The sequence below is a fragment of the Modicisalibacter luteus DSM 23508 genome (assembly GCF_000378505.1).
Taxonomy (GTDB): Bacteria; Pseudomonadota; Gammaproteobacteria; order Pseudomonadales; family Halomonadaceae; genus Modicisalibacter; species Modicisalibacter luteus.
In genome coordinates, this window is record NZ_KB900000.1 from 1 (window position 1) to 115,343 (window position 115,343).

Here is a 115,343-nt window from a genome sequence, read left to right on the forward strand (position 1 = left end):
TGATGGCGAGAGCTATGCGCGTCTGTGCGAGATGCTGGGACGCACCGACTTCAGCGGCAAGCTGGCCGACCATGACGTGCCAGTCCAGCTGTTGGGTGGCAGCGAGGACATGGCGACACCGCCAGCAACGCTGGAAACGCTGGCAGGCGAATGCAGCGATGCGCCTCTTGAGATTCTCGGCACCGTGGGTCATGTGCCGTCGGTGGAGTGCCCCGGTGCCTTCGCCCAGCGCCTGCTGGGCTGGTTGACTGTCGACCTGGGCGATGTCGGCGCGCAGGGCGTGCCGTATGCCATCGGGCTGGAAACCCGCAAGCAGGTCCTCGGCGAAGAGCACGTCGCCCGGGCCAGCGCCGGGGCAACCACGCTCGATGCGCCGTTCCAGCAGATGATCACGCGGCTGGCCTGGGGTGAGCTGTGGAGCAACGACGACCTGACTCGGCGCGAACGCAGCATGATCACCACGGGGATTCTCGCCGCGCTGGGCCGTGAGGAACTGGAACTGCATCTCAAGACGGCCAAGCGCATCGGGCTATCCGAGGCGGAACTGCGTCAGGTGCTGATGCATGTCGCCATTTATGGTGGCGTCCCCGCTGCCAACCATGCCTTTGCCTTGGCCAAGAAACTGGGCTGGGGCGAGTCGCTTGGCTGAGCGACTACGCTTGCCAGTCCGGAGCCGTCCAGTGGGCGGCTCCAGAGCCCAAGAAGCAGGCAACGCTAGCCGGTCGCGGCCGCAACCTGGCGGCAAAGCGACTCGAGGTCATCGTCCTGCCAGGTTGGTGTAAAGCCTTGCGGGTCAAGCGCCTTGCCGGGACGCGCGATGAAGCCGGTCAGACACCCGGCGTGGGAGGCCCCGACCACGTCCCAATGGTGGGCCGCCACCATCGTCATTTCGCCCGGGTCGATCCGCCAATGCTCGGTGACCAGACGATAGGCCTGGGGAGCAGGTTTGTAGCGCTGTACTTGTTCAACGCTCAACTCGGCATCGAACAGCCCGGCCAGCCCAGCATGCTGCAGCTGTTTATGTAAGGCGGCCAGGCTACCGTTGGTGAGTGCCGACAGGGTATGGCCTTGCCGGCTCAGCCATTCCAGCGCAGGCAAGGTGTCTGGATGGGCGGGTAACGTCTGAAGCCCCTCGACCAGTGCCTGCTGCTGTACCTCGGAAACCGATTGGCCTTGTTGCTGGGCCACCTGACGAAGTGCGGCAGTCGCCAGTTCGCCGAAAGGCAGGAACTGGTCCGTTAGGGTGGCGGTCATCCAGTGTTCCTGAAGTGTCAAGAACCACACCTGACGCATCTGGGAGGTGCCAAACATCTCCTCAAACAGCGGGTTCAATGCCGCTGTGTCCAGCAAGGTCTCGTTAATGTCGAATACGATATGCATGGGAGCTCCTTTTCCATGTGCGCTTTCATGACAGTCGATTGGCGAGCAGACGTAAAGCGTGCTGGTGTCTGTGAGGCGATCCGACATGACGCGGTGTGCCGGTGGACACGACATGCCCTTGGCCTGTTTACCTCTTCCTTGTTAGACCAAAGTCGCGATTTCCTCCGCGCCGAGAGCCGCTAGCATTGGGTGTGATCGCTATGCGAACTATCGTTCGTCTAATAGTCATCTTGAGTGAAATGAGGGAGCATGGCGTTATCCAGCTTCCTTGTTCGATAACGATAAAAGGACCCCTAGCCATGAAACGTACCCTGACTCGCTGCTTGCTGGCACTTTCCATTGCCGGTGTCGCCACTGCGGCCCACAGTGAGACCACCCTGCGCATGTCGCACTTCTGGCCGGGTGCGTCTGCAATCAACAAGGACATCTTCGAAGCCTGGGCCAAGACCATCGAGGAAGAGTCCAACGGTGAGCTGCGTGTACAGAACTTCCCGTCGCAGACCCTGAGCAAGGCCGACGATACCTACGAAGCCACCGTCAAGGGCATCGCCGATATCGGCATCACTGCCCAGGGCTATACTGCCGGCCGCTTCCCGCTGTCGCAGATCGTTGAGTTGCCCGGCGTGGCCGAATCGGCCCCGGAAGGCGCCTGCATCATGCAGACGCTCTATAACGAAGGCCACTTCGGCGACGAGTACAAGGACAGCCGCGTGCTGTTCATGTTCACCACCGGCCCGGGCTATATCCATACCCGCGAGACAGACGTTCAGACACCGGCTGACCTCCAGGGCCTGCGCATCCGCCGCCCGACCGCCGTGGCCGGTAACATGCTCGAGAACATGGGTGCCCAGCCGGTCGGCATGCCCGCCCCGGACATCTACACCTCCATGCAGCGTGGCGTGCTGGATGGCTTGAGCTTCCCCTGGGAAGGCATGAAAGTCTTCCGTCTCAACGAGCTGGCCAACTACCACACCCAGGTGCCGTTCTACACGCTGGTCTTCGTGGCCACCATGAACGAGAAGACCTACCAGCGCCTCTCACCTGAGCAGCAGGCGGTCATCGACGCCAATTCGGGCATGAAGTGGGCCGAGAACGCTGGCGAGGTATTCCATCGCATCGACCAGGCCGGCAAGCAGGAAGCCGAGGAGGCGGGACACACCATTCGCGTCATCGATAATCCGCTGGAGAATTCCGACTGGCAGGCACCGCTGCAGCAGGGCATCGAGACCTACCTGAGCGGCCTTGAAGAGCGTGGTCTCGACCAGGCGCATGACGTCTATCAGGCGGCACTTGACGCCAAGCAGGCCTGCGCTGCGCAGTCCTCTTAACCGCAGGACCTTTTCTAGGAGATCATCATGCAGCAAGGGCTCGTTCGATTCAGTCGTTGGCTGGAAGCCCTGTGCAGGCTCATCGCCGGCATCGCCCTGGTGGGCATGCTGGCGGTGACCGTCGTCGACGTGACGCTGCGCTATGTCTATCGCCTCACGGACGGGGCACTGGCCTGGAGTGTGGTGGGCAGTGTCGAACTGGTCAGCTACCTGATGCTGTTTGCGCTGCTGGCCGCCATGGCCGCCAACGTCGAGAAGGGCCAGGTGGTAGTCGAGGCGTTCAGCCACCGGCTCAACGCCACCATCAAGACCCGCCTCAACGGCTTCTACCTGTTGGGCTTCACCGCCCTGGGGCTGGTGGTGGCCATCGGCCTGTGGGACGCGGCGGTCAGCGCCGGGGCGCATGGCGAGGTCACCCAGGACCTGCGCCTGCCGATGGGGCCGATCTACTGGATGGCGGCGGGCCTGAGCCTGCTGCTCAGCATCCGCAGCCTGGCCTTCGCCCTGTTGGGGCTGCTGTTCAACTACCGCGTGGCATCGGTCGAGGAGATCTGAGATGAGTAGCGAAATGATCGGTGCCCTGGGCCTGGGCCTGCTGCTGGTCCTGATGATCCTGCGCATGCCGGTGGCGCTGACCATGCTGGTCATCGGCGTGGGGGGCTTCTCCCAGGTCATCAGCTGGGACGCGGCAATCTCGATGGTCAAGTCGGTGCCCGTCGAGGTACTGACCAACTACAGTTTCAGCGCCGTGCCGATGTTCATCCTGATGGGCGTGCTGGCGGCGCACTCGGGCATGGCCGGCAAGCTGTTCGAGTCCACGCGGATCATCTGCGGTGGCTGGAAGGGCGGTCTGGCGATTGCCGCGGTGGGCTCGTGCGGTATCTTCTCGGCGATCTCCGGTTCGTCGCTGGCCACCGCCAGTACCATGACCCGGGTGGCCCTGCCCGAGATGGAGCGCTACGGCTACAACCGTGGCCTGGCTACCGGGGCGCTGGCCGCCGGCGGCACGCTGGGGATCATGATTCCGCCGAGCATCGCGTTGCTGATCTACGCCATCCTTACCGAGCAGTCGGTGGGCGACATGTTCATGGCCGGGTTGATTCCGGGGCTGCTGGGGCTGGTGATGTATGCCTTGACGGTAACCGTGATGATGCGGATCAAGCCGACACTGGCGGTGGCGGGTGAGCCAACCCGCTGGGCCGAGAAACTCGGCTCGCTGGCCGGGCTGGTGCCGTTCTTCGCGGTGTTCCTGATCATCATCCTGGGCATCTACTTCGGGCTGTTCACGCCCACCGAGGGGGCCAGCGTGGGCGCCTTCGCCACGCTGATCTACGCGCTGGTCAAGGGTATCCGCGGCGCCGGGTTGTGGCAGGCACTGCAGGAGACGTTGGCGCTGTCGACGGTGGTGTTCTTCATGCTGGTGGGTGCCGAGACGCTGGGCTACTTCATCTCGGTATCGCGCATCTCGTTTTCCATCTCGGACTATCTGTTCAGCCTGAACCTGGCACCAATCGTCGTGCTGCTGTGCATCCTGGCGATGTACTTCATCCTCGGCATGTTCATGGACTCGATCGCCATGCTGGTGATCACCGTGCCGGTGGTCTACCCGATCATCCAGGCGGTGGGCATCGACCCGGTGTGGTTCGGGGTGATCACGGTGCTGACCGTGGAGCTGGGGCTGATCACCCCGCCGGTGGGCATGAACGTGTTCGTGATCAAGGCGATGGCCCCGCATGTCGGGCTGGGTGAGATCTTCAAGGGCGTGGCGCCGTTCATCGTCTCGGACTTCGTGCGCCTGACGCTGCTGATCCTGTTCCCGGCGCTCAGTCTATATCTGGTGACTGGATAGCGGCCTATTCGGAATCCGGGAGTACAACGCCGACGGTCCTGCCGTCGGCGTTTTTCTTGCAAGCTTATGCGCTGGCGATGGCCTCGACGATGCTGTCGCAGAACCAGCGCTGGGCCGGGGAGCGGGTGGTATGGGACTGCCAATGCAGCGCGACTTCAAAGAGCGGGACGTCGAACGGTAGCTCGAGAAGCTTGAGCGGGGCCTCGCGTACGAAAGCACTAGCGATCCGCTCGGGGAGGATGGCCAGCAGGTCGCTTTCCTGAAGAATGCGCGGCAGGCTCGAAAAGTGCGATACCTTCAGGCTGACCTTGCGTTGTAGCCCCCGCTCGCGCAGCACGTCCTCGGCAAGGCCATGCCCGGTCGAGGCGGCGACCACGGCGTGCCGGGCCTGGATGAACTGCTCCAGGGTCAGGGAGTCGCCGATGAAGGAATGCTCGCGGTTGAGTAGGCATACGTAACGTTCATCGCTGACAAGCACCCGCCGCTCGACGCCTGCCGAGCTGATCGGGCGGCTGCAGATAACGGCATTGACCTTGCCGGTGGCCAGCCAGTCCTCCACCTTGTCGATCTCCAGAGGAACGACCTCAAGCTCGATGTCAGGAGCCTGGGCGTGTAGATGAGCGAGAAGGCGCGGCAATAACGACATTTCGCCAAGATCTGTCAGAGCCAGGCGATAACGCCTTTGGGAACGGCGTGGCTCGAATTCCTTGCTGCTTTCAAGAACGCTATCGATCTGAGCTAGAGAATCACGCAGACCAGGGTAAAGCTGCATCGCGGTAAAGGTGGGCTCCATTCCATCGCGGGAACGCACGAAAAGCCGATCATCGAACAGGGCGCGCAGGCGCGACAGGGCATAGCTTACCGAGGGTTGGGTGACGTGTAGCCGCTCTGCGGCCAGTGTCACGCTACGGGCGTCATAGAGCGTGACGAAGACTCTCACCAAATTGAGATCAATGGTACTCATGGAATAGACATTATTTATTTTTTATAGAAGAACTATCGATTGGATCGATGCTAACACGCGGCCTAACGTGGAACCATACAGTCCCCTCGGAGCCCATCATGCCTACCGTGCATTCCGTTACCTATCAGCTATTGCGCCGCCAAGGTCTGAGCGTCGTCTTTGGCAATCCCGGCTCCAATGAGTTGCCATTCCTAAAGGACTTTCCCGAGGACTTTCAGTACGTCCTTGGTTTGCATGAAGGCGTCGTGGTCGGCATGGCTGACGGCTACGCCCTGGCCAGTGGACGACCTGTGCTGGTCAACTTGCATGCCGCGGCAGGCACCGGCAATGCCATGGGGGCGCTGACCAACGCCTGGTACTCGCATTCACCGCTGGTACTTACCGCCGGGCAGCAGGCGCGGTCGATGATCGGTGTCGAATCGATGCTGGCCAACGTCGATGCTCCCTCGTTGCCGCGTCCCTTGGTCAAGTGGAGCTACGAGCCGGCCTGCCCCGAGGACGTACCTCGGGCAATCAGCCAGGCGATTCACATGGCCAACCTGCCTGCCAAGGGGCCGGTGTACGTGTCGATCCCTCATGATGACTGGGGACGCGAAGTCGCCGAGGATGCCGCCTTGGTTACCCGGCGCGATGTGGATCATGCCGGCACGCCGTCCGATGAACAGCTGGCCGGTTTGGCCGAGCGCCTCAACCGGGCGAGCAATCCGGTATTGGTATTGGGGCCCGAGGTCGATGCAGAGCATGCCAATGCATTGGCTGTGGATCTGGCTGAGCGTCTGCGCATGCCGGCCTGGGTGGCACCGTCCGCCTCGCGCTGCCCGTTCCCGACCCGCCATGCCTGCTTCCGTGGGGTGCTACCGGCAGCAATCTCGGGGATTTCCGGCAAACTGGAAGGGCACGACCTTATTCTGGTCATCGGTGCGCCGGTATTCCGCTACCACCAGTACGCACCGGGCCGCTACTTGCCCGAGGGGGCTGAACTGATTCACCTGACCAGCGATGCACAGGAGGCCGCGCGGGCGCCGATGGGCGATGCCCTGGTCGGCGGGCTGTACGCCACGTTGAACAAACTGCTTCCGGCGCTGCGACAGAGCGAACGCGCCATGCCCGAGCCGTTGCCGTTGCCGCAACCGGTGCCGGATGAGCCAGGCCGACTGGCACCCGAAAGCGTCTTCGATGCGCTGGATGAACTGGCCCCGAAGGATGCGATCTTCGTCAAGGAGTCGACCTCGACGGTCACCGCCTTTTGGCAACGCGTAGAAATGCGCCAACCCGACAGCTACTTCTTTCCGGCGGCCGGTGGACTGGGCTTCGGGTTGCCGGCTGCGGTGGGCGTACAACTCGCCCGTCCCGAGCGTCAGGTCATTGCGGTGATCGGTGACGGCTCGGCCAACTATGCCATCAGCGCCTTGTGGAGCGCGGCCCAGTACGGCGTGCCGGTAGTGTTCATCATCCTGCGTAACGACACCTACGGCGCCCTGCGCTGGTTCTCGCGCATGCTGGACGCCGAGGATGCTCCGGGCCTCGATGTACCCGGGCTGGACTTCTGCGCCCTTGCCCGCGGCTACGGCGTTGAGGCGGTTTGCACCGATACTCGCGATGCTTTCGAGAGTGCTTTACGCCAAGCCCTGAATGCCACCAAGCCCATGCTTATCGAGGTGCCGACTACCACTATCGAACCCTGACGGTCTGGCGCCCGGACGTCGGTCAACTGCGAAACATCAATAACGACAAGAGAGGAAAACGCATGAAACACGCCATCTCACGCTTGCTGCTCGTCACTTCCACGCTGGGGTTGTGTGCCTCGGCTGGGGCGGAAACCACCCTGCGCATGGCGCACTTGTGGCCGGCCGGCTCGGCGGTCAACCAGGACATTTATCAGGCCTGGGCGAACCAGGTCGAGCAGGAGTCCAATGGCCAGATCAAGGTCGAGATTTACCCCTCGCAGACCCTGGCCAAGGCCGACCAGGCCTACGACGCGGCGGCCAATGGCATTGCCGACATTTCCGTCACGCTGCAGGGCTATACGGCCGGCCGCTTCCCGCTCACCGAGATCGTCCAGTTACCAGGGGTCGCCAACAGCGCATCGCAAGGCGCGTGCATATTGCAGACGCTCTATGACGAAGGTGACATCGTCGGGGAGTACAGTGATACCCATGTGCTGTTCATGTTCACCACCGGGCCGGCCTACCTGCACACCCGGGATACCGAGATCCGTACGCCTGCCGATCTTCAGGGCTTGCGTATCCGACGTCCCAGCGAGGTAGCCGGTGAGATGCTTGCCAGCATGGGTGCCCAGCCCTTGGGCATGCCGGCCCCGGACATCTATACCGCCCTGCAGCGTGGCGTGATGGATGGCCTGAGCTTCCCTTGGGAGGCGATGAAAGTATTCCGCATCAACGAATTGACGAACTATCACCTGCAGGTGCCGTACTACGCCGGCGCTATCGTGGCGACAATGAGCCAGACCGCCTACGACCGGTTGTCTCCCGAAATGCAGGCAGTGATCGATGATAACAGCGGCATGGCATGGGCGCTCAAGGCGGGCCAGGTCTTTGGCGAACTCGACAAGGCCGGGCGCGAGGAAGCCGAAGCCCAGGGCGACACCATCCACGTCGTTGAAGATCCGCTCAACGATCCCGCCTGGGCCGCGCCGCTCAAGCAAGGCACCGAAAACTATCTCAAGCGGCTCGAGGAACGTGGTCTCGATAATGCCAAGGAAGTCTACGAGAAAGCCTTGGCGCTGCGTGAGCGGTGCGAGGCCTGATCCCTGGCGTTAGGATGCTAACGGTTGCGAATGAAAGAATAAGGAAGACGCCATGAACACCTTGGAACTGTTGATCGGCGGTGAACGCCGTGCACCGCAAGGCAATACGAACTTCGACCGCGCCAATCCCTTCAGCGGCGAGGCCGTGACCCGTGCCGCGGCCGCTTCGGTCGAGGATGCCCGGGCTGCCGCCGATGCCGCGGCCGGTGCCTTCCCGGCCTGGTCGAAGACCGGCCCCGGCGAGCGACGCATGAAGCTGCTCAAGGCCGCCGAACTCATGGAAGCGCGCCAGGCCGAGTTCATCGAACGCATGGTCGACGAGACCGGCGCGACGCCGGGCTGGGCCGGCTTCAATGTCATGGTCGCCGCCGGCATGCTGCGCGAGGCCGCGTCACTGACCACCCAGATCAGCGGCGACGTGATTCCCTCCAACGTGCCCGACAACCTGGCCATGGGCGTGCGCGTGCCGTGCGGGGTGGTGGTGGGCATCGCGCCGTGGAACGCGCCGATCATCCTCGGCACCCGGGCCATCGCCACCCCGCTGGCCTGTGGCAACACGGTGATCCTCAAGGCCTCGGAGCAATGCCCGGCGACCCACCACCTGATTGGCGAGGTACTCATCGAGGCAGGGCTCGGCGAGGGGATCGTCAACGTGGTGACCAACGCCCCCGCGCAGGCTGCCGAGGTGGTCGGTGCGCTGATCGATCACCCCGCGGTGCGACGCATCAACTTCACCGGTTCCACCCCGGTGGGGCGGATCATTGCCGAGCGTGCGGCACGTCAGCTCAAGCCGGTATTGCTCGAACTGGGCGGCAAGGCGCCCTTCGTGGTGCTCGACGACGCCGACCTGGATGCTGCAGTCGAGGCGGCCGCCTTCGGGGCGTTCTTCAACCAGGGCCAGATCTGCATGTCCACCGAGCGCCTGATCGTGGTCGATGCCGTCGCCGATGCCTTCGCCGACAAGCTGGCGACGAAGGCCGCCAGCCTGCGTGCCGGCGACCCGCGTGGCGAGGGCAATGCGCTGGGCACGCTGATCAACCGCGAATCGGGCGAGAAGCTCAACTCGCTGATCGACGATGCCCTCGAGAAAGGTGCGCGCCTGGCCTCGGGCGGCAAGGCCGACGGCGTGATCATGCAGCCGACCCTGATCGATGGCGTGACCGAGGCCATGCGCCTGTATCGCGAGGAATCCTTCGGGCCGGTGGTGGCGATGATGCGCGTGGCCGACGAGGCCGAGGCGATCCGCATGGCCAACGACACCGAGTACGGCCTGTCGGCGGCGGTATTCAGCCGTGACACGGCGCGGGCGATGCGCGTGGCCGGGCAGATCGAGTCGGGCATCTGTCACATCAACGCACCGACCGTGCATGACGAGCCGCAGATGCCGTTCGGTGGGGTCAAGTCCAGCGGTTACGGGCGTTTCGGCGGCAAGGCGGGGATCGAGGAGTTCACCGAGCTGCGCTGGATGACAATGCAGCTCGGTCCACGTCATTATCCGATCTGAGCGTCGATCCGAGCAATTACGCGCTGACGAAGGAGTGTGCCTAAGCTGACGGCAGGCCTCGCATCCGGCGGGGCCTTACCGATACGCCGTCATGTTCAGGAGGGGGTTATGGATAACCATCGTTCGCGCAAGTCGTCAGGCCTTGGCCGGTTGGCTCTGTTGGGTACCGCCGCCTGGTTTGCCTACGCCGCTTACCAGAAGCGGCAGGCGCTCAAGGCGCGTCGCTCGGGAACCGATGATATGCCTGTCGCACCGGCGCTCTCACGCAGTGCTCTGGTGGAGGGCATTCTGATGCGCTGGGAGGAGCATGGCGAACGCACCTCGGGCAAGCTGCCCATCGTCATGGTGCATGGCATCCCGACCAATCCGCGTATCTGGCGTTATGTGATTCCTCAGCTCGAGGCCTCGGGAGCGCCCCGCCTGGCCTGGGAAATGGTCGGTTACGGCTACTCGATCGACGAAGGGCTGGGGCGGGCCATCTCGATTCCCGCCCAGGCGGAATATCTGCAGTCCTGGCTTGAGGCGCAGGGTATCGAGCGGGCAGTGTTTGTCGGGCATGATGTCGGCGGCGGGGTGGTCCAGGCGCTGCTTGCCGCCCACCCCGAACGCTTTGCTGGCCTGGTGCTGGTGGACTCTGTGGCTTTCGACAATTGGCCGGTGCCAATGATGAAACTGGTGCAGCAAAGCCATTCGCTGGTCGGCATGTTACCGCCGGCCGCACTCAAGCCGCTCCTCCATACCGGCATTCGCGACCTTGGTCATGATGACGCTGCGCGCGGTGTGGAGTCGGCAACGCTGTTGTGGGAACCTTACAGCCGTCCAACAGGGCCAGCCGGCTTCGCCAATCAGGCCCGCTATCTAAGCGCTGCCGATACGATGGAAGCTGCCTCACGTCTTGAGACACGGCCGGACCTGCCGGTACGCATCGTCTGGGGCGAGAAGGATCCGCTGGGTCTCGAGTCGGCCGAGCGCCTGGCCATGCTGCTTGGCGCGCCGAGGGTCGAGACGATTCCGGGGGGTAAGCACTTCAATCCCGAGGATCATCCGGATATCGTTGCCGAGGCGATTCGCGAGGTACTGGAAGCGTTGACCGATCACTCGCCTGCTATTTCCTGAGGCTTGCTTCGACGGGACGACCGCCGTGGAGTAGGCCTTCGTCGATTCTTGGTACAAGGAACACGGCATGACGTCCCGCACCCTCGAGGGCGCCCTCGATACGGAAAATACCGGTGAGCACAGACTCGCTTACGGCCTGCTATGGTGCTTGGGGCTCTACCTGCGCTTGTCGGTGCTGATCGTGCCGCCATTGATTCCTCAACTGAAACGTGTGTTGGGATTCTCCAGCGGCGACGTGGCAATCGCCACCAGCCTGCCGTTGGTCACGCTGGCCTGTGGCGCTCTGGTGGCAGGTTGGTTGCTGGCGCGCCTGGGGGCGCGAATCTGTATGTTGGGTGGGCTGGCAGTCATGGCGCTGGGCAGTGCCCTGCGTGCCGTGCCGGAGGATTTCCTGCCGTTCCTGCTGGCCACCGTAGTGATGGGCGCAGGCATTGCCTTCATGCAGACCGCCATTCCGGTACTCGCCAAGCTGTGGGTGCCGGGCCGTGTCGGGCGCGCCTCGGCGATCTACACCAACGGCCTGCTGGTTGGCGAGTTACTCGCTGCCGGCGCCACAGGGCCGCTGGTTGCCGCCTGGCTTCAGGAGGATTGGCAGTGGGCCTTTGCGCTGTGGGTAGCGCCGGTTCCGTTATTGATGCTGGTTCTGTCATTGGCGGGCAAGGCGCTGCCGATGGCGTCCAAGCTGCCGCGCAGCCAGGGCGGGCTGACGCTGCCCGATGTTCGTGACGGGCGCATGTGGCGCCTGGTGTGGCTGCTGGGCTGCGCCGCGGCGTTGTATTTCTGTGGCAACGTCTTTCTACCGCCGATTCTCGAAGACAGCGAGCGCCTGATGCTGCTCGGTCCCAGCCTGGCCTCGCTTAATGCCGCTCAGATGCTGTCCTCGGCGTTGCTGGTGATCTGGGCGGATCGTCTGCTCGGCCAACGCTGGCCGCTGGTCGTCATCACCTTGTGTGCGCTGCTTGCGATTCCGGCCATGCTGGTATCGCCTGGGGCAAGCATCGTCTGGACCGCCGGCGTGTTCGGCTTCTTCACCAGTGCGCTGTTCATTTTCGTTCTGGCGCTGCCCGCCTGGCTGGCTAGCGTTGAACAACTGCCGCGACTGATGAGCGGCATGCTGTTCTTTGGCTACCTGCTGGTCTTTGCGATCACTGTGCTGGGCGGTTGGCTGAACGATGTCAGCGGTCATGTGGCACTAGCGTTTCTGCCCACCCTGGTAGTGAGCGTCGTCGCCATGCTGGGCACGCGGCGGCTGTTGGCGGCTGACCATGCTTAATCCGAGAATCAAGCTACGCCACCTACAAGCCTTTCTGGAGGTAGCTCGCCAGCGCAGTTTTGCTCGGGCGGCCGATAGCCTTGCCATTACCCAGCCGGCCATGTCCAAGACCATCCGTGAACTGGAAGAGGCCGTTGCCGCGTCGTTGTTCGAGCGCGGGCCGCGCGGTGTGACACTTACGCCTTCGGGCATGGCCCTGCTGAGACACGCCGGGCCGGCGATCAACCTGCTGCAGGAGGGGTTGGCCGCTGTACGCCAGCCGGCAAGCGGGGAAGTGGTGGTGCGGGTGGGCGCGTTGTCGACGGTGGAGGAGGGCTTGCTGCCACAGGCCGCCCAGGCGCTGCATGGGCGATTTCCCGACATACGCCTGCAGGTCAATTCCGGGCCGAGTGCCTATTTGCTCTCTCAACTCGGGCTGGGTGAGCTGGACCTGGTTGTCGGCCGTATGAGCGAAGCACAGGAAAGCCGTGGGTTCAGCTTCGAGCATCTCTACCACGAACCGCTGGTGCTTGTGGCCCGTACCGGACATGCCCTGGCAAGTCTGCCACGCACCCGGCTGAGTGCCGACATGCTCGGCGAGTATCCCTGGGTAGTTCCGCCGACGCCGACCACGCTTCGCGAACAGATCGAGCGTTTCTGGGTCGAGCAGGGTGGCCCACCGCCGCCCGTTGCACTGGAAACCCTATCGCTGACCCTGAGCCGTCGCTACGTACAACGTACCGACGCACTGTGGGTCGCGCCGTTGGATGCTGTGCGTAGTGATCTCACCGAGAAGTGGCTGGTCCGTCTACCTATCGATATCGAGGCGCATGGCGGCTCGGTAGGCGTATGCATCAACGCGACCCGTGCGCTGTCGCCGGCGGCAGAACGCTTGATCGAGCAGTTGCGCGACCTGGCCGGCAGACGCGACCCGTAGGCGGGTCGAGGCAGGGCGGCTCACGTCAGACGCGGGCCCGTTTCAAGCGCTCCCCGAGCCGCGGCAAACGCTGGGCGATTCCGGGCAGGCGCAGCAGCATCAGCCCCAGGGCGACCGCGGCATAGGTGCTCCACTCCGCCAGGTCCGCACGCACAACCCATAGGAAATGCAGCAGCACCAGGCCCAGCGCGGCATAGATCCACTTGTGTAGCGGCTTCCAGCGTTTACCTAGCCGGCGCATGGCGTAGCGATTGGATGTCACGGCGAGGGCCAGCAGGATGACCAGAGCCAGCGCCCCGACGATCACGTAAGGACGCTTCTGCAGATCCTCGCCGAGTGCCGTCCAGTTGAGGCCGAGGATGAACAGCAGGTAGCTGAGCATGTGCAGAAGCGCGTAGCTGAACGTCCACAGCCCGAGCTGGCGCCGGATTGCGCTGAAGCCTTTCCAGCGAGTGAGCCGCATCAACGGCGTCAGGCTCAACGTGCACAGCAGCAAAAAGAGGGCGCCCTGGCCCAGGTTGAGCAGCAGATAGCGCCCAGGCTCCGGGCCTGCCGCACCGATGGCGACATGAAACATCCACCAGCTGAGCGGCACCAGCGCAGCTACAAAGACCAGCAGCCGCCACACGAGAATGTGCCGGGGTTGTGCCATCAATAGAACTTCCGCAGGTCCATGCCTTGATAGAGCCCTGCAACGTCTTCGGCGTAGCCGTTGAAGGGCTGGGTATCGATGACGTTGGGGTTGAACAGGCTGTTGGGTAGGCGGCGCTCAGTAGCCTGGCTCCAGCGCGGGTGGTCGACGTCCGGATTGACGTTGGCGTAGAAGCCGTACTCATCAGGTGCCAGCATATGCCACGACGTTTCGGGCTGGGACTCGACCAGCGAGATACGCACGATCGACTTGATACTCTTGAAACCGTACTTCCAGGGGACCACCAGGCGAAGCGGCGCCCCATTCTGATTGGGCAACACGCGCCCATACATGCCGACCGCCAGGAAAGCGAGTGGATGCATTGCCTCGTCCATGCGCAGGCCTTCGCGATAGGGCCACTCGATCAACCCGAAGCGTGAGGCCTGGCCGGGCATCTGCTTGGGATGCTCAAGAGTCTCGAAGCGTACATACTTGGCCTTGCCGGTAGGCTCGGCGCGCTTGATAACGTCGGCCAGCGGAATACCCAGCCAAGGGATCACCATTGACCAGGCTTCGACGCAACGCAGCCGGTAAATGCGTTCCTCGAAACGACTCGGCGTGATGAGATTCTCAAGGGCATACTGGCCCGGTTTTCCCACTTCTCCATCGATGGTCACCGACCACGGCACAGTATTCAACTGGCCGGCATAGCGTGCCGGATCGCTCTTGTTGCTGCCGAACTCGTAGAAGTTGTTGTAGTGCGTCGCATCGTCGAACGGCGTGATCTTTTCCTCCGCCGTCACTGCGTTCCAGCGGGTATCGGATAGATGGGCCTCGAACCACTCAGGTCCCTTCGCCTTGGTGACATCGTCGTAGTCGGGGCCGGCAAGGGCTGCACGCGGCAGGCTTGCCGCCAGCCCTATCCCGGCAACGCCACCCAGGAAGGTACGGCGCGACAAATAGACCGATTCCGGCGTGACGTCATTCTCGCCAATGGAGTGGCGATTGCGGGAGCGGATCAGCATGGGAGGACTCCGAGGGGAAAGGCCTATACGAGGTTACTGACCATGAGGAGAAGGAATAGTTGCGTGAGTAGGGTAAGTAGAAAGTTTGCCATAACCTGAGGGTTATGCGAGGTAGGCGACATTTCACTTGGTTAATCCCCATCGTCGGCGACAATGTGTCGCATAACAAAGGCACTGAAAGGAGATGACCCCCATGCCTCTCAACAAGGGCAAGCGCTTCGTCGAGCGCGACCGCACCTGGCATCCCGTTGCCTACACCCCCGGCTACAAGACCGCCGTGGCCCGCTCGCCCAGCCAGGCCCTGGTCAGCCTGCAGGCGCCGACGGTCTCCGAACTCAGCGGTCCCGACTTCCAGCACCTGCGCATGGGACCGCATGATAATGACCTGTTGCTCAATTACCGCGAAGGCAACGGTCAGGACGGTCTGCCGGTGGGTGAGCGCATCATCATGTTCGGCCGCGTAACCGACCAGTTCGGCAAGCCGGTACCGCATACCCTGGTCGAAATGTGGCAGGCCAACGCCGGTGGGCGCTACCGTCACAAGAAGGATCAGTACCTGGCACCACTCGACCCTAACTTCGGGGGCGTGGGGCGTTGCCTGACCGACGAAGAGGGCTGGTATCGCTTCCGTACCGTCAAGCCCGGCCCCTATCCGTGGCCGAACGGCATCAACACCTGGCGCCCGGCACACATTCATGTCTCGGTAATGGGGCCGTCGATCTCCACACGTCTGGTCACCCAGATGTACTTCGAGGGCGACCCGCTGATTCCGATTTGCCCGATCGTACGTACCCTCAACGATCCGGAAGCCGTACAGACCATGGTCGGCCGTCTCGACATGGCCCATAGCCGGCCCATGGATTGCCTTGCCTACCGCTTCGATATCGTGACGCGCGGCGAACTGCAGACCTATTTCGAGAACGTGTGAGGGGAAATGCCATGAAACAGCCGAATTCAACGCCGACCACTGACCTCATGCTGCGTGAAACCGCCTCACAGACCGCTGGCCCGTACGTTCACATCGGCCTGGCCTTGAGCATTGCCGGTCTGCCTCCGCGAAAGGAAGAGATCTGGAACCGGATGGCCACATCCGAGGCCGACGGCCAGCTCATCGAGGTGGTGGGCACCGTGATCGACGGCAATGGCGATCTGGTACGCGACACTTTCATCGAGGCCTGGCAGGCTGACGCCAACGGCGAATACCAGTGCGACTACGATCTCGAGCGGCCGTTCAACAGTTTCGGGAGAACCGCCACCACCGTAGAGTCTGGTGGCGAATGGTCGCTGACCACCGTCAAGCCGGGCATCGTCAAGGCTGCCAATGGCAAGCCGATGGCACCGCACATCAACCTGGCGGTGTTCGCCCGCGGCATTAACATGCAGTTGAACACGCGCATGTACTTCGAGGATGAGGCCGAAGTCAACGTGGCCTGCCCGATTTTCAACGCGGTAGAGTCCGAGGCCCGTCGACGCACACTGCTCGCCAGGCGCGAGGAAGGCGAAGGCGGCAAGGTGCGTTACCGCTTCGACATTCGTCTCCGTGGCGAGGGCGAGACGGTATTCTTCGATTTTTGAACCATATGCGCTAGACGCCGTGGAACGCCCTGCAACCTGCCGGTTGCAGGGCGTTTTTCTGGCAGGGGGAGTCGGGCCATTCAACGATTAGCAGGCTCATCGCGGCGGATCGCAGGCTTTCTCGGCATCAACCATTCATGTCATGATTAGCGTCTAGATCACGCCGAATTTCAGCGTTTCTGCCATTCAGTACTGGAGAGCGATACCCGTGGCCACAGCAGGCTTTAGCTTGATCCCCAATGCCAACCCGACCGATGCCCGTGTGCGCGAGGAAATCCTGGCCAACCCTGGTTTCGGCCGCTTCTTCACCGATCACATGGCGCATGTGCGTTGGACGGCGAGCGACGGCTGGCATAACGCCGAAGTCCGGCCTTATGGACCGCTGACACTGGACCCCGCCGCTTCGGTGCTGCACTACGCCCAGGAAATCTTCGAAGGAATCAAGGCCTACCGCCATGCAGACGGCTCAGTGTGGTCCTTCCGGCCCGAGAAGAATGCGGCACGCTTTCGTGCCTCGGCGCGTCGCCTGGCCCTGCCGGAGCTCGACACCGAGACATTTGTCGGTTCGCTGAAAGCGCTGGTCGCCCAGGACATCGACTGGGTGCCGACACCGACGGGCGAAGCCGACGAATCGAGCCTGTACCTGCGCCCGTTCATGATCGCCAGCGAGAAGTTCCTCGGCGTACGCCCGTCCAAGGAAGTCGACTACTACGTCATCGCCTCGCCGGTTGCCTCCTATTTCAAGGGCGGCATCAAGCCCGTGTCGATCTGGCTCTCCTCGACTTATAACCGCGCCGCCCCCGGAGGCACTGGCTTTGCCAAGTGCGGCGGCAACTATGCGGCGTCGCTGGCTGCCCAGAAAGAGGCCGAGGCCCACCAGTGCGATCAGGTCGCCTTCCTGGATGCGGTGGAGAACAAGTGGGTCGAGGAACTCGGCGGCATGAACCTGTTCTTCGTATTCAAGGACGGCCGCATCGTGACCCCGGCGCTTACCGGCACCATTCTCGAGGGCGTGACCCGCGACTCGGTGCTGCAACTGGCCAGGGATGCCGGGCTCAAGCCCGAAGAGCGCCAGATCAGCATCGATGAATGGCGCGAGGGCGCAGCCTCCGGCGAGATCACCGAAGTCTTCGCCTGTGGAACGGCTGCCGTCATCACGCCGATCGGGCAACTGGTCAGCGAGAACGAGCACATCGTCTGTAACGCCGAGAACGGTGGCGAGGTTGGTCGCTCTCTACGCAAGCAACTGCTGGATATCCAGTACGGACGCAGTGAAGACGTCCATGGCTGGCTGACGCGCCTGGCCTGATCCATCTGTTACGAAACAGACCCGCTACGCCGCTACCCGTCAGGGTGGCGGCGTTTTTCGTTGGGTGAACGGTTCACGGTAAGACGCTCCACACCGAGGTATTGACGTGGAAGAAGGGAAAAGTGCTAGAGACTATCTTCCAGCATGACGCACTCGACGACCAGCTGCCCCTGAACGTTCTGGCAGGTTCCGTTCACCCGTACAGGAAGCTCGCTGCCATCTCGTGCCAACAACGAGAGGTGCAGGTTCTCGACATTGCCCTGGAGGCGAACCATGGGGAATAGATACATCTGAAAGAAAAGCCGGCTGGCGTCCGTGAGGACAAGATCTATCGAGCGACCTTGCAAGTCATCGGGAGAATAGCCTAACCATTGCTGGAGCTTGTCATTCGACGTCGTTATCTTGCCCTCCATCGTGAATGCCAGGAAGCCACAAGGTAGCGAATAAAGAGAATCGCTAGAGGACGCCGCCGGCAAGTAGGCCGGGGTTGGCAGATACTCCCGGATCGAACGGATGACCTCCTCCGGATGGCTCATGTGCGGGCAATGTCCCGTAGCGGACATGAGCTTGTAGGTGCTGTGGGGCATATGCTTGTGCACATACTCCCCGACACATGTCGAGGCGATTGCGTCTTCCCGGGACTGAAGCACCAAGGCAGGAACCGTGGCTTGGGAAAGGTCGGCGCGGTTGTCGGAAAAGAACGTGACGGCGGCAAAATTTCGGGCAATGGCCGGGTCGGTGGCACAAAAACTGTCTTGCAGTTCTTCCGTCAATTCCGGCCGTGCCTCATGGCTCATGATGGTGGGCGCCAGGAAGCCGGCCCAGCCCAGGTCGTTCTTTTCCATCATGTCGAGCAGGCCCGTCAAGGCATTGTGCTCGAAACCGCCCATATAGTCGGGTGGATCGTTCACGTAACATGGCGACGGACCGACCATGACAAGCCGCTCAAAACGTTCGGGATCCTGAATCGAGGCGAGCAAGCCTATGATGCTACTCACCGAATGGCCGACGAAGATGGCGCGGTGGACATCCAGGGCGGCCAGAACGTCCAGAACGTCCTGTGCGTAGCCGTCCAGGGTGCCATAGCGCTCCGCGGTATACGCCGTCAGGTCTGACTTACCAGCTCCGACATAGTCGAACAGTACGACACGGTAGTCATCGGCGAATGCAGGCGCCACGAACCGCCACATGTTCTGATCGCAGCCGAAACCCGCAGCAAAGACCATGGCCTGTGAGCCATGACCGAAGACTTTTACGTTGTTTCTAAGCAGCACATTTTGCTTTACATCCTGTTGCACTGGCTAGAACCTTTAGTGAAGTGACTGGCATTGAAGCAGTGCAGATTAGCACCTGTCGTGAGTCGACTACTTTAACCCCAAGCGCTTTCCAAGGCGATGCAGGTTGCCACTGTCTGTCTCCAAGGCGCGTGCCGTTGCCGCCCAGTTGTCTCCGTGGCTTGCCAGGGCGCGATAGATGTAGCGCCGCTGGAAATTGTCCGTGGCCTCTCGTAGTGCCATCCAGACCGTTTGGTTCGCGGCGACTGGTAGATCGGCATCCTCCGCATCTGACTCGTTGGCGCTATCTGTCGGTAGATCCAGATGCGTGCGGGTAATATACAACGCGGTACGCTGCTGAGAAGATTCAGTGGCATCATCTTGACGCATTCTGTCGCCGAACGCCCGCAAGGCGGCCCGACTTAGCGTATGCTCCAGCTCCCGGACATTGCCCGGCCAGTGCCAAGCCTTGAGCGCCACTTCTGCATCTTCGGTCAGGCGCAGGTTGGCCAATCCGAGACGAACACGGTTCTCTTCCAGAAAACTACCGGCCAGTAGCGGAATATCTTCGCGCCGATCCCGGAGGGGGGGCACCTGGAGCGGAAAGGCGCTCAAGCGATGGTAAAGGTCTTCACGAAAGCGGCCGGCTTCGACCTCAGCGGCAAGGTCACGGTTGGTGACAGCGATGATGCGGACATCGACACGCTGAGGATGCTCGCTGCCGAGAGGCTGGATTTCGCCCTCCTGAAGGACACGCAGGAGCTTGGGCTGAAGCGCAAGGGGCAGTTCGCCAATCTCATCAAGCATCAGGGTGCTGCCGTTGGCCACATCGAAATAGCCACGGTGATCCTTGATGGCGCCCGAGAACGCGCCACGCCGATGACCGAATAACGCACTTTCGATCAAGTGCTCGGGCAATGCGGCACAATTGACACGGACCAACCTGTTGTCGCGTCGCGTGGATAACGTGTGCAGCCGCTGAACGACGCGCTCCTTGCCGACGCCCGTTTCCCCATGTAGCAGCACGTTCATGTCGGTGGGGGCTACCAGTTTAAGGGCTTCATTGAGGCGTTGCATGGCAGAACTGTGCCAATGAACCTGTGACTGTGGCACCTGCGCCTTGTCATACGCTTCGTTGAGTCGTGAACTGGCCTGTTCGAATCGTTGGGTCAGGCGTAGAGCGCCCGCTAACATCTGGGCGGCCGCTTGCAGTTCCTGCCGGTCTATAGTATCGAACCGTCCTGGAGTCAGGGCATCCAGGGTCAGCATGCCTATAAGCTGGCCCTCGTCGAGCAGCGCCACGCCCATGCAATCGTGAACATGGGTCAGCTTGTCGTCGAGCATTCCATCGAAGGGATCGGGAAGGGAGCAGTCCGGCGCAAAGCGACACACGCCCGCATGATCGGCAATGGCTGCCAGACGTGGATGATCCTTCAGCAGGAAATAGCGGCCATAAATATCTTGTGGAAGACCGAAGGCTGCAACTGGACGTAAGCCGTCCTTGTCAGCAACCATGAGTGTACAGGCATCAACAGGGTAACGAGCGAGTAGCGTTTGAATAAGCTGGAGCCAAACATCCTGCTGCGCCTCGGCGGAGAGGCCGTCGCCCATACGATTGAGTAGGCCCCCAAGTGCTAGGAATAATGAAGAAGTCATGATGGTTTTTTGACGGTCCATTGTCACTTTGTCACTGTCATTTTTTCACTGTTTGCCGGTTCGATGCAAAAAATTGCTTTGTTTTTTTGTCACTGGTGGAACGGTGGTAAAATAAATCCCTGATCAAACAATCATTTAATGCTTTCTCCTTGGTTTTTGGCATGGGCGTTGCTTATAGATAGCTAGGTTTAACTATTGGGTAAGTGAAGTGCCATTGCTCGTGACAGAACACCATCGGATCATCTCGGAAGAAGGCTCAGATTGCCTTCTTCTTGGCAGGGCTGCCTTGGATAAGCAGCTTCTGTCCGATCCGAATAGCGAGCACGCAGTGCGGGAGACCCATACCTATAAAAATAAAGCCCGGCCTGTTAGGGCCGGGCTTTTCAGCGCAAGTTGCGCTGAGCAGCATCCTTGCATCCATGACGAGCGTCCTGCTCGTGCTTCCTTGGGTCATCAAGCGTCCTGCCTGGGTTCCTTTACGGCACGTCCTGTGCACGCCGCTTAATGTCTCATGTTTACATATTGTAAGAGATAACGTGAGTTATCTTTTTGTGTACGAAAATGCCTCTAGCTTTTGTAAGAAAATGCTTACAAGGCTGATGTGCCGTATGTTACGAGTCGCGGCGGCACGTCAGCCAATCGACTGAAGGGAATCAATATGCTCATTTTGTCTCGCCGGGTCGGTGAAACGATGATGATTGGTGACGATATCGCCGTTACCGTCTTGTCGGTAAAAGGAAACCAGGTACGTATTGGTATCAAGGCGCCAAAGGATGTGGCCGTTCATCGGGAAGAAATTTTCGAGCGGATTCAACAGGGGGGCGTAGCTCAAGAGCGGGATGAGGTTCAAGACGCTCCCGAACGGGTGTATGCCTTAGCTGAATGAGGAAACGGTGGGCATGATGGGTAACGTCCTCGGAATTGCTTACTCATGCATGCGGCGTTCGCAGGCCCGCATTTTAACTGCCACCTCCCAAGGGCGCTGATTAGCGCCCAGTAGTTTGACTACTCGATTCAAGCCCTCCCCTTGTCTGCCCAGGCAAAGCATTTGGCGCCCATATCAATAGGCGCTCGCCTTGTAGCAAACGTGTCTTGCCCTGATGCCGGAGCGCATCCTGTCTTTAGATACTCCCTCGATGGTTTTTTTGTAACAAAAAGATAACATAGGTTGTATACAGCTGTAGCTAATAACTACAGTTCGTGTAAGAAATAGATTACAGGGAAGGGCATTGCCCATACGGTTCGCAGGCAAGGCTTGAACATGCACTGTTTATTTACAGGGAACGAAATGCTTATTTTGACGCGCAGGGTTGGCGAGACCTTGATGATTGGCGACGACATCACCGTGACCGTACTCGGAGTCAAGGGCAATCAGGTTCGCATCGGTATCAATGCGCCCAAGGATGTTGGCGTGCACCGCGAGGAAATCTATCGGCGCATCCAGCAGGAGTTCGAGAAAAGTGAAAGCCCTCTGGCGTTGGCAGAGGGCGAGAACGCCTGACGGTGAGGGCTGGAAGAACATGCCGCTACATAATGTAGCGGCATTGCTGTGAAGGGATTGCTCAGGCCTGGCATTCCTGGCTAAGTCGCATGGCTTCATCATAGAGGGGCTGTGCCTTGCCACCGACTTCCGTCAGATAGGTGTCGATGGTTTCCTTCAAGACGGGGCCCCACTGGGGATCCTCCAGTGGCGCTTCCACAGCCAGGAATTCGTGACCGGCATCGACGGCTTCCTGGCGGCCCTGCTCAATGAGCTTGTCGTAGACGGCGGCGGCTTTCATTGACCACTCCATGCCGCTGTGCTCGTCGATCACCTCCTTCAGATGCTCAGGCAGTTCCTCGTAACGCTCCTGATTCATGGTTGCGACCAGAGACAGGTCGTAGAGCGGCACTTCAGTGTGGTAGCGGGTCTGTTCATTGAGACGAAACGTTTTCATGGCTTCCCAGTTGAAGCTAAGGCCATCGAGTACGCCGCGTTGCATCGAGGTGAATACATCCGGTGCCGGCATCCCCACTGCCTGCGCCCCCAGTCGGGTCATCATGTCACCAACGACTGATGTCGGCCGACGCATCCGCATCCCGGCCATGTCCTCGGGGTTCTCGATCAGCTTCTGCTTGGTATGCAGGTAACCGGGACCGGTGGTGAACATGAACAGGACGTGCGAGTCCCGGTATTCTTCATCCAGCGCGCCCTGATCATAAAGCGATTGCAGGATGCACGAGCCCTGCTTGCTGCTATGGGAAACGCCGGGAAGCTCGACCACCTGCGTCAGAGGGAAACGACCAGAGTTATAGCCCTGGGCTGTCGAACCGACATCAGCAATCCCCTCGACGGCGCTTTGGTAGGTCTGGTCGGACTTCGCCAGTGTCTGGCCGGGGAAGACCTGAACCTTGAGTTCACCATTCGAGGCTTCTTCCACGCTCTTTGCCCAGGCCTGGAACAATTCCTTGTCGATCAGCGACCCGCCAGGCCAGACATGCGCTAGGCGCAGCACCTCGTTGGCCTGTGACAGGGCAGGGGTTGCAGCCACGGTCAGGCCCATGGCCAGGCCGATTATTGTCGTTCTCATCATCTCGATCTCTTGTGTTGTTGTGATGTGGCGTACTGCAGGGGCAAAACTGTCGGGGAGAGCCCGACAAACTAGTGATATTTACAGGTCGAGTACCAGCGTCTTGCTCTTGGCGCGTGAGCAGCAAGGAGTGAACTGATCGTTGGCGGCGTGCTCCTCATCGTCGAGGTAGAGGTCGCGGTGGTCGGGTTCCCCTTCGAGTACTCGCGTCAGGCAGGTGCCGCAGACGCCCTGTTCGCAGGAGACCATGATTTCGACGCCGTTTTCGCTGAGCACTTCATAGACGGTCTTGTCCTTGGGCACGGTGAAGGAGGCGCCGCTACTGGCGATCTTCACCTCGAAGCTCTCATCGTCCTCGCTGTCCTGAACCGCACCGGTAAAGTACTCGGTATGCAGTTGGGAGGCTGGCCAGCCCTGCGCCTTGCAGGTGGACAGTACATGATCGATGAAGCCGCTGGGGCCGCAGACATAGATGTGCGTGTCTTTGTCCGGCTCGGCAACCAGCGAGGCAACATCCAGGTTACCGGCCTCTGGCTGATCGTCGTGGTAGAAATGGACGTGCTCGGCGTAGTCACTCTGTTGTATGCGGTCGACGAACGCCATGCGGTCACGGGATCGGGCGCAATAGTGCATCTCGAAGTGGGCATGGGTATGCGCCAGTCGTTCGGCCATGCACAAGATCGGTGTGACTCCGATGCCGCCAGCGAAAAGCAGGGTGCGTGGCGATGGCTCGAGGGGGAAGTGGTTCTTGGGTGCGCTGATCTGCAGCAGGTCGCCCTCCTGAACGTCATCGTGCATGCCCGTCGAGCCACCTCGCGACGCAGGTTCGCGGAGTACCGCGATCCGGTACCGGTCGCGCTCCTCGGGATGGTTGCATAGCGAATACTGACGTACCAGGCCGTCCTTGATCCGTACATCGACATGTGCACCTGCGCTGAACGCGGGGAGAGGACGACCATGCGGGTCCGCCAATTCGAAACTGACGATGTCCTCGGCCTCTTGGGTCTTCTTCGTGACCCGCACAAATAGGGAAAGCGTACTGTTGCTCATCGCTCAAATCCTGTCCGGCGCCAGGCCGGTCCGTGTTCTGTCACGGACGACACGCTGTCGTGCCGTCCGCCATCGGTCAGAGGGGAATTAGCTGGCCACCGCGGTGTCGGCCGACGATGTCGCTTCTTCCTTGAGCAGGCGGTCAATGATGCGTCGTGCCTGGACTCCGCCGCCGTCGATATTGAGCTTGAGTAACTGACGGTCGGCGTACTTGAGCAGGTTGCGCTGCTGAGACTCGAGCATGTCCAGGTCTTCTGCGAAAATCTTGCCCTGACCTTCACGAATGCGGTCGGTAAGGGCCTGGTCCTGCGGATTGAAATTGCGTGCCATGCCCCAGAAGTACCAAATCGACGTCTCGGTCTCGGGCGTAATGAAGTCGACCACGATGCTTGAGGCCTTGAACTCGGCCGGGGCGTCGTACCCTCCCTTGCCGGCATGTGCCACACCGACTTCGATCATCACGTGACTGGGCGGGGTGAAGCGGCAGATCTGCCAACGATCCACGGGTACGTCATCGGCCAGGTTGTTGCCGCGCAGCGCTGCCTGCCAGAAGGGCGGGGCAGAGATGTTTTCCATATATCGGCTGGTAATGACCTCATCGCCGTTGACCTTGGTCTCTGGCGCCGCCTCCTCTATCTCGGGCTGGCCGATGCTCGACGCATGCACATAGGTCTCGTGTGTCAGATCCATGAGATTATCGACCATCAGCCGGTAATCGCATTGAACGTGATAGAGACCGCCGCCATAGGCCCAGTCGGGGTTGTTGGCCCAGTGGAGCTCGGGGATCTTGTCGGGATCGGCCAAGGTGGCATCGCCGGTCCACACCCAGATGAAACCGTGGCGCTCGACGACTGGGTAGGCGCGAATGCTAGGGAATCCACGCACACGCTGGCCGGGCATGCTGGAACACTTGCCGTCACATCCCATCTCCAGGCCATGGTAGCCGCAGACCAGCTGGCCGTTGCGTACGAAACCCAACGACAATGGTGCCCCGCGGTGGGGACAGAAATCCTCGACCGCGGCGACCTTGCCTTGTTCGGCACGGAAGAACACGATCTGTTCATTGCAGATGGTACGGCCGAGCGGCTTGCCATCGATCTCGTCGGGTGTGCAGGCGACGTACCAGGTATTCTTGGGAAACATGGCAATATCCTCATCAGCGGGTCGGTTGTTTGTCGTTATTGGATCCAAAGTTAAGTTCTATGGCGGGTTTCTGGTCAAGTTATGCTTTAGTTGGATCCAAAGCCTTTTGTTTCTTTCATGTCTCGGATAACACAGGGAAAACGGGTGAGTAAGGGCAATACGAGTGTCGTGGCAAGTCTGCGAAAACTGATCAGTGAAGGGCGCTATCCCCCTGGTGACCGCATTGCCGAATTGCATGTGGCAGAGCATCTCGGGGTGTCACGCACGCCTGTGCGCTTGGCGTTTCGTACCCTGGAGCAGGAGGGTCTGTTGCAGCGTGCCGGCAAGCGTGGCTATCGGGTGCGCGAATTCACCGAAACGGATGTGTTATGTGCGCTCGAAGTCAGGGGAGTACTGGAGGGGCTCGCCGCCCGCCGCCTGGCCGAACAAGGACTGACGGAAGAGGTCGAGGTACATCTGGCGCAGTGCATCGAGGACGGCCGTGAGTTGTTAGCCAAAGGCTACCTGGACAAGGATGACGTGACTCGCTGGAGCGAGATCAACGAAACTTTTCATACAACCATTGTTGAGTCCACGGGCAGCTTGGTAATCGCCGACGCCATCGGGCGCAACAACCATCTTCCGTTCGCCTCGGCGGATTCGATCATTATCGACACCGACGCATTGGATCGCGAATACCGCAAGCTCTACTTCGCCCAGATGCAGCACCAGACGGTGTTCCAGGCACTTCGGCTGGGCGAGAGCGCGCGCGCCGAAATGCTGATGCGCGAACACGCCTATATCGGAATGCGTTATGGCGAGCTGCTGGATCTGGATCCCAATGGGGCATCAACGGGCTGATCGGATCGTTTTGGATCCCAACGGCATCATTGCCGTTGGCGAAACGCCTTGGGCGAATCGCCGGTGTGGCGCTTGAAGAAGCGCGTGAAGTAGGCCGGCTCGGAGAAGCCCAGGGCATCCGATACCTGGCTGATCGTCATGTTGGTGTAGGTCAGTTGGCGCTTGGCCTCGAGTAGCAGACGCTCATGGAGCAGTTGGAGAGCGCTGCGTCCGGCAAGGCGTCGGCAAAGGGTATTGAGGTGGGCGCTGGTCATGCCCAGGCGCGAGGCCAGCGACTCGATGGTGGGCTGCTCGGCATAGTGCGCATCAATCAAGGCCTGAAAGCGCTGCAGGTGATCCTGTCCCTTGTCGTGGCGGCGGGCAAGGATTGGCCGACGACGCTCGGCACGCCGGGCGACATGTACGGCCAACGCCTGGATCAGGGCATGCAAGAGCGGATCGCGGCCTTCGGCAGGGCGCCGATACTCGGTGTCTATCTGCATGACCAGGGCGGTGATTGCTTCAGCCTCCGGCTGATCGGCAAGGGGATAGTGGGCGGCGCGGCCGAGTACCTCGCCCAACTGTTCCAATTGATCGCTCAGGTAACCGGCCAGTGGCTGGGCCAGGGTTATGATGTGGCCGCCGATGTCCTTCGAGAAGTGAAACCCATGGATGGTCATGGCCGGCACAGCGATGAGCAGCGGTCCCTTCAGGTGACGGTCCGTGCCTTCCAGGTGCAGCGTTACCTCGCCGTCGCGGATATGCAGCAGGTGCAGCAGGTCGGCATGGCGATGGGGGCGGATGTGCCAATCGTGCAACCGGCTGCGATCGGCGATCGATTCGCAGTGCAGCAGGTCGGGCGTCGGCCAGTGGCGGGTTTCGCCGTACAGCTTGAAGACGGGAACCGCTGTCTGCCTGGTTTCCATGATGATTCCCCAGTGCGAGCCATGCCCAGTGGGGCGAGCATAGACCAAAGTCGTGCGCTTATCTTGGTTATGTCCAAGTTTGCTTGAGGATTTTGCCTTATTTGGGGCGATGTATCGATGAAAAATACAAGTCATCGATAGCGCCTGCCTGATGGGGCGCTCCAGCACGATTGAGGATATGTTTATGAAAACCCAAGTAGCCATCATCGGCGCTGGCCCCTCCGGCCTGTTACTGGGGCAGCTGCTGCACCGGCAGGGCATCGACAACGTCATTCTTGAGCGGCGTTCCGGTGAGTATGTGCTCAGCCGGATCCGTGCCGGTGTGCTGGAGCAGGGCATGGTCGACCTGCTTCGTGAAGCTGGGGTAGACAAGCGCATGGATGAGGAAGGCATGCCGCATGACGGCTTCGAGCTGGCCTTCGACAACCGTCGTGTCCATGTGGACCTCAAGGGCCTGACGGGAGGGAAAACGGTCATGGTCTACGGTCAGACCGAGGTTACCCGCGACCTGATGGAAGCGCGCGAATCGGTCGGCGCCACGACTATCTACGAGGCCGAGAATGTGCAGCCGCATGACCTCGAAACCGACCATCCCTATATTACCTACGAGAAGGATGGTGAGACCTGCCGCCTCGACTGCGACTACGTCGCCGGTTGCGACGGCTATCACGGAATATCGCGTCGTTCGATTCCCGAGGAACGCATCAAGACCTTCGAGCGCGTCTATCCGTTCGGCTGGCTGGGTATTCTCTCCGATACGCCGCCGGTCTCCGATGAACTGATCTATGCCAACCATGAGCGTGGTTTTGCCTTGTGCAGCATGCGCTCGAAGACCCGCAGCCGCTATTACGTGCAGGTACCGGACGGCGAGCAGGTCGAGGATTGGTCCGACGAGCGTTTCTGGGACGAGCTCAAGGCACGCCTGCCCGACGATGTCGCCGAGAAGCTCGTTACCGGTCCGTCCATCGAAAAGAGCATTGCACCTCTGCGTAGCTTCGTGGCCGAGCCCATGCAGTATGGGCGTCTGTTTCTGGTTGGCGATGCCGCACACATCGTGCCGCCGACCGGCGCCAAGGGGCTCAACCTGGCGGCCAGCGACGTCAACACGCTTTATCGTCTGATGGTGAAAGTCTATCAGGAGGGGCGCACCGACCTGATCGCACGTTATTCCGAGGTGTGTCTGCGGCGCATCTGGAAGGCCGAACGTTTCTCTTGGTGGATGACCACTAACCTGCACAAGTTCTCGGATGGCGAGGATTTCGAGCGGCGCATCCAGCAGGCCGAACTCGACTACTACACCAGCTCGCAGGCCGGCCTGACTACCATCGCCGAGAATTACGTGGGCTTGCCCTACGAATCGCTGGAATGATCGACGACTTATCCTGACTCTGACAGTGCTCTCCTTGACCCGCCCGGTTTTGTCCCGGCGGGTTTTTTTACAGGCTGTTAGTTTGCAGGTTCCTCGGCAGCGCTGTAGTAAGCCGGCTGAAGTGACCACGCCGATGAGGAGCCGAGCCGAGCCTTGGCTCTGCGCCGGGCATGACGTATGGTCATCGGCCCAGAGTCCACGGCTATTCACCATGTCATGAACGATCGCATCACGCCGTTCCAGTTATTCATTCTGGTGCTGTCCTTCTACGTGCTCGGCGCGCTGGTCGCCGATACGTTCTTCGATCTGCCCAGCGAAGTGTCTGAGCTGCTCTACTACATGGACGTAATCGTTTGTGTGTTCTTCTTCACCGATTTCTGCGTCCGTTTTCGGGCTGCCAAGGACAAGTGGCGCTTCATGCGCTGGGGCTGGATCGACCTCTTGGCGAGCATTCCTGCCGGAGTGTTGCTGGGTGCACGTGCCTTTCGCGTGGTGCAGGTCATCCGCCTGCTGCGTGCGCTGAAGTCGATGGAGATGATCTGGCGGTTGCTGTTCCGAAATCGTGCCCAAGGCGTGTTCGCCTCGGCGGCGACAATGACCTTGTTACTGGTGGCCTTTGGCGCGATCACCATGCTGGTCGTCGAAAGCCCCAATCCCGATAGCCAGATCAATACTGCCGAAGAGGCGCTGTGGTGGGCCTTCGTTACGGTGACAACGGTGGGGTATGGCGATTATTACCCGGTCACCACGGAGGGCCGTATCGTCGCCGTGCTGCTGATGGTGGGCGGTGTCGGTCTCTTTGGCAGCTTTGCAGCCTATGTTGGCTCACTATTCGTCGCCGACGAAAGCGAGCGGGAATCCCGTCAGCACCGTGCCGATCGCGACATGGTTCGTCATCTCAATCGACAGGTGGCCCTGCTTACCGAGGAAGTACGTTCGCTGCGTGCCGAATTGGTCACGCAGCAACATGTGAAGGGCAGAGAAGAGAGCAAGCGTGCCAGAGAAGCACGCCCTGATGCGACAGACGGGCACTGAAACCAGCGTTAGTTAGAAACTATCACCTTCATGATGACAATGCATTGGCTGAATCAGCTTCCCACTACATATATTAGTAACGTCTGGAGGCCAACCAGACGGGTAATGCTGGCATCTTTCCGAGATGCTTCAAGCTCCACCCCTACCTCACCCGCGTACCCTTACGCGGGTTTTTTTCGTCTAGCGGCGGGTCTCGTTGCGCGCCCGTTCATGGTTCGCGATTATTGCGGACTTCATAGTCGCCTTCCAGCACATGCAGCCGAGTGTCGTGCGGGCGCGCATGGCCCCGGTAATCTCCACCGATGTCCTGAGCCTGCTGGGCGCGAAAGGCCTCGACCCGCTTCTTCATGCGATAGCGTATGAGAGGCAGCATCAGCCAGCCGAGCAACAAAAAGAACAGGCCGAGCACGGTACCGACAATCAACATCGTCCCGAACATCAGCCAGGTGAGAAACAGCCGTGGGCCGCTCATTGAGCGGGATGGGCGGGCCTGTCGCGCCCGCTCCTGCCATTGCTGTGCCGCCTGCCAAGCGGCGTTGTACTGGCGTTCGTGACGTTGGTCAGTCATCGTCCACTCCGGTGACCGTGGAATCGCTACGGTACATGCGTATCTCGACTTCACGGTGCTGGGTATCGTTGCCCTCGATTTCGAGGCGCTCATTATCATCGACATCAAGCTGGCCGAATCGTTGCAGTCACCATGGGCTCTGCCAGTGCTCACTACCCTGGCCGCCCAGGAATCGCCTCTGCTGGCCTGTCTCATGCACGGCGCCACGCGCCGTCAGCCGCACCGAGCGGTACGAGAACACTGCGTGGCCAAGGTTCTCACGAGGTCGCCGCCGAGACGGCACAGTGAAGCACGGGCGTTTCGGCCGCTTTGCTCATCGGATGGATGATTGTGCCGGTATGGATGGGCTGCGATGATTTCTCCATAGAGCGATAACGACAGGTAGCGTTTCTCATGGACAAATTCGAACTCAAGCTGGATCAGGCGGCGCGTGCGGCATGGCTCTCCTACGTCGGCGGACGCACCCAGGACGAGATCGCCAGCCAGCTGGGAGTATCACGGCCGGGGGTGCAGCGCCTGCTGGCGCTGGCGCGCCAGGAGGGGCTGGTCAAGGTGCATATCGACCACCCGATGGCCAACTGCATGGCGATGGCGGACGCCTTGACCTCGCGTTTCGGGCTGACCTTCTGCGACGTGGTGCCCTCGGACACCGAGCGTAGCGACAACAGCTCTGCATATCTGGCACTGGCTGGAGCGGAGCGCTTGCTGCGCTACGTTGACCGCAGCGAGCCGTTGACCCTGTCGCTGGGTACCGGCCGTGCAATACGCGCCACGGTGGAATCACTGAGCCGCATGGAACGGCCGCAACATCGTTTCGTCTCGCTGGTGGGTAACGTCGCCCGCGACGGCTCGGCCAACCGTTACGACGGGGTGATGGTGCTCGCCGACAAGACCGATGCCGAGCGGTTTCTCTTGCCAGCGCCCGTGGTGGCCGGGTCCGTGGAGGAGAAGCGGGCGCTGCTCGCCCAGCCACTGGTCCAGGCTGTGACCCAAGTGGCCATGGAGGCCGAGGCGGGCTTCATCGGGATCGGCCGCATCGACCCCCAGGCGACGCTGTTTCAGGATCACTTCATCAGCGAGGCGGAACTCAAGGAGTTGCTCGAGGCCGGTGCGGTCGGTGAATTGCTGGGCTGGCCGTTAAGTGCCGATGGCGAACTGGTCGATTGTCCCATCACCCACCGGGTCACGAGCCTGCCGCTGGACATGCTTGAGAACCAGGCGTTGATCGGCCTGGCGGGCGGGCGCGACAAGGGGCCGGCGATACTCGCGGCACTGCGCGGTGGCTGGTTGCAGGGGCTCATCACGGATGAGCAGGCGGCGCGCTACATTATCGAGCAGGGCGCTTAGCTTAGGCCAAAGTCTAAGCGTGGTGGGTTTGCTTTTTTTAGGGTCGTGATTGATCATTTGAATTGCCATTGAGTAGATTGATCAAAAATAAACCCAACAATCTCCTTCAAGGAGCAAGCCATGCGGTTACGTCACGCCATTCCGCTTGCCGGGGCGACGGCTCTGGTCTCCGCCGCTGCCAGCGCGGAAACCATCACCGTGGCCACGGTCAACAACAACGACATGGTCATCATGCAGGGCCTGACCGACGAGTTCGAGAAGGCGCACCCGGACATCACCCTGGACTGGGTCGTTCTCGAGGAGAACGTGCTGCGCCAACGCATGACCACCGATATCGCCACTCAGGGGGGCCAGTTCGATGTCATGACCATCGGTACCTACGAAGTGCCGATTTGGGCCGAACGCGGCTGGCTGACGCCGCTCGCCGATCTTCCCGATGACTACCAGGTCAACGATCTGCTCAAGCCGGTCCGTGATGGCCTGAGCTATGACGGCACCCTCTACGCTCTGCCGTTCTATGCCGAAAGCTCGATGACGTATTACAACAAGGCCCTGTTTGAGAAAGCCGGCATCGAGATGAGCGATCAGCCTACCTGGCAGGAAGTGAGCGACTGGGCCAGCAGGATTCATGATCCCCAGAACGAGGTCTATGGGATTTGTTTGCGCGGCAAGCCGGGCTGGGGCGAGAACATGGCCTTCGTCTCGACCTTGGTGAACACCTATGGTGGACGCTGGTTCGACATGGACTGGAACCCCCAGCTCGACTCCCAGGCCTGGCAGGACGCCGTGTCGTTCTACGTCGACCTGCTGAACAACTATGGGCCGCCGGGTGCCAGTTCCAATGGATTCAACGAGAACCTGGCGCTGTTCTCGCGTGGCAATTGCGGCATGTGGGTCGATGCCACCTCCGCTGCCGGCAAGCTTTACAACCCCGACGAGTCCCAGGTCGCCGACCAACTGGGCTTCGCTCCGGCGCCGATCGCCGAAACCCCCAAGGGCTCGCATTGGCTGTGGTCCTGGGCGCTTGCGATTCCCGCCACGTCCGACTCAAAGGATGCTGCGGAAACCTTCATTACCTGGGCGACTTCGCAGGACTACATCGAACTCGTGGGTGAAACCAAAGGCTGGACCAGTGTACCGCCGGGTACCCGTGAATCCACCTACGAAAACGAGAACTACCAGCAGGCCGCACCGTTTGCCGACTTCGTGCTCAACGCTATCCGTGAGGCCGACCCCACCGACTCGACCCAAGAGCCGGCACCCTACGTAGGCGTGCAGTTTGTAGGCATCCCCGAATTCCAGGCCATCGGCACCCAGGTAGGCCAGATGATTGCGGCGGCCCTGACCGGCGACATGTCGGTCGAACAGGCGCTGAGTTCGGCACAACGTTCGACCGAGCGCACCATGAAACGCGCGGGCTATCCCAAGTAACTGGCCCAGGCAATCCCCGTCGCTGCCGGCCCTGACGATGAGTCTTCACTGGCCGGCGTTCCATACAGGCCGGGGCCTGCCCCGGCCGGGCGACACTCAACTACTGCGTGAACGCCATGAATAAAGTCCGAGCCTCCGGGCGCACCGTCGGGGGAACGCGTCCCCTGTCACTACAGGCGCCTGCCGTCACCCTGCTGTTTCTGTGGATGGTCGTGCCGCTGGCCATGACCGTATGGTTCTCCTTCCAGCGATACAATCTGCTGATGCCCGGCATGAACGGCTTTGCCGGGCTGGAAAACTACGAATATCTCTTCACCGATCCGGCCCTGTGGTCGGCCATGGGCACCACGCTGGTGCTGGTAGGGTCGGTGCTCGCGATTACCGTCATCGGTGGCACCTTGCTGGCCGTGCTGTTCCAGCAGGAGTTCTTCGGGCGCGGCGTCGCTAGGGTGCTAGCCATCTCTCCGTTCTTCGTCATGCCTACGGTCAGTGCCCTGGTATGGAAGAACATGATGATGCACCCGGCCAACGGGGTGCTCTCCTGGGTCGCTGAACTACTCGGCCTGCCGGCGGTGGACTGGTTTTCGTCACTGCCGCTGACCTCGATCATCATTATTGTCGCCTGGCAGTGGCTGCCGTTCGCCCTGCTGATCCTGCTCACCGCCCTGCAATCATTGGACGACGATCAGGTCGAAGCGGCACGCATGGACGGTGCCGGCCCGCTGGCGGTCTTCTTCTATATCACGCTGCCGCACCTCAAGCGCGCGATCAGCGTGGTGATCATGATTGAAATGATCTTCCTGCTCACCGTATTCGCCGAGATCTTCGTGACGACATCGGGCGGGCCCGGCCTGGCCACCACCAATCTGGCCTACTTCATCTACATCAGCGCTTTGCTCGACTTCGATGTGGGCATGGCCTCCGCCGGCGGGGTGGTTGCGATCATTCTCGCCAATATCGTCGCCATTTTCCTGGTCCGCATGGTGGCCAAGAATCTGGAAAGCTAGCCGGGGAGCCGAATCATGACGACAGTAAAGACCGGCCAGGTGCCTCTGGCCCATGATAGTGAAATGGCCCGGGCGACCCCGCGCAAGGCATCGATGATCGGGGTGAACAGCCGCAAGTTATGGCTGACCGTGCTCGGCTGGGGCGTGGCCATCCTGATCTTCTTTCCGATCTTCTGGATGATCGTGACCAGCTTCAAGACCGAGGCCGAGGCCATCGCCGACCCCAGCCTGATCTTTGCGCCGACGCTGGAGAACTACGTTGAGGTACAGCTGCGTGCCGACTACTTCAAGTTCGCCATGAACAGTGTCGTGGTCGCCTTCGGCTCGACCCTGCTGGCACTGTTGCTGGCCATTCCTGCAGCCTATTCCATGGCCTTTTTGCCCACCAAACGTACCAAGGGCACGCTGCTGTGGATGCTCTCCACCAAGATGCTGCCACCGGTGGGCGTACTGGTGCCGATCTACCTGTTGTTCCGCGATACCGGGCTGCTCGACACCCGTACCGGCCTGATCATTGTCTACACGTTGATGAATCTGCCGATCGTGGTGTGGATGCTCTACACCTTCTTCAAGGACCTGCCCAAGGACATCCTGGAGGCGGGTCGCATGGATGGCGCCAGCACCTTCCAGGAAGTCTGGTATCTGCTGCTGCCGCTGACCCTGCCGGGCATCGCCTCAACCGGGTTGCTGTCGGTGATCCTGTCCTGGAACGAGGCCTTCTGGAGCCTCAACCTCACCTCGTCGCAAGCGGCACCGCTGACCGCCTACATCGCCTCGTTCTCGAGCCCTGAGGGCCTGTTCTGGGCCAAGCTCTCCGCGGCCTCGACCATGGCCATCGCCCCCATTCTGGTGTTCGGCTGGCTCACGCAGAAACAGATGGTGCGTGGGCTGACCTTCGGCGCCGTCAAATAGCGTTCAGTAGAACAAGGAGCTGAACATGGCAACGCTACAACTCAAGCAGGTCGTCAAACAGTTCGATGACACCCGCGTGATCAAGGGCGTCGACCTGGACGTCAACGACAAGGAATTCGTGGTCTTCGTCGGTCCCTCCGGCTGTGGCAAGTCGACCCTGTTGCGCATGATTGCCGGCCTGGAAAGCACCTCGGGTGGCGACATTCTGATCGACGGCCAGCGCATGAATGATGTTGGCCCCGCCGAGCGCGGCCTGGCCATGGTCTTCCAGAGCTACGCGCTGTATCCGCACATGACCGTCGAGGACAACATGGGCTTCAGCCTCAAGCTGGCCGGCGCCTCCAAGGAAGAGCGCCGCCAGAAGGTACTCGAGGCGGCGCGCATCCTGCAGCTCGAACCGCTGCTCGAGCGTAAGCCCAAGGCCCTGTCGGGTGGCCAGCGCCAGCGCGTGGCGATTGGCCGGGCGATCGTGCGCAACCCGAGCATCTTCCTGTTCGACGAGCCTCTATCCAACCTCGACGCGGCACTGCGCGTGCAGATGCGCATCGAGCTGGCGCGCCTGCACGACGAACTCGATGCCACCATGATCTACGTCACCCACGACCAGATAGAGGCCATGACCATGGCCGACAAGATCGTCGTGCTGCAGGGCGGGGTGGTCGAGCAGGTCGGCTCACCCATGGAGCTCTATCATCATCCCTGCAATCGCTTCGTGGCTGGCTTCATCGGGTCACCGAAGATGAACTTCATCGACGTTGAAGTCATCTCGGCCAGTGCCGACGGGGTCGATGTGCGCCTGCCTGGCGGTGGACAGTGCCAGGTACCCGTGGATGGCAGGGACCTGAGTCCGGGCGCACGCCTTGAGCTCGGGGTGCGGCCCGAACACCTGCTTCTTGACGATCGGGGGCCACTGTTAGGGGAAGTACAGGTCATCGAGCGCCTGGGCGGGTCGACCTCGTTGTACCTACAGATGGGCGAGACATCGGTCATTCTGGTTACCGATGGTGATGTCATTTCTCAGGTCCGCGACACGGTGCATTTCGGCTTCGAGTCCGGGCGTGCCCATCTGTTCGACAGCGAGGGCCTGGCCCTGCCCAGCCTGAATCGGCATCCGCTGGCCGATATCTGTCGGCAGGACAATCGCTCGGCGCCCACCGCGGCCGCCAGTCACTAACCAGCCACCGGGGAACGGCATGGAAACCCTGATCTTCGATTGCGACGGCGTACTGGTGGACAGCGAGGCCATCGCCGAGAAAACGCTGATCCAGCGGCTCGGCGAATGGTTGCCTGACATTCATCCCGACGCGTCGCTGCGCCAGGCACTGGGCATGACCACAGCGTCGATTCTCGAGCACATCGAGCGCGGCAGCGCTCACACACTGCCCGCCGATGCTCTTGCACGTATCGATACCGACATCGAGGCGCGACTGGCCCGCGAAGTGCTGGCCATCGAGGGCGTCGCCGAGGTAGTGGCCCGCCTCGAAATGCCGCTGGCGATCGTGTCCAACAGCCGGCGGCAGCGTGTAGTGGCCTCACTCAAGGCGACCGGGCTCGATGCGTGGCTCGGCAGTGTGCCGCTGTTCACGGCCGACCAGGCGGAACGACCCAAGCCGGACCCGGCCGTCTATCTGCTGGCGGCACGCAGCATGGGCTGCGACCCGGCAGAGTGTCTGGTGATCGAGGATAGCGTGTCGGGTGTGCGGGCCGCTCACGCTGCAGGCATGACCGTGATCGGCTTCACCGGCGCCAGCCATATCGAGACCGGGCACGAGCAGCATCTGCTCAAGGCGGGTGCCTGGAAAATCATGAACGACATGCAGGGGCTCGAGGCATTGATCGAGCACTGGCGCGATGCGCGCGGACGCAGTCTGGCCTAGCGCTTACGACTGAACACAGGCTTCTCAGGAACAGCACAGCATGAAACTCGACAACAAAGTGGCGGTAGTGACCGGCGGCGCGCGTGGCATCGGACTGGCCATCGTGGAGCGTTATCTGCAGGAAGGAGCGCGCGTCGTGGTGGCAGACATTGACTCACAGGCCATCGATGCGGCCATCAATCAGCTCAAGCAGGGGCTCGACCCCAGCGGCGAACGAGTCATGGGCCAGCGCCTCAACGTCTGTGATCTTAACTCCATTGCCGCTTTGGTGCGGGACGTCACCGCGCGCTTCGGTGGCATCGACATCCTCGTCAATAACGCGGCGGTGTTCGACATGGCGCCGGTGCTCGAGGTGACCGAGCAGAGCTACGACCGGCAGTTCAACGTTAATGTCAAAGGTATGTTCTTCACTCTGCAGGCGGTAGCGCAGGCCATGGTCGAGCGCGGGCAGGGCGGCAAAATCATCAACATGGCCAGCCAGGCGGGGCGTCGCGGCGAGCCGCTGGTGAGCATGTACTGCGCCTCCAAGGCTGCTGTGATCAGCCTGACCCAGTCCTGCGGCCTGGACCTGATCAAGCATGGTATCAACGTCAACGGCATCGCGCCGGGCGTGGTCGACACGCCGATGTGGGACGAAGTCGATGCGCTGTTTGCCCGCTACGAGAACCGCCCGCTCGGCGAGAAGAAGCGCCTGGTCGGTGAGGCGGTGCCCTATGGGCGCATGGGGCGGCCCGAGGACCATACGGGAGCGGCGGTATTTTTGGCCACTGCCGATAGCGACTATGTCGTCGCGCAGACCCTAAACGTCGATGGCGGCAACTGGATGAGCTGACGATAAATCCCTGCGCGCACGAAGCACTGTGTTGCCCAAATACACGAAGCCTCGCCTAACAGCCAGTCATGTCTCGACTCCTGTGTTTTGGGCGCCTTGTGCTTACGCTCGGACATTTATCGAAACGAGCATAGTTGGAATACAACCATGGACCCAAGTGTTCACGACATGGCGGCGCGGTTGGTCGACGCGGCTGCCGACAGAAAGCGTTTCATCGTTGCCTTGGCCGGGCCGCCGGCGGCGGGCAAGTCGTTCCTGTCGGAGTGGTTAGCCCGTGAGATCAACGCCCGCCAGCCGGGCATCGCCGCAGTGGTACCGATGGATGGCTACCACCTCGATAACGCCGTACTCGAGCCGCGCGGACAGGTGCCGATCAAGGGCGCGCCGGAGACGTTCGATCCCGATGGGCTGCGCTGTGACCTGCAGCGCATCCGGCGCGCAGATCGCCCAGTAGCGGTGCCGGTATTCGATCGTCCGCTCGACCTGGCCCGCGCCGGCGGTCGCTTGATCACGCTCGAGCATCGCCTCGTCATCGTCGAGGGCAATTACTTGCTGCTTGACCAGGCGCCATGGCCGGCATTGCGCGAGTACTTCGATCTGACCCTGTTCCTCGAGGTGCCCGACGAGGTGCTGGAGGCGCGCCTGATCCAGCGCTGGCTAGGCATGGGGCAGGATCAACAGGACGCCATCGCGAAGGCCCGTCACAAGGACATGCTCAATGCGCGATTGATAAAGACGGCTTCCATCGAGCCGGACATTCGCTGGTATTAGCGACGCGCTACCAACCTTCTTTTCTTCCTATTGCCACTGCCGCAAGGAGTGCCCATGACCGCTCTCAGCCGCCAGACCCTCGATCGACTCGATTCCCGTGTTGCCGTGCCCCGCTATGATCGCAGTGCCGTGACGCCGGGCATCGTCCACTTCGGCGTGGGTGGGTTCCACCGTGCCCACCAGGCGATGTACCTCGATGCGCTGATGAACATCGGCGAGGCGCTGGATTGGGGCATCATCGGAGTCGGCGTGATGCCGGGTGACCGACGCATGCAGGAGGCATTGGCCGCCCAGGACTATCTCTATACGTTAGTGACCAAGCATGCCGATGGTCATTACGAACCACGCGTGATCGGCTCGATCGTCGGCTACCTGTTCGCGCCCGACGATCCTGAGGCGGTGATCGAACAGATGGCCGATCCGGCCATCCGCATCGTTTCGTTGACCGTGACCGAGGGTGGCTACAACTTTCATCATGTTACCGGCGAGTACGATCTGACCAATGCGCAGGTCAGGCACGACCTGGAACATCCGCAGGCTCCGCAGACCACCTTCGGGCTGATCGTCGAGGCGTTGCGCCGCCGACGTGAGCGGGGCGTGGCGCCATTCACGGTCATGTCCTGCGATAATATCCAGGGCAACGGCGAGGTTGCCCAGCGCATGTTCACGGCACATGCCCGGGCGCTGGATATCGAGCTGGGGGCCTGGGTCGAGCGCGAGGTGAGTTTCCCCAATTCCATGGTCGATCGCATCACGCCGGTCACCACCGCGGCGGACATCGAGGAGTTGCAGCGGCGCTTCGAGATCGAGGATCGCTGGCCGGTGGTCTGCGAGCCGTTCACCCAGTGGGTGCTCGAGGATCACTTCACACAGGGGCGGCCAGCCTTCGAGACGGTCGACGTGCAGGTTGTCGACGATGTGATGCCCTACGAGCTGATGAAGCTGCGCCTGCTCAATGCCAGTCATCAGGCACTGACCTACTTCGGCTACCTGGCCGGTTACCGTTACGCCCATGAGGTCTGCCAGGATCCGCTATTCGTCGATTTTTTGCTCGATTACATGAATATCGAGGCGACTCCAACGTTACGCCCGGTTCCGGGCGTCGATCTGGACGCCTACAAGCGGACCCTGATAGAGCGCTTCGCCAATCCCGAAATCAGGGACACTCTGGCGCGGCTATGTGCGGAGAGTTCCGACCGCATTCCCAAGTGGTTGCTGCCGGTGATTCGCGAGCAGCTTGCTCGCGATGGTGACATCCAACGCAGCGCGGCAGTCGTTGCCAGTTGGGCGCGTTATGCCGAGGGTGCCGATGAGCAGGGCCGGCCCATCGAGATTGTCGACCGGCTCAAGGAGCCGCTGATGACCATCGCTCGCGACAATCGCCAGTGGCCCACCGCCTTCATCGAGAACCGCCAGCTCTTCGGCGACCTGGCCGACGACGAGCGTTTCCGCCGGGCCTACCTCAACGCACTGGAAAGCTTGCATGCCCGCGGCGCACGCGCCACGGTAGAAGCCCTGGTAGCGCGGTAGTCCGCAGGCGAGCGTCGAGACTATCCTTTGTAGTAGTGGGCAGTGACGGGGCAGGCGAATGATGGCGAGCGAGGAACAGCGCATGTACGCAGGCGTGGACTGCGGAACCCAGAGTACCAAGGTGGTCATCGTCGATACCGAGCAGGGCGTGATCGGTGAGGCCAGCCATGCGCACCGCCTGGACGAGGGCGAGGGCGGCCGGCGCGAACAGCATCCGGCTGAATGGGTCGAGGCGCTATGCAGCGCCTTCGAGGATGCTGTCGCCCAGGCGAAGATCGATCCGCGGTCGATACGTGCCATCGGCGTGTCCGGTCAGCAGCACGGCATGGTTGCCCTCGATGCACAGGGCGTCCCGCTGTATCCGGCCAAACTCTGGTGTGATACCGAAACAGCGCTACATAATGAGGCATTGATCGAGAAGCTTGGCGGGCACCAGGCTTGCCTCGATACCTTGGGGCTGATGCTGCAGACCGGGTATACCGCCTCCAAAGTGGCTTGGCTGCGTGACATGCACCCTGACCTCTATCGGCGTATCGACACGCTGCTGCTGCCCCACGACTACCTCAACTATTGGCTGACCGGCGAGCGCGTCGCCGAGCGCGGTGACGCCTCGGGGACCGGTTACTTCGATACCCGGGCACGTACCTGGCATCATGGAGTCTTTCGCACCATTGCTCCCGATCTCGATCCCGAGCGGGTATTGCCCCGGCTGATCGACTCCCGCGAGCCGGTGGGCCGGGTGCTTCCCGAGGTGGCCCGCCAGTTGGGACTCGGCGAGGACGTGTTGGTCGCCAGCGGCGGTGGCGACAACATGATGGCGGCCATCGGCACCGGCAATATCGCGCCGGGGCTGGTCACCATGAGCCTTGGCACCTCGGGCACGGTCTATGCCCATGCCGACCATCCGGTCATCGAGGACAGCGGTCTGGTGGCCAACTTCTGCGCCAGCAGCGACGGCTGGCTGCCGCTGGTGTGCACCATGAACGTGACCTCGGCGACTACCCGCGTGCGCGAACTGTTCGGCTTCGATATCGCCACCTTCGGTGAGCAGGTCGCCGCCGCGCCGGTGGGGGCGGACGGTGTAATGGTACTGCCGTTCTTCAATGGCGAGCGGGTGCCAGCGTTGCCGCATGCCACTGCGAGCTTCGTCGGCCTGACCAGCCGCAACACCACGCCGACTAACCTGTGTCGGGCAGTCGTGGAAGGAACCACCTTCGGGCTGCGCTATGGCCTCGACTCGCTCGGGCCGCTGGCGGCACGGGCCAGCCAGGTGCGCCTGGTCGGGGGTGGCGCCAAGAGCCCGGTGTGGCGTCAGGTCGTCGCTGACGTGATGGGGGTCGAGGTGATCTGCCCCAACGTCACCGAGGCGGCGGCACTGGGCGCTGCCATCCAGGCGGTCTGGTGCGACGACCACATCCGCGGCAAGGGGCGTACACTGGCCGAACTCTGCGACGCTTTGGTCAGCCTCGATCGGGAGACGCTGACCCGGCCGCATGCGGAGACCGTGCCCCGTTATCAGGAACTCTACCGGACGTATCGGCAGGCGTTGGCCGAGCGCTACGGCGTGCCAGCCTGACGCACTTATTCACCGCGAGTACAGGAATTCCTCATGAATCAACTCGAAGCACTCAAGCAGCTTTCCATGGTGGTCGCCGATACCGGCGATCTGGAGGCCATCCGCCGCTACCAGCCCCATGATGCGACCACCAACCCCTCATTGATTCTCAAGGCCTTCGATTTGCCCGGCCATCAGGAGCTCATCGACCGCACATTGGCTGAGGTCAAGGGCGAGGTGAGCGATACCGAAGCGCGCATCGAACAGACCGTCGACCGTCTTTCGGTGGCCATCGGCGGCGAGATCGCGCGCATTGTCCCCGGGCGTGTCTCGACCGAGGTGGCCGCGCGGCTCTCGTTTGATCGTGACGCCAGCATCGCCAAGGCGCATCAACTCATCGAGCTTTACGAGCGTGCCGGTATCGGCCGCGACAAGGTGCTGATCAAGCTGGCCTCGACCTGGGAGGGCATACGTGCCGCCGAAGTTCTGGAGCGCGAGGGCATCCAGTGCAACCTGACGCTGCTGTTCAGCGAGGCCCAGGCGCGCGCCTGCTTCGATGCCGGGGTCTACCTGATCTCGCCGTTCGTGGGCCGGGTCACTGACTGGTACAAGAAGGAGACCGGCAAGGACTATGCCCCGGAAGAGGACCCGGGCGTACAATTCGTGCGTGGTGTGTGCCGCTACGCCAGCGACTATGCCTACGACACGGTGGTGATGGGGGCAAGTTTCCGTACCACGGGGCAGATTCTGGCGTTGGCCGGCTGCAACCGGCTGACCATCTCGCCGCAACTGCTCGAGGAGCTGGCTGCGGCAGAAGGCGAGGTCGAGCGCAAGATCAGCGATGTGGGCGAGGCGTCCGAGCGGCTGCCATCGTTGACTGAAGCCCGGTTCCGCTGGGAGCACAACCAGGACGCCATGGCCAATGACAAGCTGGCCGAAGGTATCCGGCGCTTCGACGCCGATCAGGTGTCGCTGGAGCAGCGCCTGGCCGAGCGCCTGCGCTGATCAGGGCATCAGAAAACGCCACAGCGCCGCGCAGAGAATGCCGGCGCCAATGGCAAACAGCGGCTTGCGGGTCGCCAGCATCACGACGACGGTGGCCAGCAGGGCCAAACGTGCGCCCCAGTCCCCGGTGACAGCCATCGGGGTGATGACGGCCACCAGTACCGAGCCGGACATGGCGTTGATGAAGCGCTCGACACGGGGGCCTATCGGGATGCGTGACATGACCAGTATGCCGCCGCTGCGTGTGAGGTAGGTCACTAGCGCCATGATCAGGATGGCCAGCAGCGCACCGCCCGGACTGGTTGCAAGCGTCACGACGTTGGCTCCCTGTCACGTTTTTTCTCGGTGGGTAGCCCCATGCCAGCCAGGCCACCCGCCAAGGCACCGACAACGACATGGGAGTGAGGCGGTAGCCAGTAGACTGCGATAAGGGCTGCAATGGCGGCGACACTCCACGGAATGAGTATCGTCAGGCTACGCGCACCGCCCACCAGCATCGAAAGCAGGAAGCAGCCCATGATCACGTCGAGTCCGTAGCGCTCTGGCTCGGTGATTCCGCTACCGAACAGCACGCCGAGCAGGGTGCCGAGCAACCACGCCAGCCACAGCGCGATTCCACCGCCGATCAACATACCGACGTTGCGGACGCCCCGACGATAGTCGTCGGCGGCCATGGCCCAGTTGGAGTCGCTCATTACGCTCATGGAAAGGTAGCGCTGCCGGGGGGGCAGGTCGCGCAACCAGGGATAAAGTGACGCACCCATCAGCAAGTGACGGGCGTTGATGGCGAATGTCGAGGCGATCAATGCGACCAGAGGGATTTCCGGTCCCCATAGTTCGAGCGCCGCAAACTGAGAGGCCCCGGCAAACACCAGCGCACTCATCAACAGGGCTTCGAGTTCGCTCAGCCCGCGCTGTACGGCAGCGACGCCAAAGGCCAGGCCAAAGGCAATCACGAACAGGCACAGCGGCGCCATGCGCCGCATGCCATCCAGAGTGCCGGCGAGGTCGAGCCTCGCATCAGCGGAACGTGAATGCCCCATACGACCGTCCATAATTTGATTAGCGAAACACGTATCCTGCGACGGTCAACGCGCTGGCCGCAAGTCTTGCGCTACCGCGTCTTGGCGTTATCCCTTCCAGACGTCTGCCAGAATCTCGAACGAGCGTAGGCGGTCTTTCTGATAGTAAACGTCGGTAGCCACCATCAGTTCGTCGGCCCCGGTTTGCTCGAGGAATCGCTCCAGGCCGTCGCGTACCGTCTGGGGCCCGCCAATTACCGCGGCACCAAGATTTTGACTGACCATGGCCTGTTCCTGCGGCGACCAGTCGATCTCCTCGACCGGCGGCAGTGCGCGTGTGCTTTGCCCGCGAATCAGGTTGAGAAACTTCTGCTGGGCCGTGGTTGCCAAGAAGCGTGCCTGCTCGTCGCTGTCGGCAGCAATCAGCGGCATGCCGACCATGGCGTAGGGTTTGTCCAGCACCTCAGAAGGACGGAACTGCTCGCGATACAGACGCAGTGCCTCGAGCAGGTAGCCGGGCGCGAACTGTGCGGCAAAGGCGAAGGGCAGGCCCAGGCGAGCAGCGAGCTGGGCGCTGTAGCCACTTGAGCCGAGCAGCCAGATCGGCACATGGGTGCCTTGGCCGGGCATGGCGCGCACGCGCTGGTTGGGCTGCGGGTCACCAAGGTAGCGGCGTAGCTCGTCGAGCTGATCGGGAAAGTCGTTCACGCCGGAGCGTGGATCGCGGCGCATTGCCGCCATGGTCACGCCATCGGAGCCTGGCGCACGACCCAGACCCAGGTCGATACGTCCGGGGTAGAGCGTTTCCAGGGTGCCGAACTGTTCGGCGATCACCAGCGGTGGATGGTTGGGCAACATGATGCCGCCAGAGCCGACGCGAATACGCTGGGTGGCGCCAGCGACATGCCCGATCAGTACGGCAGTGGCGGCACTGGCGATGCCATCGATGTTGTGATGCTCGGCCAGCCAGTAGCGCTGAAAGCCCAGTGTTTCGACATGCCGGGCAAGCTCGACGGTTTCGGTGAAGGTCTCGGCGACGTTGCCGCCCTGGCGAATCGGCGCCAGGTCGAGTACGGAAAGGGGCGTGTCAGAAAGTCGGCTCATACGGCCTCCTTGGGGAATGGGGAGCGGGGACGTGTTTTGTTAGCGTCCTTAATACTTGCCTTCAGGTTGGGCCGGTGATGACGAAATACAAGCCACTAGAGCGGAAGATATCCCTTGAATTGCCAGCCTATCCACACCAGGAAGAGCGCTACCAGGCCGATACCCACAGGTTTCGAGTGTCGCTGCCAGATTCGCATTGCCGCATCGCCAAAGATCTTCACCAGGATCGCCAACCCGAAATAGCGGACGCTACGCGCCATGACCGCTGCTAGCAGGAACAGGAAAAAGGGATAATCACTGGCGCCGGCGACCAGCATGGCGATCTGGAAGGGGACGGGGATCACGGCGATGGCGGCGATGGCCATGAAGCCATCCTGATTGAACCGGGTCTGGAAATCGGAATACGCGGCCTGGCCTCCAAACAGATGGATTAACGTATCACCCCACTGGTCCATGACCAGATTGCCGAGCCAATAGCCGATCGAGGCGGCCACGAGGTTGCCGGCCAAGGCAGCCGCGGCGATGCGCCATTTCTTCTCGGGGTGGGTCAGCATCCATGGGATCAGGATGACCTCGATGGGGATCGGGATGATCAGCGTCTCCATCATCGAGGCCACAAACAGAAGCCAATAGGCGTGACGCGACTCAGCCAGCCGGTTAAGCCATGCCGTGGTTGAAGACAATGAGGTAAGGGAAGGTAACGGCATGGAAGAAAATAGTATCCACGTTGCCTAGGATTTGCCTAACGTTTGTGAAGCTCGCATGCTAACAGTAGAAGTACGAACCGATATGAAGCGAAAGTAGACGATATATTCGCTGGAAGCGACAACTGGAAGAGGGATCTCTCCATGGCCAACCTTGGACGGCATCGTGTCTTTACCATTTCGGCATGCATCATTCTTGCGCTGGTGGCCGTAGGCGCCGCATTTCCGCAGCAGTTCGGCAGTGCGGCAAATGCAGCACTTGGCTTCATCGGCCGCTATTTCGGCTGGTTCTACCTGTTTTCCGTGTTCGGATTCGTGTTGTTCCTGTTCGTGCTGGCTTTCAGCAGGTACGGCAAGATCCGGTTGGGGCCGCAGGATAGTTCGCCCAGCTACTCCTTCTTTTCCTGGGTAGCCATGTTGCTGGCGGCCGGTTTCGGTGTCGGCCTGGTGTTCTACGGCATGGCCGAGCCGATGACGCATTACCTGCGCCCACCCTATGGCGATGTCGAGCCGGAGACCGCCGAGGCGGCACGCTATGCCATCCAGTACAGCTTCTTCAACTGGGGCGTGCATCAATGGGCTGCCTTTTCCATGGTGGGGCTGATCATCGCCTACTTCCAGTTCCGCAAGGGACAGGCCGGTCTGGTCTCCTCGGTGCTTGCCCCGGTCACTGCCAAGTACCCCAAGTCGCGCCGTTATGCGCCCGCTCTGGACATTTTTGCCGTGGTCGCCACGGTCATGGGGGTAGCCACCTCGATCGGCCTGGCCGTACTGCAGATCAACGGTGGCCTGAATGCCGTGTTCGGGGTCGAGCAGAACGTGTTCTGGAAGTTCGTCATCATGGGGGCAATGTTCGTCTGCTATATGCTCTCGACCTGGTCGGGACTCGACAAGGGCATAAAGCGTTTATCCAACATTAACCTGACGTTATGTTTCGCGCTGATGTTCTACGTGCTGTTCACCGGACCGACCCTGGCGATCCTTGAAACCATCACCTTGGGCATCGGCGACTACCTGCAGAATTTCATTGTCATGAGCCTGCGGGTCTCGCCATATAGCGACAATACCTGGGCTAATGACTGGACGATTTTCTACTGGGCCTGGGTCATTGCCTGGTCGCCGTTCGTGGGCACCTTCGTGGCCCGTGTCTCACGGGGGCGGACCATCAAGGAGTATGTCTTCGGCGTGCTGATTGTGCCGCCCCTGCTGGCTTGTCTGTGGATCGGCGTGTTCGGCGGCGCGGCAATCAACATGGAGCTGACCCAGGACGTGGGGCTGGCCCAGGCCACTGACGAGAACATCACCGTGGCACTGTTCCGGATGTTCGAACTGATGCCGTTCTCCAATGTACTGTCGATCGTTGGGCTGCTGTTGATCTTCGTGTTTCTGGTCACCTCGGCGGATTCGGCAACGTACATCGTGGCGCAGATGACCGATGGTGGTTCGATCAATCCGCCGCTGTTCAAGCGCGTCGCCTGGGGGCTGTTGATCGCGGCGATCTGTCTGACGCTGATCATCGCCGGTGGTCTGAAAGGCCTGCAGTCGGCCGCAGTGCTCTCGGCCTTGCCATTCACATTCATCATCTTTGGCATGATGTTCGTGCTGATCAGCGAGCTGCGCGCCGATCGCAAGGCGATGCTGACCTCGCTCTATCGCAAGCATGGCGAAACTCCGGTGGGGGCGGACGCCTTCGAGGCCGAACTGTTGTCCGATGAGGAGCGCTACCGTCGTGCACCCAACGTGGTCAATCGGCGGATCAACACATGATCGGCAATGGTGATAAACGCAAGGGTCGGCGCATAATGAGGTTCTAGCGGAGGAAAGTGCGGAGCGCCGTCATGCGACCATCCAACAAGTCTTCGAGTCGGTATCGGCGGGGAGCGACACGGCGCCAGGTGGCCCCTGCCGACCGCTGGCTCAATCGCCTGCTCGATATTGCCGTCCTTACCGCGCTGGTGGTAGGCAGCACGGCGTTAATCATTACCTTGATCGTCGGCTAGCGCAGCGCCATCGCGAACATGGAACGTGGTTGACGTCCCGCCTGTACTGCTACGGTGTTCAATAGCCGACAGGGGAGCGAGGGCGATGCAGGAACACAACGTTGATGTTGCCATTATCGGTGCGGGCAGCGCCGGCCTGAGTGCTTACCGTGCTGCCAGGAAGCACACACCCTCCGTTCTCCTCATCGAGGGGGGTAGCTACGGCACGACTTGTGCCCGTACCGGCTGCATGCCCAGCAAACTGCTGATCGCCGCGGCCAATGCCATTCATGATGCCCGGCACGTCGAGCCTTTCGGCGCGCGTATCGAAAGTGGCGTCACCGTCGACCGCCATGCCGTGATGCAACGGGTAAGGGACGAGCGCGATGCCTTCGTCGCCTCGATCCTCGACTCGATCGAGGCCTTTCCCCCTGAGGATAAGCTGCGCGGTCAGGCCTGCTTCGAGAACGCCACTACCCTGGTGGTTTCCGGTCATACCCGGATACGTTTCTCACGCGCTATCATTGCCACCGGCTCCTCGCCGCACATTCCCAAGCCGTTACAGGCCGCCGGCGAGCGAATTCTGACCAGCGATACGCTCTTCGACCTGGAGGCGCTGCCCGAGTCGGTCGCCGTGTTCGGCCCCGGGGTCATTGGGGTGGAACTGGGCCAGGCGCTGGCACGGCTTGGCGTAAGAGTGCGCATGTTCGGGCGCAGCGGTGGCGTAGGCGGTTTGCAGGACGAAGACCTGCGCTCCGCGGCCGTGCGCCTGTTCAACGAGGAGTTCTACCTCGACCCGCAGGCGGAAACCCACGATATCCGGGGCGATGGCAATGGAGTCAGCGTGACGTTCACCGAGCGCGACAGCGGCAAGCGGCTGACCGAGCGCTTCGATTACCTGCTGGCTGCCACCGGGCGCCGCCCTAACCTCGGCGAACTGGACTTGGAATGCGCGGGCATCGAGACAGGTGACAAGGGTACGCCCCTGTTCGATCGCCATACCCTGCAGTGCCGCAACACGGAAGGCAGGCCAAGCCATATTTTCATCGCTGGCGACGTCGATCATGCCGAGCCGCTGCTGCACGAGGCCACCGACGAAGGGCGTATCGCCGGGGACAACGCGGGGCGCTTTCCCGATGTGAGGGTCGGCTACCGGCGAGCTCCTCTGACCATCGTTTTCAGCGAGCCGCAGATTGCCAGCGTGGGCCGTAGTCGTCCCGAGATCGAGAAGACCCATGTGCCGGGGCAAGATTACGCCATTGGCGAGTTGAGTTACGAGAATCAGGGGCGCGCCAAGGTAATGCGCCAGAATCGGGGCCTGCTGCACCTGTATGGCGAATATGGTACCGGACTGTTTCTAGGCGCGGAACTCGTCGCACCCCAGGCCGAGCATCTCGGTCACCTGCTGGCCTGGGCCTATCAGCAGCGCATGACCGTCCGGCAGATGCTCGACATGCCGTTCTACCACCCGACCCTGGAAGAGGGCGTGCGCACGGCCCTGCGTGATCTCAGCGCCAAGTTACTACTCGAACCGGTAATGGTCGATCAATGCATCGAATGCGGGCCGGGTGCCTGATGGCCTCAACGGTATAGCGTTCCCTGACCGACCAGGACCGCCTGACCGGCGATACGAATAGCTGTCAGATGAGTGGCATCGCGCTCCGCTTCGCCATGAATGATGCTCGGTCTCCCCATTTCCACACCCTGCTCGATGCGCCACTGCCATTTTCCCTGACCCGACTCGCGTAATGTCAGCATGCCCACCAGCGCAGACGCAGCGCTGCCGGTGGCGGCATCCTCACGCAGGCTGTTTTCCATCGAGAACATGCGACTGCGTAAGGTTCTACCGGCACACGTTATCGACTGATTCACATAGAGATAGATGGCTTCGTGGCCACTAGGCGCCACCCAGCGCGACCAGTCGCTGGGATTCGGAACAGCGTTTGTCAAGGCATCCAGTGAGGCCAGTTCAATGAGGTGGTAGGGCAAGCCGCAGGAGGCAAGCACCGGCTCGTCAAGGATCTCGGCTTTCGAGAGGCCAAGCAACGAGGCGGCAGCGGTCCTATCGAGACCGCTTTCACTGACGGTAGCTGGCTGGGCCGTTTTGAAACATGCCAAGGATCCGTCAAAACGAACCTCCAGTGGGCCGACACCGGCCTCGAGAATCAATGGCTGATCGCGTCGCGCCATGTCGAGGTGGGCGAGAAGATGTGCCGTGCCTACCGTGGGATGGCCGGCGAAGGGTAGCTCGCTGGTGGGAGTGAATATCGATATAGGGAAGCGGCTGGCGCCGGTCGCTTCGCCGACAAACACGGTCTCGGAGAGGTTGAGCTCATTGGCGATTGCCTGCATGCGCGCCGTGCCCCAGCCATGCGCGAAGGGAAACACGGCCAGCGGGTTGCCGGTAAAGGCGCGGTCGGTAAAGACATCCAGCAAGTAGTAATCAGCGGGGTGGTGGTTCATCTCGAGAATGCCTCCTGAGCATGAGCGAATCAGCCCTTCCAGAACGGCTTACTACCCTCGCGCAGGGCGTCGGCTCGTGATAGGCCAATGTCTTTGAGAAGTCGGTCATCCAATGCCATCAGGCAGCGACGTGTGCTGTGGCGGTGACGATAGGTATCGAACCGGGCCATGAACCGGGAAAGTCTGGCGAGGCGCATGAGTCGTCTCCTGTAGTTGAATAATCACAGGCTACGACTGGCGCTGTATCCGATACAGATTCAGAATGCTGAGAGGAAAAGATACAGATTCTCTGCGATGACGTTCTGTATCTTGCTAACCGGCGCATCTGTATCGTCATCAGCACTAAGAAGGGCTCTGTAATGACCCGGTACCAGGAAGTCGCGGCTCTCTTGCGCCAGCGCATTGAACACGGCGTCTATCGTGTTGGTGATCGCCTGCCCTCGATTCGCGCACTGTGCCGGGAACATGCCATCAGCATCTCAACGGCCCAGGAGGCCTATCGGCGGCTGGAAGACGCGATGCTGGTCGAGGCACGCGCCAGGTCCGGCTATTTCGTCCTGCCTCGCCAGGCTCCCGCTCAACTACCGGCAGTGACACGCCCGGCCCAACGACCTTTGGAGGTATCTCAGTGGGATCAGGTGCTGGAGTTGGTTGGCATGAACCGCGATCACGGTGTGCTAATGCTGGGTCGTGGTATCCCCGACCTGGATGCCGCCACACTCAAGCCTCTGCAGCGCCTGCTCGCCGGGCTGTACCGGCATGGCGATGCGCTGTCGGCTAGCTATGATTCACTGATCGGTAGCCTGAAACTGCGCCAGCAGATCGTGAGGTTGGCGACGACCTCGGGCTGCCTGTTGCATCCCGACGATGTGTTGATCACCACCGGCTGTCAGGAAGCCCTGGCCATCGCGCTGCGCACGCTGACCTCGCCCGGCGATGTGGTTGCCGTCGACTCGCCGAGTTTCTACGGCACCATGCAGATCCTCAAGGCCAACGGCCTCAAGGCGATGGAGATTCCCACCGATCCGCGTGACGGTATCAGCCTCGAGGCGTTGGAACTCGCTCTGGAGCAGTGGCCGGTCCGTGCCATTCAGGTCACGCCGACGTGCAACAATCCATTGGGTTACACCATGCCAGAGGTCAAGAAGCGTGCTCTAGTGCGTCTCGCCCAACGTTTCGATGTGGCCATCGTCGAAGACGACATTTATGGCGACTTGTCCTTTGTCACGCCGCGCCCCCGCACACTCAAGTCTTATGATGATGATGGCCGGGTCCTGCTGTGCAGCGGTTTTTCGAAGACGCTGATGCCTGGGCTGCGGGTCGGCTGGCTGGCGCCGGGGCGTTATCGCGACCAGGCGCTGCATATGAAGTACGTATCTACTGGCGCCTCGGCAACCCTGCCCCAGCTTGCTGTGGCCGAGTTCGCCGCCAAGGGGCACTATGAGCGGCATGTTCGAGAGATGGTGCACCGCTACCAGCGTCACCGTGACATCCTGCTTGGTTGGGTCGGGCAGCATTTCCCCCAGGGAACCCGGGTCAGCTACCCGCAGGGCGGCTTCCTGCTATGGCTGGAACTCCCGGAAGCCATCGACTGCATACGTCTCAATGAACGGCTTGCCGAGGTCGGTGTACGAATCGCACCGGGCTCGCTGTTTTCGGCGTCCGGCAAATATCGCCATTGTCTGCGCCTGAATTATGCTGCGGCACTCACACCCGAAACCGCCGTCGCGGTGCGGCAAGTCGGGGAAGTGGCAGAAGCGATGCTGCGCGAGGAAGCCGAACTGGTCGGCTAGCGTTTGTCTCGTACTCAGGCAGTGGCTTCTCGGGCCGGGAGTTCCCGGGTGGCATCCTCGAAGCGGTTGACCTGACGCAGCGAGGGAAACAGTTTCATCCACAGCCCGACCACGGTGAGGGTGCCGATGCCGCCGATCACGGCGGCCGGCACGGCGCCGAACCAGGCCGCGCTGGTGCCGGCGCGAAACTCGCCGAGTTCATTGCTCGATCCGATGAACAGCATGTTGACGGCGTTGACCCGGCCGCGCATCTCGTCGGGGGTGGCGAGCTGGATCAGGGTAATGCGCACGTTGACACTGATCATGTCGGCGGCACCGGCCACCAGCAGCGCCAGCCACGACACCCAGAACACCGTCGACATCGCAAATACCAGGTTGGCGATGCCGAAGATCGCCACCGCCACGAACATAATCCAGCCTACGTTGCGCTTGAGTTCGCGCACCCCAAGATAAAGCCCCATCAGGAGTGCACCGACGGCAATGGCGCTACGCAGTGCACCCAATCCTTCGGGGCCAACATGCAGAACCTCCTGCGCATAAATGGGCAGCAAGGCAATCACGCCACCCAACAGCACCGCGAACAGATCCAGCGAAATGGCGCCGAGAATGATCGGCTTGTTGCGAATGTAGGCGATGCCCGCCGTAAAGCGCTTCCAAGCCGTTGTTTCCTGAGGGCGGGCTTCATTGCGGTAGCGTACCGGCACCGTGGTCAGCAGCAGCAGACCAAGCAGGAAGCAGCCCAGGCACACGGCATAGGTCAGGCTCCCGCCGTAGGCGTACAGCACCCCGCCGAGCAGGGGGCCGCCAATCACCGCGATCTTCATGATCGAGCTGTTCAGCGCGATGGCGCGGGAGAGCTGGTCGCGAGGCACGATTTGGGGCAGCAGGCTTTGCAGCGTCGGGCCAGTAAAGGCGCGGGCGCAGCCAAACAGCGCAAGCACGGCATAGAAGCCGGTCACGTCATGGGACGCCGTGTATGAAAGCCACAGCAGCAGGGCGCTGCATATTGCCTGCACGGTCCAGCTGGCAGCGAGAATATGCTTGCGATTGAAACGGTCGACCAGATCCCCGGCCGGTAACAGCAGCACGACCATGGGCAGGAACTGAGCAAGGCCGACATAGGCCAGCGACAATGGATCGCGAGTGATGTCGTAAACCTGCCAGGCCACGACCACGGCCTGGATCTGCATGGCGAATACCGCGGCCAGACGCGAGAACAGGAAAGCGAAAAAAGCGAGAGGGATGGAACGATCCCGTGGAGCCGAGTCGGAGCGCGACATTGAATCGTTGGGCATTAAAATCACCGGTGAGAATGAGCCGTATGATTCTAAGCCCATCGACAAGGAATTTCATGAGCTAACTAATAGCTTGTTAACTATGCCAAGGCTCCAGTCCAGGCTGGAAATCCGTGATCATCTTTGGTTAACAGGACAGCCACGTTCCTTGCTCGGGGCATGACCGACACGTCGCCGGAAGGCGCGCGAGAAGCTCGAGACATCTGCGAACCCCAGGTCCATGGCGATGGCACCTATGGGGCGAGGGGTATGGCGTAGCCAATGCTGCGCCCAATAGATACGCCGGTTCATGACATACTGCTGAGGTGACATCCCGAACTGGCGCTGGCACAGCAGATGGAACTGACTTTGACCAAGATGCATGGCGTCAGCCAGCTCCGCATTGTCAGGAGGAGACGCGAGGCGCTGGTCGATGAATCGGTTCAATGCCTCGGCGGAGAGCCGCTGACGTTGCATGCCTTTCAGATCGACGTCACCCACCAACTGACTGAACTGACTCACGAACAGCATCGCCAATTGATGATTGACCAAACGAATCTGCGCATCGTCGCTGGCCGCTTTCACCTGTGTCGTAGCGAATTCCACCATGGGAAGCAGGGTCGGGGGCAAACTGAGCGAACGAGGCTCGGCAAACAGAGATTCGCGAAGGTCCAGTGCGCAGCTCCGCTCCAGAGATGCCAGGCAGGGATCGGCGGCGTCAAGGTCGATCACGAAGACCTCGCACTCGTCCTGGCGGCCCAGGTAGGAGTGGGGTTCACCTGACGGCAGAATCGCGGCCTGTCCCAGCACCAGGCGCCCTCCACCCCGCGTGAATTCATAATCCATGGCACCCCGCCAACCCAACATCAACTGGGGAGCGTCGTGACAGTGCTCGCCTGATGTCCGGGCAATCAGATTGCATCTAGCCTGGGTCTGCTGCATGAGCATGTTACCGGAAGGATGGCAATTGCGGAGCCTGAGTCAACGCTTGCGGAGCCTGGGTCAAAAGATCCACCTGTCTGCTCCATAAACTGTCATCAGGCACAATTAAAATGAGGTTGACATGTTTCTGAATGCCGAACAAGTAACCCAGGCACTGCCTTGGGATGCTATGGTAGAGGCGCTGGACGACATATTCACCCGCACCGTTCACTCTCCTGTCCGTCATCACCACCATATGCACGTTCCCGGTGACCCGGACGCCACTCTGCTACTCATGCCCGCCTGGATCGAAGGCCAGTACCTTGGGGTCAAGCAGGTCAACGTGTTTCCCGGCAACAGCGCCCGTGGAGAACCCGGACTCAGTAGCCACTACCTGTTGAGTTGCGCACGTACCGGCCGCCACCTGGCTCAACTGGACGGCAATGAATTGACCGCGCGTCGCACGGCGGGAGCCTCCGCACTGGCAGCCCGTTATCTGGCCCGCGAGGATGCCAGTGAGTTGCTGATGATCGGGGCGGGGCGCATGGGGCACCGACTGATTCCGGCGCACCGAGCCATTCGGCCGATCGAGCGGGTGAGGGTATGGGACATTCGGGAATCGTCTGCGCGGGCGCTGGTTGAAGAACTCGTTGCCGAGGGAGTCGATGCCCAGGTGGTCACTACGGATGGACTGGCTGAGGCTGCCGGTCGCGCCGATATCATCAGTTGCGCCACGCTCAGCCGGGAGCCCCTGATCCGCGGCGAATGGCTGTCGCCCGGGACCCACGTGGACCTTGTCGGCAGTTTTACGCCGCAGATGCGCGAAGCCGACGATGACGTCATGCGCCGGAGTGCAGTCTTCGTTGACACTCGTGACGGGGCGCTGAGCGAAACCGGCGATTTGATCGATCCGCTTGCCAGCGGCGTCATCACCGAAGCGGACATTCTGGCCGATTTTCCCGATCTGTGCGGTGGCCGGCATGCCGGACGCTCAGCGCTGGCTGACGCCGGTCAGGCCATCACCGTCTTCAAGTCGGTCGGTGCCTCGATAGAAGATTTGGCTGCCGCCATTGCTGCTTTTGAAAGAAGCGCTGGTTAATCGCTGCGACTGACGCCAGTCAAAGACGTAAACACAACAAGGCTAATACAAGAGTTGACTTAGTATGAAACGTGAATCCAACGCTATTGCACTGCCATCTCTGGGTATGGCGCTGCTGCCGATCGTGTTGACGATCGGGCTGCTGGCTATCCAGTTATTCTATTATGACGATTTCACGCCACATATTCCGTTGGCGCTGGGCGCGGCCATCGCTGCCATCTTCGGTTGGAGCCGAGGTTACCGCTGGAAGGAAATGGAGGCCGGCGGCTTCAAACTACTACACGTAGCGATGCCCGCAGTCGCCACGCTGATCGTTGTCGGCATGCTGATCGGCGTGCTGATTGCCAGCGGCACCGTGCCGACACTGATCTACTACGGCCTCGAGCTACTCAGTCCGCAATGGTTTCTGGCCGCTACCATGCTGATGTGCTCCGTGGTGTCGTTGGTAGTTGGCTCCTCCTGGACCACAGTAGGTACGGTGGGGCTAGCACTGATGGGAATCGGTACCGCCCTGGAAATCCCGGTGTACTGGACGGCGGGCGCCATCGTTTCCGGTGCCTTTTTCGGTGACAAGATGTCCCCGCTTTCGGATACCACCAACCTCTCTCCCGCGGTCACTGAGACCAACATCTTCGACCATATCAAGAATATGTTGCCCACAACGGTGCCGGCGATGTTGATCGCACTGGTCATCTACGCCTGGGCCGGTGGCGCTGAATTGAGCAGTGCAGGCACGTTGGCGCGTATCGTCAATATTCGTGAAGGGCTGGATAATGCCTTTCAGCTGGGCTTCTGGCAGTTGTTGCCACTCCTGCTCATTCTGTCCTTGGCCTTCCTGAAAGTGGCGCCCATACCGGCGTTGTTTACTGCGACCTGTCTGGGCGGCATCATCGCCATGCTGACTCAAGGCGTCTCATTCCATGATGTGCTGACCTTTGCCCATAGCGGATTCACCATCGACACCGGCATGGGGCCGCTGGATAGCCTGCTTAACCGTGGGGGGGTTACCTCCATGACCTGGGTAGTCACGCTGATCATCTTTGCGCTGGTGTTTGGCGGTATTCTTGAGAAGACCCGTTGCCTCGAGAAAGTGGTAACGACCATCACCGAGAAGGCGCGCAGCTTCAGGGCGCTTCAGACCAGTGCGGTGCTCACGCCGATTTTCGTCAATGCCATTGCCGGCGATGTCTACCTCTCCATCGCCTTGCCGGGACGCATGTACGTCAGTGCCTATGACCGCATGGGCTACTCACGACTCAACCTCTCTCGTGCCATCGAAGAGGGCGGCACGCTGGTGTCCCCGCTGATTCCCTGGAACGTAGGGGGCGCCTTCGTCATTACCACACTGGGGCTTACGATCGGTGACGGCGATCTGAGCGCACTGCTTTATATCCCGCTTGCCTTTGCCTGTTGGCTCTCGCCGTTGCTGAGCATTATCTACGCTCAGTTCGGCCTGTTCTCATACAAGGCGGATCCGGAAAAGCGCCCCAATAGCGATCAGCCTGCACGATTGTCTTCGCAAGTCGACGATGAAGGTCCGATACCGCCCCGTGATGAGAACATTGCACTGGAGAACTCCGGTACATCATGAGTGCTAGCGCATCTTCACTCCGCCCCGACGTCGTGGTCGTCGGGGCAGGCCTGATAGGCTTGTCCAGTGCCCTGAAGCTCTGTCAGGAGGGGCTTCGGGTATTGGTAATCGATCGCGACGAGCCTGGGAAGGGGGCCTCTTTCGGGAATGCGGGCTATCTAGCCACCGAACTGGTCAACCCGCTCTCGACCCCTGATACCCTGCGGCGTGCGCCTGGGCTGCTGCTTGATCCCCATGGCCCACTGGCTCTGCCGCCGCACTACTTGCCAGCGCTGATGCCCTGGCTTTTGCGTTTTACCCTCGCCGCACGCAAAAAAAACGTCGATCAGAGCCAGCGCGCGCTTGCCGCGCTAAACGCGAGGGCAGTGGGAGCATGGCAACGCTGCCTAGATGGCATCGGTGCCCGGGATGAACTGATCGCCTCGGGCTACCTGATGGTGTGGGAAAAAAAGAACGCACTGGAACAGGCGCGGCGACATCAGGCGCAGCTCAACGAATACGGCATTGCTACCGAACTGCTTGATGCCGATGCGGTACAGGCGCGCGACAGCGGTCTGAGCCGCAGTATCCATCACGCTCTGCTCTTTCCTAACGCTCATCAGGTGAGTGATCCTTACCGCGTAGTGCAGCGCCTGGTTGATGCATTCAAAAGGGCAGGTGGTGTGATCGACCGCGAAAGTGTCGAGAACGTCGCCGTCACCCATGAAGGCGTGACGATAACCACCGACCAGCGCCGTATCGAGGCAGGCCGTGTAGTCATTGCTACCGGAGCGTGGAGCAGCCGACTCGCTGAGCAGTTGGGTCTGAAGGTTCCGCTGGAAGGCGAAAGCGGTCATCACCTGACGCTCACGGATCGGGCTGGCGCGTTACGTCAGCCCGTTGGCTCGGCCGAGCGCAACGTGGTAATGACACCCATGACATGCGGCCTTCGGGTCGTGGGTTTCTCCGAGTTGGGCGGACTGGCGCTTAAGCCTAATCCCAAGCGCTCGCGCACGCTCAAGCATCACGTCTCGGCGCTATTAAGCGATAACCACGGGGTAGATCAGGCTCGCGACTGGATGGGGTTTCGTCCCACACTGCCGGATTCCCTACCGGTCATTGGCCAACATCCGCGTCATTCCCAAGTCCAGTTCGCCTTCGGTCATCAGCACTTGGGGCTGACTCAGGCAGCAATTACGGCAGAGCTTGTTGCCGATCAGATGATGGGGCGGGCCGCGGATATCGACCTCACGCCTTTCCGAGTGGATCGTTTCGAGCACGCTTGACTAGCGGTACTACCACTGCAACGGCGTCCTGCCGTTGGCTGTTTCTTTCGGGGCCCCTGCCAAAACCACGCCGGAATCTCTCCAGTGCCAGTCGTCCTATCTTGACCAGCTTCGGCTGGTCTTTTTTTATGCAGTCGTGCTGGCAACGAAAGGCATAACACCACCTGCCAATAATGGCAGGCGGAGGTGAGGTAGGGCAGTAGATCACTTCATCACTGAAAAATATCCAGATGAGCAAAAGCGTTATCCTGCGCAACTCTCGTTTTTTCTACTGCCACGACACGATACGCTTTAGGTGAACCCATGGAACGGGAATGCCATGAAGATCCATGCGCGCGAGGTGATCGGCTTGGTGTTGATCGTGGTGGGGATTGGCTTTGAAAAGCAATGGTGGACGATCCCACGGGAGTGGAGTCCCTGGAAGCCGCTGCACATTGCCGATCCGATCACGCCGGTCACGCAGTGGAAGTTGCAGCGCCTGGAAGACGACAGCGAAGCCTGTCTTGCTGCGATACGGACGGCGCCGGAAGGCGCAGTGGAGTATACCCCGTTGGCGCCCTATACCCCCGTCGAGGGATGCGCTCTGGATAACGTGGTGCGGATACAGCGTACCGGTGTGAGCTTCAATCGAAGCTTCGTGGCGAGCTGTCCGCTGGCCGTGGCCTGGGTGCTCTACGAGCGGCATCGGCTGCAACCGTTGGCACGCGATGTGTTCGGGCAACCGGTGGTAAGTGTGGAGCATTACGGTAGCTTTGCCTGCCGCAACATCTATCACCGGGCCAATGCCCGGCGCAGCGAACATGCTACTGCGGAGGCGTTGGATATAGCGGCTTTTCAGCTCGACGATGGGCAACGTATCGAGGTATTGCACGACTGGGAGGGAGATGCTGACAAGAGCCGCTTTCTGCACGAGGCGCAGGAGACGGCGTGTGGGCTATTCGGCACCGTGCTGGGGCCCGAATACAATGCCGCGCATGCCAATCACTTCCATCTTGGCATGCGCGGCGTCAGCGTTTGCCGCTGATCAGTCTAGTAGCGCGCGCGGTTGCTGTTGCGTGATGCAATGGATGTTGCCCCCGCCGAGCAGTATCTCCCGTGCATCGACTGTGATCACACGCCGCCCCGGAAACAGCCCCTCCAGGATGGCCTTGGCCTCGTCGTCGCGCGCCGGATCAAGGCGGGGCATGACCACCACTGTGTTGCCGATATAGAAATTGACGTAGGAGCCGGCCATACGGTCGCCGGGCTGGCGCGGGCGTGAACTGCTCAGGCGATCGACGCCACTAGCCTCGGCCTCGGCGATGGTCAGCGGTCCCGGCATCGGCAGCTTATGCACGGTGAGCCGACGTCCACGGGCGTCGGTGGCCGACTCGAGAATCTCTAGCGCCTCGCGAGAGATGGCATGCTGCGGGTCGTTATCGTCATCGGTCCATGTCAGGGCCACTTCGCCAGGGGCGACGTAACAGCATAGATTGTCGATGTGCCCGTCGGTCTCGTCGAGGTAGCACCCACGCGGTATCCAGATAACCTTGGTCACGCCCAGAAAGTCGCCGAGCAGCTTCTCCAGGTCAGCCTTGGTCATGTTGGGGTTGCGATTGGGATTGAGCAGGCACTCTTCGGTGGTAATCAGCGTACCTTCGCCATCCACATGGATCGACCCACCTTCCAGTACCAGTGGGGTAAAGAAGCGCTGCACGCCCAGCATCTCGGCGATTTTCAAGCGAATACGCCGATCCTTGTCCCAGGGAAAATAGAGTCCGCCGTTGAGCCCACCCCAGGCATTGAATTCCCAATCGACCATCGCCAGGCGCCCATCCGGGTGAGTCAGGAAGGTCGGCCCGACATCGCGCATCCAGGCATCGTTGCTCGACAACTCGATGACGCGAACGTGCTCGGGGAGCTGATGACGAGCGTTTTCGTACTGATCGTCATTGACACCGACAAAGACCGTTTCGCTCTCGGCGATAGCCTTGGCTACCGCCACGAAGGCGGCCTGGGCGGGCTTTCCGCCGTAGCGCCAGTTGTCGGGGCGCTGTGGCCAGAGCATCCAGCAGGCGTCGTGCGGGGCAAACTCGGCCGGCATGCGGAAGCCAAGCTCAGCGGGTGTCGGAGTTTGCGTGGGGGGGGTAACGCTCATGACAAACCTCAAGATATCCTGCTCTCACAATTAACAGGGTTCGGAGGAACCGGCAATGGCAACACCGCTTACGTTAGCCTGCTCCCGGCCTGGCTGTCGGCCAGGGCCGTAAGCTAGTCTGAACCCGACCATCATCTTCAACACAGGAGGCGATCAATGAAGCTAACCATTCAAGGTATCGAAGACCAGCGGCCGATCCCCGAGACTTTCGCCTTCGGCGTGCCCGGTGACGGCGAGCCGATGACGTTGGGAGCCAATCGCAACCCGGCACTGACCTGGTCGGAGGCGCCCGATACTACCCGCAGCTTTGCCGTGCTCGTGGTCGACCCGGACGTGCCTGGTGACCCCAGCGACGTGAACCAGGAAGGCAAGACCCTGCCATCCAGCATGGCGCGCGTCGATTTCTACCACTGGGTCGTGGTGGATATCCCCGGCGACATCCAGGCAATCGGAGAAGGCGAGGATTCCGATGGTGTCACGCCCAAGGGCAAGGCACCGGGACAGACCCCGATCGGGCTACGCGGCATCAATACCTTTACCGACTTTTTGGCCGGCGACCCTGACATGGGCGGTACCTACGGTGGTTACGATGGGCCATGTCCGCCATGGAACGATGAGCTAGTGCATCGCTACCGATTTACCGTCTATGCCCTGGATATCGAATCGCTGGGATTGTCCGGCGAGTTTACCGGTAATGACGCGCTGAAAGCGATGGAAGGCCATGTGCTCGACCAGGCCACGGTCACCGGCACTTATACGCTGAATCCTGATCTGCGCAAGTAAGTTCGCCACGGCCGCCAGTGGCAGGCGGCCGTTTCTGCAGGCCCGGCAGGTAAGGCGAGCAGGGCGATTAACCTATCAATAGCAGGGCGGAATACGTGACGGCGCCTACGGCGAAGGGCCAGAAACGGCTCAGGCGTTCTTCAGGCAACTCTTCCTTCAGCACGTTAAGCACCACGCCACCGGCCAAGAAAGCGAACAAGGTGCTTGTCGCCGCTTCGCTGACTTGTACGTTTAGCCCCACCAGCCAGCCGATAACGACGGCGGAAGCCAGTACCCAGCGTCCCCTATGAAGGTAGCTCTCGCGATGGTGCTGGTACAGTCCGTGATCGTTCACCAGAAAGTGAAAAGCCATGGCCAGAAAATAGAATAGCAGCTCATGCGACTCGCCTTCCCGATAGACGAGTAGGTAGCCGATGAGGGCGTTATATAGGGTAAAGGAGCCAATGTGTAGCCAGAACATACCTTTGCCAGGTCGGCGTTGCCTGGCAGAAGTTCTTTGATCCTGCTTGACCAGTCGTTCCAATCCGTAGAAAACGGAAAGACCAGCAAGCGCCACAAGATAGGCATGGTGTTCGACAAACGAGACGATACCTTGCTCGCCCAGGGTCCGCTGGGCTTCTTCGAGTTCAGGAAAGATATGAATGAAAACATAGGCGACAGAAATCCCGCCTGCAAAGGATAGCCAGCTACTTCTGGGAATATCATTTAGATAGCGCAATTTTCCGGCGAGTAGATGAATAGCCGCCAAGCCAGAAATTAGAACTAATTGAATTAGCATAAATAAATACAACTTTGTAAAAACAAACCGCCAACAGGACGTACCTGTTGGCGGTGCCAGGGAAATTCCGTTTTCCTGGGTTACTCATCCGTGAGTCAGCGAATCAGTGCATCTTAACGATTGCCACCGCCGCTGTGCTGGCCTCCTTTCTTGCCGGCTTCTGAGGCCTTCTTGGGATCATTGGCGAAATTGCCGCCGCTCTCCTTACCACCTTTTTGACCGGCTTCTGAGGCTTTCTCCGGATCGTTGGCAAAGTTGCCACCACTGTGTTGGCCACCTTTCTGGCCGGCTTCAGAGGCTTTCTCCGGATCGTTGGCGAAATTACCACCGCTGTTCTGGCCACCCTTGTGGCCGGCTTCAGAGGCGCGCTCGGGATCGTTCTTGAAGTTGCCCCCGCTCTGCTGGCCGCCTTTGTGACCAGCCTCGGAAGCACGTTCCGGATCGTTGGCGAAGTTACCGCCGCTATTGTGGCCACCCTTCTGACCAGCTTCGGACGCCTTCTGGGGGTCGTTGGCGAAGTTGCCACCGCTATGCTGACCACCTTTCTGACCAGCTTCGGAAGCTTTCTTGCGGTCTTCGGCAAAGTTACCAGAACCACCACGATGTTCTGCCATGTCTAACACCTCCTTCGTCCATCAATAAAATACGTAACAATTCCTTCTATTACGCTTAACGGTGATGCCTTTTAACGTCCCGCTTTGGCTAAGCCAATGTTGACTGGGCCGTTAATCAGCGCCGTTATGGGAAACGTAGGTTCGCTTATGCGGATACGCAAGGTTAAACAGCGGGTGGTTTCATTTTTTTTCATTGATTAATATAAGCTAACAAGTGTGCATCCGTAATGATCTATTGAGGAGCGCTGATTTATATAAGTTTTATCTGTAAATCGCTGAACTTAAAATATTTTGTGTGAATGACTTGTCATTTGAGCGTGGGAAGAGGGAGGCATGTGTTAACACGGGTGTCTGAGATAAGCGCAGTTTCAGTGAACAGGCTTCAACTGGATTCATTCAAGTTCTTGAGCATGTTGCGGCACGCACATAACAACTGTTGTTCATAGGCATTGCCGCATCATGGGCAGGCACGGCCTACGGTGAGGCCGCTAGGCCGAAATAATTATTGTTAAATCCGGCCATGCCCCTCACGCACATATCCGGTGATACCAGAAGTCCAGAACCAATTGGGAGACTAGCGCAGCAAGGTCATCCAGGCATTGGCCGTGCCCAGCAGGTGTTCTCGACAGGCTTTCCAGCGTGGGCGCTGTGCCCAAGCCTGTGGGTCGATTTCCTGGCTCTGAGCAAGGTTGTCTTCGAACAGACGACGCATGTCGTGTGCGAAGCGGCTGCTGATCACCTCCTGATTAGCCTCAAGATTCCAGCGCAGGCTCCAGTGGTCGAAATTACAGGAACCGATCGTGCTCCAGTCGTCGACCAGACAGAACTTGGCATGGGTAAAGGTCGGCTGGTACTCGTAGATGCGCACGCCAGCCCGCATCAAGCGGCGATAATAGTGCTGTCCTGTGTAGCGTACGCTGGGGTGATCGTGCCGGGGGCCGGCAACCAGCAGACGCACATCGATACCTCGCCGGGCCGCAGCCATCATGCGACGGCGCAGGCTTAACGTAGGCAGGAAGTAAGGCGTGCATATCCAGACACATTCACGAGCCGTGGCAATCCGCCGTTGCAACGAGAAGCGGATTTCCTGGTAACGGCGTCCTCGGCCATGCGCGACGCGGCCGATCATGCCAGCGCCGGAGGCTTCCTGATCGTGGACGTTGCTCTGTGTTCGGACAGGTGAGGAGCGGACACGTTGGCGCTGGTTTGCAGATGACCAGGCCTGGGAGAAGAGCGCAGCCCAGTCCTCGACGACGGGTCCCTCGATCTTGGTAACAACATCGTACCAATTGAAGAGAAACTCGTCCGTGATGCAGTAGCCACCGGTGAACGCCATGCAGTGATCAATGACAAGCATCTTGCGATGATCGCGGGTCAGGCTCCTCGACAAGCGGCCGGGAGTGATGGGGTTGAACAGGCATATTGTCGCGCCGGCCTCTGTCAATCGATCACGGTCGCGCTGCTTGAATCCCTTGGCGCCATAGGTATCGAGCAGCAAATAGACGTGTACCCCTCGTCGGGAGGCCCTTGCCAGGGCGTCGATGAACAGATCGGCGTGATGTCCCGATTCCATCAGATACTGCTCGAAGAGAACCGAGTGTCTGGCGCCCTCGATGGCGTCAAGCATGGCCGGCACATAGCGCTTCGCCGCCGGCAGGAGTTCGAACTGGTTGCCCTGCGTCCATTCATCATGCATTGCTGGTCTGGCCCTCCCTGGCCTCGTACCGATGTGTCCGGCCTTCCATGGCCATGTCGAGCGACCACCCTAGCCGGGCAGGGCGAGATTCGCCAGGGTGTTATTACGAGGCGGATATGGCTATTGGGTTCCAGTGTCCAAAGGAATATGCGCTTCGAAAACCTGCCTCCAGAGTTCCCGGCTACACCAGTGGGAAGCCGGGTCGTACTGGGTACGCAGACGTACGACGACCGAGCGTGTCACCTTGGCGCCGTGTTCGTCCCTTATCGCGGCCAGCGCCTGCTGAAGTCCTGTACCGGTTTCCGCTGTGAGTGCCTGGCCCTGGAACTGGCTCCAGACATGCCGGCACAGGCCGTTGATACGGTTTTCCTGCATCTTGTAGGCGGCTTGGCTGCTACTGCGGCGGGCGTCGGTAGGCTGGTGCTTGGGGGAGGGTGAGGCGTAAGCTGCCTTTTCCTGTGCCGCCTGATCCACGATGGCCCGGGCGCGTGCCGAGTGCTTGAACAGCAAGGCCGACATCGGCATGGCTCCGATGACTCGCTCGCACGTCTCGGCTGCATCGCACCACCAGTCGTACAGGCAGGGATCGCTGGCCAGTTTTTCCACGATGCGCTTGTGGTCGATCTGGAGTTGCTTGGCCACATATTCAGTCATCAGCAAGGGGATACCCAGCTGATCGCGAATGGTACGCAGGCGGAAGTTGGCGGGATTGCCATCCTCGCTGGTCCGGCCTTCGGCGAGTGCATCGAGGAAATCGCCGACATGGCGGTAATCGCCGGGACGATGCGGTTGCCCGGTGCTGACCCCCTTGTAGTCACAAGGGCTGCCGTCTGTCGACCAGCCGAGAGCTTGTGGAACGACACGGCAAGTGCGGAAGAAAGTCTGGCAGATGTGCTGGGCCAGGTAGTCGATCAGGTCATCGGACAGGCCGAAAGATGGGCCGCCGATGGCTTGGCGTAGCTGGATTGCGGTGACGCTGTCAGGTTTGAGCGACATGACTGCGATGCCCTCCGTGGCAAACGAAACATGCTGATACATAGCGTAACATAGTTCACCTTGGCCGGTATGGCACGCCTGGAAGACTTTGGTCGCAATAAGTGAAAGAAATCAGGGGAAGCGGCATTGGGTTCCCGGCGCACTTGGCGGTTGTTATTATGTATGGATGAACAGTATTCGTAACCGCTGATGATAGCAAATTCGCTCGACGATCCTCTTTACTACTTGAAGAACTTCAAGACGGTACTGAGCTGGGTCAACGATCGTTATCGTGACCTGCTCAATACCGAAGAACGGGAGTTCATTGAGGTCTTTCCCGCTTTGCCCGAGACGGCGCAAGCGCTATTGGTGCGCATGATCATGCGCAAGGGCACCCTGTTTCGGGCAAGCAAGCTGAGCTATACCGAGATCGGCGACGAACATGAGGCCGTCAGCCCCTTGCTGGCTACTGGTTGGGTGGATGCTGACGCCGTCCTCACCTTCGAGGAGCTCTGTAGCCTGTTGACCAAGGCGGAAATCGTCGCGAACTTTCGCCACCATCAACCCTGTGCGGCTCTGCGCAAGCCCGAGCTGGTAGAGCAACTTCAACCGGTGGTAGGGGAGCCTCGTTGCTTCTTGCAGTGGTGCCCAGGCAGCAAGGATCGGGTATATGCACTGCGCCTCAGGGCATTGTGCGATCGCTTGCGCCTGATGTTCTTTGGCAATCTGCGCCAGGGGTGGTCCGAATTCGTACTCGCCGACCTGGGTATCTACCGTTACGAGCAAGTGGCGTTCAGTCCTGAGTCACGCGCCTTTCGCTGCCGCGACGATATCGAGGCCTATCTTCATCTCGATGCCTGTCGTGAGCGATTCGAGGCCGACGAGCCCCTGACCGATATCCTGGCCACGCTGCCTGGAGCGTACGACAATGCCTGGCTGGAATCGCGCCGCGCCAAGCTGCTGTTCCGATTGGGCCAGACATGTGAGCGGCAGGGTGAGCTTGAACAGGCACGGCAGCTATATGCCGACTGCACCCACCCTGGCGCACGGGTGCGGCACTTGCGGGTACTGGAACGTAGCGAGCGGTTCGAGGAGGCCTTGGCCTTGGCGCGTGAGGCCGAACGTTTCCCTGAGAGCGCTGCCGAAGCGCAGCATCTCGAGCGCCTGATGCCCAGGCTTCATCGTAAACTGGGGCTGCCTCCTCCGACCCGCCGGGCACCGACTGAGGTCGAGCGCATCGACCTGGTGTTGGATCGCCTTGTCTGCCGTGCGCCGGTGGAACTCGCGGCTCGTGATACCCTGCATGATGAACAGGCGCCCGTGCACTATGTCGAAAACACGCTGATTACGGCGCTATTTGGGCTGCTGTGCTGGGAGGCGATCTTCGCGCCGTTGCCCGGGGCCTTTTTTCATCCTTTCCATAGTGGGCCTAAGGATCTGTTGCACCCCGATTTTCCGACGCGACGCCAAGCTCTGTTCGATGCCTGCTTCGCGCAACTGAACTCGGCGGAGTATCGCGACACGATTCTCGCCAATTACCATGCCAAGCACGGAATCGTGTCCCCCTTCGTGTACTGGGAGGCGCTCGACATGACACTGATCGAGCGGGCACTGGCCTGTTTGCCGCCCGAGCATTTACGGCTGTGGTTCGAGCGCCTGCTCGAGGATATCGCCGCCAACCGTGCCGGAATGCCCGACCTGATCCAGTTCTGGCCAAAGGAAAGGCGCTACCGAATGATCGAAGTGAAGGGGCCCGGTGATCGGCTGCAGGATAACCAGCGTCGCTGGCTGGATTTTTGTGTCCGGCACGGCATGCCGGTGGCTGTCTGCTACGTGCAATGGCAGGACGCATGACGGAATCGATATGCCAGGCAGGGGGAGCCGACGCTACGCCCTCCTATAGCGTGGCGGTGCGCACGTTGTGCGAATTCACCGCCAAGGCGGGCGATCTTGATCTGCGTTTCACGCCGTCGCCTTCCGCCCTGGAGGGCATGGCCGGGCATGCTGTGGTGGCGTCACGGCGTGGCGCGGGCTACGAGCGGGAAGTCGCCCTGAATGGAGAGTACAGCCAGTTGCATGTACGGGGCCGGGCCGACGGCTACGATCCCGAGCGCAACCAGCTAGAAGAGGTCAAGACCTTTCGCGGCGATCTCGAACGCATGCCGGCCAACCATCGCGCGCTACACTGGGCCCAGGTCAAGGTCTACGGTGCCCTGTTGTGCGGGGAACGCGACCTACCTGACGTGCGCCTGGCGCTGGTCTACTTCGATATCGTTAGCCAGCGTGAGCATGTACTCAGTGAAGTGCATAGTGCCGCGTCGCTGCATGCGTTCTTCATCGAGCAGTGCCAGCGCTTTCTGGCCTGGGCCGGCCAGGAACGTGACCATCGATTGGCACGGGACCGGGCACTTGGCGAGTTGCGCTTTCCGTACTCGGATTTTCGCAGCGGCCAGCGGGCGCTGGCCGAGACGGTCTACAAGGCCGCCAGCACCGGCCGCTGCCTGATGGCCCAGGCGCCCACTGGAATCGGCAAGACCTTGGGTACTCTGTTTCCGCTGCTCAAGGCCATGCCAGGCCAGCATCTTGATCGCGTGTTCTTTCTGGCCGCCAAAACGCCAGGCCGGCAGTTGGCCTTACAGGCGTTGACGACTCTGACGGCGCCTCAACCTGATCGGGAAGCCTTGCTTCTTCGCGTCCTGGAGCTCACCGCTCGCACCAAGGCCTGCGAGCACCCAGACAAGGCCTGCCATGGCGAATCCTGCCCACTGGCCAGCGGCTTCTATGACCGCTTGCCCAAGGCTCGCCAAGCCGCTGTCGAGCGTGGCTTTCTCGACCAGGCGGCACTACGCGACGTGGCGCTGACCCATGATATCTGCCCGTACTATCTCGGGCAGGAGCTGGCTCGCTGGAGTGATGTCGTCGTCGGTGACTACCACTATTACTTCGACTTCCACGCCATGCTATACGCGCTGACTGTCGCCAATCAGTGGCGGGTCTGCGTGCTGGTGGACGAGGCGCACAATCTCGTCGAGCGGGCACGGGGGATGTATACGGCGCAGCTAGACCAGACGGCAGTCAGGGCGCTAAGCCGGGACGCTCCATCGGCACTGGGCAAGGCGCTGACCCGGGTCGACCGCCAGTGGCGGGCTCTCAATGCTGAGCTGCCGACTCAAGGCCCCCCCGGAGCCAAGCCACAGGATGACGGCTACCGGGTGCTGGCGGAGCTACCTGCCAAACTATTTACGGCGCTGCAGCAGGCCGTCGCCGCGATCACGGATTATCTTGCCGAGCAGCCCGATGGGCTCGACGCTGCGCTGCAGACATTCTATTTCGAAGCGATGCAGCTCTGTCGAATCGCTGACACGTTCGATAGTCATTCATTGTGCGATCTTACCCTGCGCCCCGGACGGCGCGGCAGTCACGTGTCGACGCTGTGTCTGCGCAACGTCGTACCGGCCGGGTTTCTGGGGCCTCGCTTCGAGGCCAGCCACACAAGCGTGCTGTTTTCGGCCACGCTGAGTCCCGAGCTTTATTATCGCGACCTGTTGGGTCTCCCTGAACAAACCGCCTGGCTGGAAACGCCCTCGCCATTCTCCGCTGAGCAAGTGACGCTACGGATCGTCGACCGAGTGTCGACGCGCTATTCACACCGTGCGGCCTCGCTTGATCCGATCGTTGAGATCGTCGCGGGGCAGTACGCGGCCCTTCCCGGCAATTATTTGGTTTTTCTCAGCAGCTTCGAGTATCTGGAACAGGTTGCAGAGCGTTTTCAGGCCCAGCACCCCGAGATCCCTTGCTGGCAGCAGGCACGGCGAATGGATGAGGCGGCGCGGCAGGGCTTTCTCGAGCGTTTTACCGAGCAAGGGCAGGGAATCGGTTTCGCCGTGCTTGGCGGCGCGTTCGGTGAAGGTATCGATCTTCCTGGCAACCGGCTGATTGGTGCCTTTATCGCCACTTTGGGATTGCCGCAGCTCAATCCCGTCAACGAGCAATTCCGCCAACGCCTGGCCACTCAGTTCGGGGCCGGTTATGAATACGCCTATCTTTATCCGGGCGTACAGAAGGTAATCCAGGCTGCGGGGCGGGTGATACGTACTGAGCGTGATCGAGGTGTGATCACGCTGATCGACGATCGCTTCGCGCAGCCGCGCATCCGTCGCCTGCTGCCCAGCTGGTGGACACACCATAAGTCGCCTTGACCGGGCAGCGTAGGCTCACGATAGTGAAGGACACGCTTGGCGCGTTTCACACCTAGCCGATGGACATAAGGATATGGCCACGTCGCTGAGGCATCGCCTGCTCGAAGGCGAGCTCATGGATGATCCCGATATCGATATTCAAGCACACCGTGCAGCGCTGCGGGGGCTGCGCCGGATCAATGTCGCGAGCCGCACGGCAGCGGCGTTGTGGCCCACGATCCGCCGTATTGCCCGGGAGCGCCGCGGCGAACCGCTATCCCTTCTGGATGTCGCTACTGGCGGTGGTGATGTTGCCGTGGCGCTGGCCCGCCGCGCGCAGCGCGATGGCATCGCGCTGCGTGTCGAGGCCTGCGATATCAGTTCCACTGCACTGCGAGTCGCCGAAGAGCAGGCCAGGCGTGGCGGTGTCGAGGTACGCTTTTTTGGTCAGGATATCCTCACTGAGCCGCTGCCAGCCTCTTACGACATTATCGTTTCTACGCTGTTTCTCCATCACTTGAGCGAAGCGCAGATCGTCGAGCTGCTCGAGGCGTGGTCCTGCCAGACCCGCCACCTGATCATCAGCGACCTGCTGCGCAGCCGCACCGGCTACAGTCTGGCTTATCTGGGCACGCGCTTGCTGTCGCTTTCTCCCATCGTGCATGTCGACGGCCTGAAGTCGGTGCGTGCCGCCCTGACCCTGCCTGAGGCCGAAGCCTTGGCGCATCGGGCCGGCCTGACCGGTGCAAGATTTACGCGTCACTGGCCGAGCCGCTTTCTGATGACCTGGTCGCGTGACACGACCTCGGCCGACAATCATCCGCACGAGGCCCACTCATGCATCTGAATACGCTGCCCCGCGACTGGGATGTCGTCATCGCCGGCGCCGGGGTGGCGGGCGCGGTCATCGCCTATCGGCTGGCATGTCGTGGGTTGCGCGTACTGCTGGCGGAGAAGGCCGCCTGGCCACGCAACAAGGCATGCGGTGGCTGCCTCAATGCGGCTACCCTGCGCGCGCTGGACCATGCAGGTCTTGGTGAGGTTCGCCAGTTGGGCCGACCCTATGCGCAACTGGCGCTGGCCAGTGGCCAGCGTAGAGCCACCTTGCCGCTACCGGAGGGCCGCGCCCTCAGTCGGCGGCGACTTGACGACTGGCTAGTGCGGCAGGCCATGCAGGCGGGTGTCGTGTTTCTCGATTCGACCCAGGTCGTGTTACGCCCGGCCGATACCCAGTCTGGTTGCCGCCGCGTCCTGCTGCGCCAACGGCAGGTGCAGTGCACGGTAAGCGCCCGCTTGGTCATCGGTGGCGATGGACTAGGTAGCCGATTACTGCGTGAGGACGCGCCCGACGAGCTTCACGTGGCCGACGGCTCGCGCATCGGCGTCGGTACCACGCTGGATGAAGCGCCGGCGTTCTATACCTCGGGGCGTATCCACATGGCCTGCGCCGCGCCTGGCTATGTCGGCCTTGTGCGTGTCGAATCCAACCGGCTCAACATCGGTGCAGCGCTCGACCCTGATTGGATCAAGCGTTGCGGGGGGCCGGTCGAGGCGGTGAAAGGCGTGCTGCGCCAGGTTGGCTTTCCGAGTTGGGGCGCACTGGATGAGGCCGACTGGCATGGTACGCCGCAACTGACTCGCCGGCGCACCCGTCTGGGCAGCGAGCGGGTTCTAATTCTGGGGGATGCTGCCGGCTATGTGGAACCATTTACCGGTGAGGGCATGGGCTGGGCGGTGGCGGGGGCAGCAGCCCTTGAGCCTCTGGCGCTGGAGGCGGTGTTCGCGTGGCGGCCGGCGCTGGTCGAGCGCTGGACGGCACGCCATGCGCGAGTGATCCGAGCACGTCAACGCGGCTGCCAGGGCGTGGCAGCCGCGTTGCGTCGGCCTCGCCTGCTGCAGGCGACACTGCCGTGGTTAGATGCCGTGCCGGCGAGTGTCGCGCCATTGACGGCCTGGCTCAATCGAGATTACCCATGCAATCGTCGGGAGGCGCAATGAAGCCCGTATCGGCAACACTCCAGGGCATCGGCGTTGCCGTGCCGCCCGGAAGGCTGGATCAGGACGCGGCCACGGCCCTGGCTCAGGCTCGTTGTTGTACTGACGAGCGTGAGCGTGCCTGGCTGCGACGTGTCTACCGCCATAGTGGCATCCGAAAGCGGGGCAGCGTGTTGATCGGGCCGGAACATGACACCGCCGGTTTCGAGCGTTTCTATCCCGTACCCGCCACCACTGAGGAGCGCGGGCCAACCACAGCGACACGAATCCAGCGCTATGTGGAAGAAGCCGCCCCGCTGGGCGAGAGGGCCTGTCGTGCTGCCCTCGAACAGGCCCAGGCCAAGGTCGCCAGTATCACCCACTTGGTTATGGTGTCCTGTACCGGGATGGTGTCGCCGGGGTTAGATGCGCAACTTATCCAGAGATTGGGGTTATCACCGGACATTGGCCGCTTGAACCTGGGGTTCATGGGCTGCCACGGTGCTCTGAATGGCCTGCGTGCGGCGGAAGGGCTGTTGCAGGCCTCGTCCGAGGGACGTGTACTGCTGTGCTGTGTCGAGTTGTGCAGCCTGCATTTCCAGTACGGCTGGGACATGCAGAAAGTTATTGCCAATGGTCTTTTCGCCGATGGCGCGGGGGCCGTGGTACTCGATGGTATCGAGACTGGCGATCGGCAAGGTTGGCGGTTGGTCGAGACGCGCAGCCGCCTGGCCGAGGATTCGAGTGAAGCCATGACCTGGAGAGTCGGGAATCATGGTTTTGAGATGACATTATCCAGTGAGGTTCCGAAACGCATACGCGGGGCGTTGCGGCCCTGGGTCGAACAATGGCTGGCGGAGCACGATCTGAGGCTCGGTGACGTAAGGCACTGGGCGATCCATCCGGGAGGGCCTGAGATCCTGCGTGCTGCACGCCAGGCGCTGGCGCTACCGGAGCAGGCCAGCCATGCTTCGGAAAAGATATTGGCCGAGCATGGCAACATGTCATCGCCCACGGTGCTGTTCGTTCTCGAACGGATGCGTCGTGCCGGAGCGAGTGGCCCTTGTGTCGTGCTGGGTTTCGGCCCGGGGCTATCGTTCGAGGCCGCCCTGTTGCGCTGACCATCCATAAAAAGGGATCGGCAAAATATTGCCGTTTTTACGCAGAGATGAACGCGGAAGACAAAGCGCTCCGGCGCATCGGACTGGGCATGATGCTGGTATTCTGGCTACTGCTCATGGCCTTGGGTGTGTGGTGGTTCGAGCACCTGATCGAGGCGCGCCAGCATCCCAATGCCAATCTGGCCACCACTGGCGAGGCCAACCTGCCGATTACCCTGCAGCGCAATGCGGCGGGGCACTTCGTGGCACCCGGCCACATCAATGGTAAACCGGTCAGGTTCCTGCTGGATACCGGGGCGAGTCTGGTCGCGGTGCCTGGCGAACTGGCCGAGCGTCTGGAGCTCGAGCCGGGCGCCAGCGCCGATTTTTTCACCGCCAACGGACGTGCCCGGGGTTACCTGACCCGGCTCGACCGGGTCGGGCTGGGTGGAGTGAATGCCCATGACGTACCCGGCTCGATCAATCCTGGAATGCAGGGTGATACCGTGCTGCTGGGGATGAGCTTCTTGCATCGTTTCGACATCCAGATTCGCGGCGCTGAGATGACGCTGAGCCCGGCCCAGCCCCTGTAATCGACAAGTCGCATCAGACATCGAGCAACAAGCCATCATAGGCCAGGCCAACACCGTCCGGCAGCGGTAAGCTGCCTTGCATGGCCAATGCATCCACCTCATGGCTCAAGTGTGTCAGCCAAGCCTCGGTGGGCGCCAGGCGTTCGATGATGGCCAAGGCCTGGGGCACCGTATTGTGATTGGCTGACGAGGCGTTGGGCGGCAACGTGGCATCCAGGATGATGATGTCCGGCTGCCAGGACATCAGGAAGCGATGGGTTTCGACTGGCAATTCCTGAGTGTCGGTGAGATACGCCAGCCGTCGCGAGCTACCCTCCAGGCAATAACCGATGGCCGGTAGACTGTGATTGAGCGGTACGGGAGTCACCGACAGGCCGTCATCGAACTGAAGCAATTGAAAGGGCTCGAGCCCCTCCTTGATATCCAGCAGGCCGGGCTTGGCAAACAGCCCGTCGAACCCATTCTCGTCCCTGGGCCCATAGACAGGAATGGAGGGGCCGACGCCCCAGCGCAAGCGCATTAGTCCCTGGGCGTGGTCGGCGTGGTAATGCGTCATCAGGAACGCAGCGGGGCGCTGGAACTCGCAGGTCTCGACGAGATCCAGTCGCCCGGCATCGATCAGGTAACGCTGGCCTGCGATATGGATTTCGGCACCGCACGGCGCCCGGCGATGTTCGGGGCGCTCCCGGGCCCGCCGGCAGGCGGCACACTGACACCCGAAGCAGGGGACCTGGGCGCTGTTTCCGGTGCCTGTCGCACGAAACTGCATGGCGCTGTTTCCTGGGATTGTCGGGTCAGGTTCCTGTCTGTGGCAGTAGCTCTACCTTGATCCAGCCGTTTTCGCGGCGGTCGAAGGCTTCGAAGGCACTCAGTGCGTCGGGCATCTTCTGGCTTTGCGTCAGCAGCTTGGCCGGATCGATCTTGCCCGCGAGAGTCAGCTCGATCAGCTTGGGAATGTTCTTGCGGTGTGGGCAGTTGCCCATGCGCATCGTCAGGTTGCGATTCATTGCCATACCGATGGGGAAAGCCCGGAAATCGGGGGGATACACCCCGATGATCGATAGGGTGCCGGCCTTGGCGAGGCCTTCAACGGCCCACTGTAGCGCTTGGCTCGGTCCGTCGCCGGGCTGCCACAGGTCGCCGGAGGGGTTCGCCTGCGGGGCGTTCTCCTGGGATTCCTGCTCCTGGGACTGGATCTCGTCGTCCTGGACCGCGGCACCGTGATGGGCGTGCTCGGCGTCGACGCCCACCGCATCGATGGCACGATCTGCGCCGATGCCACCAGTCAGTCGTTGCAGGGTCTCGACAGGGTTCTCGCGCTCGAAATTGATGGTTTCGGCGCCCAATTCGCGAGCCTTGGCGAGGCGGTCCTCCTTGCCGTCGATAGCAAACACACGCCCGGCACCGAGCAGCTTGGCACTGGCCACGGCAAACAGCCCGACCGGGCCACAGCCGAATACAGCTACGGTATCGCCGTCGGAAATTTCGGCTTCCACGGCGCCAAAGTAGGCGGTGGGAAAGATGTCCGACATGGCAATAGCCTGGTCGTCGCTGATTTCATCGGGCAATTTGACCAGTCCCACGTTGGCGAACGGAATGCGGGCCTTTTCCGCCTGCAACCCGTGGAACGGACCGGTGGGCTTGGGGCCGCCATAAAATGCCGTTCCTGCCTGCTTGCCGTTGGGGTTGGCGACATCGCACTGGGAAAAGTAGCCGGCCCTGCAATAGCTGCAGGCCCCGCAGGCGATGGTGGATGGGATCACCACCCGGTCGCCGATGCTCAGGTTACGGACATCGTCGCCGATGGCCTCGACGATCCCCACCCCTTCGTGACCGAGGATGGTGCCTTCCTCCATGTCGGAAAAGGTGCCGCGGATGAAGTGCAGGTCGGTTCCGCAGATGGCGGACGCCGTGAGGCGCACAATAGCGTCGGTAGGTTCCTCTATCTTCGGCTCGGGAACGTCGTCCAATCGAATGTCACCGATTCCATGGTAGACAATTGCTTTCATGCTGAGCTCCTGATCGCTGTTGAGCATGTGGCTCTTGAGCGTAGATAACTCCATCTATGGACAGCAATGCCGGCATTGTAAGGGTTCGCTACCGGGCGACAGGGATGCAAAACGAGAAAAGCCCCGACAGTACGTTGCCAGGGCTATATCGGCATCAGGGGGCAAGTACCATTGGCTGTGCTTGGTGCCTCGGCCGGTACATGCCAGTCAGCCAACGCTACGAATCCCAGAGCCCATTGAACTGTTCGAAGTCGAAGGCAGTCATTTCGCTAACGTCCTGCTCCGAGTAGGGAAGCTGATAGGAACTGAAGCCCGGCTGCCAGCCATAGCTGTAACCATAGAAGGGATAGGCCATCGTGCCGGGACCGTAACCACCAGAGGGCATCACCAGAACGGCCAGCAGTTCGCCTTCCTTCGAGAACACGGCATTGTCGACATAGCCGTACCCAGCTCCGCTCTGCAGGTTGGAGTAGTCGTTGATCAGTTCGCTGAGCTTCCAGGTTCGCTCACCTGTCTCGGCGTCATCTGCGATGGCGGCTTTCTGCTGGAACACGTCCTTGCTGACGACTGAGTTATCGCCATAGAGATCGAACTGATCGACGTTGTCTTCATTAACGGGAACTCGCACGCCTTCCTTGGAGAGTTCCACCTGCTCCCAAGGAACAGCCACATGAGTATCACCAATGTCCCAGAAACCGCCGACCTCGGCGATCACCGCGATGATCTTGTCCTGCTCGTTGAGCACGGCGTTGGTAATGTCACCGATATCATCGCCATTTTTTCCAATGGCATCGGCACCTAACAAGCCCGAGGCGAGAAACTCCCCTCGCTTGTACACCTCATCGTAATTCCATTCGCTCAGAGGCTTGGCTTGCAGTTGACCTTGCAATTGCTGGACTTGCGAGTTCTGGTTTTGCTGCGCCTGGTTGGCTCCCGCATTGTTGGAAGACTGGGCCTGCGCCTGCGAGAAAGCCACAGTCGATGCGATAGCGATTGCCAGGGTGCTAGCGTTGCGATAAGTCATGTCAGTTACCTCCCTTTCACTGCCATGTCATTACACCCTAGTCAGAAACAGAGCCTTCCATCGAGCACAACTTGTGTCGCCTTGTTGATCTGGGAAACATGAGTTTTCAGGATGTCAGGTTAGGTAGCACTTCAATGATATTCGTCCAGTATTGTTGATTTTCTTCGGCCTATGCTAAGCATGAAGGACACATATACAGCGGTAACTGCCAAGCAAAGGAGTCTAGCGAATGGATATCGAAGTTGGCGGCATTCTGGGTTTGATCTGGCTGATCATCATTATTTGGGCCATCGTCAAGGTGGCGAAGAGTTCGGCCAGTGGGCTGGCCAAGGTGCTGTGGATTCTTGCGTTGTTGATCTTTCCTTTGGTCGGTTTCATCGCTTGGCTAATCTTCGGCCCCAAGGGGTAGCGGACATCTTCATCAGGGCGTGCCTGGTATCTTGGAATCGTACGAACCCCCGTCAGGAATGGCGGGGGTCCTTCTTGATGGCCGTGTGGGCAGGGAGGCAGTGTGGCGGAGGAAGCGCAAACCGAAAGGCCGGGACGATCCGGTGAAGCGTATCACGCCGAGTCGGCAGAGGCGGTCGTCGATCATCTGGAAAGCAGCACGGACCGGGGGCTGACTAACGAGGAGGCGCAGCGGCGACGTGAACGCCACGGCCCCAACGAACTTCCCGAAGACAAGCGGGCAGGCCTGGTAGGTATCTTCCTTCGCCAATTCACCGACCCGTTAATCTACATCTTGCTGATTGCGGCCGGGGTATCGCTGGCCATCGGCAGTTTCGCTAGCGCTGCATTCATCACGGCGGTACTGCTGCTCAATGCGATCGTAGGCTGTTTTCAGGAATACCAGTCGGAATCCAGTGCCCAGGCGCTGCAATCCGTGGTCCGCATGTGTCCACGTGTGTTGCGCGACGGTCAGCGCGACAAGGTCGATGCCACCGAACTGGTCCCGGGCGACATCGTGCTGCTCGAAACCGGCGACACGGTACCCGCCGACCTGCGTCTGATCGATAGCACCAACGTGCAGGCCGACGAATCGTTGATTACGGGCGAATCCACGCCCGTCGACAAGGATGCCGGCGCGGAACTGGAGGAAGACACCCCCCTCGCTGAGCGTCAGACATTACTGCATTCGGGCAGTGCAGTGATGGCCGGGCGTGCCACTGGCATTGTAATCCGCACCGGGAAGACCACCGAAATCGGCCAGATCGCCGCGTCGCTGGCGAAGAATGAAAGCGGCACCCCGCCATTGGTCCAGAAGCTCAAGCGCCTGACGCATTTGATTGCGCTGTTCACGCTGGCCGCCGTGGCCGGGGTCGCACTGATCCAGTTCCTTAATGGCAAGTCATTCGTCGATATCTTCACTCTCGCCGTGGCGCTATCGGTGGCGGCGATACCGGCGGGCCTGCCGGTGGCCATCACCGTCGCCTTGTCCGTGGCATCCTCGCGCATGGCCGAACGCAACGTGATCGTGCGTCGCCTGGCCGCCGTCGAGGGGCTTGGTTCGTGTACGTTGATCGCCAGCGACAAGACCGGCACGCTGACGGCCAACAAGCTGACCGTACAGCGGGTCTGGCTGGGCCCGAATCGCCAGGCCGAGATCGGTGGCGAGGCGCGCTCACTCGAGGGCGAAGTGACCGCCGGTGGCGAGACGCCGGAGGATGAGACCTGCGAGGCCCTGCGCACGTTCGCCACGGGCGGCGCCCTGGCCAGCGAAGGTGAGCTGACCATCGCGCAAGGCGAGATCCAGAAGGCCGAAGGCGACACGACAGATCTGGCCTTTCTGGTGCTGGCAGCGAAACTGGGGATCGACCAGCAGACGTTGGCAGACGAATATCCCGAGGAGGACCGCATTCCCTTCGAAGCGTCCAAGTTCTTCAGTGCCACGTTCAATACATCGCAGGATCGCCTGGTCGCACATGCCAAGGGGGCACCCGAAACGATAATCGATATGTGCTCGCTGGATGACGAGACGCGCCAGACTATCGAGAAGCAGCAGAAAGACTGGGCCAACGAAGGGTTTCGGGTCCTGGCGGTGGCTGGCGGTGAAGTGGACGCTGCCAATGAGGAAAGCCTACGTAACCTGTCGTTCCTCGGGCTGGTCGCATTGATCGATCCGATACGCGATGAGGTGCCCGAGGCCATCGAACGCTGCTATGGCGCTGGTGTCGGGGTGCGCATGATTACTGGCGATCATCCGGACACGGCATATGCCATCGGCAGCAGCCTCAAGTTGGCCGACGAGCGCGACCAGGTAATTACAGGCAAGGCGTTGTCCGAGGCGAATGACGAAGCCGATGTCCGCATCGGGCGGGCGCGTGTCTTTGCACGGGTCGAGCCGCTGCAGAAGACCGAGATCGTCGAATCGCTGCAGCGTGATGGCCATTACGTGGCGGTCACCGGCGACGGTGTCAACGACGCGCCTGCCCTGGATCGCGCCAATATCGGCATTGCCATGGGCGCGAGTGGCACCGACGTGGCGCGCAGCGCCGGTGACCTGATCCTCACCGACGACAACTTCGCATCGGTCGTTCCCGGCATAGAGTGGGGGCGCACGGCCTATGACAACGTGCGCAAGGTCGTGTGGCTGCTGCTGTCGACCGGGACTGCCGAGGTGCTTCTCTTCTTCCTGGCGCTGGGCTTTGGACTCCCGATCCCGCTGACCGCCGTGCAACTGTTGTGGCTGAACATGGTTACCAACGGCATCCAAGACGTTGCCCTGGGCTTCGAGAAGGCCGAGCCCGGCGTGCTCGATCGGCCGCCGCGATCTCCCGACGAGCCGATCTTCAACCGGCGCATGGTCGAGAACGTGCTTGTCTCCGGTATCTATATCGGCGTGGTCGCGTTCGGGGTCTATTACTACCTGTATTCAGTGATGGGCATGGACGAGGCACAGGCTCGCAATCTCACTCTGTTGCTGATGGTGCTGTTCGAAAACATTCACCTGCTGAGCTGCCGTTCCGAGCGCCGCTCGCTGTTCAAGGTACCGCTGCGCAGCAACCCGCTGTTGCTGCTCTCGATCATCGGAGCACATGGCATACACGTTGCCGCGATGTACATACCCGGGCTCAAGGACGTGCTCGGCGTCTCGCCGGTCTCCTGGCAGACCTGGGCCGTTCTGTTGGGAATTGCCGTCACGCTATTGTTCGTCGATGAGAGCGCCAAATGGCTGAGGTCGCGTAAAGTCAGTTCAGGCAAGGCCTCCTCTGGATAGGTATCAGTTTCGCTGTAGCCTTGGCTCTTTCTTTTGAAGCGGGCCAAGGCTCTTATCTCCGTCCTGTCGTTTCTCTACAATCAGGCTTTCCCACGATTTGCAGGCCTGTCGCGTATGCTCGAATTTCTCCAAGGGTTGGCCTACGGGTTGTTTCTCTCCTGCCTGCCCTGGTTTCTGATCGGCATGGTCAGTCCGCGCCATGCCATCCCCTCGGATTTTCCGAGTCGCCTACAGGTTGTGGTGCGCTATTGGCTGGTAGTGCCGTTCATCGCCCTGCTGCTGTGGCTGACGTCGCTATGGGGCGGTTTTGGCCCGTCGCTATGGGGGTGGCTGGCCGGCTTGGCGGCGGTTGCCATTGAGCTCCCGGTCGAAGGTCGGTTGCGGCGTTGGTGGAAGGGTTACAAGCAGCGTCGCCGTGCATCGCGTCAGGCCGCCGAGACTGCACGCCGACAGGCGGAAGAACAGCGCAAGGCCCAAGAGTCGGGCCTGCTGACGCTCGATCCCGCCCATCCCCCGGCGAATGCCGACCAGGTCGTACTTGCCTTGTGCCGCGCCAAGCAGCAATTGCTGGACGCGCATCGCCCGGATATCGCAACTCAGTCCGATCGTCTGTACAGCCGTTACCTGCGCGCTCTTGAGGTGCTCCAGACGCGTTTCGACAGCAGCGAACTGGCTTATGAGCGCTCACGGGCCTTGATCGGCGAGGTGTGCTTCGGTGCCGTAGACAATTTGACCGCGATGGCGTCGCAGGCCAGCAGCGTGGCTGGCGTCGACAGCGATTACGCCCGGCACCGGCTGGCGAAAGGCATACCTCTATCGGAACAAGAACGCTCCGCGCTCGAGCGGCGCCTGGCGCTGGTCGAAGAAACCGAACGTCACCTGCGCGATCTAAGTGCCCGTAACGAGAAGGCATTGACGGCCTTGGACAATACAGCCGTTGCCATGGCACGTATCGATACCGGCCGTCCTCAGGCCTCGGTCGATACCGATCAGGCGCTCTACGATCTGCAGCGTTTCGTCGAACGAGCCGGGCGCTACGACCGCAATGCCTGACACCACCGGCCGGACACGATCAAAGATATCGGCAACAGGGGAGCGAACCAATGAGTAATACGCGGGAAAACCGTCCCGACAAACCGCTGGCCCTTCCGCCGGTCGAGGAGATCGAGCAGCAGCTGGAACGTGAGCCGCGTTCCGGCCCCGGGGCCGACGACGAGGCCTCACTGGCGGCTCAGGCCGATGCGTTTGTCGACGGCTTGCTGCGAGAGCAGGGGCAGGGTGCCTCGGCAGAGGCGCAGCGCCGGACCGTTGACGAAATGGGCATCGAGGTGCAGCGCAAGGCCGCCCACCAGAGCGAGATGCTCAAGACCCCAATGCGCAAGCTGGCCCACCAGGGAGACGAAGGCGGCCCTGTCGCCCAGGCCCTGACCAGCCTGCGCGGACGCATGCAAAGCCTTGACCCCAACAGGCATTCGCTGTCGCGGGGCGGGCTCGATCGCGTGCTGGCGCTCATCCCCGGCGTCGGCAGCAGCCTGCAGCGCTACTTTCGCAAGTACGAGAGCGCCCAGCAGGCGCTGGATGCCATCATCCACGATCTCGAGGGCGGTCGCGACATGCTGCGCCGGGACAACCTGACACTTAGCGATGACCAGGATGCCCTGCGCGACACGCTTGCGCAGTTGCGTCGTCAGGTTGAGCTGGGCCGGCTAATCGACCAACGTCTGGAACAGCGTGCCGTCACTCTCGACGAAAGCGATCCACAGCGCGCCTTTATCGAAGAGGAGCTGCTGTTTCCGTTGCGCCAGCGTATCGTCGATCTGCAACAGCAGCTGACCGTCAGTCAGCAGGGCGTACTCGCGTTGGAAGTGGTCATTCGCAATAACCGCGAGCTGATACGCGGCGTCGACCGAGCTATCAACGTTACTGTTTCGGCGCTTTCGGTGGCGGTCACGGTGGCGCTGGCGCTAGCCAACCAGCGTCTGGTTCTCGACCGGGTCGAGGCAATCAATACCGCGACTTCCGACATGATCGCCGGTACCGCCAAGGCGCTGCGCGGGCAGGGTGTTGATATCCAGACTCGTTCGTCATCAGCGATGCTCGACATGCAAAAGCTCGAGCAGGCGTTCCAGGACGTACTGGCAGCCATCGACGACGTGTCTCGCTACCGGCGCGAGGCGTTGCCCAAGCTGGATGCCCAGATCGATCGATTGGATACCCTGGCCCGGCGCGGCGACGAGGCCATTGGTCGGCTGGACAAGGGCAACGACGCTCAGACACAGGGGGTCGTCTAAAGTCCGCTCACAAACGAGTTGCGCTCGTGACAGCAGGCAGGATGCTTGCTGGTTGATGAGACGGGAGAGAGGGAATGCGTATCTAATGACTCAGGATAACGAAACCGAGACCGTAAAGGAGGCCTCCAAGGCGGTGCAGCTCGCTTCAGACCGCACCGTCCTGGCCAGCGAGCGGACTTACGCATCATGGCTGCGTACCGGCTGTGCCACTCTGATTGCCGGGCTTGCGGTCATGCGCTTCATGGCCGATGTGCTCAACGACTGGGAAACCCGGGTCATTACCTTTCTGCTGATCGTGTTCAGTATCTTCTGCTTCACGATCGCCACGTGGCGGCTACGGCAGTTGCAGAAATGGCTGCCCTATTCGGAGATTCCCCATTTGCCGTTTCCGATGAGTGTCGGCCTGAGTGCCATGCTCTCGGTGGCGTCGTTGTTCGCCTTGTTTGCTCTCTGGCAAATGAACGGCAGATAGACGCTCGCTGATCCCGGTTGGGGGAGTTCGACACATACCACGGAGCATGCGGCAAGGCATGGCCCGTGGTATCTCGGAGAGGTTACTTGGGCGGCTCGACGTGGCCACCGAAGCCGAAGCGCATCGCTGACAGCAGGCGATCGGCGTAGGTGTTCTCCTGCCGCGAGCGGAAGCGCGCGAACAGGGCGCTGGCCAATACCGGGGTCGGTACACCTTGCTCGACCGCCGCATCGATGGTCCAGCGACCCTCGCCACTGTCGGCTACGGCCCCGGTATAATTGTCCAGGCGCGCATCGCCGGCCAGGGCCTGTGCAGTCAGGTCCAGCAGCCATGATGAGACGACACTGCCGCGACGCCAGACTTCAGCGATGTCGGCCAGGTTGAGATCGAAGCGCTCGTCTTCAGGTAGATCGGGCGACGACTTGGTCTTCATCAGATCAAAGCCTTCGGCATAGGCTTGCATCAGTCCGTATTCGATACCGTTGTGGATCATCTTGACGAAGTGCCCGGCACCCACCGGGCCAGCGTGAATGTAGCCCCGCTCGGCACGGTCGTCGGGCGCATTGCGGCCTTGGGTACGTTCGATATTGCCGTAGCCTGGCGCCAAGGTTTCGAACAAGGGCTCGAGGCGTTCGAAGGTTTCACCTTCGGCGCCGATCATCATGCAGTAGCCGCGTTCAAGGCCCCATACGCCACCGGAAGTACCGACATCAACATAGTGCAGCCCCTGTTGACGCAGCGCCTTGGCCCGGCGGATATCATCCTTGTAGAAGGTGTTGCCACCATCGATGATGATGTCGTCCGGCTCCAGCAGCTCGGCCAAGGCAGCGATCGTGTCCTCGGTCGGGGCGCCGGCGGGCAACATCACCCACACGGCGCGCGGCGACGCCAGGTTGGCCACCAGCGCTTCGAGACTGGCGGCGTGAATAGCTCCGTCGTCGACCAGGGCGGTGGCCGTCTCGTGGCTACGATCGTAGGCGACGATCTCGTGACCGTCTCGCATCAGGCGGCGAGCGATGTTGCCGCCCATGCGACCGAGTCCGATGATACCGAGTTGCATGTGTTTACCTTTCAAAGAACTTGACTAGTGGAATTCAGGATAGCGACAGCTGGCGCGTTGCGGCGACACTCTGCTCGAAGCATCTCGTGAAATCAATGAACCTCTCTGCTATCGTCGCTGGCGAGCCAGCCACGAACTCAGGGAGGAGTTGATGGCCTCGCATCGCCATGTCAGCGCCGAGATGACCATTCGGCAGCCAATATTGGAAGATAGCGCACGGTTGCATGATCTGGTGCGCCGGGTGCCGCCATTGGCCGAGAATTCGGCGTATTGCAATCTGCTTCACTGCACTCACTTTGCTGACACCTGTGCCGTCGCCGAGGCGCAGGGAGAACTGGTCGCCTTCGTGACCGGCTACCTTCATCCGAAACAGCCCCATACGTACTTTCTCTGGCAAATCGGGGTTCATGAGCATGGCCGCGGCCAGAAATTACCGCTGCGCATGATACAGCATATTCTGGCGCGCCCGGTTTGCCGTGATGTCACTACGCTGGAGGCGACGGTTAGCGCGACCAACGCGGCTTCGCGTGCGATGTTCGAGTCCATAGCCAAGGCCGAAGGAGCACAGTTCGAGCGGCATCGTGGTTATTACCCGCCCGAAGTCTTCGGGGCCGACAATACGCTGGCCGAAGATCTGTTGCGTATCTATCCGCTTGCCACGCCTGGCCATACGCGATAGCAAAGGCATGACGCTAAATGCCACCTTCTTTGGTCAGCGGTGGCCGCTTGGCGGTCAACGGGAAGACCTGCTGGAAGGCCTGAGCTGCGCATAACACCTGCGTGTCGCTGTGCCGCGCCCCAATGAACTGTGCGCCAATCGGCAAGCCGTCCTCGGTGAAGCCACAGGGTACGGTGATGGCCGGTTGTCCAGTCATATTCCACGGCCAGGTGAATGGAGCCCAGCTGGTCCATCGCTGATCGGGCCAATCTTCCGGGACCTCGCGTCCGACATCGAAAGGGCGCACCGGAACGGTAGGGCAGAGTATCAGATCGAAATCCAGGTGAAAGAAGCTCATACGATGCATGAGCTCGACGCGCGCGGTATCTGCTTCCAGGTATTTCAGGGCACTGAGGCTAGCGTAGTGCTCAGCGACTTCCCGAAGTGCGGGGTCCAGTTTTTCCCGTGCGCTGTCATCGTAGCCCTGGATCATCTGAGCTGCCGTGGTGAAGAACAGGCGCTGATACGTTTCCCGAAGCTGACCGACATGGGGATCGGTACGTACCACGCGCGCGCCCAATTGCTCGAGCTTGTCCGCGACATGTTCTACCGCAGTGGCCACTTCAGGATTGACCTCCACGTCGAGACCCAAGCTAGGGCTGTAGGCGATACGCAACCCTCTGACGTCGCCATTCAACCCGTTCCGATAACTCTGAGGGCCCGGCTGGAGCCGCGGATCGCTGGGATCTGACTCGGTCATCACGTCGAGCAATAACGCGGCGTCGCGTACGGTACGCGCGATTGGCCCGGGCTGGGAGAGCTTTCCGAAGTGGCTACCGGGGTGCATTGGCGCTCGGCCATGTGTCGGCTTGAACCCAACCACGCCACAAAAACTGGCGGGGATGCGGGTCGAGCCGCCGGAATCGGCCGCCAGGGCCAGCGGGGTCACGCCCATGGCTACGGCGGCGGCGCTACCCCCGCTGGAGCCGCCCGGGGTCTTGTCGAGATTCCAGGGGTTGCGCGTGATCCCGGTCAGTGGCGAGTCCGTGACCGCTTTCCAGCCGAATTCCGGCATGTTCGTTCGGCCGACCGGCACGAAGCCGTGACGGCGGCAGGCAGCGACCGTCGGGGCGTCGGTCGTGGCCGGGCTGTCCTCGGTGAGTCGTGAGCCGTCACGTGTCGCCCAGCCAATCTGGTCGAAGGCATCCTTGACCGCCACCGGGATTCCATCGAGCAGGCCCATGGTTTGCCAGGCGCGGTAGCGCTCGTCGGCGGCCCGGGCCATTTCCAGAGTCATGTCACGGTCGATCTGACGAAATGCGTTGACCTTGTCATCCAGCGCCTCGATGCGTTGCAGTGCCGACTCTGCCAGTTCCACGGCGGTGACTTCCGAGCGTTGCAGGCGGACGAGGAGTTCAGTGGCGCTGAGGCACTCATACGGCTCCACTTGCGATTCCATGCTCTCTCCTTGTTTCCATCCTTGGTTGTGCAGATTCATCAGGGAGGGGTAAACGATACGTGGGCTAGCGCAATGAATAGAAGGCTAGCATAGCCGGGATGTCATGCTGTCACGGCCTGGCTCCGTCCTGAATGAAACCATCCGATAATGAGGGGCTCGGGACGACTCAGGCGTTAACTGCGGATGGTGCGATAAACCGTGGGCTTGTAGCACCAGAACTGTGAATGGCAAGTAAGCGGTTGGATGCGCTTTTTAACCATGCTGTAACGAAGCGGGGCCGGTAAGCATGCCCGCGCTAGACGTGCGGGCTAATGAATAGGCTAAGGTCTCAGAGACGCGCTACCAACCAGGCCGTATCTTACCTGCACATTTTTTGGTAAGAAATTTATCATGTTAGAAGCTGAACTGGATAATAACCGTACGCTCCCTCACGCCGAAGATGACGCAAGTAGTTATCGGGCGCTTCACAAGCCAAGAGAAGCATTCGACTCACGCGCAGATTATCTCGAGCACGAACTGACGATCATGGCGCCAAGACGCTGGCGGGTGAACCTGCCATTCCGTGATTATCGGTTCGAAATGGAGGACTGGGTTCCCGCAATAGCTGCGACTATCGGCAAGATCGTCATGGTGGCAGCGGTGGTGGCGGCTTTTGCCACGCCGCTGGGCCTCTCGGATGCTTTCGTAATAGAGAATGCCCGGTTCGAGATGCTCATCGCCGCTCTGCTGTTTGTCATCCTGTTTTCCGGCATCCTTAACCCTACGGCTAACCTTTCCGGCACTCACGGGCCACTGATTCCGTTGATTCCACTGATTGTTGCTTCGGGCGGGCATCCCATGGCGTTCGGCCTCATGGTCGGCGCATTGGGACTCGCACTAGGCGCCTTCAAAGGGGGCAGCTTGCTGACGCGCTTGACCAGCAAGGGCGTTTGCGGTGGCCTACTGCTCTTTCTCGGCTTCATGGGCGTAACTTCTCAGATCAAGAACTTGTTTAGCTGGGCGGAAGGCATCGATATGGGCTACATCGCCTTCATAATCACGCTAGTCGCCCTATTGATGTACGCCTATCTGGAACAGGTGAAGATGCGCTGGCTGGCTATCCCTCTGGGGTCTGGCCTGGCGGCGCTGATCGCCTTTACGCTGGGCGCACCGCTGGAGTTCACCACGGAGCCTGGGCTACCCAACCTCAACCCGGCATATTGGTGGGGTGAGAACACAGGATGGCAACTGGGCCTGCCTGAGTTGCATCACTTTCTAGCAGTGGCCCCCTTTGCGGTCCTGGCAGTTGCCATGTGGACGCCGGACTTCCTCGGACATCGCGTATTTCAGGAGCTCAACTACCCGAAGAAGGCTGACAAAGTTCTGATGAATGTTGACGACACCATGTGTGTCGCTGCGGCACGTCAGATTGTTGGCACCTCGCTGGGGGGCGGCCAGCTGACTTCCTCTTGGGGTACCTATATGGTGCCGGCCGCAATTGCTAAGCGTCCGATTCCTGCAGGGGCGATCCTGACCGGCCTGTTGTGCGTGGTGGCAGCTGTCTGGGGATATCCCATGGACCTGGCAGTATGGCCGCCAGTACTGAGCGTGGCCTTGATTGTCGGCGTCTTCCTGCCTCTGCTTGAAGCTGGCCTTCAAATGACCCGTGAGGGCAAGACCTACCAATCGGCTGGAATTGTGGTCTTCGCCTCTACGTTGGTGAATCCGGTGTTCGGCTGGTCGCTGACGATGCTGCTGGACAATCTAGGGGTCATTGGTGACAAGGAGCGAGGCCAGAGCATGAGTCGTCGCGACCGCTGGATCATCCCCTCCATCGTGTTTGTCCTGCTTTGTGGTGTGATGGCCGCAGTTGGCATGTTTCCCGGGGTGCCGGCGCTACTCGAGACGTTCCGAGCACTTGACTGATCATGGCAGGGCTACAAAAAAGGGGAACTTCATGTTCCCCTTTTTGATTCCATCTTCCTGTTATATCAATCCCAGCTCAGCGCGCCGCCGACCTGATACTCGGTAACACGCGTCTCGAAGAAGTTCTTCTCCTTGCGCAGGTCGATGATCTCGCTCATCCACGGGAAGGGGTTCTGCGCGCCGGGGTACTGCTCCTTCAGGCCGATCTGTGCCAGGCGGCGGTTGCAGATGAAATGCAGGTATTCCTCCATGATCGCGGCGTTCATGCCCAGCACGCCGCGCGGCATGGTATCGCGCGCGTAGGCGATCTCAAGCTCGGTGCCCTCGATGATCATCTGGGTCACCTCGTCCTGGAATTCCGGCGTCCACAAGTGCGGGTTCTCGATCTTGATCTGGTTGATCATGTCGATGCCGAAGTTCAGGTGCATGGACTCGTCGCGCAGGATGTACTGGAACTGCTCGGCGACGCCGGTCATCTTGTTGCGCCGGCCCATGGACAGGATCTGGCTGAAGCCGCAGTAGAAGAAGATGCCTTCAGTGACACAGTAGAACGCGACCAGGTTGCGCAGCAGCTCCTGGTCGGTCTCGGGAGTGCCTGTCTGGAAATCTGAACGCGCCAGCGACTGGGTGTGCTTGAGGCTCCAGGCGGACTTGGCGGCCACCGAGGGAACTTCGCGATACATATTGAAGACTTCGCCTTCATCCATGCCCAGCGATTCCACACAATACTGGTAGGCGTGGGTATGGATCGCTTCCTCGAAGGCTTGGCGCAGCAGGTACTGGCGACACTCGGGATTGGTAATCAGTCGATAGAGTGCCAGCACCAGGTTGTTGGCAACCAGCGAATCGGCAGTGGAGAAGTAGCCCAATGAACGCTCGACGATGCGGCGCTCGTCGGCGGTCAGGCCGTCCTGACTCTTCCACAGCGCGATATCGGCATTCATGTTCACTTCCTGGGGCATCCAGTGATTGGCACTGCCGTCCAGGTATTTCTGCCACGCCCACTCGTACTTGAAGGGCACGAGTTGGTTGAGATCGGCGCGAGCATTGATCATCTGCTTGTCATCGACCTCGATGCGCGCCGCGCCCATCTCGAGTTCCTCGAGACCGGCCGCGACATCCAGTTCTTCCAGCGACTTGCGCGCGCGCGCCAGGCGGTCGGTGTCAGCGACCTTGTAGGTGCCGGCGCTTTCACGCACCGCTTCGGGCTCAGGTTGAGCGGCCGGCTTGGCGTCGGCCTGCGGGGCCGGCTTCTCTGGTGCCTGGGTCGGGGCGGTCGCGTTCTCGTCTTCGTGGAAATCGTCCCAGTTCAGCATGGATATCACCTGTATATGGCTGTGATCCTGAGCGCTGCGCTTGGATCAGAAAGTTTTCATCAATTGCGACGCTGGGCGAGGGTGGCCAGGCCGGTTCCCCGCGGGCAACACGGCCTGGCCGAACCACTGCCAGTGCTTACGGTTACTGGCAGGCCTCGCAGCCCAGCTCATCGATTTCGCCGGCCGACGGTGCGCGCGAGCCGCTGCCGCCCTTGCCGGTCAGGAAATCATCGATGCCGCGCGCTTCACGCGGGGCCTCGGCCTGCGGCGCGGCGTCCGGCTTGGCTCCCGGGGCGCTGCCGTTGCTCACGGCATTGAGCTTGCCGCGATCGACGGTGGATTTCTCGACAGAGGTCGCACCCAGGGCACGTAGGTAATAAGTGGTCTTCAGGCCACGGAACCAGGCCATGCGATAGGTGACGTCGAGCTTCTTGCCCGAAACCCCAGCGATGTACAGGTTCAGCGATTGGGCCTGGTCGATCCACTTCTGGCGACGCGCGGCGGCTTCGACCAGCCACTTCGGCTCGACTTCGAAGGCTGTGGCGTAGCGTGCCTTGAGGTCTTCGGGGACGCGATCGATGGGCTGTAGAGAGCCGTCGTAGTACTTGAGATCATTGATCATGACCTCGTCCCACAAGCCACGCTCCTTGAGATCGTTGACCATGTAGGCGTTGACCACGGTGAACTCGCCCGAGAGGTTCGACTTCACGTAGAGGTTCTGATAGGTCGGCTCGATGGACTGCGACACGCCGCAGATATTGGAGATTGTCGCGGTGGGAGCAATCGCCATTACGTTGGAGTTGCGCATGCCCTGGCTGGTGACCTTCTCGCGGATGCGGTCCCAGTCGAGGCTGGTGGTGGTGTCGACCTCGATATAATCGGCGCCACGCTCGGCCTTGAGCTTCTCGATGGAGTCGACGGGTAGGATTCCCTGGCTCCACAGTGAGCCGTCGTAGCTCTTGTACTGGCCACGCTCAGCGGCCAGGTCCGAAGACGCTTCAATGGCGTGATAGCTGACCAGCTCCATGGAGCGGTCGGCGAAGGTCACGGCGTCCTGGGAAGCGTAGGCGATGCCCCGCTTGTAGAGCGCATCCTGGAACCCCATGATGCCCAGCCCCACTGGACGGTGCTTGAAGTTTGAGTTCTTGGCCTGCGGCACTGCGTAGTAATTGATGTCGATGACGTTATCGAGCATCCGCACGGCAGTACGCACGGTCTTCTTGAGCTTGTCGGCATCGAGCTCACCGTCGACCACATGCTGTGCCAGGTTGACCGAACCCAGGTTGCACACCGCGATCTCGTCGACCGAGGTGTTGAGGGTGATCTCGGTGCACAAGTTCGAGCTGTGAACCACGCCGGCGTGTTGCTGGGGGCTGCGCAGGTTGCACGGATCCTTGAAGGTAATCCACGGGTGGCCGGTCTCGAACAGCATCGATAGCATCTTGCGCCACAGGTCCTTGGCCTTGACGCGCTTGAAGAGCTTGAGCTGACCGGTGTAGGTCATCGCTTCGTACTCCTCGTAGCGCTTTTCGAAGGCGGCGCCGTACAGATCGTGCAGGTCCGGGCAAGTGGACGGCGAGAACAGCGTCCAGTCCTTGTCGTCGAACACACGCTTCATGAACAGGTCCGGCACCCAGTTGGCGGTGTTCATATCGTGCGTGCGGCGGCGGTCGTCACCGGTATTCTTGCGCAGCTCGATGAATTCCTCGACGTCGAGATGCCAAGTCTCGAGATAGGCGCAGACGGCACCCTTGCGCTTGCCGCCTTGATTGACGGCGACGGCGGTGTCGTTGACTACCTTGAGGAACGGCACTACACCTTGGCTCTTGCCGTTGGTGCCCTTGATGTAGGAGCCCAGCGCACGTACCGGTGTCCAGTCGTTGCCCAGGCCGCCGGCCCACTTGGAGAGCATGGCGTTGTCGCGGATCGCACTGTAGATGCCGTCGAGGTTGTCTGGCACGGTGGTCAGGTAACAGCTGGAGAGCTGGCTGCGTACGGTGCCGGCGTTGAACAGCGTCGGTGTGGAAGCCATGTAGTCGAAGCTGGAGAGCAGCTCGTAGAACTCGATGGCGCGCGCTTCGCGGTCGTCTTCGTTGAGCGCCAGACCCATGGCGACGCGCATGAACATCACCTGCGGCAGTTCATAACGGACATCGTCGCGGTGGATGAAGTAGCGATCGTAGAGCGTCTGCAGGCCAAGGTAGGTGAACTGGTTGTCACGGGTGTGATCGAGCGCATCACCCAGGCGGTCGAGGTCGAACTCGGCCAGCGCCGGATCGAGCTGTTCGAACTCGATGCCTTTGGCAATGTAAGCCTGGAAAGCCGGCTTGTAGAGTCCGGCCATGTCACCGAAGGTGGCCTCGTCGGCGATGCCGAGGAAACTCAGCGCCTCGCGGCGCAGGTTGTCCTGCAGCAGGCGCGCCGTGACGTAGGTGTAGTTGGGGTCCTTCTCGACCAGCGTGCGCGCGGTCATCATCATTGCGGTGGCCACGCCGTCCATGGACACACCGTCGTAAAGGTTCTTCAACGAGTCGTCGACTATCTTCTTGGGATCGACGTTGCTCAGGCCTTCGCAGGCATCGAACACCAACGTCTCGACACGGCCCAGATCGAGCGGACGCACGGTGCCGTCGGCCAGGGTCACGTTGAGCGTGGGGTGGGGCTTGGCGATGTCGCCCCCGGCAGCCTGGCGGGCGCGGGCGTGCTCCTCGCGGTAGAGCACGTAGGCGCGAGCGACTTTCTGTTCGCCGGCGCGCATCAGGGCCAGCTCGACCTGGTCTTGGATATCCTCGATGTGCAGGGTGCCGCCATCGGGTGTGCGACGCTGGAACGCCTCGGTAATCTGATCTGTGGCCTGGGCCACGAACTCGCGGATGCGCGAGGAGGTACCGGCATTGTCGCCTTCGACCGCGATGAAGGCTTTGGTCATGGCCACGGAAATCTTGCTGGGATCGAACGCGGCCACGTCGCCGCCTCGCTTGATCACGCGCAGTCGCTCGGGCGCAGTCACGTTCACAGCCGTCTTGTCTGGAGAAAGAGTGGTTTCCATGGCGCCGTGTATCCCTCGCTTACGTTGGATGGAAAAGTCGGTAACAGCGACCACCGACGATGCCGACTAGCGTTTGCCGAAGCGTTAAACCCGCGCCGTTGGCCCGTTTCAAGGGGCATTGACAGGCTGGGCGGCAATTGGTAGTTAGTACATCATGTAGTGGTCTGCTGCGAATGGGCCACAAGATAGTGTGTCCGGAGGCGGCCAGCAAGTGAATAAGTTGTGGGTAACTTGTGGCTCTTCTGGGGGTGAAAAGCAGGGGGTGGTCGAAGCCGCATGGCTAGGCCTTTTAAGGCTTGGCTAATCGATGATTTTTCGTGGAATGGGACAGAATGGGAAGGATTTCGGGTATCATCCGCGCCCATCCGCTATGGTTTAGAGTGACCATCTCGTAACCCCCTGTAGCGAGGTGTAGCATTGTCAGGAAATCAGTGGCATAGCAATGCCCTTTAGCCAAATAGGATGGGTAACAGCTTGGACAGTAAAGACAAGGACCACGTACTGATCATCGAGGATGACGAGCGTCTGGCTAACCTGACCCGGGAATATCTCGAGGCCAACGGTTTCCAGGTCACCATCGAGGCAGATGGCGCTCACGGAGTCGAGCGAATCACCGAGCTTGAGCCTGACATTGTCATCCTGGATCTAATGCTCCCCGGCGAAGACGGCCTATCAATCTGCCGCCGCGTAAGGCCGCTATATTCCGGCCCGATTCTAATGTTGACGGCGCGCACCGACGACATGGATCAGGTGTTGGGACTGGAAATGGGTGCCGACGATTACGTGCCGAAGCCGGTACAGCCGCGCGTGCTACTGGCGCGCATGCGCGCGTTGATGCGTCGTACCGACCCGATTGAAAGTAACAGCGGTTCGGCCAGGTTGACCTTCGGCGGGCTGGTTATCGACAGCGCCACCCGCGAGGCCTGGCTCGAAGAGGAGCGCATCGATCTGACCAGCGCAGAGTTCGACCTGCTGTGGCTGCTGGCCGACAACGCCGGACGCGTGCTGACGCGCGAGGAGATCTTCTCGTCGTTGCGTGGCATCAAGTATGACGGCCAGGATCGCTCCATTGACGTGCGCGTATCACGGATTCGCCCCAAGATTGGAGACGACCCCAACCAGCCGCATCGCATCAAGACGGTACGCAGCAAGGGTTATCTCTTCGTTAAGGATGTCTGATCGTAATGCGTCGCACCTTGGCCGACAGCACGTTCTTTCGGGTTTATGCATCCTTGCTGCTGGCGCTGGTGTTGACCTTTGGCCTGGCCATGCTGGGATACCTGATGGTGGATCAGGTACGTCGCGAGTACTACCGCGAAAACCTGGCCGACGCGCCCATGGCGCTGCTGGCCACACTGGTGTCCGAAGTGGCACAGGAACGGCGTGCAACCTGGCTTCTGGATCAGAGCGAGCGCCTGGATATGCGTCTGAGCCTGCATCACGTCGATAAGCAGGACTTCAACTATTTCCAACGCGCTCGTCTGGAAGATGGCCGCCCCCTGGTGGAACGCGACAGTCGAGGCGACTGGCATCTGTGGCGTTTGGTGCCAGGCGAGCCATTGTTGCTCGAGGCGACGCTAACGCGCCTATCCGAGAAGCAGCTACGTGGCCTGGTCGGCAGCCTGCGTGTCTGGCTGGAGGGCAAGTTCTCGCCGGAGCTGCCGCTGCAGGCGCTAATCGATCGCCAGGCCTTGCCGGTCAAACTATCGACGTCGCCTCCTGAGGTGCTCGACGACGAGCAGCTTGAGCGTCTCAGCGACGGCGCCGTCGTACTGCACTTGCTGGCCGAAGAGGGTACGGTGTCGGCGTTTGCGCGGCTCAAGCCGATGTTCGGAGACGGCGCGCCGCGCTGGATCCGTGTCGGTCCCCTGCATGCCTTCGACCCCATGCCGCTGCTACTCACCCTGGGCCTGGTGCTGGTGGCTCTGATTGTGCTGGCGGCAGCTATCTATCTGGTCGTACGAGGTCTCGAAGCCCGCATGGCACGTCTTGAGAAAGCGGCGACGCGCATTGCCGGCGGTTATCTGGACACTCGGGTAAAAGTCGAGAGCAGCGATTTCATGGGCCGGCTGGGCATGGCTTTCAATGGCATGGCGGCCCAGGTCCAGTCACTGCTGCGTGCTCAGCAGGAGATGATCCGGGCGGTATCCCATGAGCTGCGCACGCCGGTGGCACGTATCCGCTTTGCGGTGCAGATGGTCGACGACATGTCGGATCAGGAACCGGTGCGACGCCAGTTGAAGGGGATAGACAGCGATATCGAGGAGCTCGATCAACTGATTGACGAGATTCTCACTTACGCCCGGCTGGGCAGCGACAATGCCAGTGGGGTCACGCTGGAAACCGATAGTGTTGACTGTCGGGCCATGGCTGCGAGGGTCGTGGATGCCTTGGCGCCACTGCATCCACAGATTTCCCTGGCAGTCGAGCCTGGCGGTGACGTCGAGGTCATTGCCGAGCCCCGGTATTTGCAACGCGCCTTGCAGAATCTGGTCGCCAACGCCTGTCGGCATGCCGAGTCGCAAGTGTTGATTCGCCTCAGCCAGGACGCCCGCGCCGTGCGTCTGGACGTGGAGGATGACGGTCCGGGAGTTCCCGAAAGCGACCGTATAGAAGTCTTCAAGCCCTTTGCCAGACTAGACAACAGTCGTACCCGACGCTCGGGTGGTTACGGGCTGGGCCTGTCGATCGTGCAGAAGATCATGCTCTGGCACGGTGGCAGTGTCGTGGTCGAGGACAGCGAGGCGTTGGGTGGCGCCTGTTTCAGCCTATTGCTGCCTGGCGCCGTACCGACAACCAAGGTTAGCTAGGGTTCGTTCAGCCGACGAACCTAGGGAGCGAGGAAAAGTATGTCAACGACAACACCCGAAGCGCTCAGCGGCCTGTGGCGCTTGGTTCGCTTCGCCTATCGTTGGCCTGACGGCAAGGAGGTTTCGCCGCTCGGCCACGCTGTCGGTCAGCTCATCTATCTACTTGACCGGGAGCGTCCGGGGCGCATGTCGGTCCAGATCATGGCGACCGAGCGCCCGCCGCTCGACCTGGACAGCGATGCGAGCCAGGCGCTGCACTTTCGTAGCGGCTTCGCTTACTCCGGTAACTGGTCGCTGGAAGAGGGCCGGGTGCACCACGACGTGGATATCGCCAGCCTGGCGTTCTGGGAGGGGACTCGCCTGACCCGTGACGTTACCCTCAAGAGTGATCGCCTGATTCTATCCACCGACGAACCGAGTCCGCATATACCGCAGGGGGGATACGTTACCCTGCTTGAATGGACCCGTTGATCAAGCGGGCTTGATGCCTTCGAGTACCGCGAATGAAGTTTCCCGGGCGGTGCGCAGAAAATCCTCCATCCAGGGCAGGTCGCGCTGTTCCTCGCGGATTGCGGCGAACAGCGTGCTCCATACGCCACTTTCCCCCAGTGACAGGGCGCGGACATAGTCACGCTCAAGGTACTCGGTCAGCGCCCAGTTAGGCAGGGCGCACACACCGCGACCGCTGGCCACCAGCTGCATCATCATTATCGTGAGCTCGGCGGTTCGTATCTCGCGCGGCGCAGCGCCCGCCGGATCGAGAAACTGGGTGAAGACGTCCAGGCGCTCGTGCTCCACCGGATAGGTAATCAAGGTTTCCTCGATCAGATCGTCCGGCGTGACGAATACTCGCCCGGCCAGGCGATGCTGCTTGGCTACCGCCAATAACCCCTCGTAACGGAACAGTGGCTCGTAGTGAATTCCGGCCAGCGGCTGGGGATCGGCAGTAATCACCAGATCGAGCTGCTCGCGGGCCAGCGCGGGCAGCGGGTCGAAGTTATGTCCGCTGGGGATGTCGACTTCGACTTCCTGCCAGTGATCGCGAAAGCGATCAATGGTCGGCATTAGCCACTGGAAGCAGCTGTGACACTCGATGGCCATGTGCAGGCGGCCTTGTTCGTCGCCGGCCAGCCGTGCCAGGTCGCGTTCGGCCATTCTCACCTGAGGCAGGATCTGCTCGGCCAACGTCAGCAGCCGTTCACCGGCCCGGGTGAATTCGACCGGCCGTGTCTTGCGCAGGAACAGCGGACTGCCCAGGCGCTCTTCCAAGTCCTTGATCTGGTGCGACAAGGCCGACTGAGTCAGGTGAACCCGCTCGGCGGCCTCGACCAGCGAACCGGCATCGCGCAAGGCGATCAGCGTACGGAGATGACGAAGCTCGAGCATGTATGAGTCCCGCTCACTTTAATGATTAATTAATTTAGTTTGATCAACTTATAATGCCAGTGAGACTGCCTAGCCATCGCACGGCGACATTGATCGCCAATTCTATCCGTTAAGACACGCCAAGGAATAACGATGACGCTGGCACATACTCTGGGTTATCCGCGTATTGGCGCGAACCGCGAACTCAAGCGCGCCGTCGAGGCCTACTGGAAGGGCGAACTGGCACAGGACGCCTTGGAAGCTACTGCTGCCGAGCTACGCGCCCGGCATTGGCAGGAGCAACGTGATGCCGGACTCAACCTGGTGACTGTCGGCGACTTTGCCTTCTACGATCAGGTACTCAATACCTCCGCCCTGGTCGGTGCCGTGCCACCGCGCTTCGGCCAGGGTGATGACGAAGTCGATCTCGACACGACGTTCCGCATGGCGCGCGGCCGCGCCCCGACTGGTACGCCGGCAGCGGCCTGCGAGATGACCAAATACTTCGATACCAACTATCACTATTTGGTCCCCGAACTGTATCGAGGTCAGCGTTTCCGGATTGCCAGCTCACGCCTGTTCGATGAGGTTGATGAAGCCCGAGCCGCAGGCCACCCGGTCAAGGTCTCCCTGCTTGGCCCGCTCTCATGGCTGTGGTTGGGAAATACCAAGGTGGAAGGGGAAAGCGGCGAGGATTTCGAGCGGCTCGACCTGCTGGATGCACTGCTGCCGGTGTATGGACAAATCCTGACGCGGCTGGCCAGTCAGGGGGTGGAGTGGGTGCAGCTCGATGAGCCGGCGTTGGTACAGGATTTGCCGCTCGAATGGCGGCAGGCCTATGAGCTGGCATACAACACGCTGCGGTCGGCTCCGGTGAAGCTTCTGCTGGCCACTTATTTCGGCGGCTTGGGCGACAATCTGGCGGTGGCCACCGGTCTGCCAGTCGAGGCGCTACACATCGATACAGTGCGTGACCCGGCGCAACTCGAACGTGTTCTCGATCGCCTGCCGGCCTACAAGATACTTTCGGTGGGGGCTATCGATGGACGCAACGTATGGCGGGCCGATCTGTCCGCGTTGCGTGAGACGTTGGCTACCGCACGCATGCGTCTCGGCGATCGCCTGTGGCTGGCGCCGAGCTGTTCCTTGCTGCATGTGCCGGTGGACTTGGCCAGCGAGACTGCCCTGGACGAGGAACTCAAGGGCTGGCTGGCCTTCGCCCGGCAGAAGCTCGATGAGGTTGCCACATTGGCACGTCTGCTGGATGGCCGTGCCACAACGGACGATATAGCACGTCTGGATGAAGCCGCGGCCGCGCTGGATGCCCAGCGACGCTCACCGCGTATCCATAAGCCGGCCGTTGGTGCCCGTCTCGAAGGCGTAACGGCGCGAGACAGCCGACGAAAAAGCGAGTATCCGGTACGGGCCCGCGCACAACGAACTCGACTCGATCTGCCGTTGTTCCCGACGACAACCATCGGCTCTTTCCCGCAGACCGGCGAGATTCGTGCTGCGCGACGCGCCTTCAAGCAGGGCGTTTTGGATCGCGACGTCTACGAGGCGCGTATGCGTGAGGAAATCGCCTTCACCATCGAACGCCAGGAGGCACTGGGGGTGGACGTGCCCGTGCACGGCGAGCCGGAGCGCAACGACATGGTCGAGTACTTCGGCGAGCAGCTCGACGGATTTGCCTTTACCGGCAATGGCTGGGTGCAGAGTTACGGTTCGCGTTGCGTCAAGCCGCCGGTGATCTTCGGCGATATCAGCCGCCCTCAGGCGATGACGGTACGCTGGAGCGAGTATGCCCAGTCCCTTACCGACAAACCAATGAAGGGCATGCTCACCGGGCCGGTGACCATCCTGCAGTGGTCGTTCGTACGTAATGATCAGCCGCGCGAGACCACCTGCCGCCAGATCGCCCTGGCACTGCGTGACGAAGTCGCTGACCTCGAGGCGGCGGGCATCGGCATTATCCAGATCGACGAGCCGGCTCTGCGCGAAGGGCTGCCGTTGCGCCAGGCCGAGTGGCAGCGCTATCTGGACTGGGCGGTGGAGTGCTTCCGGCTCACTGCGGCGGTCGTCCGCGACGAGACGCAGATCCACACCCACATGTGTTACTCGGAGTTCAATGACATCATTGCCGCCATCGCAGCTCTGGACGCCGACGTGATCACTATCGAAACGTCGCGCTCGGACATGGAACTGCTCGATGCCTTTCAGGACTTCGCCTACCCCAACGAGATCGGGCCGGGCGTCTACGATATTCATTCGCCCAATATTCCCGAGGTGGGCTGGATGGTGACGCTGATGGAAAAGGCGGCGGAGAAAATTCCTGCCGAGCGACTATGGGTCAACCCCGACTGTGGTCTCAAGACCCGCGGCTGGGCCGAAGTCGAGCCAGCGTTGAAACATATGGTCGAGGCCGCACGCGAACTGCGTCGTCAGCATGGTTGAGCCTGTTGCCATGCTAGAACCTAAATCAATGTCGGCCAAATCAAAGGGTTGAATTGACGCAATAAATGTCATTAGCGGGAAAGAGCGAAGGGGGGGGAGCGCTTGGTATGCTGAGTGCCTGGGATTGCCCTCGTCATACAGGAGTCACTATGCGTCTCATCCCGCTGTTCGCTGCCATGCTGACGGTGGCCGGCTGTGCCTCGCAGGCCCCGGCTCCGTCCACCCCGCCCCAGGTTCAGGATCTCAACCGGGCCGTGACGGGGCCGGTCGATACGTCCGAACCCAAGCCAACCTCGCCACTATTGCCATCGGCATTTTTCGCCGATGGAGCGCCGGCCTTCGTGGCTTGGCGCTGCACGCCGGCTCAGGATCTGGTCGCCGCACTTCCCGAAGGCGAACTGCGGTTATGGTCGGGGCAGGGGTTCTATCGGCTGGACCCGGCGGTAGTCGCGTCCGGAGCACGTTATGTGAAGGGCGATCTGTCTTTCTGGAGCAAGGGCAATGAGGCAGGAGTAGAGAGTGCCAGTGGCCAGCTCGAATGCCAGCGTGACGTGAGTCGCGAAACGATCACGCGCGAGACTCGCCCCAATTCGATCTTCTTTGCCAAGGGTAATGAGCCGGGGTGGATGCTGATGCTCGACCGCCAGACATCGCATCTGCGCCTGATCGCCGATTACGGTCAACAGACTCTGACCCTGCCCTACAAGATCGAACGCCTGGACAATGGCCAAGAGGCTGCGGTCGTGCTGCGTAGCACCCAGGCGGGTCAGCCTTTTCAGGCCCGACTTCAGGCCAAGGCCTGCTTCGACTCGATGAGCGGCATGCCATACCCGGTGCAAGTAACGCTGCAATGGCAGGAGCGTACGTTGCGCGGCTGCGGTCAGGGTGTCGAATCACTGTAACCCTGTTGCCCAAGCATATTCACTGGATACATCGTTTCGATGTAGTCGAATTGTTAGAGCGGTTTTTTGCGATTTTCATTTGAAAAAAACCATCTAGAATGGCTGTCATCTCAAGCGTTCAACGAGGGCCACGTGATGACATCCAAGATTCTGCTGATCAATAGCTCCATTCTCGGCGACAACGGTCAGTCCCGTGCCTTGGCCGAGCATTTCAAGGTGCGAGCCAGTGCGCGTGAGGGGTTGGTCCTGACCGAGCGCGACGTGGCCGCTCAGCCACTTCCGCACCTGGATGGCCAAGAGGTCGGTAGTTGGATGGTGCCCGACGAGGAGCGTGATGCCACCCAGCGTGAATTGGCAGCGCGCTCCGAATTCCTGGTCGACGAGCTGCTGGCTCATGACGTGCTCGTGCTGGCGGTGCCGCTCTATAACTTGGGTATTCCCTCGCAGCTCAAAGCCTGGTTCGACCGCGTACTGCGTGCCGGCAAGACCTTCCGCTATACGGAGAATGGGCCCAAGGGCCTGGTGGAAGGCAAGCGGGCCATTATCCTGGCGGCACGGGGTGGCCAGTATGCCGGAACTGAGCTGGATTCCCAGACGCCGCATCTGCGTCACATGCTGGGACTGATGGGCATCACAGAGGTCGATTTCGTCTATTCAGAAGGTTTGAACATGGGCGAAGGTCGCCGTGAGGCAGCGCTACGCGAAGCAGGTCAGGCAATCGACTCGCTGGTCGAGGCACTCTAACCCTCAGGGTGTGATAACCGAAGCCCGGTCAATCGACCGGGCTTTGTCATGTCAGGATGAAGCGCAGGCGCCCAGCCCATCAGCCTTCTTCGTTTCGAAGAAGGCTGATGGGCAGATGTTCTTGTCGGGTGTAACAGCGCGACCCAACAATTTCAGCAAGGCGGCGGTGTCGGCAGGGCGACCGGGGATCTCGCGTGTCGTGACCGGCTGCCACTCGCCATCGTCGCGCCTGGCCAGTTGGAAGTTGAACGGATGGAAGTCAGGAAAGCCTAGGCGTAGATCGGTGGCTATCAGCCAAGTGGCACCATCGTCATGCTGGATACGGTAGCGCAGAAATGGCCCGGCAAACCACTGCAGGCGTTGTCCGCTGGGCAGTGCCAGGGCGGTCTCGGCATAGTGGCCGCCTCGCGGAAAGCGCTCCAGGACCGGAGGTATCGAATCGAACAGGCCGGTCAATGCTTCGTAGTAGTGCTCCTCCTCGACGACCGTGACTCGCCACAGCAGCGTGTTGAAAGGTGTGGGTTGGATCAGGCGAGGGGCGTCCTGCAGGCCCTGTGCAGCAAGCACCGGTGCCATGCGCTGATCTATCACCAGTTTGCCGCCCAATGAAAAGGCGAGATAAAGCGTGGATAGCGCCAGCCCCAAGTGCAGGACGCGCGGGCGATAACCCCGTACCAACGTGTAAAGCACGGCCACCAACAGCGGCAGAGTGTATAGCGGGTCGATGATGAAAATGCTTGCCCAACTCACTGGTGGCGTGGCCAGCGGCCACCATAGTTGTGTGCCGTAGGTCGTGAAAGCGTCGAGCAGCGGGTGGGTCAGTAAACAGGCGGCATAGAATGTTCCCCAGCGACGCAGCGATATATCCCAGGCAGGGGCCAGACGGGCGGTCAGTGCGGCCAGCAGCGCCGACAACGCGGCAAGTACCAGCAGCGAGTGGCTGAAACCTCGGTGATAGGTGTAATCCGCCACGGCGTCGCCATAGTCGATGACTACGTCGAGATCGGGCAGGGTGCCCAACGCAGCACCGGCGAGGACGGCCTTACGTCCTAACCGGCGGCCGAGCACGGCACCGCCGATGGCGGCGCCCAGACAGGCCTGAGTCAGCGAATCCATGCTCCCTCTCCTCAGGTGTCGACCCAGGCGGGTCGGCAGGCGACGATCTTGGCATAAACAGGACAATCCTCACGGTGCGCTCCCTGGAGATAGCCGGTGCTCATCAGAAACTCATTGACGATTTCCGGCCCCGTGAAACGAAAGGTACGCTTGAACAACCGAACCCAGTCGTTCAGCGGCAGCGGATGGTGGTAGTCCAGCCAATGCTTGAAACTGCCATGCTCGGTCTGCAGGTCTCGAATTACCCCGGCGTTATGTATTACGGCGTCGATCTTGAGTCGGTTGCGAATAATCCCAGCATCACCGAGCAGGCGCTGGCGCTCCTGCTCACCGTAGTCAGCGACACGCACAACCGAGAATTCGTCGAAGGCTTGGCGAAACGCGGCACGCTTTTTGAGTACCGTTAGCCATGACAGCCCGGCCTGGTTGATCTCCAGTGCCAGACGTTCGAACAGACTGTCGTCGCTCGTTACCGGAAAGCCGTACTCATTGTCATGGTAGGGTTGATGAAACGGATGCGTGGGCGCCAGGTCACAGTAATCGGCCATGGGGTCTCTCTTGAGGCAACAGGGCTGTGGGAGGTCGAGGCAGGCGTGACGTGCCGGTGGATAATGAGCCATCATGCCGGAGTTCCTGGCAATAGCCAAAGTGGGAGACAATCATGCAGGTACAATCATCGTCGTGGCGGCAGTGGCGCCGAGGTGTGGCCGGACTGATGCTGGGTATGATGGCTGGGTCGGCTTGGGCCGGTTCCGTCGCCGAAGTCTGGAAGGATCCCAATTGCGGTTGCTGTACCGCGTGGGTCGAGCATCTGGAGCAGGCCGGTTTCGATGTGCAACTCCATGCCAGCCGGGATATGGGGGCCATCAAGGCGGAGCATGACGTGCCGGACCGGCTGGTATCGTGTCATACGGCCGTGATCGATGGCTATGTGATTGAGGGACACGTGCCGGCGGCTGATATCCGGCGCCTGCTGGACAGTGGTGCCGACGTAAGCGGACTTGCTGTGCCGGGCATGCCCCATGGGTCGCCGGGCATGGAGACCGGCCGCGTCGACAATTATGCCGTTTATGCCTGGCAAGAAAATGGCGATATCGATATCTACCAGCGCTACACGCACGATACGTAAGCGAGAAAAGGGGAATTGACCATGCAGTACCTGCACACCATGGTTCGCGTCAGCGATCTCGACGCGTCGCTGCATTTCTATTGCGATCTGCTCGGTCTCGAGGAGGTCAGCCGCAAGGAGAGTGAGAAAGGACGCTTCACGCTGGTTTTCCTTGCCGCACCCGACGATTTACCGCGTGCCAAGGAAGACCGGGCACCAATGGTCGAGTTGACCTACAACTGGGATCCCGAGGAGTACACCGGCGGACGCAACTTCGGTCACCTGGCCTATCGCGTCGATGATATCTACGCGCTTTGCGAGCATCTACAGGCCAACGGTGTGACCATCAACCGCCCGCCCCGTGATGGATACATGGCATTCATACGATCACCGGACGGTATCTCCGTGGAGCTGCTGCAGAAAGGCGATGCCCTGGCACCCAAGGAACCTTGGGTATCCATGGAGAACACCGGCACTTGGTAAACCGGCCACAAGGATAAATTGAGTAGCCTGGCGAGCCTGGCTTCAACGAGCCGGCTCGCTGTGCCCTCAACGGCTCAAGGAGCGAGCACCATGCAACTGGACGATACCCTAAAACAGCAGTTTCGCGATGCCGCACAGGCACTGGAAGGTGTCGATCTCGAGACTTACCGCGACTTCGGCAAGGATCCACTCGAACCGATCATTGGCCTGGGACCCGCTGACGCGCCAGTGGGTTTCTTCGGGCGCGACCCGGGGCGCCAGGAAATCAAGTGGGGCGAGCCTTTCATCGGCAGCGGGGGCCAGAAGGTGCGCCAGGGGCTTTATCAGGCCATCCACGGCGAACCGATGCCTGATTTCGAGGCGTCACGCGAGATCGGAAGGCATGTCTTCTGGGCCAATACCGTGCCCTACAAGCCTACCGGCAACAAGGCTTGGTCGATGGCCGCCAAGAAACGCTTTCAGCCTCTGATGGCCCGTGTACTGATCGATCACTGGCAGGGGCGGGAGCTGATCACTCTGGGGCGCGAAGCCTTCCTGTGGTTCGGTATCAATCAACCGAAGGAAGTACGCCAAGCACTGGAGAGTTTCTGGAAGCGCGAAGACCGTTTCGAGGCCAGCCATGCAACACTGCTGACCATGGAAGATGGCCATGAAGCCGAGTTTCGTCTCGCCCCTTTACCGCACCCCTCGCCACTGAACCAGACATGGTTCAAGCGCTTCCCCGGGCTGCTGGAAGCGCGGCTCGAGGCCATGGGCGTGGCCAATCTGTTGCGCCAAGCTGGCTAGGTACTGGCTCTAGTCGGGGCGAACGGCCAGACGTCCACTGCCGAGAAACACCAGGGCCAAGGCACCGAACAGGAACATACCCTGTAGTTCCAGCGCCCAGCCGCCACTTCGGCCCAGCGTGAAGAGTTCGCCGGAATGAGCCAGGAAGATAGCCACAACCATATTCCCCGCCATGAGCAGCCCCGCAATGCGCGTTTGCCAGCCAGCAATCGCCATGATCGGAGCGACGACCTCACCGATCAATACGCCATATGCCAGGAAGACCGGCAGACCCTGGTTGGCAACCTGATCGCCGATCCAGCTTAGGCTGCCCGGGTTGAGCAGCTTGGCGACACCGTGCAACAGGATCAGCACGCCGACACTCAGCCGAATTATGAGTTTGCCGACAGCATCGTTGTGCAGTGCTTGAAGCATGCAGAGCCCTCATTCTGGTAAAGGCCGGCAAATGCCGTTCTTGAGGCATGGCGGCCAGGTTCGCTAACGGGCGTCAACGATACCATGCCTGCTGTGACGGGTAGGTTGATCGAGGCGAATGCCCACCAACGTAGCGAAACGTTATGATTGGCATGGCTCCGGATGCTAGAGCTACATCGAGACGAACTAGTCCATGAGCTTGTCCTGGCATGTGCTCGATTCATGCGTGAGGTGAGCCGACCTACGCTGGAGCAGGCCGTGAGGGCATGAGCTGCCTCTTGGGCTGCCTGTCGCCTCAATCAGAAAAATGCGCAAGGCGGCCGCATACAGGGGGGAATACTATGTCCAGTGGTGCATTCCGGTCACGCTGGGTACGCTTGACGCGGCCCCCCGCCGATCTCGCTTCCGAGCGACGGCGCAGTTACCAGATTTTTATCCATATCTATCTTTTTGCCATCGCGGCGCATCTAATCTACATCCCGGTATTCGCCGCGATCGACATCGTGGCGCTATCACTGCTTAACCTGGCCTGCATTGCGGCCAACATCGTGGCGATTGTGCTGCACCGCCATGGTCAGTGCCCCCAGGCGCTGCTAACCAAGCTTGTTTCTGCCACAACCCTGATCATTGCTACTGGAATGGCACTCGGTGACGAGACCGGCTGTGAGTATTTTTTCTTCGTGTTGCTGTTTGAAGTATTGATCAGCGATTTGGCGCGTCGTCTCAAGCTTCTCCTCAGCTTGCTCGTGATCAGCCTTATCTTGGCAACGGAGCACCTCCTGTTCGGCACACTGGGCAATTGGCCCTACAGCAGCTTGAGCCGTGAATTGCTGTATTCCCTGAACGTCGTGGTCACTTTTGTGTTGTTCACGTTCATCGTTTTGCAGGTCTACGCCATTACCGAAACCACTGAGCGACGATTTCGTATCGATGCCACCCACGATTCACTGACCGGGGTTCTGAATCGGCGTGCCATCTTCGAGAAGTCCGAGCGCTACTGGCAGGCAGGGCATCCATTTGCGCTGCTGTTGCTGGATGCCGATCACTTCAAGTTTATCAATGACAATCACGGCCATAGCGTCGGGGACGAGGTGCTGCGTCACTTGGCGCAACTGCTGGGCAGGACGCTGCGTGAGGCGGACTTTATCGGTCGGGTCGGGGGAGAGGAGTTCCTGGTGCTATTACCCGATACCTCGCGGGAAGAGGCGTTGGGCGTAGCGACACGCTTGCGCAACACATTGTCTGGCTCGCCGTGCCGGCTGGAATCGCTCGATCTGGCCGTGACCGTTTCCATGGGGCTGGCATTATCGAGTGAGGGCGACAAGTTACGTGATGTCGTCGACTTGGCTGACCGGCGGCTTTACCTAGCGAAGTCATCGGGACGCGACCGGCTTTTTGCACAGGGGGGCGAATCCCGGGAGACCGAATTGGGTGAGGGGGTCACGGCGCGCTTGCTACATGAAACGCCATCGGCGGACAATGCCTGAAACTGGCTCGCTCATTGAAGGCAGGTATGAAAGGAAAGAACATTCGTTACGTCAGCGGGCGTGGACGCAACTGGTTAGCGGGATTGTTTGTGTCAGTACTGGCTGGGTGTGGGTCTTCCCAACCGGTCATGGAAGAGGCGCCAGCTGCGCTTGTGGCCGACTCCCCTCTGGTGGGCGTGCGCTGGGAACTAACCTTGATTGGGACGGACGAGTGGTGGAAGGGAGAGCGCAAGGCATATTTCTCATTGTTACCGAAAGGTAAAATATTGCAGCTTGTAGGCAGTGACGGCTGTAATACTTTGCAAGGAGAAGCTACGCTAGGTCATGAACGGAGGCTGGTGGTCTCCGATCTGGCGACAACCCGCATGGCCTGTCCCGGCCTGCCTCAGTCGCCACAGGTCGCAGAATTATTATCGCAAGCCTACCGTTATCTTCTCGATCATGATCGTTTGGTCCTGATGGGGCGTGACGGTCACGTGTTGGGTGGTTTCAAGCGCCAAGGATAAGGCGTAGCACCGCAACGCGCGGTTATCAAAACAGAAACAGAGCACCTTGGAACTGGATCAATCCATGGGTCGATGGTGGGGCCGTGAGGTTTCGTCAATACCGTCGATAAGAACATTCCGTTACCTGAACTGGCGACGGAAGGAGAAAGGGAATTCATGGTTGCTTGTAACTCTCGAAAGATTCCGGACAAGTGGCGTTCGTTCGCGTTTCCCGCTTGTCCTTTGCCTCCCGAACAGCAGCGCTATTTTCATACCCTGTCTCGGCTCTATATCATCGCTACGGCAACTTACGTGTTGGCCTTGTTACCCATGTTCTGGTTATTGGGTAGCGAGCGACTGCTGGCTATCACTCTGATCGGCCTGGGGGCTGTGCTGGTTGCCCGGGAGCTGCACCGGCGGGGGTACATGACCGTAGGCGTGAGCTTGGTGCTGGCGAGCATGGCCTGGCATATGCTCGAGTCCCTCAACGTCTACGGGGCGGGTGTCGGCTTTGAGCTCTACTTCTCGGTCATTCTGCTGACTATCTACATCAGCGCCATGCCTCCGGTGGCCAAGCTTGGCATTAGCCTGCTGATACTGGCGCTGACGGCGCTGCAGGTCACTGACCTGCCTGAGCAGACCCCAGGCTGGCATCACGAATCGCTGATCCCCGATCTGGTGCTGATGGCCAACCTGCTGCTGGTCAGCGTGCTGTTCGCCGTCATCCTGACGGGGCTGGAAGGCGTGACCGAACGTCTCGAGCGAAGCTACCGCCGTGAAGCAACCCATGATGCGCTGACTGGGGCCTATAACCGCCGTGCGGTTCTCAGGGCGGCGGAGCAGATGGCGCAAGGCGGGCGCACGTTTGCCATGCTGATGATCGATATTGATTTCTTCAAGCGCATCAACGACGAGCATGGCCACGATGTGGGCGACCGCGCGCTGTGCCATCTGACCGAATGTCTGCGCCTGGGGTTACGTGAAGAAGATGTGCTGGGGCGTTACGGCGGCGAGGAGTTCATGGTCGTACTCAACGGCATGACATTGAACGATGCCGTGGGCGTGGCCGAACGTCTTGCGGCCTTGGTTCGCGAGAATCCCTACGCTGCTGCGGCCGGGCAGCATCTGTCAATGAGCGTCAGCATCGGGGTAGCCGTGTCTAGCCAGGCCAATGACCTCAATGGCCTGATTGCACTTGCCGATCAACGCCTGTACCGAGCCAAGCGCACTGGACGTGACCGTATCGTGGCCAGAGATCCCCGGATAACGGTACCGACCAAGGAAGATCCGCTCCCGGTGCAGCCACAACGGCTCTCACGTTTTGGTTGATTGATGGTTTTATGTGTTGAGTGAAGGTCGGTTAAGGCATGGTTAAAAGAGAAAGGGCCGGACATGTCAATGTCCGGCCCTTTCTTGCTTTACATGCTTCGGTTATACGGCAGGAGTTATAGAGCGGCGATCTTGTCGCGCTGCTCGGCGAGAACCGCGCGGCTGGCCTGAGCGTCGGTCAGCTTGGCACGTTCTTTCTCTACGACTTCGGCTGGGGCCTTGGCGACGAAACCTTCGTTGCCCAGTTTTCTCTCGATCCCGGCGATGAATTTGTCCTGCTTGTCGAGTTCCTTGGCCAGGCGGGCCAGTTCGGCTTCCTTGTCGATCAGGTCGGCCATTGGCACCAGCACTTCCATGTCGCCGACCAGTTGGGTGGCTGACAATGGCGCTTCGGCCGGGTCGGAGAGCCATTCGGCGCTGGCCAGCTTGGCCAGCTTGGCGAGGAACGGACGATTGCTCTCCAGGCGCTGGCGGTCGGCGTCGCTTCCCTTGGTCAGTAGCACGTCGAGAGGCTTGCCGGGGGCGATGTTCATTTCGGCGCGCACGTTGCGTACGGCAACGATTACACCCTTGAGCCACTCAATGTCACGTTCGGCCTGCTCGTCGATCTTGCTCGACTCCGGCTGCGGCCAAGGCTGGTTCATGATCGACTCGCTGCCATCGTCTCGAGCCTTGCCGGCCAGCGGCGCCACGCGCTGCCAGATCTCCTCGGTGATGTAGGGCATCATCGGATGGGCCAGACGCAGGATCGCCTCAAGCACACGTACCAGGGTACGCTGTGTGCCGCGCTTGGCAGAAACCGGGGCATTGTCATCCCACAGCACCGGCTTTGACAGTTCCAGATACCAGTCGCAGTACTCGTTCCACACGAATTCGTAAAGTGCCTGCGAGGCATGATCGAAGCGATACTCTTCCAAGGCCTTGGTCACCTGTGCCTCGGTCTGTTGCAGGCGCGAGATGATCCAGCGATCGGCCAGCGACAGCTCGACCTCGCCGTCATTGAGTGAGCCTGGGCCGATGTCCTCGCCCTCGGTATTCATCAGCACGTAACGAGAGGCATTCCATAGCTTGTTGCAGAAGTTGCGGAAGCCGTCGAGGCGGCCCATGTCGAACTTGACGTCGCGCCCCGTCGAGGCCAGGGACAGGAAAGTGTAGCGAAGAGCGTCGGTGCCGTGAGGCTCGATACCTTCGGGAAACTCACTGCGCGTGGCCTTGGCAATGGCCTTGGCCTTCTGTGGCTGCATCATGTTGCCGGTACGCTTGTCGACCAGCGTCTCCAGATCGATGCCGTCGATCAAATCAATGGGATCGAGCACATTCCCCTTGGACTTTGACATCTTCTGGCCCTGGCCATCACGGACCAGGCCATGCACATAGACGGTCTTGAAGGGTACCTCGCCGGTGAACTTCAGGGTCATCATGATCATGCGCGCGACCCAGAAGAAGATAATGTCGAATCCAGTGACCAGCACGCTAGACGGGTGGAAGGTCGCGAGTTCCGGCGTCTGCTCCGGCCAACCCAGCGTGCCAAAGGTCCAAAGCCCGGAGCTGAACCAGGTATCGAGCACATCCTCGTCCTGTGTCAGCACGGTGTCGGGATTGAGGGCGTACTTCTCGCGGGCCTCGGCCTCGGTCCGCGCCACGTAGACGTTGCCCTGCGGGTCATACCAGGCCGGAATACGATGGCCCCACCACAACTGGCGTGAGATGCACCAGTCCTGCAGGTCGCGCATCCAGGCGAAGTACATGTTCTCGTAATTCTTGGGCACGAACTGGATGTCGCCGTTCTCCACCGCTTCGATGGCCGGCTTGGCCAGGCTTTCCACGGCGACGAACCACTGGTCGGTCAGTAACGGTTCGATGACGTCGCCTGAACGGTCGCCGTAGGGCAGGGTATTGTTGACGGTTTCGACCTTATCAAGCAGGCCCAGTGCGTCCATGTCGGCGACGATCTTGTCGCGCGCGGCGAAACGATCCAGGCCGGCGTAAGCGGCCGGTAGGGTGTCGTCCTCGTCGGGCAGCGGACGACCCTGTTGATCGAAGATCTCGGCGCGCTCGAGGATCTGGGCATCGCGCGAGAAGACATTGATCAGCACATGCCCCTGACGCCTGCCGACCTCGTAGTCGTTGAAGTCATGCGCCGGGGTGATCTTCACGCAGCCCGAGCCCTTTTCCATGTCGGCGTGTTCGTCGGCCACGATGGGGATGCGACGGCCGACCAGAGGCAGCTCGATGAACTTGCCGATCAGCGAGGCGTAGCGTGGGTCCTCGGGGTTGACCGCCACGCCGGTGTCGCCGAGCAGTGTCTCGGGGCGGGTGGTCGCGACTATCAGGTAGTCCTTGCCGTCGTCGGTGGTGACGCCGTCGGCCAGCGGATAACGAAAGTGCCAGAATTGGCCCTGCTGTTCGCGATTCTCCACTTCCAGGTCGGAAATGGCGGTGTGCAGGGTCGGGTCCCAGTTGACCAGGCGCTTGCCGCGGTAAATCAGGCCTTCATCGAAAAGGCGCACGAAGACTTCCTGAACTGCCTTGTAGAAGCCGTCGTCCATGGTGAAGCGTTCACGACTCCAGTCGACACTGGCACCCATGCGGCGCAGCTGGCGAGTGATGTGCCCGCCGGACTCGGCTTTCCATTCCCAGACTTTGTCGATGAACGAATCGCGTCCCAGATCATGGCGAGACTGACCTGTTTCGGCGGCCAGCTTGCGCTCGACGAGCATCTGCGTGGCGATGCCGGCGTGATCGGTCCCTACCTGCCAAAGCGTGTTGCGCTGCTGCATGCGCCGCCAACGGATGAGCGTATCCATGATGGTGTCCTGGAACGCATGGCCCATGTGCAGGCTTCCGGTGACGTTAGGCGGCGGAATCATGATCGAGAAGGGGTCGCCTTGCCCGGAGGGCGCGAAGCGATTGTCCGCCTCCCAGCGTTGATACCAGCGGGTTTCGATCGATTCGGGTTGATACGTTTTTTCCATGGGCTGACTGACTCGGTTTGAACGTGGTGACACTCGCTGCGCGGCGGGCCCGGATGCAGGGGCTAAATAAATGGCGACAAGTATAGCGCTACACGACCGTTGGCGTCATGGCAGCGCTGTAAGCGGCTAATTGCTAAAGAATTCAGATCAGGTGGCGATAATAAGCAGGTTATCGTCTACGACCAAAGTTTAATGTCACGTGGCGCACGCCTCGCCGAGAGCCTACTTCTGCGACGGCTGCCGCGGCCTGTGATGCAACGCCGCCAAGAAATGAGAGGAAGCCGTGGAATTAACGCAGGGATTTCAGAAACAATTGCCGGTTGAGGCAGCTTCGGCAGACGAAGCCGGTAAACACAAGAGTACCGGCAAGATGGCTGGCATATCGGTGCGTAAGCAGTTGGGAGTCGGCATCGGAGTACTGTGGCTGATCCTGGTCGGCATGCTGGCGATCAATGCCTGGCAGAGCCGCAGCGCGATTTTCGAGGAACGCCAACAACGCATGATCACCGCCGTCGATATGGCTGCAACGTTGATGAGCCACTACGATGCGCTGGCAAGAAGCGGCACGATGAGCGACGCCCAGGCGCGGCAGCAGGCATTCGACGCCATCCGCAACATGCGCTTCGAAGGCGGCGACAACTATGTCTATGCCTTCGACGGCACACTGCATATTCTCGCCCATCCCAAGCGCCCAGTCGGGCAGGATGTTTCGCAGGTTACCGATCCGACCGGAAAAAAACTGTTCCAGGCGCTGGTCGATGCGGCACGCACTGATGGTCACGGCTTCGCAGAGTATCGTTCCAACTTCGCCCGTGGCTCGGAAACGACACCGCTTGTGCGGGCCTATGTGGCCGGATACAAGCCGTGGGACGCTTATGTGGCGAGCGGTGTGTTCATGGGCGATGTCAACGCCACGATCAGGGCACAGCTGATCAAGTCGGGGATGGTGGCACTGGTCGCTGGGGCATTGGTGACCATGGTGTTCTGGTTGCTGATCAACAATATCCTGCGCCGTCTCGGCGGCGAACCGGCTTATGCGGCGAAGGTGGTCGAACGTATTGCCGGCGGCGATCTGACCGCGCCGGTCGTGCTGCGTGACGGTGACAGCCACAGCCTGTTGTATGACATCAAGCGCATGCGTGATGGGCTGAAGGACTCGGTGCACGCCATCCATGCCACCAGTTCGGCGGTGGACCACGGCGCCGGCGAGATTGCCTCGGGCAACCAGGAGCTGTCGTCGCGAACCGAGCAGCAGGCAGCCGCACTGCAGCAGACTTCATCGAGCATGGAAGAGATCACTGCCACGGTACGCCAGAGTGCAGACAGCGCCGATCAGGCACGACAGTTGGTGCGTCAAGCGACTGAGACGTCGCAGAGCGGTCAGGAAGCGATCAGCGCAGCGGTCGCGGCAATGGGTGATATTACCGCCAGTGCCGGTAGAATCACCGAAATCATCACGCTAATCGACAACATCGCCTTCCAGACCAACCTGCTGGCGCTTAACGCCTCAGTGGAAGCGGCGCGGGCCGGCGAACAGGGCCGAGGCTTCGCCGTGGTCGCTGGGGAGGTGCGTCAGTTGGCCAGCCGCTCGGCTGCCGCCGCGCAGGATATCAAGACGCTGATCGAGGCATCCAATACCCAGGTCACCACCGGGTCGACCCGCGTCGGCACGGCCAGCGAGCGGATGAAGGAAATCGACGTACAGATCCAGCGCATGAACGATTTGCTTGGTGAGATCGCCGCCGCGGCTCGTGAGCAGACCAGCGGTATCGAGCAGATCAGCGATGCCGTCGCGCAGATGGATCAGACCACCCAACACAACGCCGCACTGGTTGAGCAAACTGCCGCAGCGGCGAGCGAGCTCGAGCAGCGCTCGCTCGCCCTCAGTGAAGTGGTGCAGCGCTTCAAGATCGCACCGTAACTCGCCGAGTCAACGCCGGCCGCTGGACCGGCGTTTCAGCTTACTCAACGCTTCAGTTTCTTCTGTCGCCGAGACCGGGCACCTCGGCGATGGCGCGACCAGCCGCAACCAGCATGACGCGTATGGCTCGTGAAATACGCATATGCACTTTTTTTAATTAAGAAAATCGATGCCACCGCTTTTTATATTTAGATAAACAGAGCCGTGTTATCTCCTGCGCTATAGTGCCGCCCCCTCAAGGTCTTTCCTGCTTGTCATCGTGTGATGGAGGCAGGCGCTGGCCCTCCGCACGGAAGGGCCTTCCGAACAGCAAGCCAGCAAGTCGAGACAGCCATGAAAAGACAACTGACCGCAGCGCTATGTTTGCATCTCTGCCTGCTGCCCGGTTATGCCCTGGCCGGGAAAGAGGGCGCCGCGAGCGGCGATAGCGACATCGTCGATGTCGTCCTGATCGGTGGCGGCACCATGAGCGTGACGCTGGGTACCTACCTCAACGAGCTAGAGCCCGACTGGAACATTCGACTCTACGAGCGCCTGGACGGCATCGCCCTGGAGAGTTCCAGTGGCTGGAACAACGCCGGCACAGGCCACTCCGCCTTTTGCGAGATGAATTACACTCCGCCGACGGATGACGGCGGCGTCGATATTTCACGCGCCATCGGTGTCACCGAGCAGTTCGAGATATCGCGTCAGTTCTGGGCCCACCAGGTCGAGCGGGGCATTCTCCCCGATCCCAACGCTTTCATCTCCTCCGTGCCTCACATGAGCCTGGTATGGGGACAGGAGAACGTCGACTTCCTGAGCGAGCGCTACGCGCGCATGTCGCAGAACCCGCTCTACGCCGGCATGCAATACACCGAGGATAACGCCACCATCGCCGAGTGGATGCCGTTGGTGATGGAGGGGCGCGAGGATGGCACGCCAATGGCCGCCACCCGCATGGATCTCGGTACCGAGGTCAATTTCGGGGAAATGACGCGCCAGATGGCCGAGAACCTGGCCCGCCAATCGAACGTCTCGCTGACCATGAACAGCGAAGTACGTGGGCTGAAACGCAACAACGATGGTACCTGGCGTGTGACCGTCGCCGATGTGAGTAGTGGCGAGACGCAGACCGTCAACAGCCGCTACGTCTTCAACGGCGCAGGTGGTGCGGCGCTTTTGCTGCTACAGGAATCAGGCATTCCCGAGGCCAGCCAGTATGCCGGCTTCCCGGTGGGAGGCTCCTTCCTCTACACCACTAACCCGGACGTGGTTTCGCGCCACACGGCCAAGGTCTACGGCCTGGCTGCCGAGGGCTCGCCGCCGATGTCAGTGCCGCACCTCGATCTACGCTATCTGAATGGGCAGCCGACGCTCTTTTTTGGCCCCTTTGCTACCTTCTCGACAAAGTTTTTGAAGGAAGGCTCCTGGACCAACCTGTTCGAGTCGATGACGCTCAGCAACACTTGGCCGATGATGAAAGTCGGTTTGGACAACTTCAATCTGGTGCAGTATCTGGTAGGTGAGGTGCTGCAGGACCGGGAAGATCGCCTCGAGGCGCTGCGCCAGTACTACCCCGAGCTGAACCCGGACGACTGGCAACTGTGGAACGCCGGTCAACGTGTCCAGATCATCAAGAAGACCGATGAGGGGAGCAAACTGCAGTTTGGCACCGAGGTTGTCGTGTCTGAAGATGGCACCATGTCAGCGCTGATAGGCGCTTCGCCGGGTGCCTCCACTGCGCCGCCCATCATGCTCAACCTGCTGACACGGGTCTTCCCCGAGCGAGTCGAAAGCGACGCGTGGCAGACCAAACTCCAGGAAATCATTCCCTCGCTGAATGTGAAGCTGGCCGACAATCCGGAGCTACTGCGTCAGGTGCGTCTCAACACTTCTCGCGTGTTGGAACTGGACGGCCAGGAAGCCTTTGTTCAGGCCAACCTGCCGGGCGGCGATGAAAGTAGTGCCGCACAGGGAGGCGACGACAGCAGCGAAGCGGCGAAGGACGCTACCGACCCGGTAGGCGGCACGGTCGGCGATGTGGAAAATGCCGACGAGGAAGGGCGCATCGAGAGCGCCACCGACGCCTGAGTCCTCGCGCCGTCGCCTAACGAGTAGGCACCCTGCGAAGTATTATGGTACTGACGGACCCACCGGATGCGGTGGGTCTCGTCGTTTCTGGAACTGGCTAAACGCTCGATGCAACGCGAAGCGTGCCTGCCGTACGCTAACCGATGTGGTGGGCCTTGACCGGGTACCCGCGACGCTTGTAGGTCTGCCAACATTCGCGCTTGGCGGTCAGCACGTCCTGGTTCTGGTTGATGATTTCTGCGACGCGCTCGAAGCGTGAAAACCATTCGGGGATGTCAGGGTGCAGGTTGAGCATGGCTTCAATGCCGGGCTCAGGCGGTTCGCGCCAGTCAATGGTGACCGGAACGGGTGCATCTTCGTTACCGACGATGGCATGCGGCACATAACTATCGGGGCGAAAGCGCCACAGGCGATCGTCGAACTGGCTGGCCGTATTCTCGTCGGCCACGTGAACATGCAAACGGTAACCCTTGCGGAAGATGGTCTCGGTCAGACGGCAGGCAAAATCGAGGCGAGCCTCAATCGAGGTGTCGGGAAGAATATAAAAGTCGATCTGAGTCATGAAGCACTATCCAAAACTGACTTCGCTTGCCATACAGCGTTAAAAAAGCAGCGAGAATCGCTCTCGCTGCTTTGGCTTATGACGCTCGTAAAACGAGCAGATCACGCTTCGGTGGTAATGTCCCGAGTATCCTCTTCGCGATCCAACAGATACTGCGTCAGTAGGCCCACGGGGCGGCCACTGGCGCCTTTCTGCTTGCCCGACTGCCAAGCCGTGCCGGCAATATCCAAGTGCGCCCAGGGGTACTTGTCGGCGAAGCGTGACAAATAGCACGCCGCGGTGATGGCCCCGGCGGGGCGGCCACCAATGTTGGCCATGTCGGCGAAGTTGGAATCCAGCTGACTTTGATACTCATCCCACAGCGGCATGTGCCAGGCACGGTCCCAGGCTGTCTCGCCTGCTTCCAGCAAGTCCAGGGCGAGATCGTCGTCATTGGAGAACAAGCCGGTAGCGTGTGAGCCGAGGGCGATTACGCTGGCCCCGGTCAAGGTGGCGATATCGACTACACTAGCCGGTTCGAAGCGCTCGGCATACGTCAGCGCATCGCAGAGCGCCAGGCGGCCCTCGGCATCGGTGTTCAGCACTTCGACAGTCAGGCCCTTGAGGGTCTTGATAATGTCGCCGGGCTTGGTGGCGTGCCCGTCGGGCATGTTCTCGGCGGCAGCTACGATACCGATCACATTGAGTTTGGGCTTGATCGACAGCACGGCTTGCATGGTACCGAACACGCTGGCGGCCCCACACATGTCGAACTTCATCTCGTCCATGTCGGCACCGGGCTTGAGCGAGATGCCGCCGGTGTCGAACGTGATTCCCTTGCCGACCAATACATGCGGCGCCTCGTCATCACTCTCTGCGCCCTGGTAACGCATGACGATCAAGCGAGAGGGCTCGGCGCTGCCTCGGCCGACAGAGAGCAGGGTGCGGGCACCCAGCGCCTCGAGGGCTTCCTCATCAAGGATATCCACTGCCAGGTGGCCTGCGGAGTCACGCCCCATTTGTACGGCCTGGTCGGCAAGGTAGCGTGGCGTACAAACGTTGCCGGGTAGATTGCCCAAGGTACGTGCGTAGTTGATGCCATGGCCAAGGGCACTGCCGATGCGTGCTCCCAGTTCGCTGTTTGCAGCCTCGGCATTATCACTGACCAGCAGGCCGACACGGGACAGGCGCGGTACTGGCGCCGGTTCGGACTTGAAGGTGTCGAAGCGATAGACCGCACGCAAGGAGGCTTCGGCGATCATGCGCGCTTTCCAGGCGCCGTCTCGCTCAGGAACGGGTACGTCGCCGAAGGCAACCACGGCTTCGTCCACCGGCAGGCGGGCCAGCGCCGGGAAGGTGGCGTCTAGTGCCTTGCGGAAATTGCCCTCGTTGCATTTCGCACGGTCACCAAGACCTACCAACAGCAGGCGCTCGGCGGCAAGACCCGGGGCAAAGGGAATCAACTGTACGTTACCGAGAGCCGGGTCGAAGTCGCCACGCTCGATAAGTTGGCCTATCAGGCGTTCGCTGGCG

General features: G+C 60.8%; 103 protein-coding genes (1 of these 103 running past the window's edge). 65 read left to right on the top strand and 38 right to left on the bottom strand.

What is annotated here, in order from left to right:
• Positions 1-649, top strand: a 649-nt coding sequence (locus F568_RS0116615) for a carboxymuconolactone decarboxylase family protein (protein WP_019019888.1), incomplete at its 5' end; no start/stop codon positions are given.
• Between the two features lie 65 nt (positions 650-714).
• On the opposite strand, the gene F568_RS0116620 is transcribed toward F568_RS0116615, so the two are convergent.
• On the bottom strand, positions 715-1,380 hold the full coding sequence (locus F568_RS0116620; protein ID WP_019019889.1) for a haloacid dehalogenase type II: 666 nt from the start codon (positions 1,378-1,380) through the stop codon (positions 715-717).
• A gap of 299 nt (positions 1,381-1,679) precedes the next feature.
• Here F568_RS0116620 and F568_RS0116625 point away from each other — a divergent pair, with 299 nt between their 5' ends.
• Genes F568_RS0116625 through F568_RS0116635 form a run of 3 tightly spaced genes read left to right on the top strand, consistent with a single transcriptional unit; the run spans position 1,680 to position 4,557 of the window.
• Positions 1,680-2,708 carry a TRAP transporter substrate-binding protein gene (locus tag F568_RS0116625; protein ID WP_019019890.1) on the top strand — a complete coding sequence of 343 codons (1,029 nt, stop codon included), beginning with the start codon at positions 1,680-1,682 and terminating at the stop codon, positions 2,706-2,708.
• 27 nt (positions 2,709-2,735) lie between these two features.
• Positions 2,736-3,263: a TRAP transporter small permease gene (locus F568_RS0116630; RefSeq protein WP_019019891.1), complete on the top strand. Its 528-nt coding sequence runs from the start codon at positions 2,736-2,738 to the stop codon at positions 3,261-3,263.
• A 1-nt stretch (position 3,264) separates the two neighbouring features.
• On the top strand, positions 3,265-4,557 hold the full coding sequence (locus F568_RS0116635) for a TRAP transporter large permease (RefSeq protein ID WP_019019892.1): 1,293 nt from the start codon (positions 3,265-3,267) through the stop codon (positions 4,555-4,557).
• 64 nt (positions 4,558-4,621) lie between these two features.
• Here F568_RS0116635 and F568_RS0116640 read toward each other — a convergent pair whose 3' ends face one another.
• Complete coding sequence (locus tag F568_RS0116640; protein ID WP_019019893.1) at positions 4,622-5,521, bottom strand: LysR family transcriptional regulator; 900 nt, start codon at positions 5,519-5,521, stop codon at positions 4,622-4,624.
• Between the two features lie 98 nt (positions 5,522-5,619).
• On the opposite strand from F568_RS0116640, the gene mdlC reads away from it, so the two are divergent.
• From mdlC to pcaQ, 6 genes are all read left to right on the top strand, one after another.
• Complete coding sequence (gene mdlC, locus F568_RS0116645) at positions 5,620-7,206, top strand: benzoylformate decarboxylase (protein WP_019019894.1); 1,587 nt, start codon at positions 5,620-5,622, stop codon at positions 7,204-7,206.
• A 62-nt stretch (positions 7,207-7,268) separates the two neighbouring features.
• Entirely contained in the window at positions 7,269-8,288 is a 1,020-nt protein-coding gene (locus F568_RS0116650; protein ID WP_019019895.1) for a TRAP transporter substrate-binding protein, read from the top strand.
• Between the two features lie 52 nt (positions 8,289-8,340).
• Positions 8,341-9,792 carry an aldehyde dehydrogenase gene (locus F568_RS0116655; protein WP_019019896.1) on the top strand — a complete coding sequence of 484 codons (1,452 nt, stop codon included), beginning with the start codon at positions 8,341-8,343 and terminating at the stop codon, positions 9,790-9,792.
• A 108-nt stretch (positions 9,793-9,900) separates the two neighbouring features.
• Positions 9,901-10,908 (top strand): alpha/beta fold hydrolase, encoded by a 1,008-nt coding sequence (locus tag F568_RS0116660; protein ID WP_019019897.1) that lies wholly within the window; start codon positions 9,901-9,903, stop codon positions 10,906-10,908.
• Positions 10,909-10,975: 67 nt separating this feature from the next.
• Positions 10,976-12,181 (top strand): MFS transporter, encoded by a 1,206-nt coding sequence (locus tag F568_RS0116665; protein WP_019019898.1) that lies wholly within the window; start codon positions 10,976-10,978, stop codon positions 12,179-12,181.
• On the top strand, positions 12,174-13,097 hold the full coding sequence (pcaQ, locus tag F568_RS0116670) for a pca operon transcription factor PcaQ (RefSeq protein ID WP_019019899.1): 924 nt from the start codon (positions 12,174-12,176) through the stop codon (positions 13,095-13,097). Before F568_RS0116665 ends, pcaQ begins: the two co-directional genes overlap by 8 nt.
• A 25-nt stretch (positions 13,098-13,122) precedes the next feature.
• Here pcaQ and msrQ read toward each other — a convergent pair whose 3' ends face one another.
• Both msrQ and msrP read right to left on the bottom strand, forming a co-directional pair.
• Entirely contained in the window at positions 13,123-13,749 is a 627-nt protein-coding gene (gene msrQ, locus F568_RS0116675; RefSeq protein WP_019019900.1) for a protein-methionine-sulfoxide reductase heme-binding subunit MsrQ, read from the bottom strand.
• The gene (msrP, locus tag F568_RS0116680) at positions 13,749-14,753 is read right to left on the bottom strand and encodes a protein-methionine-sulfoxide reductase catalytic subunit MsrP (protein ID WP_019019901.1); all 1,005 of its coding nucleotides are present in this window, start codon (positions 14,751-14,753) and stop codon (positions 13,749-13,751) included. The genes msrQ and msrP overlap by 1 nt, the downstream gene beginning before the upstream one ends.
• A gap of 193 nt (positions 14,754-14,946) precedes the next feature.
• On the opposite strand from msrP, the gene pcaH reads away from it, so the two are divergent.
• The 3 genes from pcaH (at position 14,947) to F568_RS0116695 (ending at position 17,637) form a co-directional block, all read left to right on the top strand.
• On the top strand, positions 14,947-15,681 hold the full coding sequence (pcaH, locus tag F568_RS0116685) for a protocatechuate 3,4-dioxygenase subunit beta (RefSeq protein ID WP_019019902.1): 735 nt from the start codon (positions 14,947-14,949) through the stop codon (positions 15,679-15,681).
• 11 nt (positions 15,682-15,692) lie between these two features.
• Complete coding sequence (gene pcaG, locus F568_RS0116690; protein WP_019019903.1) at positions 15,693-16,328, top strand: protocatechuate 3,4-dioxygenase subunit alpha; 636 nt, start codon at positions 15,693-15,695, stop codon at positions 16,326-16,328.
• A gap of 208 nt (positions 16,329-16,536) precedes the next feature.
• Positions 16,537-17,637 carry a branched-chain amino acid aminotransferase gene (locus tag F568_RS0116695; protein ID WP_019019904.1) on the top strand — a complete coding sequence of 367 codons (1,101 nt, stop codon included), beginning with the start codon at positions 16,537-16,539 and terminating at the stop codon, positions 17,635-17,637.
• A 125-nt stretch (positions 17,638-17,762) separates the two neighbouring features.
• Here F568_RS0116695 and F568_RS26115 read toward each other — a convergent pair whose 3' ends face one another.
• A complete protein-coding gene (locus tag F568_RS26115) occupies positions 17,763-18,935 on the bottom strand; it encodes an alpha/beta fold hydrolase (protein WP_019019905.1) in 1,173 nt (390 codons plus the stop codon).
• A gap of 66 nt (positions 18,936-19,001) precedes the next feature.
• Positions 19,002-20,567 carry a nitric oxide reductase transcriptional regulator NorR gene (norR, locus tag F568_RS0116705; RefSeq protein WP_026300612.1) on the bottom strand — a complete coding sequence of 522 codons (1,566 nt, stop codon included), beginning with the start codon at positions 20,565-20,567 and terminating at the stop codon, positions 19,002-19,004.
• A gap of 658 nt (positions 20,568-21,225) precedes the next feature.
• Here norR and csrA (F568_RS0116715) point away from each other — a divergent pair.
• The gene (gene csrA, locus F568_RS0116715; RefSeq protein ID WP_019019908.1) at positions 21,226-21,453 is read left to right on the top strand and encodes a carbon storage regulator CsrA; all 228 of its coding nucleotides are present in this window, start codon (positions 21,226-21,228) and stop codon (positions 21,451-21,453) included.
• Between the two features lie 402 nt (positions 21,454-21,855).
• Positions 21,856-22,068: a carbon storage regulator CsrA gene (gene csrA / locus F568_RS23060; protein WP_019019909.1), complete on the top strand. Its 213-nt coding sequence runs from the start codon at positions 21,856-21,858 to the stop codon at positions 22,066-22,068.
• Between the two features lie 61 nt (positions 22,069-22,129).
• On the opposite strand, the gene F568_RS0116725 is transcribed toward csrA (F568_RS23060), so the two are convergent.
• The 3 genes from F568_RS0116725 to F568_RS0116735 form a co-directional block, all read right to left on the bottom strand.
• Entirely contained in the window at positions 22,130-23,140 is a 1,011-nt protein-coding gene (locus F568_RS0116725) for a TRAP transporter substrate-binding protein (RefSeq protein WP_019019910.1), read from the bottom strand.
• Positions 23,141-23,218: 78 nt separating this feature from the next.
• A complete protein-coding gene (locus F568_RS0116730) occupies positions 23,219-24,187 on the bottom strand; it encodes a PDR/VanB family oxidoreductase (RefSeq protein ID WP_019019911.1) in 969 nt (322 codons plus the stop codon).
• 87 nt (positions 24,188-24,274) lie between these two features.
• Positions 24,275-25,330 carry an aromatic ring-hydroxylating dioxygenase subunit alpha gene (locus tag F568_RS0116735; protein WP_019019912.1) on the bottom strand — a complete coding sequence of 352 codons (1,056 nt, stop codon included), beginning with the start codon at positions 25,328-25,330 and terminating at the stop codon, positions 24,275-24,277.
• Positions 25,331-25,474: 144 nt separating this feature from the next.
• On the opposite strand from F568_RS0116735, the gene F568_RS0116740 reads away from it, so the two are divergent.
• Positions 25,475-26,170 (top strand): GntR family transcriptional regulator, encoded by a 696-nt coding sequence (locus F568_RS0116740; protein WP_019019913.1) that lies wholly within the window; start codon positions 25,475-25,477, stop codon positions 26,168-26,170.
• A 26-nt stretch (positions 26,171-26,196) separates the two neighbouring features.
• On the opposite strand, the gene F568_RS0116745 is transcribed toward F568_RS0116740, so the two are convergent.
• Positions 26,197-27,075, bottom strand: a complete 879-nt coding sequence (locus F568_RS0116745; protein WP_019019914.1) for a helix-turn-helix domain-containing protein — start codon at positions 27,073-27,075, stop codon at positions 26,197-26,199.
• Between the two features lie 184 nt (positions 27,076-27,259).
• Here F568_RS0116745 and pobA point away from each other — a divergent pair, with 184 nt between their 5' ends.
• On the top strand, positions 27,260-28,444 hold the full coding sequence (gene pobA, locus F568_RS0116750) for a 4-hydroxybenzoate 3-monooxygenase (RefSeq protein WP_019019915.1): 1,185 nt from the start codon (positions 27,260-27,262) through the stop codon (positions 28,442-28,444).
• Between the two features lie 216 nt (positions 28,445-28,660).
• Entirely contained in the window at positions 28,661-29,479 is an 819-nt protein-coding gene (locus F568_RS0116755) for an ion transporter (protein WP_051087991.1), read from the top strand.
• Between the two features lie 208 nt (positions 29,480-29,687).
• On the opposite strand, the gene F568_RS0116760 is transcribed toward F568_RS0116755, so the two are convergent.
• The gene (locus F568_RS0116760) at positions 29,688-30,047 is read right to left on the bottom strand and encodes a hypothetical protein (protein WP_019019917.1); all 360 of its coding nucleotides are present in this window, start codon (positions 30,045-30,047) and stop codon (positions 29,688-29,690) included.
• A gap of 393 nt (positions 30,048-30,440) precedes the next feature.
• On the opposite strand from F568_RS0116760, the gene F568_RS0116770 reads away from it, so the two are divergent.
• The 11 genes from F568_RS0116770 (at position 30,441) to tal (ending at position 42,314) form a co-directional block, all read left to right on the top strand.
• Positions 30,441-31,394: a sugar-binding transcriptional regulator gene (locus F568_RS0116770; RefSeq protein ID WP_019019919.1), complete on the top strand. Its 954-nt coding sequence runs from the start codon at positions 30,441-30,443 to the stop codon at positions 31,392-31,394.
• A 120-nt stretch (positions 31,395-31,514) separates the two neighbouring features.
• Positions 31,515-32,825, top strand: a complete 1,311-nt coding sequence (locus F568_RS0116775) for an ABC transporter substrate-binding protein (RefSeq protein ID WP_019019920.1) — start codon at positions 31,515-31,517, stop codon at positions 32,823-32,825.
• A gap of 116 nt (positions 32,826-32,941) precedes the next feature.
• The gene (locus F568_RS0116780) at positions 32,942-33,832 is read left to right on the top strand and encodes a carbohydrate ABC transporter permease (protein WP_019019921.1); all 891 of its coding nucleotides are present in this window, start codon (positions 32,942-32,944) and stop codon (positions 33,830-33,832) included.
• Between the two features lie 63 nt (positions 33,833-33,895).
• Positions 33,896-34,744, top strand: a complete 849-nt coding sequence (locus F568_RS0116785; RefSeq protein ID WP_051087992.1) for a carbohydrate ABC transporter permease — start codon at positions 33,896-33,898, stop codon at positions 34,742-34,744.
• Positions 34,745-34,769: 25 nt separating this feature from the next.
• The gene (locus F568_RS0116790) at positions 34,770-35,918 is read left to right on the top strand and encodes an ABC transporter ATP-binding protein (protein WP_019019923.1); all 1,149 of its coding nucleotides are present in this window, start codon (positions 34,770-34,772) and stop codon (positions 35,916-35,918) included.
• A 19-nt stretch (positions 35,919-35,937) separates the two neighbouring features.
• The gene (locus tag F568_RS0116795; RefSeq protein ID WP_019019924.1) at positions 35,938-36,621 is read left to right on the top strand and encodes an HAD family hydrolase; all 684 of its coding nucleotides are present in this window, start codon (positions 35,938-35,940) and stop codon (positions 36,619-36,621) included.
• A 40-nt stretch (positions 36,622-36,661) separates the two neighbouring features.
• On the top strand, positions 36,662-37,453 hold the full coding sequence (locus F568_RS0116800) for an L-iditol 2-dehydrogenase (RefSeq protein WP_019019925.1): 792 nt from the start codon (positions 36,662-36,664) through the stop codon (positions 37,451-37,453).
• Positions 37,454-37,600: 147 nt separating this feature from the next.
• Positions 37,601-38,224: a nucleoside triphosphate hydrolase gene (locus F568_RS0116805; RefSeq protein WP_019019926.1), complete on the top strand. Its 624-nt coding sequence runs from the start codon at positions 37,601-37,603 to the stop codon at positions 38,222-38,224.
• A gap of 54 nt (positions 38,225-38,278) precedes the next feature.
• The gene (locus F568_RS0116810) at positions 38,279-39,754 is read left to right on the top strand and encodes a mannitol dehydrogenase family protein (protein ID WP_019019927.1); all 1,476 of its coding nucleotides are present in this window, start codon (positions 38,279-38,281) and stop codon (positions 39,752-39,754) included.
• A gap of 82 nt (positions 39,755-39,836) precedes the next feature.
• Positions 39,837-41,330, top strand: coding sequence for a xylulokinase (gene xylB, locus F568_RS0116815; protein WP_019019928.1), 1,494 nt, complete (start codon positions 39,837-39,839; stop codon positions 41,328-41,330).
• A gap of 33 nt (positions 41,331-41,363) precedes the next feature.
• The gene (tal, locus tag F568_RS0116820) at positions 41,364-42,314 is read left to right on the top strand and encodes a transaldolase (RefSeq protein WP_019019929.1); all 951 of its coding nucleotides are present in this window, start codon (positions 41,364-41,366) and stop codon (positions 42,312-42,314) included.
• Here tal and F568_RS0116825 read toward each other — a convergent pair whose 3' ends face one another.
• From F568_RS0116825 to F568_RS0116840, 4 genes are all read right to left on the bottom strand, one after another.
• The gene (locus tag F568_RS0116825) at positions 42,315-42,629 is read right to left on the bottom strand and encodes an AzlD family protein (RefSeq protein WP_019019930.1); all 315 of its coding nucleotides are present in this window, start codon (positions 42,627-42,629) and stop codon (positions 42,315-42,317) included. It lies immediately after the preceding gene.
• Positions 42,626-43,357 carry an AzlC family ABC transporter permease gene (locus tag F568_RS0116830; RefSeq protein WP_019019931.1) on the bottom strand — a complete coding sequence of 244 codons (732 nt, stop codon included), beginning with the start codon at positions 43,355-43,357 and terminating at the stop codon, positions 42,626-42,628. The genes F568_RS0116825 and F568_RS0116830 overlap by 4 nt, the downstream gene beginning before the upstream one ends.
• A gap of 87 nt (positions 43,358-43,444) precedes the next feature.
• Positions 43,445-44,440, bottom strand: a complete 996-nt coding sequence (locus F568_RS0116835; RefSeq protein WP_019019932.1) for an LLM class flavin-dependent oxidoreductase — start codon at positions 44,438-44,440, stop codon at positions 43,445-43,447.
• A 95-nt stretch (positions 44,441-44,535) separates the two neighbouring features.
• Positions 44,536-45,147 (bottom strand): YqaA family protein, encoded by a 612-nt coding sequence (locus F568_RS0116840; RefSeq protein WP_019019933.1) that lies wholly within the window; start codon positions 45,145-45,147, stop codon positions 44,536-44,538.
• 141 nt (positions 45,148-45,288) lie between these two features.
• Between F568_RS0116840 and F568_RS0116845 the strand changes: the two genes are divergently transcribed.
• From F568_RS0116845 to F568_RS0116855, 3 genes are all read left to right on the top strand, one after another.
• Positions 45,289-46,911, top strand: a complete 1,623-nt coding sequence (locus F568_RS0116845; RefSeq protein WP_019019934.1) for a BCCT family transporter — start codon at positions 45,289-45,291, stop codon at positions 46,909-46,911.
• A gap of 71 nt (positions 46,912-46,982) precedes the next feature.
• Positions 46,983-47,144 carry a hypothetical protein gene (locus tag F568_RS25295; protein WP_019019935.1) on the top strand — a complete coding sequence of 54 codons (162 nt, stop codon included), beginning with the start codon at positions 46,983-46,985 and terminating at the stop codon, positions 47,142-47,144.
• 85 nt (positions 47,145-47,229) lie between these two features.
• Positions 47,230-48,699 carry a dihydrolipoyl dehydrogenase gene (locus tag F568_RS0116855; protein WP_019019936.1) on the top strand — a complete coding sequence of 490 codons (1,470 nt, stop codon included), beginning with the start codon at positions 47,230-47,232 and terminating at the stop codon, positions 48,697-48,699.
• 5 nt (positions 48,700-48,704) lie between these two features.
• On the opposite strand, the gene F568_RS0116860 is transcribed toward F568_RS0116855, so the two are convergent.
• Both F568_RS0116860 and F568_RS24490 read right to left on the bottom strand, forming a co-directional pair.
• Entirely contained in the window at positions 48,705-49,586 is an 882-nt protein-coding gene (locus F568_RS0116860; protein ID WP_019019937.1) for a PhzF family phenazine biosynthesis protein, read from the bottom strand.
• Positions 49,587-49,615: 29 nt separating this feature from the next.
• Complete coding sequence (locus F568_RS24490; protein WP_019019938.1) at positions 49,616-49,783, bottom strand: DUF1127 domain-containing protein; 168 nt, start codon at positions 49,781-49,783, stop codon at positions 49,616-49,618.
• Between the two features lie 162 nt (positions 49,784-49,945).
• Between F568_RS24490 and F568_RS0116870 the strand changes: the two genes are divergently transcribed.
• Positions 49,946-51,379, top strand: a complete 1,434-nt coding sequence (locus tag F568_RS0116870) for an aminotransferase-like domain-containing protein (protein ID WP_019019939.1) — start codon at positions 49,946-49,948, stop codon at positions 51,377-51,379.
• A 14-nt stretch (positions 51,380-51,393) separates the two neighbouring features.
• On the opposite strand, the gene F568_RS0116875 is transcribed toward F568_RS0116870, so the two are convergent.
• Together F568_RS0116875 and F568_RS0116880 are read right to left on the bottom strand one after the other, a co-directional pair.
• On the bottom strand, positions 51,394-52,674 hold the full coding sequence (locus F568_RS0116875) for an MFS transporter (protein WP_019019940.1): 1,281 nt from the start codon (positions 52,672-52,674) through the stop codon (positions 51,394-51,396).
• A gap of 117 nt (positions 52,675-52,791) precedes the next feature.
• Positions 52,792-53,595 (bottom strand): helix-turn-helix transcriptional regulator, encoded by an 804-nt coding sequence (locus tag F568_RS0116880; RefSeq protein WP_026300619.1) that lies wholly within the window; start codon positions 53,593-53,595, stop codon positions 52,792-52,794.
• 121 nt (positions 53,596-53,716) lie between these two features.
• Between F568_RS0116880 and lhpI the strand changes: the two genes are divergently transcribed.
• From lhpI to F568_RS0116900, 4 genes are all read left to right on the top strand, one after another.
• The gene (gene lhpI, locus F568_RS0116885) at positions 53,717-54,673 is read left to right on the top strand and encodes a bifunctional Delta(1)-pyrroline-2-carboxylate/Delta(1)-piperideine-2-carboxylate reductase (RefSeq protein ID WP_019019942.1); all 957 of its coding nucleotides are present in this window, start codon (positions 53,717-53,719) and stop codon (positions 54,671-54,673) included.
• A 64-nt stretch (positions 54,674-54,737) separates the two neighbouring features.
• A complete protein-coding gene (gene nhaC, locus F568_RS23065) occupies positions 54,738-56,264 on the top strand; it encodes a Na+/H+ antiporter NhaC (protein ID WP_019019943.1) in 1,527 nt (508 codons plus the stop codon).
• Positions 56,261-57,529 carry an NAD(P)/FAD-dependent oxidoreductase gene (locus F568_RS0116895; protein WP_019019944.1) on the top strand — a complete coding sequence of 423 codons (1,269 nt, stop codon included), beginning with the start codon at positions 56,261-56,263 and terminating at the stop codon, positions 57,527-57,529. Before nhaC ends, F568_RS0116895 begins: the two co-directional genes overlap by 4 nt.
• 319 nt (positions 57,530-57,848) lie before the next feature.
• Positions 57,849-58,553, top strand: coding sequence for an extensin-like domain-containing protein (locus F568_RS0116900; protein WP_019019945.1), 705 nt, complete (start codon positions 57,849-57,851; stop codon positions 58,551-58,553).
• Here the strand turns inward: F568_RS0116900 and aguA are convergent, their stop codons facing one another.
• The gene (aguA, locus tag F568_RS0116905) at positions 58,554-59,666 is read right to left on the bottom strand and encodes an agmatine deiminase (protein ID WP_019019946.1); all 1,113 of its coding nucleotides are present in this window, start codon (positions 59,664-59,666) and stop codon (positions 58,554-58,556) included.
• A gap of 156 nt (positions 59,667-59,822) precedes the next feature.
• Between aguA and F568_RS0116910 the strand changes: the two genes are divergently transcribed.
• Positions 59,823-60,449 carry a YbhB/YbcL family Raf kinase inhibitor-like protein gene (locus tag F568_RS0116910; protein WP_019019947.1) on the top strand — a complete coding sequence of 209 codons (627 nt, stop codon included), beginning with the start codon at positions 59,823-59,825 and terminating at the stop codon, positions 60,447-60,449.
• A 67-nt stretch (positions 60,450-60,516) separates the two neighbouring features.
• Here F568_RS0116910 and F568_RS0116915 read toward each other — a convergent pair whose 3' ends face one another.
• The 4 genes from F568_RS0116915 to F568_RS0116930 form a co-directional block, all read right to left on the bottom strand.
• Positions 60,517-61,239: a ZIP family transporter gene (locus F568_RS0116915; protein WP_229804321.1), complete on the bottom strand. Its 723-nt coding sequence runs from the start codon at positions 61,237-61,239 to the stop codon at positions 60,517-60,519.
• Between the two features lie 101 nt (positions 61,240-61,340).
• A complete protein-coding gene (locus tag F568_RS26380) occupies positions 61,341-61,841 on the bottom strand; it encodes a con-10 family general stress protein (protein WP_019019949.1) in 501 nt (166 codons plus the stop codon).
• A 574-nt stretch (positions 61,842-62,415) separates the two neighbouring features.
• On the bottom strand, positions 62,416-63,537 hold the full coding sequence (locus tag F568_RS0116925) for a phospholipase D-like domain-containing protein (RefSeq protein ID WP_019019950.1): 1,122 nt from the start codon (positions 63,535-63,537) through the stop codon (positions 62,416-62,418).
• Positions 63,538-63,657: 120 nt separating this feature from the next.
• A complete protein-coding gene (locus F568_RS0116930) occupies positions 63,658-64,533 on the bottom strand; it encodes a hypothetical protein (protein WP_156817477.1) in 876 nt (291 codons plus the stop codon).
• 189 nt (positions 64,534-64,722) lie between these two features.
• Here F568_RS0116930 and F568_RS0116935 point away from each other — a divergent pair, with 189 nt between their 5' ends.
• The 6 genes from F568_RS0116935 to F568_RS0116960 all read left to right on the top strand — a co-directional run bounded on the left by F568_RS0116935 (position 64,723) and on the right by F568_RS0116960 (position 72,357).
• On the top strand, positions 64,723-66,366 hold the full coding sequence (locus F568_RS0116935) for a VRR-NUC domain-containing protein (protein WP_019019952.1): 1,644 nt from the start codon (positions 64,723-64,725) through the stop codon (positions 66,364-66,366).
• Positions 66,363-68,711: an ATP-dependent DNA helicase gene (locus F568_RS0116940; protein WP_019019953.1), complete on the top strand. Its 2,349-nt coding sequence runs from the start codon at positions 66,363-66,365 to the stop codon at positions 68,709-68,711. The genes F568_RS0116935 and F568_RS0116940 overlap by 4 nt, the downstream gene beginning before the upstream one ends.
• A gap of 73 nt (positions 68,712-68,784) precedes the next feature.
• Positions 68,785-69,537 (top strand): methyltransferase domain-containing protein, encoded by a 753-nt coding sequence (locus F568_RS23075; RefSeq protein WP_019019954.1) that lies wholly within the window; start codon positions 68,785-68,787, stop codon positions 69,535-69,537.
• Positions 69,528-70,688 carry an NAD(P)/FAD-dependent oxidoreductase gene (locus F568_RS23080; protein ID WP_019019955.1) on the top strand — a complete coding sequence of 387 codons (1,161 nt, stop codon included), beginning with the start codon at positions 69,528-69,530 and terminating at the stop codon, positions 70,686-70,688. Before F568_RS23075 ends, F568_RS23080 begins: the two co-directional genes overlap by 10 nt.
• Positions 70,685-71,785 carry a type III polyketide synthase gene (locus F568_RS0116955; protein WP_019019956.1) on the top strand — a complete coding sequence of 367 codons (1,101 nt, stop codon included), beginning with the start codon at positions 70,685-70,687 and terminating at the stop codon, positions 71,783-71,785. Before F568_RS23080 ends, F568_RS0116955 begins: the two co-directional genes overlap by 4 nt.
• Positions 71,786-71,832: 47 nt before the next feature.
• The gene (locus F568_RS0116960; protein ID WP_019019957.1) at positions 71,833-72,357 is read left to right on the top strand and encodes a retropepsin-like aspartic protease family protein; all 525 of its coding nucleotides are present in this window, start codon (positions 71,833-71,835) and stop codon (positions 72,355-72,357) included.
• Positions 72,358-72,370: 13 nt separating this feature from the next.
• Here F568_RS0116960 and phnP read toward each other — a convergent pair whose 3' ends face one another.
• The 3 genes from phnP to F568_RS23980 form a co-directional block, all read right to left on the bottom strand.
• The gene (phnP, locus tag F568_RS0116965) at positions 72,371-73,126 is read right to left on the bottom strand and encodes a phosphonate metabolism protein PhnP (protein WP_019019958.1); all 756 of its coding nucleotides are present in this window, start codon (positions 73,124-73,126) and stop codon (positions 72,371-72,373) included.
• Positions 73,127-73,151: 25 nt separating this feature from the next.
• On the bottom strand, positions 73,152-74,366 hold the full coding sequence (locus F568_RS0116970) for a zinc-dependent alcohol dehydrogenase (protein WP_026300623.1): 1,215 nt from the start codon (positions 74,364-74,366) through the stop codon (positions 73,152-73,154).
• Positions 74,367-74,583: 217 nt separating this feature from the next.
• Positions 74,584-75,390: a PRC-barrel domain-containing protein gene (locus F568_RS23980; RefSeq protein ID WP_019019960.1), complete on the bottom strand. Its 807-nt coding sequence runs from the start codon at positions 75,388-75,390 to the stop codon at positions 74,584-74,586.
• 229 nt (positions 75,391-75,619) lie between these two features.
• Between F568_RS23980 and F568_RS0116980 the strand changes: the two genes are divergently transcribed.
• The 5 genes from F568_RS0116980 (at position 75,620) to F568_RS23100 (ending at position 81,370) form a co-directional block, all read left to right on the top strand.
• Positions 75,620-75,799 carry a PLDc N-terminal domain-containing protein gene (locus tag F568_RS0116980; protein WP_019019961.1) on the top strand — a complete coding sequence of 60 codons (180 nt, stop codon included), beginning with the start codon at positions 75,620-75,622 and terminating at the stop codon, positions 75,797-75,799.
• Positions 75,800-75,901: 102 nt separating this feature from the next.
• The gene (locus tag F568_RS23095; protein WP_019019962.1) at positions 75,902-78,607 is read left to right on the top strand and encodes a cation-translocating P-type ATPase; all 2,706 of its coding nucleotides are present in this window, start codon (positions 75,902-75,904) and stop codon (positions 78,605-78,607) included.
• 114 nt (positions 78,608-78,721) lie between these two features.
• Positions 78,722-79,660: a hypothetical protein gene (locus tag F568_RS0116990; RefSeq protein WP_019019963.1), complete on the top strand. Its 939-nt coding sequence runs from the start codon at positions 78,722-78,724 to the stop codon at positions 79,658-79,660.
• A gap of 50 nt (positions 79,661-79,710) precedes the next feature.
• Positions 79,711-80,898 carry a toxic anion resistance protein gene (locus tag F568_RS0116995; protein WP_019019964.1) on the top strand — a complete coding sequence of 396 codons (1,188 nt, stop codon included), beginning with the start codon at positions 79,711-79,713 and terminating at the stop codon, positions 80,896-80,898.
• An 85-nt stretch (positions 80,899-80,983) separates the two neighbouring features.
• Positions 80,984-81,370, top strand: a complete 387-nt coding sequence (locus F568_RS23100; RefSeq protein WP_019019965.1) for a YidH family protein — start codon at positions 80,984-80,986, stop codon at positions 81,368-81,370.
• Positions 81,371-81,452: 82 nt separating this feature from the next.
• Here the strand turns inward: F568_RS23100 and gnd are convergent, their stop codons facing one another.
• Positions 81,453-82,430, bottom strand: a complete 978-nt coding sequence (gene gnd / locus F568_RS0117005) for a phosphogluconate dehydrogenase (NAD(+)-dependent, decarboxylating) (RefSeq protein WP_019019966.1) — start codon at positions 82,428-82,430, stop codon at positions 81,453-81,455.
• Between the two features lie 151 nt (positions 82,431-82,581).
• Here gnd and ectA point away from each other — a divergent pair, with 151 nt between their 5' ends.
• Complete coding sequence (gene ectA, locus F568_RS0117010; RefSeq protein ID WP_019019967.1) at positions 82,582-83,109, top strand: diaminobutyrate acetyltransferase; 528 nt, start codon at positions 82,582-82,584, stop codon at positions 83,107-83,109.
• Positions 83,110-83,122: 13 nt separating this feature from the next.
• Here ectA and F568_RS23105 read toward each other — a convergent pair whose 3' ends face one another.
• Complete coding sequence (locus F568_RS23105) at positions 83,123-84,547, bottom strand: amidase (RefSeq protein ID WP_019019968.1); 1,425 nt, start codon at positions 84,545-84,547, stop codon at positions 83,123-83,125.
• Between the two features lie 390 nt (positions 84,548-84,937).
• Here F568_RS23105 and F568_RS0117020 point away from each other — a divergent pair, with 390 nt between their 5' ends.
• Positions 84,938-86,452, top strand: coding sequence for a DUF3360 family protein (locus tag F568_RS0117020; RefSeq protein WP_019019969.1), 1,515 nt, complete (start codon positions 84,938-84,940; stop codon positions 86,450-86,452).
• Between the two features lie 65 nt (positions 86,453-86,517).
• Here F568_RS0117020 and F568_RS0117025 read toward each other — a convergent pair whose 3' ends face one another.
• On the bottom strand, positions 86,518-87,768 hold the full coding sequence (locus F568_RS0117025) for a ribonucleotide-diphosphate reductase subunit beta (RefSeq protein WP_019019970.1): 1,251 nt from the start codon (positions 87,766-87,768) through the stop codon (positions 86,518-86,520).
• Between the two features lie 142 nt (positions 87,769-87,910).
• Positions 87,911-90,817 carry a ribonucleoside-diphosphate reductase subunit alpha gene (locus F568_RS0117030; RefSeq protein ID WP_019019971.1) on the bottom strand — a complete coding sequence of 969 codons (2,907 nt, stop codon included), beginning with the start codon at positions 90,815-90,817 and terminating at the stop codon, positions 87,911-87,913.
• Between the two features lie 462 nt (positions 90,818-91,279).
• Between F568_RS0117030 and F568_RS0117035 the strand changes: the two genes are divergently transcribed.
• The 3 genes from F568_RS0117035 to F568_RS0117045 are packed head-to-tail and all read left to right on the top strand — an operon-like array spanning position 91,280 to position 94,098.
• Entirely contained in the window at positions 91,280-91,996 is a 717-nt protein-coding gene (locus F568_RS0117035) for a response regulator (RefSeq protein WP_026300625.1), read from the top strand.
• A gap of 5 nt (positions 91,997-92,001) precedes the next feature.
• Positions 92,002-93,627 (top strand): ATP-binding protein, encoded by a 1,626-nt coding sequence (locus tag F568_RS0117040; protein ID WP_019019973.1) that lies wholly within the window; start codon positions 92,002-92,004, stop codon positions 93,625-93,627.
• Between the two features lie 39 nt (positions 93,628-93,666).
• On the top strand, positions 93,667-94,098 hold the full coding sequence (locus F568_RS0117045; RefSeq protein ID WP_019019974.1) for a lipocalin-like domain-containing protein: 432 nt from the start codon (positions 93,667-93,669) through the stop codon (positions 94,096-94,098).
• On the opposite strand, the gene F568_RS0117050 is transcribed toward F568_RS0117045, so the two are convergent.
• Positions 94,099-95,013 (bottom strand): LysR family transcriptional regulator, encoded by a 915-nt coding sequence (locus tag F568_RS0117050; RefSeq protein WP_019019975.1) that lies wholly within the window; start codon positions 95,011-95,013, stop codon positions 94,099-94,101.
• 132 nt (positions 95,014-95,145) lie between these two features.
• Between F568_RS0117050 and metE the strand changes: the two genes are divergently transcribed.
• The 3 genes from metE (at position 95,146) to F568_RS0117065 (ending at position 99,092) form a co-directional block, all read left to right on the top strand.
• Entirely contained in the window at positions 95,146-97,446 is a 2,301-nt protein-coding gene (gene metE, locus F568_RS0117055) for a 5-methyltetrahydropteroyltriglutamate--homocysteine S-methyltransferase (protein ID WP_019019976.1), read from the top strand.
• A 149-nt stretch (positions 97,447-97,595) separates the two neighbouring features.
• The gene (locus F568_RS0117060) at positions 97,596-98,348 is read left to right on the top strand and encodes a COG3650 family protein (RefSeq protein ID WP_019019977.1); all 753 of its coding nucleotides are present in this window, start codon (positions 97,596-97,598) and stop codon (positions 98,346-98,348) included.
• 135 nt (positions 98,349-98,483) lie between these two features.
• The gene (locus tag F568_RS0117065; RefSeq protein ID WP_019019978.1) at positions 98,484-99,092 is read left to right on the top strand and encodes an FMN-dependent NADH-azoreductase; all 609 of its coding nucleotides are present in this window, start codon (positions 98,484-98,486) and stop codon (positions 99,090-99,092) included.
• 51 nt (positions 99,093-99,143) lie between these two features.
• Here F568_RS0117065 and F568_RS0117070 read toward each other — a convergent pair whose 3' ends face one another.
• Both F568_RS0117070 and F568_RS0117075 read right to left on the bottom strand, forming a co-directional pair.
• Positions 99,144-100,208 carry a metal-dependent hydrolase gene (locus F568_RS0117070; protein ID WP_019019979.1) on the bottom strand — a complete coding sequence of 355 codons (1,065 nt, stop codon included), beginning with the start codon at positions 100,206-100,208 and terminating at the stop codon, positions 99,144-99,146.
• Between the two features lie 11 nt (positions 100,209-100,219).
• A complete protein-coding gene (locus F568_RS0117075; protein ID WP_019019980.1) occupies positions 100,220-100,756 on the bottom strand; it encodes a DNA-3-methyladenine glycosylase I in 537 nt (178 codons plus the stop codon).
• A 113-nt stretch (positions 100,757-100,869) separates the two neighbouring features.
• Between F568_RS0117075 and F568_RS0117080 the strand changes: the two genes are divergently transcribed.
• The 3 genes from F568_RS0117080 (at position 100,870) to F568_RS0117090 (ending at position 102,585) form a co-directional block, all read left to right on the top strand.
• Positions 100,870-101,337 (top strand): DUF411 domain-containing protein, encoded by a 468-nt coding sequence (locus tag F568_RS0117080; RefSeq protein ID WP_019019981.1) that lies wholly within the window; start codon positions 100,870-100,872, stop codon positions 101,335-101,337.
• 21 nt (positions 101,338-101,358) lie between these two features.
• Entirely contained in the window at positions 101,359-101,799 is a 441-nt protein-coding gene (locus F568_RS0117085) for a VOC family protein (RefSeq protein WP_019019982.1), read from the top strand.
• Positions 101,800-101,889: 90 nt separating this feature from the next.
• Positions 101,890-102,585 carry a uracil-DNA glycosylase family protein gene (locus F568_RS0117090; RefSeq protein ID WP_019019983.1) on the top strand — a complete coding sequence of 232 codons (696 nt, stop codon included), beginning with the start codon at positions 101,890-101,892 and terminating at the stop codon, positions 102,583-102,585.
• 9 nt (positions 102,586-102,594) lie between these two features.
• On the opposite strand, the gene F568_RS0117095 is transcribed toward F568_RS0117090, so the two are convergent.
• A complete protein-coding gene (locus tag F568_RS0117095) occupies positions 102,595-102,999 on the bottom strand; it encodes a DoxX family protein (protein ID WP_019019984.1) in 405 nt (134 codons plus the stop codon).
• A 341-nt stretch (positions 103,000-103,340) separates the two neighbouring features.
• Here F568_RS0117095 and F568_RS23985 point away from each other — a divergent pair, with 341 nt between their 5' ends.
• The 3 genes from F568_RS23985 to F568_RS23120 all read left to right on the top strand — a co-directional run bounded on the left by F568_RS23985 (position 103,341) and on the right by F568_RS23120 (position 106,300).
• On the top strand, positions 103,341-104,486 hold the full coding sequence (locus F568_RS23985) for a GGDEF domain-containing protein (RefSeq protein ID WP_019019985.1): 1,146 nt from the start codon (positions 103,341-103,343) through the stop codon (positions 104,484-104,486).
• 26 nt (positions 104,487-104,512) lie between these two features.
• On the top strand, positions 104,513-104,992 hold the full coding sequence (locus F568_RS24495) for an META domain-containing protein (RefSeq protein ID WP_083933055.1): 480 nt from the start codon (positions 104,513-104,515) through the stop codon (positions 104,990-104,992).
• 156 nt (positions 104,993-105,148) lie between these two features.
• Positions 105,149-106,300, top strand: a complete 1,152-nt coding sequence (locus F568_RS23120; RefSeq protein WP_019019987.1) for a GGDEF domain-containing protein — start codon at positions 105,149-105,151, stop codon at positions 106,298-106,300.
• A gap of 116 nt (positions 106,301-106,416) precedes the next feature.
• On the opposite strand, the gene F568_RS0117115 is transcribed toward F568_RS23120, so the two are convergent.
• Positions 106,417-109,275, bottom strand: a complete 2,859-nt coding sequence (locus tag F568_RS0117115) for a valine--tRNA ligase (protein ID WP_019019988.1) — start codon at positions 109,273-109,275, stop codon at positions 106,417-106,419.
• A 283-nt stretch (positions 109,276-109,558) separates the two neighbouring features.
• Between F568_RS0117115 and F568_RS0117120 the strand changes: the two genes are divergently transcribed.
• Positions 109,559-111,196 (top strand): methyl-accepting chemotaxis protein, encoded by a 1,638-nt coding sequence (locus F568_RS0117120; protein ID WP_019019989.1) that lies wholly within the window; start codon positions 109,559-109,561, stop codon positions 111,194-111,196.
• Between the two features lie 333 nt (positions 111,197-111,529).
• Positions 111,530-113,269 (top strand): malate dehydrogenase (quinone), encoded by a 1,740-nt coding sequence (gene mqo / locus F568_RS0117125; protein WP_019019990.1) that lies wholly within the window; start codon positions 111,530-111,532, stop codon positions 113,267-113,269.
• 136 nt (positions 113,270-113,405) lie between these two features.
• Here mqo and F568_RS0117130 read toward each other — a convergent pair whose 3' ends face one another.
• Together F568_RS0117130 and F568_RS0117135 are read right to left on the bottom strand one after the other, a co-directional pair.
• Positions 113,406-113,831, bottom strand: a complete 426-nt coding sequence (locus F568_RS0117130; protein ID WP_019019991.1) for a DNA polymerase III subunit chi — start codon at positions 113,829-113,831, stop codon at positions 113,406-113,408.
• Positions 113,832-113,932: 101 nt separating this feature from the next.
• Positions 113,933-115,343, bottom strand: the 3' portion of a protein-coding gene (locus F568_RS0117135) for a leucyl aminopeptidase (RefSeq protein ID WP_019019992.1). It continues 110 nt past the right edge of the window; 1,411 of the gene's 1,521 nt are visible here — the last part of the coding sequence; its start codon lies off the right edge, out of view; the stop codon is at positions 113,933-113,935.

Coding starts and splice junctions, on each gene's coding strand:
- F568_RS0116620 (WP_019019889.1), bottom strand. CDS start 1,380: ATGCATATCGTATTCGACATTAACGAGACCTTGCTGGACACAGCGGCA.
- F568_RS0116625 (WP_019019890.1), top strand. CDS start 1,680: ATGAAACGTACCCTGACTCGCTGCTTGCTGGCACTTTCCATTGCCGGT.
- F568_RS0116630 (WP_019019891.1), top strand. CDS start 2,736: ATGCAGCAAGGGCTCGTTCGATTCAGTCGTTGGCTGGAAGCCCTGTGC.
- F568_RS0116635 (WP_019019892.1), top strand. CDS start 3,265: ATGAGTAGCGAAATGATCGGTGCCCTGGGCCTGGGCCTGCTGCTGGTC.
- F568_RS0116640 (WP_019019893.1), bottom strand. CDS start 5,521: ATGAGTACCATTGATCTCAATTTGGTGAGAGTCTTCGTCACGCTCTAT.
- mdlC (WP_019019894.1), top strand. CDS start 5,620: ATGCCTACCGTGCATTCCGTTACCTATCAGCTATTGCGCCGCCAAGGT.
- F568_RS0116650 (WP_019019895.1), top strand. CDS start 7,269: ATGAAACACGCCATCTCACGCTTGCTGCTCGTCACTTCCACGCTGGGG.
- F568_RS0116655 (WP_019019896.1), top strand. CDS start 8,341: ATGAACACCTTGGAACTGTTGATCGGCGGTGAACGCCGTGCACCGCAA.
- F568_RS0116660 (WP_019019897.1), top strand. CDS start 9,901: ATGGATAACCATCGTTCGCGCAAGTCGTCAGGCCTTGGCCGGTTGGCT.
- F568_RS0116665 (WP_019019898.1), top strand. CDS start 10,976: ATGACGTCCCGCACCCTCGAGGGCGCCCTCGATACGGAAAATACCGGT.
- pcaQ (WP_019019899.1), top strand. CDS start 12,174: ATGCTTAATCCGAGAATCAAGCTACGCCACCTACAAGCCTTTCTGGAG.
- msrQ (WP_019019900.1), bottom strand. CDS start 13,749: ATGGCACAACCCCGGCACATTCTCGTGTGGCGGCTGCTGGTCTTTGTA.
- msrP (WP_019019901.1), bottom strand. CDS start 14,753: ATGCTGATCCGCTCCCGCAATCGCCACTCCATTGGCGAGAATGACGTC.
- pcaH (WP_019019902.1), top strand. CDS start 14,947: ATGCCTCTCAACAAGGGCAAGCGCTTCGTCGAGCGCGACCGCACCTGG.
- pcaG (WP_019019903.1), top strand. CDS start 15,693: ATGAAACAGCCGAATTCAACGCCGACCACTGACCTCATGCTGCGTGAA.
- norR (WP_026300612.1), bottom strand. CDS start 20,567: ATGACTTCTTCATTATTCCTAGCACTTGGGGGCCTACTCAATCGTATG.
- csrA (WP_019019908.1), top strand. CDS start 21,226: ATGCTCATTTTGTCTCGCCGGGTCGGTGAAACGATGATGATTGGTGAC.
- csrA (WP_019019909.1), top strand. CDS start 21,856: ATGCTTATTTTGACGCGCAGGGTTGGCGAGACCTTGATGATTGGCGAC.
- F568_RS0116725 (WP_019019910.1), bottom strand. CDS start 23,140: ATGATGAGAACGACAATAATCGGCCTGGCCATGGGCCTGACCGTGGCT.
- F568_RS0116730 (WP_019019911.1), bottom strand. CDS start 24,187: ATGAGCAACAGTACGCTTTCCCTATTTGTGCGGGTCACGAAGAAGACC.
- F568_RS0116735 (WP_019019912.1), bottom strand. CDS start 25,330: ATGTTTCCCAAGAATACCTGGTACGTCGCCTGCACACCCGACGAGATC.
- F568_RS0116745 (WP_019019914.1), bottom strand. CDS start 27,075: ATGGAAACCAGGCAGACAGCGGTTCCCGTCTTCAAGCTGTACGGCGAA.
- pobA (WP_019019915.1), top strand. CDS start 27,260: ATGAAAACCCAAGTAGCCATCATCGGCGCTGGCCCCTCCGGCCTGTTA.
- F568_RS0116755 (WP_051087991.1), top strand. CDS start 28,661: ATGAACGATCGCATCACGCCGTTCCAGTTATTCATTCTGGTGCTGTCC.
- F568_RS0116760 (WP_019019917.1), bottom strand. CDS start 30,047: ATGACTGACCAACGTCACGAACGCCAGTACAACGCCGCTTGGCAGGCG.
- F568_RS0116770 (WP_019019919.1), top strand. CDS start 30,441: ATGGACAAATTCGAACTCAAGCTGGATCAGGCGGCGCGTGCGGCATGG.
- F568_RS0116775 (WP_019019920.1), top strand. CDS start 31,515: ATGCGGTTACGTCACGCCATTCCGCTTGCCGGGGCGACGGCTCTGGTC.
- F568_RS0116780 (WP_019019921.1), top strand. CDS start 32,942: ATGAATAAAGTCCGAGCCTCCGGGCGCACCGTCGGGGGAACGCGTCCC.
- F568_RS0116785 (WP_051087992.1), top strand. CDS start 33,896: ATGGCCCGGGCGACCCCGCGCAAGGCATCGATGATCGGGGTGAACAGC.
- F568_RS0116790 (WP_019019923.1), top strand. CDS start 34,770: ATGGCAACGCTACAACTCAAGCAGGTCGTCAAACAGTTCGATGACACC.
- F568_RS0116795 (WP_019019924.1), top strand. CDS start 35,938: ATGGAAACCCTGATCTTCGATTGCGACGGCGTACTGGTGGACAGCGAG.
- F568_RS0116800 (WP_019019925.1), top strand. CDS start 36,662: ATGAAACTCGACAACAAAGTGGCGGTAGTGACCGGCGGCGCGCGTGGC.
- F568_RS0116805 (WP_019019926.1), top strand. CDS start 37,601: ATGGACCCAAGTGTTCACGACATGGCGGCGCGGTTGGTCGACGCGGCT.
- F568_RS0116810 (WP_019019927.1), top strand. CDS start 38,279: ATGACCGCTCTCAGCCGCCAGACCCTCGATCGACTCGATTCCCGTGTT.
- xylB (WP_019019928.1), top strand. CDS start 39,837: ATGTACGCAGGCGTGGACTGCGGAACCCAGAGTACCAAGGTGGTCATC.
- tal (WP_019019929.1), top strand. CDS start 41,364: ATGAATCAACTCGAAGCACTCAAGCAGCTTTCCATGGTGGTCGCCGAT.
- F568_RS0116830 (WP_019019931.1), bottom strand. CDS start 43,357: ATGGGGCATTCACGTTCCGCTGATGCGAGGCTCGACCTCGCCGGCACT.
- F568_RS0116835 (WP_019019932.1), bottom strand. CDS start 44,440: ATGAGCCGACTTTCTGACACGCCCCTTTCCGTACTCGACCTGGCGCCG.
- F568_RS0116840 (WP_019019933.1), bottom strand. CDS start 45,147: ATGCCGTTACCTTCCCTTACCTCATTGTCTTCAACCACGGCATGGCTT.
- F568_RS0116845 (WP_019019934.1), top strand. CDS start 45,289: ATGGCCAACCTTGGACGGCATCGTGTCTTTACCATTTCGGCATGCATC.
- F568_RS25295 (WP_019019935.1), top strand. CDS start 46,983: ATGCGACCATCCAACAAGTCTTCGAGTCGGTATCGGCGGGGAGCGACA.
- F568_RS0116855 (WP_019019936.1), top strand. CDS start 47,230: ATGCAGGAACACAACGTTGATGTTGCCATTATCGGTGCGGGCAGCGCC.
- F568_RS0116860 (WP_019019937.1), bottom strand. CDS start 49,586: ATGAACCACCACCCCGCTGATTACTACTTGCTGGATGTCTTTACCGAC.
- F568_RS24490 (WP_019019938.1), bottom strand. CDS start 49,783: ATGCGCCTCGCCAGACTTTCCCGGTTCATGGCCCGGTTCGATACCTAT.
- F568_RS0116870 (WP_019019939.1), top strand. CDS start 49,946: ATGACCCGGTACCAGGAAGTCGCGGCTCTCTTGCGCCAGCGCATTGAA.
- F568_RS0116875 (WP_019019940.1), bottom strand. CDS start 52,674: ATGCCCAACGATTCAATGTCGCGCTCCGACTCGGCTCCACGGGATCGT.
- F568_RS0116880 (WP_026300619.1), bottom strand. CDS start 53,595: ATGCAGCAGACCCAGGCTAGATGCAATCTGATTGCCCGGACATCAGGC.
- lhpI (WP_019019942.1), top strand. CDS start 53,717: ATGTTTCTGAATGCCGAACAAGTAACCCAGGCACTGCCTTGGGATGCT.
- nhaC (WP_019019943.1), top strand. CDS start 54,738: ATGAAACGTGAATCCAACGCTATTGCACTGCCATCTCTGGGTATGGCG.
- F568_RS0116895 (WP_019019944.1), top strand. CDS start 56,261: ATGAGTGCTAGCGCATCTTCACTCCGCCCCGACGTCGTGGTCGTCGGG.
- F568_RS0116900 (WP_019019945.1), top strand. CDS start 57,849: ATGAAGATCCATGCGCGCGAGGTGATCGGCTTGGTGTTGATCGTGGTG.
- aguA (WP_019019946.1), bottom strand. CDS start 59,666: ATGAGCGTTACCCCCCCCACGCAAACTCCGACACCCGCTGAGCTTGGC.
- F568_RS0116910 (WP_019019947.1), top strand. CDS start 59,823: ATGAAGCTAACCATTCAAGGTATCGAAGACCAGCGGCCGATCCCCGAG.
- F568_RS26380 (WP_019019949.1), bottom strand. CDS start 61,841: ATGGCAGAACATCGTGGTGGTTCTGGTAACTTTGCCGAAGACCGCAAG.
- F568_RS0116925 (WP_019019950.1), bottom strand. CDS start 63,537: ATGCATGATGAATGGACGCAGGGCAACCAGTTCGAACTCCTGCCGGCG.
- F568_RS0116930 (WP_156817477.1), bottom strand. CDS start 64,533: ATGTCGCTCAAACCTGACAGCGTCACCGCAATCCAGCTACGCCAAGCC.
- F568_RS0116935 (WP_019019952.1), top strand. CDS start 64,723: ATGATAGCAAATTCGCTCGACGATCCTCTTTACTACTTGAAGAACTTC.
- F568_RS0116940 (WP_019019953.1), top strand. CDS start 66,363: ATGACGGAATCGATATGCCAGGCAGGGGGAGCCGACGCTACGCCCTCC.
- F568_RS23075 (WP_019019954.1), top strand. CDS start 68,785: ATGGCCACGTCGCTGAGGCATCGCCTGCTCGAAGGCGAGCTCATGGAT.
- F568_RS23080 (WP_019019955.1), top strand. CDS start 69,528: ATGCATCTGAATACGCTGCCCCGCGACTGGGATGTCGTCATCGCCGGC.
- F568_RS0116955 (WP_019019956.1), top strand. CDS start 70,685: ATGAAGCCCGTATCGGCAACACTCCAGGGCATCGGCGTTGCCGTGCCG.
- F568_RS0116960 (WP_019019957.1), top strand. CDS start 71,833: ATGAACGCGGAAGACAAAGCGCTCCGGCGCATCGGACTGGGCATGATG.
- phnP (WP_019019958.1), bottom strand. CDS start 73,126: ATGCAGTTTCGTGCGACAGGCACCGGAAACAGCGCCCAGGTCCCCTGC.
- F568_RS0116970 (WP_026300623.1), bottom strand. CDS start 74,366: ATGAAAGCAATTGTCTACCATGGAATCGGTGACATTCGATTGGACGAC.
- F568_RS23980 (WP_019019960.1), bottom strand. CDS start 75,390: ATGACTTATCGCAACGCTAGCACCCTGGCAATCGCTATCGCATCGACT.
- F568_RS0116980 (WP_019019961.1), top strand. CDS start 75,620: ATGGATATCGAAGTTGGCGGCATTCTGGGTTTGATCTGGCTGATCATC.
- F568_RS0116990 (WP_019019963.1), top strand. CDS start 78,722: ATGCTCGAATTTCTCCAAGGGTTGGCCTACGGGTTGTTTCTCTCCTGC.
- F568_RS0116995 (WP_019019964.1), top strand. CDS start 79,711: ATGAGTAATACGCGGGAAAACCGTCCCGACAAACCGCTGGCCCTTCCG.
- F568_RS23100 (WP_019019965.1), top strand. CDS start 80,984: ATGACTCAGGATAACGAAACCGAGACCGTAAAGGAGGCCTCCAAGGCG.
- gnd (WP_019019966.1), bottom strand. CDS start 82,430: ATGCAACTCGGTATCATCGGACTCGGTCGCATGGGCGGCAACATCGCT.
- ectA (WP_019019967.1), top strand. CDS start 82,582: ATGGCCTCGCATCGCCATGTCAGCGCCGAGATGACCATTCGGCAGCCA.
- F568_RS23105 (WP_019019968.1), bottom strand. CDS start 84,547: ATGGAATCGCAAGTGGAGCCGTATGAGTGCCTCAGCGCCACTGAACTC.
- F568_RS0117020 (WP_019019969.1), top strand. CDS start 84,938: ATGTTAGAAGCTGAACTGGATAATAACCGTACGCTCCCTCACGCCGAA.
- F568_RS0117025 (WP_019019970.1), bottom strand. CDS start 87,768: ATGCTGAACTGGGACGATTTCCACGAAGACGAGAACGCGACCGCCCCG.
- F568_RS0117030 (WP_019019971.1), bottom strand. CDS start 90,817: ATGGAAACCACTCTTTCTCCAGACAAGACGGCTGTGAACGTGACTGCG.
- F568_RS0117035 (WP_026300625.1), top strand. CDS start 91,280: ATGGGTAACAGCTTGGACAGTAAAGACAAGGACCACGTACTGATCATC.
- F568_RS0117040 (WP_019019973.1), top strand. CDS start 92,002: ATGCGTCGCACCTTGGCCGACAGCACGTTCTTTCGGGTTTATGCATCC.
- F568_RS0117045 (WP_019019974.1), top strand. CDS start 93,667: ATGTCAACGACAACACCCGAAGCGCTCAGCGGCCTGTGGCGCTTGGTT.
- F568_RS0117050 (WP_019019975.1), bottom strand. CDS start 95,013: ATGCTCGAGCTTCGTCATCTCCGTACGCTGATCGCCTTGCGCGATGCC.
- metE (WP_019019976.1), top strand. CDS start 95,146: ATGACGCTGGCACATACTCTGGGTTATCCGCGTATTGGCGCGAACCGC.
- F568_RS0117060 (WP_019019977.1), top strand. CDS start 97,596: ATGCGTCTCATCCCGCTGTTCGCTGCCATGCTGACGGTGGCCGGCTGT.
- F568_RS0117065 (WP_019019978.1), top strand. CDS start 98,484: ATGACATCCAAGATTCTGCTGATCAATAGCTCCATTCTCGGCGACAAC.
- F568_RS0117070 (WP_019019979.1), bottom strand. CDS start 100,208: ATGGATTCGCTGACTCAGGCCTGTCTGGGCGCCGCCATCGGCGGTGCC.
- F568_RS0117075 (WP_019019980.1), bottom strand. CDS start 100,756: ATGGCCGATTACTGTGACCTGGCGCCCACGCATCCGTTTCATCAACCC.
- F568_RS0117080 (WP_019019981.1), top strand. CDS start 100,870: ATGCAGGTACAATCATCGTCGTGGCGGCAGTGGCGCCGAGGTGTGGCC.
- F568_RS0117085 (WP_019019982.1), top strand. CDS start 101,359: ATGCAGTACCTGCACACCATGGTTCGCGTCAGCGATCTCGACGCGTCG.
- F568_RS0117090 (WP_019019983.1), top strand. CDS start 101,890: ATGCAACTGGACGATACCCTAAAACAGCAGTTTCGCGATGCCGCACAG.
- F568_RS0117095 (WP_019019984.1), bottom strand. CDS start 102,999: ATGCTTCAAGCACTGCACAACGATGCTGTCGGCAAACTCATAATTCGG.
- F568_RS23985 (WP_019019985.1), top strand. CDS start 103,341: ATGTCCAGTGGTGCATTCCGGTCACGCTGGGTACGCTTGACGCGGCCC.
- F568_RS24495 (WP_083933055.1), top strand. CDS start 104,513: ATGAAAGGAAAGAACATTCGTTACGTCAGCGGGCGTGGACGCAACTGG.
- F568_RS23120 (WP_019019987.1), top strand. CDS start 105,149: ATGGTTGCTTGTAACTCTCGAAAGATTCCGGACAAGTGGCGTTCGTTC.
- F568_RS0117115 (WP_019019988.1), bottom strand. CDS start 109,275: ATGGAAAAAACGTATCAACCCGAATCGATCGAAACCCGCTGGTATCAA.
- mqo (WP_019019990.1), top strand. CDS start 111,530: ATGAAAAGACAACTGACCGCAGCGCTATGTTTGCATCTCTGCCTGCTG.
- F568_RS0117130 (WP_019019991.1), bottom strand. CDS start 113,831: ATGACTCAGATCGACTTTTATATTCTTCCCGACACCTCGATTGAGGCT.